101 protein-coding genes and 1 tRNA gene (2 of these 102 cut by a window edge) are annotated in these 115,343 nt (G+C 66.1%); 50 read left to right on the top strand and 52 right to left on the bottom strand.

Features of this window, described 5'->3' with window-relative positions; translation table 11 throughout:
- The 3 genes from NV382_RS14160 to plsY form a co-directional block, all read right to left on the bottom strand.
- A protein-coding gene (locus NV382_RS14160) for a polysaccharide deacetylase family protein (RefSeq protein WP_260597371.1) crosses the window boundary here: on the bottom strand, positions 1-167 show its start. Its footprint begins 3,187 nt before the window's first position; only the first 167 of its 3,354 coding nucleotides appear in the window; its start codon is at positions 165-167; its stop codon lies off the left edge, out of view.
- A 129-nt stretch (positions 168-296) separates the two neighbouring features.
- The gene (gene dprA, locus NV382_RS14155) at positions 297-1,394 is read right to left on the bottom strand and encodes a DNA-processing protein DprA (protein ID WP_260597370.1); all 1,098 of its coding nucleotides are present in this window, start codon (positions 1,392-1,394) and stop codon (positions 297-299) included.
- Positions 1,387-1,971: a glycerol-3-phosphate 1-O-acyltransferase PlsY gene (gene plsY / locus NV382_RS14150; protein ID WP_260600424.1), complete on the bottom strand. Its 585-nt coding sequence runs from the start codon at positions 1,969-1,971 to the stop codon at positions 1,387-1,389. Before plsY ends, dprA begins: the two co-directional genes overlap by 8 nt.
- A gap of 127 nt (positions 1,972-2,098) precedes the next feature.
- Here plsY and murI point away from each other — a divergent pair, with 127 nt between their 5' ends.
- The 3 genes from murI to NV382_RS14135 are packed head-to-tail and all read left to right on the top strand — an operon-like array spanning position 2,099 to position 4,614.
- On the top strand, positions 2,099-2,893 hold the full coding sequence (gene murI, locus NV382_RS14145; protein ID WP_260597369.1) for a glutamate racemase: 795 nt from the start codon (positions 2,099-2,101) through the stop codon (positions 2,891-2,893).
- Positions 2,894-2,941: 48 nt separating this feature from the next.
- Positions 2,942-4,186, top strand: a complete 1,245-nt coding sequence (gene hemA / locus NV382_RS14140) for a 5-aminolevulinate synthase (protein ID WP_260597368.1) — start codon at positions 2,942-2,944, stop codon at positions 4,184-4,186.
- Positions 4,186-4,614, top strand: a complete 429-nt coding sequence (locus NV382_RS14135) for a DUF695 domain-containing protein (protein WP_260597367.1) — start codon at positions 4,186-4,188, stop codon at positions 4,612-4,614. Before hemA ends, NV382_RS14135 begins: the two co-directional genes overlap by 1 nt.
- Before the next feature lie 19 nt (positions 4,615-4,633).
- Here the strand turns inward: NV382_RS14135 and NV382_RS14130 are convergent, their stop codons facing one another.
- From NV382_RS14130 to flgB, 14 genes are all read right to left on the bottom strand, one after another.
- On the bottom strand, positions 4,634-5,098 hold the full coding sequence (locus NV382_RS14130) for a DUF3429 domain-containing protein (protein ID WP_260597366.1): 465 nt from the start codon (positions 5,096-5,098) through the stop codon (positions 4,634-4,636).
- 36 nt (positions 5,099-5,134) lie between these two features.
- On the bottom strand, positions 5,135-6,040 hold the full coding sequence (locus tag NV382_RS14125) for a flagellar motor protein MotB (RefSeq protein WP_260597365.1): 906 nt from the start codon (positions 6,038-6,040) through the stop codon (positions 5,135-5,137).
- 1 nt (position 6,041) lies between these two features.
- Positions 6,042-6,905, bottom strand: coding sequence for a flagellar motor stator protein MotA (motA, locus tag NV382_RS14120; protein ID WP_260597364.1), 864 nt, complete (start codon positions 6,903-6,905; stop codon positions 6,042-6,044).
- Positions 6,906-7,003: 98 nt separating this feature from the next.
- Positions 7,004-7,915 (bottom strand): flagellin N-terminal helical domain-containing protein, encoded by a 912-nt coding sequence (locus NV382_RS14115; protein ID WP_260597363.1) that lies wholly within the window; start codon positions 7,913-7,915, stop codon positions 7,004-7,006.
- A gap of 6 nt (positions 7,916-7,921) precedes the next feature.
- Entirely contained in the window at positions 7,922-9,265 is a 1,344-nt protein-coding gene (flgK, locus tag NV382_RS14110; protein ID WP_260597362.1) for a flagellar hook-associated protein FlgK, read from the bottom strand.
- Positions 9,262-9,615: a rod-binding protein gene (locus tag NV382_RS14105; RefSeq protein ID WP_260597361.1), complete on the bottom strand. Its 354-nt coding sequence runs from the start codon at positions 9,613-9,615 to the stop codon at positions 9,262-9,264. The genes flgK and NV382_RS14105 overlap by 4 nt, the downstream gene beginning before the upstream one ends.
- Positions 9,612-10,694, bottom strand: coding sequence for a flagellar basal body P-ring protein FlgI (locus NV382_RS14100; protein WP_260600423.1), 1,083 nt, complete (start codon positions 10,692-10,694; stop codon positions 9,612-9,614). The genes NV382_RS14105 and NV382_RS14100 overlap by 4 nt, the downstream gene beginning before the upstream one ends.
- A 110-nt stretch (positions 10,695-10,804) precedes the next feature.
- The gene (locus NV382_RS14095) at positions 10,805-11,482 is read right to left on the bottom strand and encodes a flagellar basal body L-ring protein FlgH (RefSeq protein ID WP_260597360.1); all 678 of its coding nucleotides are present in this window, start codon (positions 11,480-11,482) and stop codon (positions 10,805-10,807) included.
- Between the two features lie 11 nt (positions 11,483-11,493).
- Positions 11,494-12,282 carry a flagellar basal-body rod protein FlgG gene (gene flgG / locus NV382_RS14090; protein ID WP_260597359.1) on the bottom strand — a complete coding sequence of 263 codons (789 nt, stop codon included), beginning with the start codon at positions 12,280-12,282 and terminating at the stop codon, positions 11,494-11,496.
- Positions 12,283-12,307: 25 nt separating this feature from the next.
- Positions 12,308-13,051 carry a flagellar basal-body rod protein FlgF gene (gene flgF / locus NV382_RS14085; protein ID WP_260597358.1) on the bottom strand — a complete coding sequence of 248 codons (744 nt, stop codon included), beginning with the start codon at positions 13,049-13,051 and terminating at the stop codon, positions 12,308-12,310.
- A gap of 26 nt (positions 13,052-13,077) precedes the next feature.
- Complete coding sequence (locus NV382_RS14080; RefSeq protein ID WP_260597357.1) at positions 13,078-14,349, bottom strand: flagellar hook protein FlgE; 1,272 nt, start codon at positions 14,347-14,349, stop codon at positions 13,078-13,080.
- Positions 14,350-14,374: 25 nt separating this feature from the next.
- Complete coding sequence (locus NV382_RS14075) at positions 14,375-15,052, bottom strand: flagellar hook assembly protein FlgD (RefSeq protein WP_260597356.1); 678 nt, start codon at positions 15,050-15,052, stop codon at positions 14,375-14,377.
- A 1-nt stretch (position 15,053) separates the two neighbouring features.
- On the bottom strand, positions 15,054-15,461 hold the full coding sequence (gene flgC, locus NV382_RS14070) for a flagellar basal body rod protein FlgC (RefSeq protein WP_260597355.1): 408 nt from the start codon (positions 15,459-15,461) through the stop codon (positions 15,054-15,056).
- A gap of 1 nt (position 15,462) precedes the next feature.
- A complete protein-coding gene (gene flgB, locus NV382_RS14065; protein ID WP_260600422.1) occupies positions 15,463-15,756 on the bottom strand; it encodes a flagellar basal body rod protein FlgB in 294 nt (97 codons plus the stop codon).
- Between the two features lie 417 nt (positions 15,757-16,173).
- On the opposite strand from flgB, the gene NV382_RS14060 reads away from it, so the two are divergent.
- From NV382_RS14060 to NV382_RS14025, 8 genes are all read left to right on the top strand, one after another.
- Positions 16,174-16,836, top strand: a complete 663-nt coding sequence (locus tag NV382_RS14060) for a motility protein A (RefSeq protein WP_260597354.1) — start codon at positions 16,174-16,176, stop codon at positions 16,834-16,836.
- Positions 16,833-17,342, top strand: coding sequence for a flagellar motor protein MotB (locus NV382_RS14055; RefSeq protein WP_260597353.1), 510 nt, complete (start codon positions 16,833-16,835; stop codon positions 17,340-17,342). Before NV382_RS14060 ends, NV382_RS14055 begins: the two co-directional genes overlap by 4 nt.
- 20 nt (positions 17,343-17,362) lie before the next feature.
- Positions 17,363-17,884, top strand: a complete 522-nt coding sequence (locus NV382_RS14050; protein ID WP_260597352.1) for a flagella basal body P-ring formation protein FlgA — start codon at positions 17,363-17,365, stop codon at positions 17,882-17,884.
- Positions 17,885-17,948: 64 nt separating this feature from the next.
- Positions 17,949-18,239 carry a flagellar biosynthesis anti-sigma factor FlgM gene (gene flgM / locus NV382_RS14045; RefSeq protein WP_260597351.1) on the top strand — a complete coding sequence of 97 codons (291 nt, stop codon included), beginning with the start codon at positions 17,949-17,951 and terminating at the stop codon, positions 18,237-18,239.
- A complete protein-coding gene (locus NV382_RS14040) occupies positions 18,226-18,552 on the top strand; it encodes a flagellar protein FlgN (protein ID WP_260597350.1) in 327 nt (108 codons plus the stop codon). The genes flgM and NV382_RS14040 overlap by 14 nt, the downstream gene beginning before the upstream one ends.
- Before the next feature lie 267 nt (positions 18,553-18,819).
- Positions 18,820-19,704 (top strand): lytic transglycosylase domain-containing protein, encoded by an 885-nt coding sequence (locus tag NV382_RS14035; protein ID WP_260597349.1) that lies wholly within the window; start codon positions 18,820-18,822, stop codon positions 19,702-19,704.
- Between the two features lie 90 nt (positions 19,705-19,794).
- A complete protein-coding gene (gene flhA / locus NV382_RS14030; RefSeq protein ID WP_260600421.1) occupies positions 19,795-21,789 on the top strand; it encodes a flagellar biosynthesis protein FlhA in 1,995 nt (664 codons plus the stop codon).
- A complete protein-coding gene (locus tag NV382_RS14025; RefSeq protein ID WP_260597348.1) occupies positions 21,786-22,535 on the top strand; it encodes a sigma-70 family RNA polymerase sigma factor in 750 nt (249 codons plus the stop codon). Before flhA ends, NV382_RS14025 begins: the two co-directional genes overlap by 4 nt.
- A 216-nt stretch (positions 22,536-22,751) precedes the next feature.
- Here NV382_RS14025 and NV382_RS14020 read toward each other — a convergent pair whose 3' ends face one another.
- Complete coding sequence (locus NV382_RS14020; RefSeq protein ID WP_260597347.1) at positions 22,752-25,286, bottom strand: TonB-dependent receptor; 2,535 nt, start codon at positions 25,284-25,286, stop codon at positions 22,752-22,754.
- 186 nt (positions 25,287-25,472) lie between these two features.
- Complete coding sequence (locus NV382_RS14015) at positions 25,473-26,546, bottom strand: flagellin N-terminal helical domain-containing protein (RefSeq protein WP_260597346.1); 1,074 nt, start codon at positions 26,544-26,546, stop codon at positions 25,473-25,475.
- A 275-nt stretch (positions 26,547-26,821) separates the two neighbouring features.
- Between NV382_RS14015 and NV382_RS14010 the strand changes: the two genes are divergently transcribed.
- The 18 genes from NV382_RS14010 to fliS all read left to right on the top strand — a co-directional run bounded on the left by NV382_RS14010 (position 26,822) and on the right by fliS (position 43,089).
- Complete coding sequence (locus NV382_RS14010) at positions 26,822-28,108, top strand: sigma-54 interaction domain-containing protein (RefSeq protein WP_260597345.1); 1,287 nt, start codon at positions 26,822-26,824, stop codon at positions 28,106-28,108.
- Positions 28,105-28,461 (top strand): flagellar hook-basal body complex protein FliE, encoded by a 357-nt coding sequence (gene fliE, locus NV382_RS14005; protein ID WP_260597344.1) that lies wholly within the window; start codon positions 28,105-28,107, stop codon positions 28,459-28,461. The genes NV382_RS14010 and fliE overlap by 4 nt, the downstream gene beginning before the upstream one ends.
- Position 28,462: 1 nt before the next feature.
- A complete protein-coding gene (gene fliF, locus NV382_RS14000) occupies positions 28,463-30,097 on the top strand; it encodes a flagellar basal-body MS-ring/collar protein FliF (RefSeq protein ID WP_260597343.1) in 1,635 nt (544 codons plus the stop codon).
- Positions 30,094-31,101, top strand: a complete 1,008-nt coding sequence (gene fliG / locus NV382_RS13995) for a flagellar motor switch protein FliG (RefSeq protein WP_260597342.1) — start codon at positions 30,094-30,096, stop codon at positions 31,099-31,101. Before fliF ends, fliG begins: the two co-directional genes overlap by 4 nt.
- On the top strand, positions 31,088-31,825 hold the full coding sequence (locus tag NV382_RS13990; protein ID WP_260597341.1) for a FliH/SctL family protein: 738 nt from the start codon (positions 31,088-31,090) through the stop codon (positions 31,823-31,825). The genes fliG and NV382_RS13990 overlap by 14 nt, the downstream gene beginning before the upstream one ends.
- Positions 31,826-31,955: 130 nt before the next feature.
- Entirely contained in the window at positions 31,956-33,284 is a 1,329-nt protein-coding gene (locus NV382_RS13985) for a FliI/YscN family ATPase (protein WP_260597340.1), read from the top strand.
- Positions 33,277-33,696 (top strand): hypothetical protein, encoded by a 420-nt coding sequence (locus NV382_RS13980; RefSeq protein ID WP_260597339.1) that lies wholly within the window; start codon positions 33,277-33,279, stop codon positions 33,694-33,696. Before NV382_RS13985 ends, NV382_RS13980 begins: the two co-directional genes overlap by 8 nt.
- Before the next feature lie 36 nt (positions 33,697-33,732).
- Positions 33,733-35,619 (top strand): flagellar hook-length control protein FliK, encoded by a 1,887-nt coding sequence (locus tag NV382_RS13975; RefSeq protein WP_260597338.1) that lies wholly within the window; start codon positions 33,733-33,735, stop codon positions 35,617-35,619.
- 14 nt (positions 35,620-35,633) lie between these two features.
- Positions 35,634-36,224, top strand: a complete 591-nt coding sequence (locus NV382_RS13970) for a flagellar basal body-associated FliL family protein (RefSeq protein WP_260597337.1) — start codon at positions 35,634-35,636, stop codon at positions 36,222-36,224.
- Between the two features lie 6 nt (positions 36,225-36,230).
- Positions 36,231-37,175 carry a flagellar motor switch protein FliM gene (locus NV382_RS13965; protein ID WP_260597336.1) on the top strand — a complete coding sequence of 315 codons (945 nt, stop codon included), beginning with the start codon at positions 36,231-36,233 and terminating at the stop codon, positions 37,173-37,175.
- Positions 37,172-37,474 carry a flagellar motor switch protein FliN gene (fliN, locus tag NV382_RS13960; protein ID WP_260597335.1) on the top strand — a complete coding sequence of 101 codons (303 nt, stop codon included), beginning with the start codon at positions 37,172-37,174 and terminating at the stop codon, positions 37,472-37,474. The genes NV382_RS13965 and fliN overlap by 4 nt, the downstream gene beginning before the upstream one ends.
- Before the next feature lie 9 nt (positions 37,475-37,483).
- Positions 37,484-37,738 (top strand): flagellar biosynthetic protein FliO, encoded by a 255-nt coding sequence (locus NV382_RS13955; protein WP_260597334.1) that lies wholly within the window; start codon positions 37,484-37,486, stop codon positions 37,736-37,738.
- Positions 37,739-37,944: 206 nt separating this feature from the next.
- Positions 37,945-38,745: a flagellar type III secretion system pore protein FliP gene (gene fliP / locus NV382_RS13950; protein WP_260597333.1), complete on the top strand. Its 801-nt coding sequence runs from the start codon at positions 37,945-37,947 to the stop codon at positions 38,743-38,745.
- 136 nt (positions 38,746-38,881) lie between these two features.
- On the top strand, positions 38,882-39,151 hold the full coding sequence (gene fliQ / locus NV382_RS13945) for a flagellar biosynthesis protein FliQ (protein WP_260597332.1): 270 nt from the start codon (positions 38,882-38,884) through the stop codon (positions 39,149-39,151).
- Positions 39,152-39,306: 155 nt separating this feature from the next.
- Positions 39,307-40,086, top strand: coding sequence for a flagellar biosynthetic protein FliR (fliR, locus tag NV382_RS13940; RefSeq protein ID WP_260600420.1), 780 nt, complete (start codon positions 39,307-39,309; stop codon positions 40,084-40,086).
- Complete coding sequence (flhB, locus tag NV382_RS13935; RefSeq protein ID WP_260597331.1) at positions 40,086-41,216, top strand: flagellar type III secretion system protein FlhB; 1,131 nt, start codon at positions 40,086-40,088, stop codon at positions 41,214-41,216. Before fliR ends, flhB begins: the two co-directional genes overlap by 1 nt.
- A gap of 44 nt (positions 41,217-41,260) precedes the next feature.
- Positions 41,261-42,694 carry a flagellar filament capping protein FliD gene (fliD, locus tag NV382_RS13930; RefSeq protein WP_260597330.1) on the top strand — a complete coding sequence of 478 codons (1,434 nt, stop codon included), beginning with the start codon at positions 41,261-41,263 and terminating at the stop codon, positions 42,692-42,694.
- Positions 42,691-43,089 carry a flagellar export chaperone FliS gene (gene fliS, locus NV382_RS13925; protein WP_260597329.1) on the top strand — a complete coding sequence of 133 codons (399 nt, stop codon included), beginning with the start codon at positions 42,691-42,693 and terminating at the stop codon, positions 43,087-43,089. The genes fliD and fliS overlap by 4 nt, the downstream gene beginning before the upstream one ends.
- A 67-nt stretch (positions 43,090-43,156) precedes the next feature.
- On the opposite strand, the gene NV382_RS13920 is transcribed toward fliS, so the two are convergent.
- From NV382_RS13920 to argH, 4 genes are read right to left on the bottom strand one after another with little or no spacing between them, the layout of a single operon-like run.
- Entirely contained in the window at positions 43,157-43,918 is a 762-nt protein-coding gene (locus NV382_RS13920; protein WP_260597328.1) for a precorrin-2 dehydrogenase/sirohydrochlorin ferrochelatase family protein, read from the bottom strand.
- Positions 43,915-45,189, bottom strand: a complete 1,275-nt coding sequence (gene lysA, locus NV382_RS13915) for a diaminopimelate decarboxylase (protein ID WP_260597327.1) — start codon at positions 45,187-45,189, stop codon at positions 43,915-43,917. Before lysA ends, NV382_RS13920 begins: the two co-directional genes overlap by 4 nt.
- 1 nt (position 45,190) lies before the next feature.
- Entirely contained in the window at positions 45,191-45,430 is a 240-nt protein-coding gene (locus NV382_RS13910; protein WP_260597326.1) for a hypothetical protein, read from the bottom strand.
- Positions 45,431-45,432: 2 nt separating this feature from the next.
- Complete coding sequence (argH, locus tag NV382_RS13905) at positions 45,433-46,797, bottom strand: argininosuccinate lyase (RefSeq protein WP_260600419.1); 1,365 nt, start codon at positions 46,795-46,797, stop codon at positions 45,433-45,435.
- Positions 46,798-46,951: 154 nt separating this feature from the next.
- Between argH and NV382_RS13900 the strand changes: the two genes are divergently transcribed.
- Positions 46,952-47,434, top strand: coding sequence for a TlpA family protein disulfide reductase (locus NV382_RS13900; protein WP_312026743.1), 483 nt, complete (start codon positions 46,952-46,954; stop codon positions 47,432-47,434).
- Positions 47,435-47,452: 18 nt separating this feature from the next.
- On the opposite strand, the gene nagE is transcribed toward NV382_RS13900, so the two are convergent.
- Genes nagE through NV382_RS13880 form a run of 4 tightly spaced genes read right to left on the bottom strand, consistent with a single transcriptional unit; the run spans position 47,453 to position 56,717 of the window.
- Positions 47,453-49,099 (bottom strand): N-acetylglucosamine-specific PTS transporter subunit IIBC, encoded by a 1,647-nt coding sequence (gene nagE, locus NV382_RS13895; RefSeq protein WP_260597324.1) that lies wholly within the window; start codon positions 49,097-49,099, stop codon positions 47,453-47,455.
- The gene (gene ptsP, locus NV382_RS13890) at positions 49,099-51,636 is read right to left on the bottom strand and encodes a phosphoenolpyruvate--protein phosphotransferase (protein WP_260597323.1); all 2,538 of its coding nucleotides are present in this window, start codon (positions 51,634-51,636) and stop codon (positions 49,099-49,101) included. The genes nagE and ptsP overlap by 1 nt, the downstream gene beginning before the upstream one ends.
- The gene (locus tag NV382_RS13885) at positions 51,633-53,873 is read right to left on the bottom strand and encodes a beta-N-acetylhexosaminidase (RefSeq protein ID WP_260597322.1); all 2,241 of its coding nucleotides are present in this window, start codon (positions 53,871-53,873) and stop codon (positions 51,633-51,635) included. The genes ptsP and NV382_RS13885 overlap by 4 nt, the downstream gene beginning before the upstream one ends.
- A gap of 57 nt (positions 53,874-53,930) precedes the next feature.
- Complete coding sequence (locus NV382_RS13880) at positions 53,931-56,717, bottom strand: TonB-dependent receptor (protein WP_260597321.1); 2,787 nt, start codon at positions 56,715-56,717, stop codon at positions 53,931-53,933.
- Between the two features lie 227 nt (positions 56,718-56,944).
- Here NV382_RS13880 and NV382_RS13875 point away from each other — a divergent pair, with 227 nt between their 5' ends.
- From NV382_RS13875 to NV382_RS13860, 4 genes are read left to right on the top strand one after another with little or no spacing between them, the layout of a single operon-like run.
- The gene (locus tag NV382_RS13875; protein ID WP_260597320.1) at positions 56,945-57,688 is read left to right on the top strand and encodes a GntR family transcriptional regulator; all 744 of its coding nucleotides are present in this window, start codon (positions 56,945-56,947) and stop codon (positions 57,686-57,688) included.
- Entirely contained in the window at positions 57,685-58,719 is a 1,035-nt protein-coding gene (locus NV382_RS13870; RefSeq protein WP_260597319.1) for an SIS domain-containing protein, read from the top strand. Before NV382_RS13875 ends, NV382_RS13870 begins: the two co-directional genes overlap by 4 nt.
- A complete protein-coding gene (gene nagA / locus NV382_RS13865) occupies positions 58,719-59,849 on the top strand; it encodes an N-acetylglucosamine-6-phosphate deacetylase (protein WP_260597318.1) in 1,131 nt (376 codons plus the stop codon). The genes NV382_RS13870 and nagA overlap by 1 nt, the downstream gene beginning before the upstream one ends.
- A 55-nt stretch (positions 59,850-59,904) precedes the next feature.
- Complete coding sequence (locus tag NV382_RS13860; protein ID WP_260597317.1) at positions 59,905-60,489, top strand: TMEM175 family protein; 585 nt, start codon at positions 59,905-59,907, stop codon at positions 60,487-60,489.
- Between the two features lie 103 nt (positions 60,490-60,592).
- Here the strand turns inward: NV382_RS13860 and NV382_RS13855 are convergent, their stop codons facing one another.
- The 4 genes from NV382_RS13855 to NV382_RS13840 all read right to left on the bottom strand — a co-directional run bounded on the left by NV382_RS13855 (position 60,593) and on the right by NV382_RS13840 (position 66,817).
- Complete coding sequence (locus NV382_RS13855) at positions 60,593-61,429, bottom strand: alpha/beta fold hydrolase (protein WP_260597316.1); 837 nt, start codon at positions 61,427-61,429, stop codon at positions 60,593-60,595.
- 557 nt (positions 61,430-61,986) lie between these two features.
- Positions 61,987-63,603 (bottom strand): NAD(P)/FAD-dependent oxidoreductase, encoded by a 1,617-nt coding sequence (locus NV382_RS13850; RefSeq protein WP_260597315.1) that lies wholly within the window; start codon positions 63,601-63,603, stop codon positions 61,987-61,989.
- A gap of 17 nt (positions 63,604-63,620) precedes the next feature.
- On the bottom strand, positions 63,621-64,802 hold the full coding sequence (locus tag NV382_RS13845; protein ID WP_260597314.1) for a PQQ-dependent sugar dehydrogenase: 1,182 nt from the start codon (positions 64,800-64,802) through the stop codon (positions 63,621-63,623).
- A 110-nt stretch (positions 64,803-64,912) separates the two neighbouring features.
- Positions 64,913-66,817 (bottom strand): hybrid sensor histidine kinase/response regulator, encoded by a 1,905-nt coding sequence (locus NV382_RS13840; RefSeq protein WP_260597313.1) that lies wholly within the window; start codon positions 66,815-66,817, stop codon positions 64,913-64,915.
- Between the two features lie 271 nt (positions 66,818-67,088).
- Here NV382_RS13840 and NV382_RS13835 point away from each other — a divergent pair, with 271 nt between their 5' ends.
- Positions 67,089-68,039, top strand: a complete 951-nt coding sequence (locus NV382_RS13835; protein ID WP_260597312.1) for a sensor histidine kinase — start codon at positions 67,089-67,091, stop codon at positions 68,037-68,039.
- Between the two features lie 190 nt (positions 68,040-68,229).
- On the opposite strand, the gene NV382_RS13830 is transcribed toward NV382_RS13835, so the two are convergent.
- From NV382_RS13830 to NV382_RS13820, 3 genes are all read right to left on the bottom strand, one after another.
- Entirely contained in the window at positions 68,230-70,815 is a 2,586-nt protein-coding gene (locus NV382_RS13830) for a M1 family metallopeptidase (protein ID WP_260597311.1), read from the bottom strand.
- Positions 70,816-70,928: 113 nt separating this feature from the next.
- Positions 70,929-72,272, bottom strand: a complete 1,344-nt coding sequence (locus tag NV382_RS13825) for a sensor histidine kinase (protein ID WP_260597310.1) — start codon at positions 72,270-72,272, stop codon at positions 70,929-70,931.
- 5 nt (positions 72,273-72,277) lie between these two features.
- Entirely contained in the window at positions 72,278-72,952 is a 675-nt protein-coding gene (locus tag NV382_RS13820) for a response regulator transcription factor (protein ID WP_260597309.1), read from the bottom strand.
- 194 nt (positions 72,953-73,146) lie between these two features.
- Here NV382_RS13820 and NV382_RS13815 point away from each other — a divergent pair, with 194 nt between their 5' ends.
- Together NV382_RS13815 and NV382_RS13810 are read left to right on the top strand one after the other, a co-directional pair.
- Positions 73,147-75,624 (top strand): TonB-dependent receptor, encoded by a 2,478-nt coding sequence (locus tag NV382_RS13815; protein WP_260597308.1) that lies wholly within the window; start codon positions 73,147-73,149, stop codon positions 75,622-75,624.
- A 233-nt stretch (positions 75,625-75,857) separates the two neighbouring features.
- Positions 75,858-77,942, top strand: coding sequence for an acyltransferase family protein (locus tag NV382_RS13810; RefSeq protein WP_260597307.1), 2,085 nt, complete (start codon positions 75,858-75,860; stop codon positions 77,940-77,942).
- Positions 77,943-78,100: 158 nt separating this feature from the next.
- On the opposite strand, the gene NV382_RS13805 is transcribed toward NV382_RS13810, so the two are convergent.
- Positions 78,101-78,174 (bottom strand) — tRNA-Gln (locus tag NV382_RS13805).
- 183 nt (positions 78,175-78,357) lie between these two features.
- Here NV382_RS13805 and NV382_RS13800 point away from each other — a divergent pair.
- The 4 genes from NV382_RS13800 to NV382_RS13785 all read left to right on the top strand — a co-directional run bounded on the left by NV382_RS13800 (position 78,358) and on the right by NV382_RS13785 (position 81,157).
- Positions 78,358-79,401 (top strand): Ppx/GppA phosphatase family protein, encoded by a 1,044-nt coding sequence (locus NV382_RS13800; protein ID WP_418066798.1) that lies wholly within the window; start codon positions 78,358-78,360, stop codon positions 79,399-79,401.
- The gene (locus NV382_RS13795) at positions 79,398-80,075 is read left to right on the top strand and encodes an RlmE family RNA methyltransferase (RefSeq protein WP_260597305.1); all 678 of its coding nucleotides are present in this window, start codon (positions 79,398-79,400) and stop codon (positions 80,073-80,075) included. The genes NV382_RS13800 and NV382_RS13795 overlap by 4 nt, the downstream gene beginning before the upstream one ends.
- 196 nt (positions 80,076-80,271) lie before the next feature.
- On the top strand, positions 80,272-80,628 hold the full coding sequence (locus tag NV382_RS13790) for an ankyrin repeat domain-containing protein (protein WP_260597304.1): 357 nt from the start codon (positions 80,272-80,274) through the stop codon (positions 80,626-80,628).
- Between the two features lie 154 nt (positions 80,629-80,782).
- Positions 80,783-81,157: a hypothetical protein gene (locus NV382_RS13785; protein ID WP_260597303.1), complete on the top strand. Its 375-nt coding sequence runs from the start codon at positions 80,783-80,785 to the stop codon at positions 81,155-81,157.
- Between the two features lie 204 nt (positions 81,158-81,361).
- Here the strand turns inward: NV382_RS13785 and rpoZ are convergent, their stop codons facing one another.
- Positions 81,362-81,706 (bottom strand): DNA-directed RNA polymerase subunit omega, encoded by a 345-nt coding sequence (gene rpoZ, locus NV382_RS13780; protein WP_260597302.1) that lies wholly within the window; start codon positions 81,704-81,706, stop codon positions 81,362-81,364.
- A gap of 119 nt (positions 81,707-81,825) precedes the next feature.
- Between rpoZ and NV382_RS13775 the strand changes: the two genes are divergently transcribed.
- Entirely contained in the window at positions 81,826-83,001 is a 1,176-nt protein-coding gene (locus NV382_RS13775; protein ID WP_260597301.1) for a phospholipase D-like domain-containing protein, read from the top strand.
- A gap of 3 nt (positions 83,002-83,004) precedes the next feature.
- On the opposite strand, the gene NV382_RS13770 is transcribed toward NV382_RS13775, so the two are convergent.
- On the bottom strand, positions 83,005-83,628 hold the full coding sequence (locus NV382_RS13770; RefSeq protein WP_418066797.1) for a class I SAM-dependent methyltransferase: 624 nt from the start codon (positions 83,626-83,628) through the stop codon (positions 83,005-83,007).
- A 150-nt stretch (positions 83,629-83,778) separates the two neighbouring features.
- Here NV382_RS13770 and NV382_RS13765 point away from each other — a divergent pair, with 150 nt between their 5' ends.
- Positions 83,779-85,119: an MFS transporter gene (locus NV382_RS13765; RefSeq protein WP_260597299.1), complete on the top strand. Its 1,341-nt coding sequence runs from the start codon at positions 83,779-83,781 to the stop codon at positions 85,117-85,119.
- Here the strand turns inward: NV382_RS13765 and rarD are convergent.
- Together rarD and NV382_RS13755 are read right to left on the bottom strand one after the other, a co-directional pair.
- Complete coding sequence (gene rarD / locus NV382_RS13760) at positions 85,094-86,008, bottom strand: EamA family transporter RarD (protein WP_260597298.1); 915 nt, start codon at positions 86,006-86,008, stop codon at positions 85,094-85,096. The two genes, NV382_RS13765 and rarD, sit on opposite strands and share 26 nt — an antisense overlap.
- A 63-nt stretch (positions 86,009-86,071) precedes the next feature.
- On the bottom strand, positions 86,072-88,366 hold the full coding sequence (locus NV382_RS13755; protein WP_260597297.1) for a CDC48 family AAA ATPase: 2,295 nt from the start codon (positions 88,364-88,366) through the stop codon (positions 86,072-86,074).
- A 340-nt stretch (positions 88,367-88,706) separates the two neighbouring features.
- Here NV382_RS13755 and NV382_RS13750 point away from each other — a divergent pair, with 340 nt between their 5' ends.
- The gene (locus NV382_RS13750; RefSeq protein ID WP_260597296.1) at positions 88,707-89,597 is read left to right on the top strand and encodes a LysR substrate-binding domain-containing protein; all 891 of its coding nucleotides are present in this window, start codon (positions 88,707-88,709) and stop codon (positions 89,595-89,597) included.
- A gap of 275 nt (positions 89,598-89,872) precedes the next feature.
- Here the strand turns inward: NV382_RS13750 and NV382_RS13745 are convergent, their stop codons facing one another.
- Complete coding sequence (locus tag NV382_RS13745) at positions 89,873-90,331, bottom strand: peptidylprolyl isomerase (RefSeq protein ID WP_260597295.1); 459 nt, start codon at positions 90,329-90,331, stop codon at positions 89,873-89,875.
- Positions 90,332-90,464: 133 nt separating this feature from the next.
- On the opposite strand from NV382_RS13745, the gene mgtE reads away from it, so the two are divergent.
- Positions 90,465-91,868 carry a magnesium transporter gene (gene mgtE / locus NV382_RS13740; protein WP_260597294.1) on the top strand — a complete coding sequence of 468 codons (1,404 nt, stop codon included), beginning with the start codon at positions 90,465-90,467 and terminating at the stop codon, positions 91,866-91,868.
- Positions 91,869-91,892: 24 nt separating this feature from the next.
- Positions 91,893-92,297, top strand: coding sequence for a DUF1489 family protein (locus NV382_RS13735; protein ID WP_260597293.1), 405 nt, complete (start codon positions 91,893-91,895; stop codon positions 92,295-92,297).
- Between the two features lie 216 nt (positions 92,298-92,513).
- Here the strand turns inward: NV382_RS13735 and NV382_RS13730 are convergent, their stop codons facing one another.
- The 5 genes from NV382_RS13730 to NV382_RS13710 all read right to left on the bottom strand — a co-directional run bounded on the left by NV382_RS13730 (position 92,514) and on the right by NV382_RS13710 (position 97,669).
- On the bottom strand, positions 92,514-93,251 hold the full coding sequence (locus NV382_RS13730) for a DUF2807 domain-containing protein (protein ID WP_260597292.1): 738 nt from the start codon (positions 93,249-93,251) through the stop codon (positions 92,514-92,516).
- A 180-nt stretch (positions 93,252-93,431) separates the two neighbouring features.
- Positions 93,432-93,965, bottom strand: coding sequence for a CarD family transcriptional regulator (locus NV382_RS13725; RefSeq protein WP_260597291.1), 534 nt, complete (start codon positions 93,963-93,965; stop codon positions 93,432-93,434).
- A 512-nt stretch (positions 93,966-94,477) separates the two neighbouring features.
- Positions 94,478-94,819 (bottom strand): ferredoxin FdxA, encoded by a 342-nt coding sequence (fdxA, locus tag NV382_RS13720; protein ID WP_260597290.1) that lies wholly within the window; start codon positions 94,817-94,819, stop codon positions 94,478-94,480.
- Between the two features lie 35 nt (positions 94,820-94,854).
- Positions 94,855-95,169 (bottom strand): RNA-binding S4 domain-containing protein, encoded by a 315-nt coding sequence (locus NV382_RS13715; protein ID WP_260597289.1) that lies wholly within the window; start codon positions 95,167-95,169, stop codon positions 94,855-94,857.
- Positions 95,162-97,669, bottom strand: coding sequence for a helicase-related protein (locus tag NV382_RS13710; RefSeq protein WP_260597288.1), 2,508 nt, complete (start codon positions 97,667-97,669; stop codon positions 95,162-95,164). The genes NV382_RS13715 and NV382_RS13710 overlap by 8 nt, the downstream gene beginning before the upstream one ends.
- Positions 97,670-97,905: 236 nt before the next feature.
- Here NV382_RS13710 and NV382_RS13705 point away from each other — a divergent pair, with 236 nt between their 5' ends.
- The gene (locus tag NV382_RS13705) at positions 97,906-99,372 is read left to right on the top strand and encodes a M23 family metallopeptidase (RefSeq protein WP_260597287.1); all 1,467 of its coding nucleotides are present in this window, start codon (positions 97,906-97,908) and stop codon (positions 99,370-99,372) included.
- A 303-nt stretch (positions 99,373-99,675) separates the two neighbouring features.
- Here the strand turns inward: NV382_RS13705 and NV382_RS13700 are convergent, their stop codons facing one another.
- The 5 genes from NV382_RS13700 to NV382_RS13680 all read right to left on the bottom strand — a co-directional run bounded on the left by NV382_RS13700 (position 99,676) and on the right by NV382_RS13680 (position 105,518).
- On the bottom strand, positions 99,676-101,328 hold the full coding sequence (locus NV382_RS13700; RefSeq protein ID WP_260597286.1) for an ATP-binding protein: 1,653 nt from the start codon (positions 101,326-101,328) through the stop codon (positions 99,676-99,678).
- A 65-nt stretch (positions 101,329-101,393) separates the two neighbouring features.
- Positions 101,394-102,152, bottom strand: coding sequence for a TIGR02186 family protein (locus tag NV382_RS13695; RefSeq protein WP_260597285.1), 759 nt, complete (start codon positions 102,150-102,152; stop codon positions 101,394-101,396).
- A complete protein-coding gene (locus NV382_RS13690; RefSeq protein WP_260597284.1) occupies positions 102,149-103,063 on the bottom strand; it encodes a sulfite exporter TauE/SafE family protein in 915 nt (304 codons plus the stop codon). Before NV382_RS13690 ends, NV382_RS13695 begins: the two co-directional genes overlap by 4 nt.
- Before the next feature lie 38 nt (positions 103,064-103,101).
- Positions 103,102-104,124, bottom strand: a complete 1,023-nt coding sequence (locus NV382_RS13685; RefSeq protein WP_260597283.1) for a hypothetical protein — start codon at positions 104,122-104,124, stop codon at positions 103,102-103,104.
- Positions 104,121-105,518 (bottom strand): glycosyl transferase family protein, encoded by a 1,398-nt coding sequence (locus NV382_RS13680; protein ID WP_260597282.1) that lies wholly within the window; start codon positions 105,516-105,518, stop codon positions 104,121-104,123. Before NV382_RS13680 ends, NV382_RS13685 begins: the two co-directional genes overlap by 4 nt.
- A 145-nt stretch (positions 105,519-105,663) precedes the next feature.
- Here NV382_RS13680 and NV382_RS13675 point away from each other — a divergent pair, with 145 nt between their 5' ends.
- Together NV382_RS13675 and pbpC are read left to right on the top strand one after the other, a co-directional pair.
- Positions 105,664-111,417: an alpha-2-macroglobulin family protein gene (locus NV382_RS13675; protein ID WP_260597281.1), complete on the top strand. Its 5,754-nt coding sequence runs from the start codon at positions 105,664-105,666 to the stop codon at positions 111,415-111,417.
- A 45-nt stretch (positions 111,418-111,462) separates the two neighbouring features.
- Complete coding sequence (pbpC, locus tag NV382_RS13670) at positions 111,463-113,664, top strand: penicillin-binding protein 1C (RefSeq protein ID WP_418066701.1); 2,202 nt, start codon at positions 111,463-111,465, stop codon at positions 113,662-113,664.
- Positions 113,665-113,855: 191 nt separating this feature from the next.
- Here the strand turns inward: pbpC and NV382_RS13665 are convergent, their stop codons facing one another.
- Positions 113,856-114,362, bottom strand: coding sequence for an RcnB family protein (locus tag NV382_RS13665; RefSeq protein WP_260597280.1), 507 nt, complete (start codon positions 114,360-114,362; stop codon positions 113,856-113,858).
- Positions 114,363-114,477: 115 nt separating this feature from the next.
- The gene (locus NV382_RS13660; protein ID WP_260597279.1) at positions 114,478-114,960 is read right to left on the bottom strand and encodes an outer membrane protein assembly factor BamE; all 483 of its coding nucleotides are present in this window, start codon (positions 114,958-114,960) and stop codon (positions 114,478-114,480) included.
- 105 nt (positions 114,961-115,065) lie between these two features.
- Between NV382_RS13660 and NV382_RS13655 the strand changes: the two genes are divergently transcribed.
- Positions 115,066-115,343, top strand: partial view of a ubiquinol-cytochrome C chaperone family protein gene (locus NV382_RS13655; protein ID WP_260597278.1) — the 5' portion only. Its footprint extends 229 nt past the window's final position; the window shows 278 of its 507 coding nt (coding positions 1-278); it begins with the start codon at positions 115,066-115,068; the stop codon falls past the right edge of the window.

The following is a 115,343-nucleotide window of genomic DNA, read 5'->3' as shown; positions in this document are numbered from 1 at the left end:
GGCGGCCGCTCGACCGCAAAGGGCAGAGGCGGCTGCGGCAGCACGTCCAGGATCGAGCCGACGAACAATATGCCTGCCAGCAGCACGAGCGCTACAAACGCGGCCTGTGCCAGACGAAATCGGCGGCGGCGGCGGCCCGAGGCATCGTAGAAGATCGGTTCGGCCACGTCGGTTTCTTCTCGTTGGTAGCGGCATTGGCGACATTTGCAGCCGCTCGCACGATCGCCGCGCTGAGCGATGCGTACGTCCGGCGGCGACGAACTACAATCCGGCCTCGCTCGGTGCCGGCTTCCCCATCATGACAGGCCGACCCGCCCGCCGGCGTGACGCTCCAGCCGCCCGGCCAGTTCCAGCTCGAGCAGCACCGTCTGCACGATCGCCGGCGCCATGCCGGACTGGCGGATCAACTCGTCCACCGCCACCGGCACGGGGCCCAGCAATGTCACGACATCCTGGCGTTCGGTGTCGCTCGCGTCCTCGGGCGGCGCGCTATCGAAGCGGCTGGCACCCGAACGCACCATTCGGGCATCGATCGGGCGCACCGTCTCCAGCACGTCCGCCGCGGACTGGATCAGCACTGCGCCATCGCGGATCAGGCCGTTACAGCCCTGCGCTCGCGGATCGAGCGGGCTGCCGGGTACCGCCATGACTTCCCGGCCCGCCTCGCCCGCCAGCCGCGCGGTGATCAGCGAGCCCGAGCGGGGGGCGGCCTCCACCACCACGGTGCCGACCGCCAGCCCGGCGATGATGCGGTTGCGGTACGGGAAGTGCCGCGCACGCGGTTCGGTGCCCGGCGGCTGTTCGGCGACCAGCAGGCCATCGCTGGCGATCCGCTCCTGCAGGGCAGCATTCTCCGGCGGATAGACCACGTCGAGCCCGCCCGCGATGACGCCGATCGTGCCGCCGCCCGCGGTCGATCCTCCGACCGCACCAGCATGCGCCGCGGTGTCGATGCCGCGCGCCAGCCCCGAGACCACGGCAATACCCTGGTCGGCCAGCTCGTAGGCGATCTGCCGGGCAAAGCGGCAGGCAGCAGCCGAGGCGTTGCGCGCGCCGACCATCGCCACCCCAGTGCGGCCGAGCAGCGCGAGATCACCGCGCACCGTCAGCGCGGGCGGCGCGTCGTCGAGCTCAGCCAGCAAGGCTGGATACGCGGCATCGCCGATGAACAGGTGTCGCCCGCCCATCCTGGCGACCTGCGTCAATTCGCGCTCGGCGATGCCGGCATCGGCCACTGTCGGCGCGCGACCACCGCCACGTTGTGCCAAGCCCGGCAGCGCCTCGATCGCCGCCGCGGCATCGCCGAAGCGTGATACGAGCTGGCGGTAGGTGACCGGGCCGATCTGCGCGGTGCGGATCAGCCGCAGCCGGGCGACCGCCGCGGCATCAGCCATGTTTGCGCCCCAGGCGTGGCTCGGTGCCGGAAAGCAGACGATCGATATTCTCGCGGTGCTTCCACAGCACCAGCAGGCAGAGCGCGATCAGCAGCAGCACGATATCGAATTGGGCATAGAAAGCGGCGCTCACCGGCGCGCTGATCGCCGCCCCCATGCCGGCGACCGAGGAGATGCGCAGGGCCGCCAGCAGCCCGAGCCACACCGCGGCATAGATCAGCCCGCACGGCCAGTGCAGCGCGAGCACGATGCCCATCAACGTCGCGACGCCCTTGCCACCACGGAACTTCAGCCAGACCGGATACAGATGGCCGAAAAACGCCGCCGCTGCAGCGACCACGGCAGTGCCGGGGAACAGCCACTCGCACAGCATCACCGCCAGCCAGCCCTTGAAGCCATCGAGCAGCAAGGTGGCGGCGGCCAGTCCCTTGCGCCCGGTGCGCAGCACGTTGGTCGCGCCGGTATTGCCGGACCCGATCTGGCGCAGATCGCCGGCGCCCGCGGCCCGCGTCAGCAACACGCCGAACGGGATCGAGCCCAGCAGATAGCCGAGCAGCAGGGCCAAGGCCGGCGCCATCCAGAGATATTCGGTCAGCAAGATACGTGCGGCCCCCTTATGTTCGCTTATAGCGGGACTCCGCCTGCCTGCCAACAATCTCCATCAACCGGCTTCACGCCGCGCCGCGGGGCGGTAAGGAGGAAGCATGAGTGACAAGCGCCCGATCCTGTTCTTCGATTCCGGTGTCGGCGGATTGTCGGTGCTCGGCCCCACCCGCGCGCTGCTGCCACAGGCCCCGTTCGTCTATGCCGCGGATTCGGCGGGCTTCCCGTACGGCACCAAGAGCGAGGCGGAGATCGCGGTGCGCGTGCCGGCATTGCTTGGGCGGCTGGCGGAGCGCTACCGTCCACGGCTGATCGTCATCGCCTGCAATACCGCGTCTACCATCGCGCTCGCCGACGTGCGCGCGGCGCTGGATGTGCCGGTGGTCGGCACCGTGCCTGCGATCAAGCCCGCCGCCGAGGTGAGCGCCACGCGCGTGATCGGCGTGCTCGGCACTGACGCCACGGTACGCCAGCCTTATGTCGACGATCTTGCCGCGCGCTTTGCCGGTGACTGCCTGGTGCTGCGGCATGGCTCGGCCGAACTGGTCGCGCTGGCCGAGGCGAAACTGCACGGCAGGGCCACCGATCCAACGCGCTATGCCGCGATCCTGCAAGGGCTGTTCGGGCAGGAGGGCGGGATGCGGATCGACACGATCGTCAATGCCTGCACGCATTTCCCGCTGGTGGTGGACGAGTTGAAGGCAGCGGCGCCCGGAATCCGCTTCGTCGATGGCAGCGCGGGGATCGCGCGGCGGATTGCGTATCTCGTCGGGGATCAGGATTGGCCGTCGGCGGCAGGCATTGGCCGTGCCGTGTTCACGCGTGCGGATGCAGCTAGCGAAGCGCTGGTGCCCGCCCTGGCCACCTTCGGCCTGGATCGTATCGAAGCGCTGTAGCGCGCGATGCCGCTGGAAATGGCCGCAAACTGGCGCTAGGGCGCTTGGATGGACGCGGACCTCAAACGCACGCGCGGAGTCGATTACTCGCGCATCTTCAGCCAGGCGATCGACCGCCTGCACGTCGAGGGCCGCTACCGCGTGTTCATCGACATCCTGCGCAACAAGGGCGCTTTCCCCAACGCGCGCTGCTTCGCCGGGCATAACGGCCCGAAGCCGATCACTGTGTGGTGCTCGAACGATTACCTCGCGATGGGGCAACATCCCGACGTGATCGCCGCGATGGAAGCGGCATTGCACGATGTCGGTGCCGGCTCGGGCGGCACCCGCAACATCGGCGGCAACACGCATTACCATGTCGATCTGGAGGCGGAACTCGCCGATCTGCACGGCAAGGAAGCGGCCTTGCTGTTCACCAGCGGCTATGTCTCGAACGAGGCGACACTGGCAACCTTGGCCAAGATCCTGCCCGGCTGCATCATCTTTTCCGACGAGATGAACCATGCCTCGATGATCGCCGGCATCCGCAATTCCGGCTGCGAAAAGCACGTCTTCCGCCACAATGACCTCGAGCATCTCGAGGAGTTGCTCGCCGCGGTCGATCCGCAGGCGCCCAAACTGATCGCGTTCGAAAGCGTCTATTCGATGGAAGGGGACGTCGCACCGATCGCAGCGATCTGCGACTTGGCCGACAAATACAGCGCGCTGACCTATCTCGACGAAGTCCATGCGGTCGGCATGTATGGCCCGCGCGGTGGCGGCATCTCCGAACGCGAACGCGTGGCCGACCGGCTGACGATCATCGAGGGAACGCTGGCCAAGGCGATCGGCGTGATGGGCGGCTACATCACCGCCGACCAGACGATCATCGACGTGATCCGCAGTTATGCGCCGGGCTTCATCTTCACCACTAGCCTGTCCCCTGTGTTGGTCGCCGGGGCACTGGCCAGCATCCGCCATCTGAAAAGCTCGAATGTCGAGCGTGACGGGCAGCAGGCGGCGGCCGCGATGCTGAAGACGATGTTCGCCGATGCCGGGCTGCCGGTGATGAACTCGACCACGCATATCGTGCCGTTGATGGTCGGCGATCCGATCAAGGCCAAGAAGATCAGCGATATCCTGCTTGCCGAGTACGGCGTGTACGTGCAGCCGATCAATTATCCGACCGTGCCGCGCGGCAGCGAGCGGCTGCGCTTCACGCCGGGCCCGGCGCATGACGAGGCGATGATGCGCGACCTGACCAGCGCGCTGGTCGAGATCTGGAGCCGGCTGGAACTGCGCAAGGCCGCTTGATGGCCAAGCGCAACGCTGCAGACTGGACGCTGGCGCAAGGCAAGGCCGGCGGCAGCACGACGATCATCCGTGCCCTCGCGCGCGTGCCGCTGGCAGAGCAGCGGAGCGCCCGCCCGGTGCTGGTGCTGGTCACCTGGGAGTTCGATGGGACCGCGACCGCCGGCATGCCGGACCGCGCGACCTACGACCGAATCACCGACTTCGAGGAAGTCATCTTCGATTCGATCGCAGCCGAAGATTGGGCGACCGAAGCTGCCGCGATCACCGGAAACGGCGCGAAGCAATGGCGCTATTACACCAACGACGGCGAGGACTTCGCGAAGCGATTCAGCGAGGCGCTGGACGGCCATCCGCGCTATCCCGTCGAATTAGAGGCTGCCCCTGATCCGGAATGGCAAGGGCTGCGCGAAGTACAGCCGGCGGCTTGATCCGCGGCGCGGCCGACGATCACAGATAGGCGATCGCCAGCGTCAGACCGCCGAGACCAAGCGAGAGCGGCAAGCGGAGGCTTAGCCACCAGGACGGCGCGATGCCGATCCGCCGCAACTGCCAATCGACGCCGAGCGAGGCGATCAGCGCCGCAGCCAGCATCACGAGCGAGGGTTGCGGCCAAGGTTCCCCGACCATCCAGGGATAGGCGCTGGCAAAGGCGATCAGCGAGGGCACGACGGCCGCGATCCAGAGCCAGCGTGGTGCCGTGCCGCTGGCGGCGGCTAGCCCCCACCATGTTCCCCCCAGAAAGCTGAGGATCAGCGCGGCATAGGCAAAGGCGCAGGCCAGAGCGACATAGCGCGCCTCCGGGTTGCCGCCAAGCAACGCGAACATCGCCAAAGCTTGCGGCAGCAGCCCGGCCAGCCCGAGGAAGCGAGGCCAGAGCGGCGGGAGCGATGGGAGTGCGGGCTGAGTTTGCATGGCCGGGTTAACCCACCACCCGCGCCGCGAGTTGCGTCAGTCGCCAAATCGTCCCGCGCGGTAGAGCAAGGTGATCGCGACGCGACGGTTGCGCGGATCGGACGGGTTGGAGATGATCATCGGCTCGCGATCCGCCACGCCCTCGATCCGCTCGAAGCGCTTTTCCGGGATGCCACCATAGAACAAACGGCGACGCGTCGCTTCCGAGCGGCTGGACGACAGGATCCAATTGTTCATCGCCAGCGGATCGTCATAGGCGAGGCTGTCGGTGTGACCACGGATCATGATCGGGTTGTCGGTGTCGCGGATCGATGCGGCGATCAAGCCGATCAGCCGGGATGCTTCCGGATCGAGCTGCGTTGTGCCAAGCGCGAACATAGAATAATCGGCATCGTCCAGCAGATCGATACGCATTCCATCACGCGTGCGGGTGAAGCGGACGTGATTAGCGAGCTTAGCCAGCTTCGGGTTAGCCGCCATCTGACTTTCCACCCGGCGCTTCATCTTCTCGAAGTTCTGTAGGTCCTCTGCGCCCAGCCTTGCTCTGTTCTTGAGTGATCCCTTCTGCCCGGTACCAACGTTACTGCCGCCGGTCGAATCGGCGGGGATGGTCATCGAACGGGTGCCGGTTTGGGCGGCTTTGTGGGGGTAATTATCCTTGTCAATGATCGAGGCGCCGCCGAACAGGCCGTTCGAGCCGGCGCTGTTCTGCTTGAGGTCGATCAGCGTGGGCGCGAAATAGTCGGCGAGCGCGCGGCGCTGCTTCTCGCTGGTGGCGCCGAGCAGCCACATGAGCAGGAAGAAAGCCATCATCGCGGTCACGAAATCGGCATAGGCGACCTTCCAGGCGCCGCCGTGATGGCCGCCCTGCGCTTCGACATAGACCTTCTTGTAGATGATCCTGAGCGGCTGGTTGCTGCCGTGCGGTGCCCGCGCCGCCATCTCAGCGGCCCCTGAGGCCGTCGAACACTTCGGCGAAATTGGGCTGGTTGCCAACCGCAATGCCCGAGCGCGCAGCCTCGATCACCAGCGGCTGCGGATGGCCATGCAGGGAGGCGATGATGATCTGTTTCACCACATGGTAGATCGCGGCATCGGCGGCGATCACCTGCTGCAGCCGATTGGCGAGCGGGGCGACGATACCGTAAGCGAGCAGCACCCCCAGGAACGTGCCGACCAGCGCCGAGCCGATCATCGCCCCCAGGATCGCCGGCGGCTTGTCGATCGCGCCCATCGTCTTGACCACGCCGAGCACCGCCGCGACGATGCCGAGCGCCGGCAGCGCATCGGCCAGGCTGACGAGCGTGGCGTGCGGATTTTCCACCTCGTGGTGGTGGGTCTTGATCATGTTGTCCATCACGTCCTCGACCGCATGCACGTCGAGCGTGCCCGACGAGACGACGACCAGGCGCAGCGTATCGGCGATCAGGTTGACCAGCGTGCGATCGGCCAGCAGGCGCGGATAATCGGCGAAGATCGCGCTCGACTGCGGATCCTCGACATGCGGCTCGAGCGCGATCGGCCCCTCGGTGCGGAGCATCTTCATCAGCTTCGACACCAGGAAGATCGTGTCGAGATAATCCTGCTTCTTGTATTTCGGCCCCTTGAAAGCCTTGGAGAGTCCGGAGCCCAGCGCCTTCAGTTCCTTGCCCGAATTGCCGATGATCAGCGCGCCGACCGCGGCGCCGCCGATGATCAGCATTTCGTGCGGAATCGCTTCCATCACCGGGCCCAGCGCGCCGCCGGTGATCGCGAACCCGCCGAAGATCATGACGAGCAGGACGACAAGGCCAATAATTGGAAGCATGCGCTGGTGAAATTCCCCTGTGGATGCGGACCCGCCGGGCCCCCACCCGTTACATGATGGCTAACGCGATTTCGTGGTGAAGCCGTTAACCGAGCGGCTCATCGCAGATAATCGAACAAAGAAAGCGCGCTCAGCTTGGAGAAGCTGGACTGGGTCGCCTGCAGCACGGTCATGGTCTTTTGAAGTTCGGTGATGGTGGCCATGATGTCGGTATCTTCAAGCCCGCTGCGATCGATCTCGCGCGCGAGCGCGACGTCGCTCAGCCGATCGCTTTCGAGATCGAGACGCGCTGCGCGCGCACCGACCGAGCCGCGTGCGCCCCCGACCTGCGCCAGCACCGATTTCAGGCTGTTGCCCGCATCCGCTGCGGCAGCGGTGGCGCCATCGTCCTTGATCAGCGCGGTGGCGAGTTTCGAGATGACCGCGAACATGTCACTGGGCCCCGAGGCCGTGGCAATGCCGCCGAACAGGCGCGCGGCACTGTCGGTCGCCTGGACGTCGATGCCGTCTCCGACCGGGATTGGCGACACTTCCCCCGCGCCGGTGAAAGCGACGCTGCCGTCGCTTGCCTGCACCACCGCATTGTCGCCCGTGGCAGCGCCGAACAAAGCCTCGCCACGCCCATCCTTGGCGTTGGCGAGCGCGACCAGATCCTGCACGATCACGGTCAATTGCTGGCCGATCACCTTGCGGTTCTCCGGGGACAGCGTGCCGTTGTTCGCCTGCGTCGCCAGCTCGGCGGCATGCTGCAACTGGCTTTCGATCGCGGCCAGCGTGGAATCGGATTGGGCGAGCAGCGACTTGGCCAGGGTGATATTGCTGCCATAGGTCGTGTCGTCGGCCGTGCTGCGCTTGATCAGCGAAAGGCTCTGGAAAGCGGCGACATCGTCCGACGCCGTGTTGACCTTTTTCGAGGTCGCGAGCTGCGTCTGCAACGTGTCGGCGCGCACCGACAATTGCTGCATCAGGCTGGTCGATCGATCGTAAAGCTGGCGGGTGCTGATCTGCATGGTGCGTTACCGGATCTCGAGGAGCGACTGGAGCGTCTCGCGCGCGACCTGGATGATCCGCGACGACGCCTGATAGGCTTGCTGGAAGCGCAGCAGATCGACCGCTTCGGTGTCCAGATTGACGCCGCTGACCGTATCGCGCGCGTTGACCGCCGTGTCGCGTATCGCGCTTTGCGCCTCGGCGACCGACTTGCGCGCGTTCAGGGCAGAAGCGTTTCCGGCAACCAGCGCGGTGACGGCTGCCTCCGCCTTGCCGGTGACGCGCACGGCATCGAAAGCGGCGATGTTGCCGTTGTTGCGCGATCCACCGCCGGTTGATGCTGCGGCAATGCCGCGCGGATCGGTGAGCGCCAAGGAGATGTCCGATGGCGATGCGCCGACCGCGAACATCTCCGATCCCGACTTGCCGTTGAGATCCTCGCCACCGCTTTGCACCGCATTGACGCCATCGACGAAGCCGGCGGCGATCGTGTTCAACTGATCGCGCGCGGCAACGAGACGCGCCGCACCTTCGGCCACGCCGGCAAGCACCCCGCCGCCCGGCGACAGGCTGGAGATCGTGTCCCCGCGCTGTACCGAGAAGGACACCGCACCCTCTGCGTTGCGCGCGTAGCTGACATGCCCCGCTTCGCTGCCCGCGACGAACACCGGGCCGGTGGCATTCCCGAGCCGCACGGTGGAACGGCCGGCGGCATCGGTGGTGACCGACACGTCGCTGATCGCGCTCATCTGTTCGAGCAGTTGATCGCGCTGGTCGAGCAATTGCGCCGCGCCGGCGGTGTTCGGCTGGGCGCGGCCCAGCGCATCGTTGATCTTGCCGAGCGACGCACCGAGCGCGTCGAGGCTGGCGGTAGCATCGGTCCCGGCGGCATCGAGTTCGATGGTGATGGCATCGAGCGCCTTGCCCGTGCCGGCAAAGGCGGTGGCAACGGCGGTGGCGGATTCAAGCAACGCCTGGCGCGGCGTGGTCGCCGATGGATCGGCGGCGATCGCCTTGGTCGCGTTGAAGAAGCTGGTCAGCCGCGTGCCGAGCTGCGTGCCGTTGAAGGTCGTCTCGATCCGGTCGAGCCAGCCGATCGCGGTTTCCGAGCGCGCGAGATCGGCCCCGGCAGCGCGCACGTCGGCACTGCGGAACTGGTCCGCGGCGCGGCTGACGCCCGACAACAGCACGCCGTTGCCCTCATCGATGCGCCGCGTGAACCCACCGGTGGCGGACGACAATTCGCTCAGCGTCGTCGCACGGCGCGCATAGCCGGCCGTGCCGGCATTGGCGATATTCTCCGACACGGTGGTCAGCGCGCTCTGATAGGCGCGGACGCCGCTGGCGCCGATGCCGAGCAGGTCGCTCACGAGGGCGTGCCTCCGGCATGTCCGGCGTCAGCCTCCGCCGCGGTTGCAGTCTGGGCTTGGGCCTTGGCCAGGAAATCGACCATCGCCTTGCCGATGCCGAGCGGCGCGGTATCGGCCATCGACTGCGCGACCTTCTGGTCCTGCATCTCGCGGAACGTGTCGAGGCCCTTGCTCTCGAACAGGTCGCTGGCGAGATGGGCTTGCCGCATCGATTTCATCATCATGCCGACGAACACCGCTTCGAACTGCTTGCCCGCTTTCTCGAGATTGGCGCGGCTGCCGAGACGGCTGGTATCGGTCGAAATGCCGGTGGTCGGCTGGACGGCCGAGATGACGGGAATGTCGCTCATAACACGATCAACTCCGCTTTCAGCGCGCCCGCTTCCTTCAGCGCCTCGAGAATGGCGACGAGATCGGCAGGCGACGCGCCGATGGCGTTGACGGCCTTGACGATATCGCTGAGCTTGGGGCCGGGCGAGATGAGGAACATCTGCCGTTTCTCTTCCTCCACCGCGACATTCGAGCGCTGCTCCAGCGCCGTCTGCCCCTGGCTGAAGGGGGCGGGCTGGCTGACGCGCTGCTGCTCGTCGATGCGCACGGTGAGCTTGCCGTGGGTGACCGCCGCCGTGCCGACTCGCACCGCGGAATTGATCACGACGGTGCCGGTACGCGCATTGACGATGACCTTGGCCGAAGGCTCGGCCGAGACGACGTCGAGATTCTCGATCGCGCTCATCAAGGTCGCGCGCACGTCGCCGCCCTGCGGCGCGCGCACCGACACCGAGACGGCGTCGATCGCCTGCGCGGTGCCGAAGCCGAAGCGCGCGTTGATCGCGCCGGCGACGTTCTGCGCGGTGGTGAAATCGGCACGTGCGAGGTTGAAGGTGAGTGCGGGCGACGTTTCAAAACCGGTCTGCACCGCGCGCTCGACCGTCGCACCTTCGGGGATGCGCCCGGTGCTGGGCACGTTGACGACGATGGTCGAGCCGTCCTTGCCCTCTGCGCCGAGCCCGCCGACGGCAAGGTTGCCTTGTGCCATGGCGTAGATCTGGCCGTCCGCGCCGAGCAGCGGCATGAGGATCAGGCTGCCGCCACGCAGCGACTTGGCCTTGCCCATCGAGGCGACGGTGATGTCGAGCCGCTGGCCGGGCTTGGCGAAGGCGGGCAGATCGGCGGTGACCAGCACGACGGCGGCGTTCTTGAGCCCCGGATTGGCAGAGGCGGGGAGTTGCAGGCCGAAGCGCGAGGCGACGGCCTTCAGCGACTGGACGGTATATTCGAGATTGTCGTCGCCGGTGCCGGGGAGGCCGACCACCACGCCGTAGCCGGTCAGCTGGTTGGAGCGGATGCCCTGGAAGCCGCCGAGATCTTTCACGCGGTCGGCGGCGGCGGGGGTGGCGATCAGGAGCGAGGTAAATGCGGCTATCATCCCTAGCACCGTTCGTCCTGAGCTTGTCGAAGGACGTGCCCGGAACACGCCCTTCGACAGGCTCAGGACGAACGGGTGGAGGGTGTCGAGCAAGCTGAAGGACATGCGCATCAGAACGGACTCACCACGGAGAAGAAGCGGCTGAGCCAGCCCTGGCGGCTGGCGCGGGCGACGTCGCCCTTGCCGGTATAGGCGATCTGCGCATCGGCGACGCGCGTGGAGGCCACGCGGTTGTTGGCGTCGATATCCGCCACGCGGATCAGCCCCTTGATCTGGACGAATTCGTCGCCGCGGTTGAGCGTCACGCGCTTCTGCCCCTGAACCAGCATCGTGCCGTTGGGAAAGACCTTCGCGACCGTGACGCTGACTTCGCCCGACAGCGTGTTGGACTGATCGGTCTGGCCGGTGCCGTTGAAGTTGCGCTTGCCGCTGACGCTCGCATCGCTCGGGTTGAACAGCGACAGCGGGCCGGAGCTTGGCGGGGTGATGCCGAAGCCGCCACCCGAATCGAGCTTCGAACTGGCCGATTTGGACGCCACCGTGCGTTCGACCAGCACGATGGTCAGCGGATCGCCGACGCGGTGCGCGCGCGATCCCTCGATCAGCGAGGCATAGCCGTCATTGACCTGGAAGATCGATCCGGTGGCAACCGCGGGCGCCGGCGGCGGGAGATCGATCGGCCGTGCAGCGGAGAAATCCTCAACCGCGCGCTTCTTGCCGAACAATCCGGCATCGGCGGGGCTGGCGACGACCGTGGCGGCGGCGAGCAGGAGCGGTAGCGTCTTCATGACATTAACCATCAGATATTCTGGTTAACATATTTGAGCATGTCGTCGGTCGCGGAGATCATTTTCGAGTTCACCTCATACGCGCGCTGCGTCTCGATCATGTCGACCAGTTCCTCGACGACGTTGACGTTCGATGCCTCGAGCATGCCCTGGCGAATGTTGCCGCGACCATCCAGGCCGGCGACGCCTAGGTTCGCCGCGCCGCTGGCGGCAGTCTCGGTGAGGTAATTGTCGCCCTGGGCGAGCAGGCCGGCGCTGTTGGGGAAATTGGCGATCTGGATCTGGCCGAACTCGCTCGGGTCGGTCTGGCCGGGTACGATCGCGCTGACCGTGCCATCGGTACCGACGGTGATCGTCGTCGTGCCTTCGGGCACGGTGATGCCGGGCATCACCTGATAGCCCTCCGACGTGACCAGCAGCCCTTCGGAGGAGCGCGAGAAATTGCCGGCGCGGGTGTAGCCGAGCGTGCCACCGGGCAGCTGGACCTGGAAATAGCCGTCGCCGTCGAGTGCCAGATCGAGCGAATTGCCGGTGGTCTGCATCGACCCTTGCGTATCGATGCGCGCCGTACCCTGGATGCGCACGCCGGTGCCGAGGTTCAGGCCAGTGGCGTATTTGGTTTCCGACGTGCTCGGCGCGCCGGGCGCCTGCACCGTCTGGTAGGCGAGCGTCTCGAATGCGGCGCGGTCGCGCTTGTAGCCCGTCGTGTTAACGTTTGCGAGGTTGTTCGAGATCACGCGCATCCGCATGTCCTGCGCGTCCAGCCCGGTGCGGGCGATGTGCATTGCGGCACTGCTCATGGTCGTTGCTCCCTAAACTCGTTGATCAGGACGGCAGGCGCATCAGGGATGCGCCGCTTTCGTCCATGGTCTTGGCCTCTTTGAGGAGGTTGGCCTGCACCTCGTACGAGCGCTGGTTCTCGATCATGTCGACCAGCGCCTGGGTCATGTTGACGTTGGATCCCTCCAGCGCGCCGCCGCTCACCTTGGCGTCCAGATCCTCCGGCAGCACGCCGCCGCCCTTGACGTGCAGCAGGTTGTCGAGCCCCTTGACGGTCTGCGTGCCGCGGGTGCTGACGAGCTTCAGCTTGTCGATCACCTGCGGGTTGGCGGCATCCCCGCCGACCGGCACGATGCTGATCGTGCCGTCGCCGGCGATCGTCAGCGATTGCGACGGCGGGATGGTGATGGGCCCCCCCGACCCCATCACCGGGAACCCGTCGCCGGTCTGCAACACGCCGCTGTCGGTGACCTGCAGGTCACCGCGGCGGGTATAGGCCTCTTGGCCGTCGGGCGCCTGCACGGTCAGCCAGGCATCGCCGGTGACCGCGACGTCGAGCGGTCGGCCGGTCTGCATCACGGTGCCGGAGCGGCGATCGGCGTCGATCACTTCCTCGGATGCCGGCGCGCGTGTGTCGAACCCGGAACCCTTCACGTCGAGCCGGTCGAACACCACACGGTCGGCGCGGAAGCCGATCGTCGAGGCGTTCGCCATGTTGTTGGCGATCGCGGCCTGCGACGCCATGTGCGCCTTCAGCCCCGAGGCCGCGGTGTAGACCAGCTTGTCCATTCAGGATGTCCCGACGATCGCGTGGATTACGAGCGGATGTTGAAGATGGTCTGCGAGATCTGGCTGGCGGTATCGAGCGCCTTGGCATTGGCCTGGAAATTGCGCTGCGCGGCTATCAGGCCGACCAGTTCCTCGGTGATGTCGACATTCGAGCGTTCGATCGTGCCCGACATCAGGTTGCCGAGGCCCTTTTCGCCCGCCGCTCCGCCGACCGGCTCGCCCGACACGCCGGTCGATGCCCAATAGGAATTGCCGAGCTGGCGCAGGCCCGAGGGATTGGAGAAGTTGGCCAGCGCCACCTTACCCAGCGCCTGCGTGTCGCCGTTCGAGAAGCTCGCCTTGACGATGCCGTCGGCGCCGACGGTGACGCCCTGCAGCAGCCCGACCGCCTTGCCGTCCTGCGTGCGCGAGGCGACGTTGAAGGGGGCCGCCAGCTGTGTCGTGGCGGTGCCGAAATCGAGCGTCAGCCGCTGCGTGGCCGTGGTACCGGCAGGCGTGAAATCGTCGAACGCGATCGGCGTCGCGGGTGCGGTGATCTTGCCCGTGGCATTGAAGGTGAGCGTCGCGCCGGCAGTGCCACCGCTAGTCAATTCCTCGTCGCCGACGAAGCTGTGCACGCTCCACGTGCTGACCGGCGGCGTGCCGGTCGGCAGCGTTTCGCGCTTGAAATATTGCGTCATGGTCAGCGGGTTGCCGGTACCGTCATAGATCGTCGTCTGCGCCGACTGGTTGTAGCTGGTGGGATCAAAACGGTCGAAGGTCGCCTTGGCCGGCACGCCCGCGCCGGCCGACAGGTTAACGGCCAGCTTGACGTTGCCGGTGGGCATCGCATTGCCCGATCGCTCGGGCAGCTTGAGCGAGATGGTCGAATCGAGCCCGGTGGCGGTCACCTCGCCCGACGCATCGACCGGATAGACCTGCAGCGAGGACCCCTGCGCATCGACGACGTTCTGCGTCTTTGGATCGACCGAAAAGCCGCCATTGCGCGTGAAGTTGACGGTCGCCGCATTCGCATCGGGCTTGACCACGAAGAAGCCGTCGCCGGACACCGCCAGATCGAGCGAACTGGTCGACTGCATGAAGCTGCCCTGGCCGAATTGCTGGCGGTTGGCGAGCAACAGCGTGCCCGAACCGACCATGTGCGTGGGGCTGAGGTTGACGCTGGAGGCGATCACATCGGCGAATTCGGTGCGGCTCTTCTTGAAGCCGTTGGTCGAGACGTTGGCGAGGTTGTGCGAGATGGTCGACATCTCGGTCTGTGCCGCCTGCAGGCCGCTCAAGCTGGTATAGAAGGACATGGGGATACTCCTGGCGAGAAAAGGTTCAGCCGACCTGGCGGACGGCGGTGACGGGAATGGTGCCGATGCCGGGCAGCGACAGCTGCGCGGGCCCGGTGGCGGGAATGGTGACGGAGGAGACCGGCGCCCAGACGAGCGTCCGGCTGGTGACCGCGACATTGTCCTTGCCGGCGATCGCGGTGACGGTGAACGGCCCCGGCCCGGCATCGGTGCCGGCGTCGGTCTTGCCGTCCCAATCGAACTCGACCGTTCCCTTGGCATGCGCGCCGAGCTGGACATTCTTCAGCACTGTGCCGTCGGCCGCGGAGATGGAGACGTTCAGCGACGTCGTATCGCCATCCAGCTCCACCGCACCGGCAATGCCGCCCGAGGCACGGCCAAAAGCGGTTGCCCCTTCGGTCAGGACGGTATGGCCGACATAAGCGAGCGCATCCGCGGTGCTGGTGCCGCCCAGCTTGTCGGCAATGCCCTTCAACGTCGTGCTCATCTCGGTGATGCCGGCGAGCGAGGAGAATTGCGCCATCTGTGCGACCATCTGCGTATTGTCGACGGGCGCGAACGGATCCTGGTTCTTGAGCTGCGCGGTCATCAGCTTGAGAAAATCGTTCTGCCCGAGCGACTGGCCGCCGGCCGCGGTGCTGACGGGCGGCGTCGTGGTGCGGTTGATGCCGAGATTGCTCAGCGTGGTATCGAATGCGCTCATCTTAGCGGCCCAGCTTGAGGGTATCGAGGATCAGCGACTTGGCGGTCTGCATCACCTCGACATTGTTTTGGTAGCCGCGCGCGGTCTCCATCATGTCGACCATCTCGCGCGTCTCATCGACCGCGGATTCCCAGACGTTGCCGTCCTTGTCGGCCATCGGGTGCGACGGATCGTAGCGCTTGGTGGCGCTCTCGCCCGCGGTCACGATGCTCTCGACGTTGACCGTGGCAAGGCCGGTGGCGCGATCGAATTCGGTGCGGAAGACAGGCTTCATCGTGCGGTAGGCGCCAGCCTCGCTGGAGGCGATGCCGCCGGCATTGGCGAGATTCGAGGCGGTCGTGTTCATGCGCACGAGCTGCGCCGACATCGCCTTGCCGGCGACCTGGAAGATGGTCAGCGGTCCCGACATCTCATTCCCCCTTCAAGGCGCGGGTGAGCGTGCCGATGCGCCCGTTCAGGAACGAGAGCGTCGTCTGATACTGCACGGCGTTCTCGGCAAAGGCGGTCTGTTCGGACGACAGCTCGACCGTATTGCCGTCGACCGACGGCGACATCGGGTTGCGATAGCGCAGGGCGCCATCCAGGTTGGTGGCGGAGAACCCCCCCGGACCCTCCGCCGCCTGGAGCGCGGCCTGGAAATCCAGATCCCGCGCCTTGAAACCGGGTGTGGCGGCGTTCGCGATGTTCGAGGCGAGCAGCCCCATGCGTTGGGAACGCACCTGCAATGCCGCGCCATGAACGCCGAAAAGTGTATTCTCTTCCACCGTGTCGGTCTCCGCACCCTGTTGTGCAACGGTGGAGTAGCAATGGGCGTGCCAGTTTGCGGATGGCGGGTGGGCGGAGGGTTTTTGTGCAGCTTGCGGCATGCGGCGCGGCAAGGGATTGCCGGGCGGGCGGCAGAACTTGCCGGATTGCCGCTGCCTGCGTCGTTGATCGTTACGCGCCTCATCGCCGGCAAGCAGATCCCCGGCGAAGGCCGGGGCCCAGTAGCGATATGAGCAGTGGTGATCCGTTGCGGCAGTTACTCTTTACGCCACTACTGGGCCCCGGCCTTCGCCGGGGAGCAAGATGTTCCAGTGATCGCCCGCCCCAACTGGCCCGCCGCTTGCAACACTACGCGCATGACACCCGCCCTCACCACGCTCGCCCCATTCCTCGACCCCACCGCCGCCGCGATCGTGTGCGGGGGAACCGCGATCGCGGTGGCGTTGCGAACGCCGTCGCGTGACCTGGCGAACGCGATCCGCGCGATCCGTGGGATAGGGTATGCGCAGTTCGATGCCGCGCCGTTGCTCGAACAGATTGCAACGCTGGCCAGGATCGCGCGGCGGCACGGCGTGATGGCGCTAGACCGTACGGTGATCGGCGATCCGGATGTCGCCGCTGCCGTGGCGGCGATCGTCGATGGCCAGGGGCCTGACGCGGTGGCGACGATCCTGCGGGAGAAGCGGCGCGACCGGATCGAGCGGCAACTGTCGGCGGTGGAAATCTGGTGCGGTGCGGCCGAGGTCGCGCCGGCGATGGGCATGGTCGGCACGCTGATCGGGCTGGTCGCGATGTTCGCGCGGATGACCGATGCGCAAGCAATCGGCGCGGCCATGGCGGTGGCGCTGCTCGCCACCTTATATGGCGCGATCCTGGCCAATCTGGTCGCCGCACCGATCGCCGCGCGGCTGAAGCGGCTGGCGCGGGTCGAAGCGGCGGAGCGGCTGCGGCTGGAAGCGCCCCTAGTGGCGCTGGCGGCGCGCGAGCAGCCGCGCGCCGCGCTGGTGCAGGCGGCATGACGCCGGACGACTTTCCCGAGGACATGCCGGCGCGCCCGGCCTGGCTGATGACGCTGGCCGATCTCGCCTTGCTGCTGGTCGGCTTCTTTGTGTTCGTGCAGGCGATCACGCTCGACCGACAGGCGCTGGCGCAAGGGATACGCGCCGGGTTCGGGGTGCGCGCCGCGATCGAGCCGGCAATGCCGGTGGCAGCGGCAGCGATGCTGAATTTCGCACCGGGATCTGCCACCCTGCCCTCGCCGTCAGCCGGCCTTGTCGCCTGGGCACGCGAGGCGACGCGCGACCCACGCGTGACGCTGACCATCACCGGTGGTGCGAATCGTTCGGCGCGCGATGTCGATCCCGGCACAACCAGCGGCACAATCCTCGCCATCGATCGCGCGCGCGCCGTCGCGGCAGCGCTCGCCCGGGCCGGGGCGATCCCGGCGGAGCGCATGACGATCGCCAGCGGCGGCAAAGGCCGCTCCGTCATCGTGACACTCGGTTTTGCCGGCGGACGGCAATGACCTGCCTTGGAGATACCATCATGTACCGCTTGCTCGTCCCGGCCTTGTTGTGCGCCGCGCCGGCCATGGCCGCACCGTTCCAGGATACGGTGGCTATCGACCGGGCGGTTGCCGCTTTCACCGGACAAGGGACCGCCATGGCGGGCGGCGCGCGCAGTGCTGTCGATGCCCGGCTGAAGCTGGCCGCTTGCCCGATGGTGTCGCTGGCATGGCGTTCCGACACGCACGATGCGGTGGTGGTGACGTGCACGGGCCCGGCATGGCGCATCTTCGTGCCCCTCCTGGTCGCGGCCAGTGCGCAAAAGCGCAGCGCGTCGGCGGCCGCGGCCGTCGCATCGCGCGCGGAACCGGTGATCAGGCGTGGCGACGCGGTGACGATCGAGGCGGGCACAGCGTCCTTCTCGATCACGCGCGAGGGCGTGGCGCTGGGCGATGCGGCACCGGGCGCGCGCTTCCTGGTCAAGGTCGAGGGCGCCAAGGCACCGGTGCAGGCCGTGGCGGTCGAGACCGGCCGGGCCACGCTGCCGGGCTGGAGCGAATAAATGTTAAAGCTTTGCGGCGCCCCGCCGTTATTCCTTCCGTGGCATGACCCGGAAAGGGGCGAACATGGTGGATCCTCTGGGCGCGAAGCCGATCAAGACGGAGCGCGGCGTAGCGCCGGTACCGCGCATCGTGCCGGCGGCAACGCGTGCGCAGGAACCCGCGCTGGACAGTGTGAGCCCATCGGCGATCGCCAGCACCGCGCGCAGCTTCGCCGCCACGCCGCCGATCGACCATGCGCGCGTCGCCCAGCTGCGCCAGGCGATTGCCGAGGGCAGCTTCACCATCCGGCCGGACAAGATCGCCGACAAGATGATCGCCGCGACCAAGGATTGGGTGCGCCATGACCCCGAATGAGGGGCGTCGCGAGGCGCTAATCGGTGTGATCGACGCGCTGCACCGCGAGATCGCCGCATTGAAAGCCAACGACATCGTCGCGCTGGACCGTGCGACGCAGGACAAGCTGGCCGGGATCGAAGCGGTCGCGGCGCTCGGCACGGCGCCGGTGGGGACGGACCTCCGCGAGTTGGCGGCTGAGGCCGACCGGCTGAACGAAACGTGCCGCATCTACGTGAACCTGATGGCGGCAAATGTTCGCCGCCGGCTGCAGGTTTTGACCGGCGATGCCGGGGCGCCGTACCGTCCTGCCGGGGTACGGGCTTACGCCTGACCGGAGCGAGGACCGTCATCCGGACTTGGTCCGCGGCTGTACGCCTGAGACATGAACCATCATGTTCTCCCGCGAAGGCGGGAGCCCAGGGTTCCAAACGCCGGTGCTCGTGGCCCTGGGCCCCCGCTTTCGCGGGGGAACTACACATGCATATTCGAGGGGCAAACCACCCAAGTCCGCGATGACGAGGTTTAGCATTGCCCATCGGCCAACTGGCACGCGCCTTGCTGATGTGACCTGCAACAAGGGTCAATCAGCCGGGGATCGATGAGCTTCAATCCGTTTGCCGTCAGCGCGAGTGCCAGGGGATCGTCCGTGCAATCGGCGATCGCCGAGGCGGCGCAGAAGACCGGCGTCGATTTCTCCTATCTGATGGGCCAGGCGCAGATCGAAAGCGGGATGCGCTGCGATGCCAAGGCCGGCACGTCGAGCGCTTCCGGGCTGTACCAGTTCATCGAGCAGAGCTGGCTGCGCGTGGTGAAGCAGCATGGCGCCGAACACGGCATGGGCTGGGCCGCCGACAGCATCGGCAGCAGCGGCGCCAAGATGACGGTGAGCGATCCCACCATGCGCCGCGCGATCCTGGGGCTGCGCAACGATCCGCAGGCCGCCTCGCTGATGGCGGCCGAACATGCATCCGACAACAAGGACGCGATCGAGGCGAGCCTGGGCCGGAATGCCACCGGCACCGATCTGTACATGGCGCACTTCCTGGGACTGGGCGGCGCGAAATCGTTTCTGGGGGCGATGCAGGCCAACCCCGATCGACCGGCGGCGGGCATGTTTCCAGCCGCCGCGCGCGCCAATCGCGCGGTGTTCTTCAATGCGAACGGCCAGGCGCGCTCGCTGGGCGAGGTCTATGGCCGCTTCGCCGCCAAGCTCGACAGGGGGGCCTGCGTAGCAACGGGGACGGCAAGCGGTCAGCTTAGCACGAGCCCGACCCTCATGGCATCCGCTGCGTTGGAGATGGACGGCGCGACGGTGATCCCCGGCACGGGCGAAGAAAAAGGTGCGCAGAGCGCCAGCGCCTGGGCGCGCGCGACGCTGGACCAGATCAATGGCCAGAAGGACGAACGGCGCGCGAGCGTGATGCGGCCGACGCCGGATACCGCGCGGCTGGCCTATATGATGCTCGCGAGCCTGGGGGCGTAACCGGTGGCTGTTGCTGTGAAACAGGGCCGCGTCCTGCCGCTGCTGCGCTCGTCCGCGCTGCCGCTCGCCACGTTGCTGCTCGTCGTGCTGATGGTCGTGCCGATCCCGACCGCGATCCTCGACGTGTTCTTCGTGATGAACATCGCGATCAGTTTGGCGGTGTTGATGGTCGCGCTCAACGCGCAGAAGCCGCTCGATTTCTCGGCCTTTCCGACGGTGTTGCTGTTTGCCACCCTGTTCCGCCTGGGCCTCAACGTCGCTTCGACGCGGGTCGTGCTGGGGCATGGGCATGAGGGCGAAGCGGCAGCGGGGCATGTGATCGAGGCGTTCGGCACGTTCGTGATCGGCGGTGACTATATCGTCGGCTTGTTCGTGTTCGCGATCCTGGTGATCATCAACATGATCGTGGTGACCAAGGGTGCGGGCCGCGTCTCGGAAGTCTCTGCGCGGTTCACGCTCGATGCGTTGCCTGGCAAGCAGATGGCGATCGATGCCGATCTCAATGCCGGGCTGATCACCCCGGACGAAGCCAAGGCGCGGCGGGTCGAAGTATCGACCGAGGCGGATTTCTACGGCTCGATGGATGGGTCTTCCAAGTTCGTGAAGGGCGATGCGGTCGCCGGCCTGCTGATCCTGTTCGCCAATATCGCCGGCGGGCTGATCCTGGGGCCGGTGAGCCACGGCATGTCGATCGGCGATGCCGCGCATACCTATGTGCTGCTGGCGATCGGCGACGCGTTGGTCGCGCAAATTCCCTCGCTGTTGCTGTCGATCGCCGCGGCGGCGATCGTTACCCGCGTTACCTCGAGCCAGGATCTCGCCGGGCAGATCGGCGGGCAGTTCGCCAGTGCACGGACCTGGACGCCGGTGGCGATCATCCTCGGGTTGCTGGGGCTGATGCCGGGCATGCCGCATTTGATCATCCTGCCCGCCGCGGCGATCACTGGTTTCGCCGCGTGGAAGCTGAACCAGCAGGCCAAGCGCCCCGCCCCGGTCGAGGTGGTCGCGGTCGAGCCGATCGACCAGTCGAAGATCGGCTGGGACGAAGTCAGCGACAACATGCAGGTCAATCTCGATATCGGTTACGGCCTGGTGCCGCTGGTAGACGAGCGGCGCGGATCGCCGTTGATGGCGCGGATCACGGGCGTGCGGCGGCAGCTGTCGAAGGAGCTGGGCTTCGTCGTGCCACAGGTGCGCGTGCGCGACGACATCAACATGGCGCCGTTCGCCTACCGCATCGTCGTCGGCGGCGTGACGCTGGGCGAGGACATCGTGTCGCCCGACGAGATGCTCGCGCTCGATACGGGCCAGGCGGTAGGCGGGTTGCTCGGCAAGACGGTGAAGGATCCGACCTTCGGGCTCGACGCGGTGTGGATCGCGGGCGGCGATGCCGATGCGGCGACCGGCGCGGGTTATCTCGTCGTCGATCCGGGCACGGTGGTGGCGACGCATCTCAACCACATGCTGGGTGCGCATGCGGCCGAGCTGGTCGGGCCGGACGAAGTGCAGAACTTGCTGGATGGGCTGAAGGAACGCGCGGGCAATCTAGTTGCGGCACTGTCGCCCGCGCCGTTGCCGCTGACCACGTTGACGCAGGTGTTGAAGGGGCTGCTTGCGGAAAACGTGCCACTCAAGGAGTTCCGCCGCATTGCGCAGGCGATCTCGGTCGCGGCGCAGAAGACGCTGGATGCGGAAGAAATCATCGAGCTGATCCGCCCCGATCTGGGTGGGCTGATCATCCAGAAGATGTGCGGCGTGCACGAGCCGTTGCGCGTGATGACACTGGAGGGGCAGCTCGAGGGATTGCTCGGGCAAGCGGTGCGCAGCGATCCTGCGCGCAGGCACACGATCGAGCCCGATCTCGGCCGACGTATCGTCGATGCGCTGCAGGCCGCCGCCAACCCGCTGATCGCCGAGGCCAAGCCGTTCGTCCTGGTCGTGCAACCGGCGATCCGCGTCGCCATCCGCAAGCTGGTACGCACGATCCTGCCCGACACGCCGGTGATGAGCTTCTTCGAAGTGCCGGAGGAAAAGGCCGTCGAAGTGGTCGCGGTAATCGGTGCGCCGCAGGCGTTGGCGGCATGAGCGCGCTCGCCCATCGCTCGGCCTTCGCGGTACGGGAGCCACTGGTCTATGGCCGCGCCGGACCGGCGCCCGACGTGAATGCCCTTGCCGCCACGCATCTGCCGCTGGTGCGGCGTATCGCCTGGCACGTGCATGGCAGCATGAGCAATGCGGTCGAGGTCGAGGATCTGATCCAGATCGGTCTCGTCGCGCTGATCGAGGCGGTCGATTCGTTCGAGGATCGCGGCCAGGTGACGTTCGAGCAATATCTCGCCACGCGCGTCCGCGGATCGATGATCGATGCGCTGCGCCGAAGCGCGACTATGACGCGCGGAGCGATGCAGCGACGCCGCGCTTACGCGGCTGCGGTAAAGGCGCTGACGAGCGAGACCGGTCGTGCGCCAGACGACCAGCAGGTGGCCGACAGGCTCGGTGTAACGCTGGAGAAATTGCGACTGGACTATGCAGCCGCAGCGCCGGTGCGGTTCGAACCGATCGACGAGGCCTATACCGACGACAAACCTTGGTTCGCCAGCGACACGCCGGATGCGTTCGCGCGACTGGCGGAAAGCGATCTGCGCGGGTGCCTGATCGAGGCGATCGCCGCGTTGCCGGAGCGGGAGGCGCAGGTGGTGCAATTATATTATGTCGAGGAATTGAACCTGGAGGAGATCGGGCTGGTGCTCGGCGTCGGCGCTGCGCGCGTGTGCCAGATCAAGGCGAGTGCACATGTGCGGTTGAAGAAGGCGCTGGCGCAGATGGTGTAGCGCAGGATGCCTTTGCTTGTACCCAGCCTCATCGCGATGGGCCCTCGCCCCCCAATACTACCGCGTCACCCCGGACTTGTTCCGGGGTCCACCATGCCGCGAGCTAGGCGCTCGAATTAATTGCGTTTCGGCAAGCCGCTTAGTGGACCCCGGAACAAGTCCGGGGTGACGGTGGTGGATCTGCTCCCCGCGAGCACCGCCTGCACAACCGTAGTGTCAGAAGAACAATTTTCGCACGCTCAGCCGGACCGTGCGGCCGAGCGGATCGAGATAGTCCGGCGCATAGGCGATCGGCGTGCCCCCATCGCCGTCGGTGACGCGCTGCCGCGTATTGGCGATGTTGTCGACCGACAGCGACACGCGCATGCCGCGCAGCCAGGGTGCCTTCTTCACCCATTCCAGCCGCTGGCCGAGATCGGCGAACAGCCGCAGGTTGACCGTCGCCAGTCCGCCGAACTTCAGCGATTCGGGCGCAGCGAGCGTGCCGCCATTCACCTCGGTCGAGCTCATCCAATTGCCCGACAGCCGCGCGCCGAGGCCGTTATCGCTATAGCCCGCCTGCACCTCGATCTCGTGGCGCGATTGACCGCCCCCGCCGCCGAGCGTGTCGCCCTTGAGCAGGTCAAGCTTGGGTCCGCCATCGGCGACCGTCACCCGATCGGTGAGATGCCAGGTGTGATACAGTGCGAAGTTGAGCCGGCCACCGCCGCCGCCTCGCCCGCCACCACCAAAGCCGCCCCCGCCGCCACGACCGCCACCGAAGCCGCCGCGCCGGCCTTCGCCAGGTGGACGGTCACCGCCCGCCGGCCGCGCACCGTCCCCCCCGCCGGCGGGCCTTTCGCCGGTTGCGCCATCGCCGCCGCGGCGACCACCGGGACGCTCAAGGCCGGCGAACGGATTGGGGCCGGTGCCGGCGCGGAACGCTTCCAGTTCCTTTTGCACCTTCGATTTGAGCGGCTGCGAGAAATTGACGCCCCAGCGTAGCTGCGAGCGGCTGCTTTCGGCGAAGTTGATCGGGCGGGCATCGATCTGGAGCAGCTGCCCGGCGGGGAACTCTGCTGTCGGAGTACCGCGCAGGAAACGCTGAGGGAAGGCCGCCTCGATCGCCGCCGTAGGACCGGGAAAGGAGGCGATCGGATCGTCGATGCGCGTCGATGTGTAATTGGCCGTGAAGGTGATGTCCTTCTCACTCCACGGCTTCAGCGTACCGCTGAAGCTCTTCACGTGGCGCGTGTTGGCATCGATCAGCGGATTGCCACCGCTGATCCGCGTGACGAGCGCGTTCTGGCCGGTGACGAAATCGAACACGCGGACATTTGGCGTCTCGATCACCGGATTGCCGATCTGCTGCGCCGTCGGCGCCTGTTCCTCGTCGGTGAAGGACGCGAGCAGACGTAGCGCGGGGATTGGCGTCCAGTTGAGGCCGTAGCCGAGAGTCGTCAGCGTACCGAAGTCCGACAGTTGGTCGAGGCCGAGATTGAAATTGGCCGACAGCGTGCCGATCGCACCCAGCACGTCCTTCGAACGGCTGGTCAGTGGCACATCCACGTTGAGCTGCCCGTTGACGATGTCGCGCGAGACCTGACCGCGTTGTACTGCGCCGAAGCGGTCCGCGCGGCTGCCGAAGTCGCTGGTCGATGCGCCGACGCGCACGCTGGTGGCGACCGCGCCGGCCGGCAGATCGAACACGCTGCCGGCGAACAGCAGGTCGATATTGCCGGTGCTCGACGTCGAGCGCCCGCGGTTGGCGAAGATGCCGGGCGTCGCGGTGCCGCCTTCCTGCTCGTTGACGCTTTTCGACTCGACACGGTCGTAATTGCCAGTGAGCGACCAGCGCCAGCGCCCGGCATCGCCGTTGAAGGTCGTGCCGAGATGGCTGGTCCAGGCCGAGTTGCGCTGTTCGAGCGCGGTCAGGTCGACCGCGCCCAACGTGACGGTCGGCAAGCCGTTGAGCCCCAGGCCATTGCTGTGCTCGACACTGCCATTCACCGTCGCAGCGACGTTGCCGAACACGTTGCGCGCATACACCGCATTGGCGGAAAAGGTCTCGGCTTCGCCCAGCAAGGTGCGAAACGCGCGCTGGTCGCTCGTACTGGCGCCACTGCCGGTGCCGGTGCCGAAGGGGATATTGCGCTCATTTTCGGTCAGCGCCGAGCTGCGCTGATACTCGCCGTGCAGCGTCAGCCGCGTGGCGGCCTGGATGTTGAGCAGGTCGAGCTTGCCCTCGGGGGTATCGCGGCCGCCTTCGGTCGCCAGCCGGGCTGCCGCCTCCACTGCGATCGAGCGGAAGCGGCGACGCAGCACGAAATTGACCACTTTCTGATCGGCGCGATAGCCGAATTTCAGCGCGACTTCCTCGGGCAAGATGTCGACGCGCAGGATTGCCTCGGTCGGGATGTCGCGAATCTCGCCGAAGCCCGATATGCGCCGCCCGTTGAGCAGCACGACCGGCTGGCCACCGCGTCCGCTGGTCGTCTGGGGGGCGAGCTCGCTCAACAGGTCGCCGATCGAGCTGACGCCGTAGGAACGGATGTCGGCGGGGCTCAGCGTCTGCTCCGGCGGAATGTCGCCAGCCACCGATCCCGGCGGACGCTGGCCCTGCACGACGATGTCCTCGCCCTCGCCTTCCTCGCCTGCCGGCGCATCGGATGCCTGGGGCGCGGGCGGCGCGGGAGCGATCGGCGCCTGCTGGGCTGCGGCCATTGCCGGCGTGCCGAGCAGCGCGATGAGGACGAGAGAGGAACGGCGCATGCTGGTCTCCGAAAACGATCGATCATGCGCTACGGCGTAAATGTCGCAGAATTGTGCCGTGTCTGCCCGGCCCATGCAAAAACCCCGGCGGCCTGTCGGCCACCGGGGTCCTGATCGCCCTTCCCGGAGGAAGAGCCCGGTCGGCCACCGGCACCCATGGGGGGGCGGTGCCGGCGGCGCCGATCCTTAACGCAGCAGCGAGAGCACGCCCTGCTGGCTCTGGTTCGCCTGGCTGAGCATCGCGGTGGATGCCTGGGCCAGGATCTGCGCCTTGGCGAGGCTGGTCGTTTCCGCAGAAAAGTCAGCGTCTTCGATGCGACTGCGCGCATCGGTGAGGTTCGTCACGTTTGAGGTCAGCGTGTTGACGGTGGACTGCAGGCGGCTTTGTGCGGCACCCAAGCCGGCACGGACCGTGTTGACGTTCTGCAGCATGGTATCCACCTCGTCGAGCGTGTTGTTGGCGGCTGCCGACGTGCCAACCGAGAACTTGCTAGCCAGGCCAACATTCTTCGAGAAATCGGTTCCCGTGGTGCTCGCGGTGAACTGCTTATCGCCAGCCTTCAGCGTCTTTTCGGCACCGATATCCTCTTCCTTGATGACGGCGCCACCGAGCGTCGCACCCGCAGCATAGTCGGCGCTAGTGACGGTGACCTTGGTGCCGATCTTTGCCGCGTCGGTCGTCGCGTCGAGCGCAGTGCCCAAGCTACCCTTCGCCGTCGTAGCGAAGTTGGTGGCTAGATTGGCGATGTTGATGTCGACAGTCTGGTTGGCGTTAGAGCCGACTTGGATCGTCGTCTTGGTGCCACCGCCGGCTACGCCAAACGCCTTGGTCGTGTCTGCCGCAGCGGTGTCGAACATCCGAACGCCGTTATATTCGCTCTCCAGCGTCTTGCCGATCTGCGCCGTCAACTGCGTCACTTCAGCCTGCAGGTTCGAACGGTCTTCAGCGCCATAGGTCCCGGAAGCCGACTGCACGCCGAGTTCGCGGATACGCTGCAGCATGTTGGTAACTTCGGTAAGCGAGCCTTCTGCCGTCTGGGCCAGGCTGATGCCATCATTGGCATTTCGCACAGCCTGGTTCATGCCGCGGATCTGCGACGTCATGGACGAGACGATGGCGAGGCCGGCCGCGTCGTCCTTCGACGAGTTGATGCGCTTGCCGGTCGACAGGCGCTCCATCGAGGTCTGCAGCGCCTGATTGGCCGAGGTCGACGCGTTGGCAGCGCGCATCGACGCGATGTTGGTTCCGATAACAGTCATGTCAAATCTCCGTAAGTGACCTGACGATCGCGCCGCCCCCTAGCGGATGGCCGAGCCGTCAGCAGGGATAACGACCGCAACGCGGATACCTTAAGCACATTTGTTCACGAGGCCGACGTTTCGGGCCCACTGGCCAGCAGCGCTCGTAATCTCAACAGAACTGCATGATGCGCGGGCGGCAGCAGGGCGGAAATATCTTGCCGGACGGCAGCGTACTTAACCGCTTATTTACCAACCGCGCGGCATTCACGCTCCATTCTCGGGGGGAAAGTTACATGCGCTCAATCGTGCCGTCTGCTGCCGTCGTGCGGCAGAAGTTCGCGCTGGTATCCAGCCTGCGCGCGCAGGGTTTCGCCATTCGCTCGTTTGAGGACGGCAAGCCGCGGGCAGGTGACCTGTTCCTGATCGCGGACGGCGAGACACCCCCCGCCCCGGCACGCACCGTAATCATCGGGGATGATGGCAGCTATGTCGCGCCGTCGCGCGATGGCAGCCCGGCCCGGATCGCCTTTACCCCCGACCAGGCGGCACTCGGCAATGGCTTCGTCCGCGCACTGATCGCAGGTGCCGACACGCCGACCGCCGCCGACCCCGAAAGCCTGGCGCTGTATGCGTTGGCCGAGCGCGTTGCCGCGGCCGACATCACCGTGCTGATCAACGGCCCGACCGGAACCGGCAAGGAAGTGCTCGCGCGGCACATCCACTTGTCCTCGGATCGCCGCGACGGCCCGTTCATCGCGATCAACTGCGCGGCACTGCCCGAGACGATGCTCGAGGCGCTGCTGTTCGGACACCAAAAGGGCGCGTTTACCGGCGCATCGGCGGGTGGCGAGGGCTTCTTCCGCGCGGCCAATGGCGGCACGCTGCTGCTCGACGAGATTGCCGAGTTGCCGTTGCAATTGCAGGCCAAGCTGCTGCGCGCGTTGCAGGAGCGCGAAGTGGTGCCGATCGGCGCCTCGACGCCGGAGAAGATCGACGTTCGTGTCGTCGCCTGCGCCAACCGCGACCTGCAGGCCGAAGTGGCCGAGGGCCGCTTCCGCGCCGATCTCTATTACCGCCTGTCGGTCTTTCCGCTCAGCACCAAGCCGCTGAACGAGCGCCGCCAGGACATTCCCGCGCTCGCCGCGACGATGATCCTGCGCCACGCCGGCAATCGTGCGGTGGTACCGTGGCCGAATGCGGCGGCGGTGGCGGCGCTGGTCGATCACGATTGGCCGGGCAATGTGCGCGAACTGGAAAACGTGATCCAGCGCGCCTTGCTGTTCTGCGGTGGCGACACGATCGGGATCGAGCATATCCTGTTCGACCGCCCCAGCGCATCGACTCACCTGCCGGCGGCGAATGATCAGCCGGCGGCAAGCCCGGCGACCCTCGGCAACATCGTGCAGATGCATGAATTCCAGGCGATCCGCGAGACACTGGCGGCGTGCGGCGGAAGCCGGATCGAGACCGCCCGGCGGCTCGGCATTTCCGAACGGACGTTGCGCTACCGGCTCGCCAAGGCGCGCGAGCAGGGTGACGAATTGAGCCGTACCGGCCAGAACCAGGCGGCTTGGGCATGAGCATCAATGGTGTCGGCGGTGCCGGCGGGATCGATCGGGTGATGGCGCTGCGCGCGCAGATCCTGGAACGCAACCAGGCGCTGAGCCGGGCGAACGCCGCGGCCGGTATGCCGGCCACGACCGAGACGAAGCCGGCAAGCTTCGCCGCGACGATGGACGATGCGCTGCGATCGGTGAACCAGGGCCAGCAACAGGCCGGCGACCTTTCTGCGCAGTACGAGCGCGGCGAGACGATCGACATCGCCAAGGTGATGCTCGCCCGCCAGCAGGCCAGCGTCGGCTTCGAAGCGACGCTGCAGGTCCGCAACAAACTCCTGTCCGCCTACAAGGACATCATGAGCATGCCGGTATAATATGAGTAACGCACTCATTCCGTCGGGCATGCCCGAACGCTTCGCCAATCCGCTGCAGCAGGTCACCGGCCTGCTCGCGCAACCCGCGGTGCGCCGCAGCCTGCCGATGATCCTGCTGGTCGGGCTGATCGCCGCGGCGGCGCTCGCCTGGATGACGTTCAGCGCCGCGCCGCAAAAGGTGCTGTTCGCCAGCCTTGCCGATGCCGACAAGGCATCGGTCACGCAGGCGCTGGAACAGGGCAATATCCCGTCCAAGATCGACGACGCAGGGGCGCTGACCGTCGACGAAGACGATTATGCGCGCGCGAAGATGCTGCTGGCGGGCCAAGGCTTGCCCAAGGCGACGCCGGGCGGCTATGCGATCCTCGACCAATTGCCGATGGGCGTCAGCCGCGCGGTGGAAGGCGAGCGGTTGCGCCAGGCGCGCGAGACCGAGATTGCGCGATCGATCCAGGAGATCGACGCGGTGGCCGAGGCGCGCGTGCATCTCGCCACGCCCGAAGCATCGGTGTTCATCCGTGACAATGCCGCACCATCGGCATCGGTGATCCTGAAGCTGCAGCCCGGGCGCAGCCTGAGCGATGCGCAGGTCAGCTCGATCGTCAATCTGGTCGCCTCATCCGTGCCCGGCCTGAAATCCGACGCGGTGACGATCGTCGATCAGATGGGCGGGTTGCTGACCAAGGCAGCGGGCGAAAGTGCCAGTGGCGCGGCGGGCGACGAGCGCATCGCGTTCCAGCGCCGGGTGGAGGACAAATATCGCGCGCAGGTGGTGCAATTGCTCACGCCGCTGGTCGGCTCGGGCAATTTCTCGACCGAGGTGCAGGCCGATGTCGATCTCGATGAGACCCAGGCAACACGCGAATCCTACGACAAGCAGGGGGCATTGCGGGCCGAGCAGGGCAATTGGACCGGCAATCAGGCGGATGCGGCGACGCCCGGCGGTATCCCCGGCGCGCTGAGCAACACGCCCCCGCCCGCCTCGACCGTCACTGCACCCACGCCCGCGGTGCCCGGCGCTACGGCCGCCGCCGGCACAGCAACGGCGCCCAACGTCAAGCAGAGCGACCAGTTCGCCCGCGCCTATGACCTGGGCAAGGAAGTGTCGGTCACGCGCGCGGCGCCCGGCGGCGTCAAGCGGCTGTCGGTCGCGGTGCTGCTGCGCGATATCGAAACGGCCAAGCCGCGCAGCCAGGTAGAGATCCAGCAGATCACGCAATTGGTGCAGACCGCAGTCGGCTTCAATCAGGGGCGCGGCGACCAGGTAACGGTGATCAGCCGCAAGTTCGCCGGCGCGGCGCAGCTGGATGGCGGACAGCCTTGGTATGACAATGCGTGGTTGCCGATCATCGCACGCAACGTGACGGCCATCGTCATCGCGCTGCTGGTGCTGCTACTGGGCGTGCGCCCGCTGGCCAAGGCGCTGATGAAGAAGCGCGAGGATGCCGGCGCACGACCGGCGCTGGGGCGTGACATGGGCGCTGCTGCCGGCAGCGATCCGACGCCGCCCGCGGTCAGCATCGACCAGATCGACAGCGCACAGAATTACGATGACCGGATCGGCATGGTCCGGGGCTTCACGCGGGACAATCCGGCCCGGGCTGCGCTTGCCGTACGCGACATGATCAAGTCATGACCACGTTGCCCAAGATATATACCGGCGTGGAACGCGCCGCGGTGTTGATGATGCTGGTCAGCGAGGAAGAGGCCGCCGCCATCCTGCAAAAGCTAGACCCGGAAGAGGTCCGCCTGCTGGGCAAGGCGATGTTCGCCGTCGCCGATGTCAGCGAGCAGGAAGTCGAGCATGTGCTGGACGATTTCGTCGACCGGGCGCGCGAACGCACCGGCATCAGTTTCGACCCGCGCCCGCAGATCGAGGCGGTGATGCACCGTGCGCTGGGCCAGGACAAAGCCGCGAGCGTGTTGTCGCGGATCGTGCCGAGCGAGGATGCCTGCCAGATCGACCTGCTCGATTGGCTCGACGCGCCCGAGATTGCGAGCATGATCGAGAAGGAACATCCGCAGATCGCCGCGGTGCTGATCGCCAACCTCGATCCCGCGGTGGCGGCGCAGGTGCTGGAATTGCTACCCGATGGCGTGCAGCCCGATATCCTGCACCGCATCGCCAAGTTGGGGCCGGTCACCCCCGAGGCGATGGAGACGCTGAGCGTCATGCTGGCCGATCGCAGCGGCCGATCGCAGGCGTCGGCCGGCGTCACGATGGGCGGCACGCGCGACGCGGCAAAGATCCTGTCGAGCGGCCGCAAGGCGACCGAGCAGCGCGTGATGCCCAAATTGTTCAAGATCGACCGCGAGGTCGCCAGAGCGATCGAAGAGGCGATGTTCGTGTTCGACAATCTGCTCGACCTGGACGACAAGAATCTGGGAGCGCTGATCCGCAATATCGACAGCGACACGCTCACGCGAGCGCTGAAGGGCGTCGACGAGAGCGTACGCGAGCGCTTCCTTGGCTGCATGTCGAGCCGTGCCGCAGACGGCATTCGCGACGAGATGGAAGAGCGCGGGCCGATGCGGCTTTCCGAAGTGTTGGAAGCGCAAAAGGCGATCATCCAGATTGCGCGCAACCTGGCCAAGGATGGCACGATCCAGATGGGCGGGGGCGACGATGACTATGTCTGATCCGGCGTCCGGTTTCATGGCCGGTTTCGCCGCGCGCCATGATGCGGCGGCGCAAGTGTTGCACCAGGCGTTCGATCGGCCGAGTGTAGGTTTTGCCGCCCATGACCTGCGCGACCGGGCAGCGCGAAGCGGACCGGTGGGGTTCGCGCCGCAAGCGGCCGGCCCCAAGCATTTCTCCCCGGCTAATGCCGCCAGCAATCCGACGGAAGGCTGGGACCCGTTCGACGCGACGGTGCCGTGCGCTGATCCGACGGCCACGGCGCATGCCGCGGGCTATGCCGAGGGTATCGCCGCGGCGTTGGCGGAGGCCGGGGCGACCGGCGAGCGCGATCGTGCGCTACTCGCCAAATTGGGTGAGGCATTGCGCGCGACCGAGCGCTTCGACCGCGAGAAGATGGCACGGCAATTGCGCCAGACGGTGTTGTTCCTGGTAACCAAGCTGGTCGGCGAGATCGGCATCTCCGCCGACATCTTGGCACGGCGGATCGAGTCGGCCGCCGAGATGCTGTCGGACGGCGCGGAATCGGCATTGCTGCGCGTCCATCCCGACGACGTGGCGCTGCTCGACGGGCGATTGCCCGACAGCGTGTTTTCGGTGGGCGATGCGGGGATCGCGCGGGGCAGCTTCGTGCTGGAAGCGGCATCGACGATCGTCGAGGATGGGCCGGCGCTGTGGCTGGAACAATTGGCGCAGGTGATCGACCGAGTGGCAGTGCCCGCGTGAGCGCCAAAACGTTCCCCGGCGAAGGCCGGGGCTCAGTAGCGCAGGTCGAAGTTACGTGGCGCAGCGCACGATCATGCACGTCCCGCGACTGGACCCCGGCCTTCGCCGGGGAACGAGGCGGGGCGAGATCATGCTGAACCGCTTTACCGAAGACTATCTCGGCTCGCTCGCAGCATCGGATTTCGCGCCGAAGCCCCGGGTCTCCGGCCGCCTGGCGTCGTTCGACGGCCTGTTGATGGAAGCGATCGGGCTGCAGGTGCCGGTCGGCACGGTGTGCCAGGTCGGCAGTCCGGATGCGGGCGTCGAGGCGGAGGTGATCGGCTTTCGCAATGGTCGCACGCTGCTGATGAACCTCGGCGGCCCCGCGGCGCTGCTGCCGCAGGCGCCGGTGCGGCCGTTGGGGCCGCCGGGCGAGGCGGAGGTGGGCTCGGCGATGCTCGGCCGCGTGGTCGACGGCGCCGGCAAGCCGATCGACGGGCTGGGGCCGATCCGTGGCGCCGGGCACTGGCCGATCGCGGGGAAACTGCAATCGCCGCTCGATCGCGGCCGCGTGCTGCAGCCGATGGATGTCGGCGTGCGCGCGATCAATGGGCTGCTTACGATCGGACAGGGGCAGCGCATCGGGATCATGGCAGGATCGGGCGTCGGCAAATCGGTGCTGCTCGGCATGATCGTGTGCGCGGCGGAAGCCGATGTGATCGTCATCGGGCTGATCGGCGAGCGCAGCCGCGAAGTGGCCGATTTCCTCGAGACCAAGGTCGCCGGGGCGGCACGTGCGCGCTCGGTGGTCGTCGCGGTGCCGGCCAACCATTCGCCCGTGCTGCGCATCCGCGGCGCGCTGCGTACGCATGCCATTGCCGAGGCGTTTCGCGCCGAGGGCAAGAAGGTGTTGCTGATCATGGACTCGCTGACTCGCGTCGCGCATGCCGGACGCGAGATCGGGCTGGCCTTGGGCGAACCGGCATCCGCGCGCGGCTATCCGCCAAGCGCGATCGCGATGCTGCCCAATCTGATCGAGCGCGCCGGCACCGACGTGGCGAGCGGCGGATCGATCACCGCGATCTACACCGTGCTGGCGGATGGCGACGACGGCAACGATCCGGTGGTGGATTCGGCGCGCTCGATCCTCGACGGGCATATCGTGCTCAGCCGGCAACTGGCCGAGCGCGGCGTGTATCCGGCGATCGATCTCGGGCCCTCGGTCAGTCGCGTGATGACCGACATTGCCGGGCGACCGCACATCCTGGCCGCACGCATACTGCGCCGGCATCTCGCGACCTATGAGGAGAATCGCGATCTGATGCTGATGGGCGCCTATCGCTCGGGTGCCGACCCGGCCATCGATGCGTCGATCGCCTGCCATCCGGCGGTAATGGATTATATCCGCCAGGATCCGGACGAGATCGTTTCGCTCGACGGTGCGGTCGCCGAATTGATCGGCGTGTTCGGCGATGCCTGATGCCAAGAAGCTCGACCGCATCCTGAAGGTGCGGACGCTGCAACTGGGGCTTGTGCGGGCCGAGGAAGCGCGTGCCAACGAGCGGTTCGTCGGCGAAGTGACCTTGCGCAATCGTATCGCCGCCTTGGCCGCCGATATCGCACCCGCGCCGAGCATCGGCCCGGGCTTCTCGCTGGTGGCGGCAGCGCATTTCCGCGACCGGCTGCAGCAGTCCGCCGAGGCGGCCAACGGTCGCCTGCGGGCAGCCGAGCAGCTCGCGCAGCAGGCGGCAGAGAAGACGCGGGAGGCCAAGCGCGACCAGAGTGCGATCGAGAAGCTGCTCGACCGCGCGATGGCCGAGCAGGCGGTGAAAGAGATCCGCGCGCTTGAGGCTGCCCCACCATCGCGCAAGATCCGGCACGATCCTTGCTGAACTCCGCGCAGGCGCTGTCGCCTGTCTGGATCCGGTATGATTGCGCTGTCCTCATCCGCTACACAGCTATCCGCGACGACGATCGTCGCGCCGACCGGGCCTGTTCCGATGGACGGCTTTGCCGTGGTATTGGCGGGTCTAACGGAGGTGGATGGCGCTGCGGTAGCAACGATGGGGATCGTCCCGACTCCTCACGAGGCGTTGGGGCAGCCGAGCAAAGCCGAGCGACTTCCATCCGCCGATGATGCACGGGAGGCGCCGGCGCTCAACCCGACGCTGCTGGTGGCGGGAGCGTATCCGGTCGCCAACGTGGTGCCGGACATGTCGCCGCTGCCCGGGCTGCCGGCCAAGCGGCAGGCGATTGCCGATAGCGGCAAGAACGTGCCTGCCGAGATATCGGGCCGGGATAAACCGGAGGAGTTGATCTGGCCTTTGGCGGCGGCCGCGCCGTTAATGCCGATGCTGCCAGTACGCGCGCTGCCGACACCGCAGCCCGCAAAGCCGATCGAAGTGACGTTGGTTGGGTCGGCAACGCCGCCGGTTTCGGGGGTGGCGCCTGTCGTCGAGTCGTCAGTCCCGCCACCGACGCCACAGCAAGTTCCGCCAACCTTGGCGCGTCTCATCGTAACAACGCCGCTTCTGACGACGGCAGCAGAAGCGGCGGCGGCGACCACGACGCAACTGAAAGCAACTTCGCCTTCCCAACCTTCTGGGACGGTCGCAACGGCGGCCATGCCTGTAAGGTACGTAGCATCCCCACTATCCATGCTGGCGCCCACACCGGTCGCCGCCTCGGACCGGTCTATAGCAATACCAGTGACCGCCCGATCGAGCGCGGCGGCGCAGCCATTGGCGTCGCTCGCTGCGACTATGACGAGCATGCCAGCCGATGTCATCAAGGCTGCGGCCACGCGCCAGACGACCGCTGACGTCCAGACCGACGCATCCGCCCCAGGCCACCTACCACCACCTGCGCTCAGCCCTCCCTCGGCGGCGATGGTGGCGAGCGCGCCGATCACCGCCGATAACAAGGTGGCGGCACTTCGCCTCGGCCCGATGCCACAGCCACCCTTCATCCAGCCGGCAGCTCAGGCCTTCGCCGCGAAGATCACCGCGGTCGGACGAACAAACGACAATCTCATCGACGCGAGCATGCCGCAGGTCGGCGTTGCGGCGCCGCTCGACGCCCAGCGCGCACCGACGATCGCTGTTGCGGCCAACGTGGACGACCTGCGGCAGGAAAGCGGGCAACCGGGCATGATCGCTCAGATCGCCACCCCTTTTCCTGCGCCCGCCGAACGAGAAGCCGACGTAGCGGTTCCCCCCCGCTTAGCCGCAGCCGTACCCAGCCAAGCGCCGCAGCCGTCCCTCATCCAACCCGCAGGGCAGGCCTTCGCTGCCGCAATAAACGCGGTGGCACGAACGCGACATGACGACGATCGTTCAGACGGCAGCACCCCGCAGATCGGCGTGCCGGCGCCACTCGATGGCGTACGATTGTCGGCAATCCCGGTCACCGCCGAGGCCAGGCATGGCGCGCTCGACCTGCGGCAGGAAAGTGGTCTGCAGGGCATGATCGAACGAATCGAGATCCTGCGCGACGATGCCGATGCGCGCAATACGCGCATCCGGCTGGTGCCCGATGCGCTGGGCGCGGTCGATGTGTCACTGCGCCGCGATGGCGAGCGGGTGCACGTCCACTTCGCTGCCGAGAACCCGGCCAGCGCGCGCTTGCTGCACGAGGCGCAGCCGCGGCTGGCGGAGCTGGCCGACGCGCGCGGGATCAAGCTCGGCGACGCGACGGTGGGCGCCGACCGCGACACACGCCACGCGCGCCAGCAGCTGCAACCAACGGCGATCGCCCCGGCCGCGCCCACGATCGACGACGCCGTCGACATGATCACCGACATCCGAATCGCCTGAACGAAGGACTGAACATGAGCGAGATTATCGAAGAGACAGCCGCACCCAAGAAGCGCGGGCTCGTGAAAATACTGGCCTTTACCGGTGGCGCGCTGGTGCTGGTCGCCGGCGGGGTCGGCGGTGGCCTCTATGCCACCGGCTATTTCCCGCGTGGCGCCGCGCATGGCGTTGCAGAAGCGCCGGGCCCGAAGCTCGTGCCCAAGGCCGAGCAGAAGCGCTTCACCGCCGGCGGAGAAGGTGCGCACGACGCCGGCGCCGCGCCGCCTGCCGGCGAAGGCGGCGACCGTTATGCGTCGAATTACTATGCCTTGGACAAGGAGTTCACCTCCAACCTGCAGGACAGCGTGCACTTCATCCAGATCGGGCTGGCGGTGTCCACGCCCTATGACGACACGGTGATCGACAACATCAAGACCAACGAGATTGCGGTGCGCTCGTCGATCCTGATGGCGCTCGGCGACACGACCGAGGAACAGGTGTTCAGCACCGCGGGCAAGAAACTTTTGCAGGCGCGATTAGCCAAGGCGATCAACGCGACGCTCAAGGAAAAGGAAGGATTTGGCGGCGTCGGTAACGTCTACTTTACCAATTTCGTTGTTCAGTGACCGTCGATGGTTAACGACGCAGCAACCAAGGTATCGACCGATCGGCGGGAACGCCCCCGGCTGCAGGCGGAGCACGTCTCGCTGGGGGTGCAGAACATCAATCCGTTCGGGGATCTGCACACGCTGCAGCATCTCTCCGCTCGCCTTGCGCGCAGCATGCGTAGCGTGTTCGAACCGTTGCTGCGCAAGGAATGCCGCACCTTTGCCGAGCCGTTGGTGGTGCAGCGCTTCGCCGATTATCGTGCCGAGCGCGGCAACGGCCTGACTGCCTGGCTACCGCTCAAGATGGCGCCGACCACGGGCCAGGCACTTGCCGTGTTCGACGGCCGCTTCGTCATGGAGCTCCTCGATCTGTATTTCGGCGGCACCGGCGCGACGCCGGCCGAGCTGCCGACAGAATTCACGCCGGCGGCGGAGGCGATCGTCGCGCGGCTAGGCCTGCTGCTCGCCGGCCCGCTGGGCGTGGCCTGGGAGCCGCTCGGCAGAATCGATTTCACCCCGGGCCATGTCGAGGCCAATCCCGCGCTGATCCAGGGGCTGGACGGCGACGATGCGGTCGTCGTCACTCGTTTCGGCATCGCGGCGGGCACGGCGAAGCCCGTGTTCGTCGACATCGCCTATCCCGTCGCCGCGCTGAAGCCACACACGCCGTCGCTGATCGGCAAGGTCCACGCCAAGACCGCCGCGCCTGATCCGGCATGGCGTAACGGGCTGACGCGCAACGTGATGGGCGTGCGCTTCCCGGTCCGCTCCGTGCTGGCCGAGCCAATGGTGTCGCTCAGCATGCTGATGGACCTGAAACCCGGCGACATCATACCGATCAGCTTCGGCGCGGAAGTGCCGGTGATGGTCGGCGGCGATTGCCTGGGTCTCGGCACGGTCGGCACGTCCAACGGCAAGGCGGCGATCCGCCTCAATTCGATCACCCGTGAACTCGAGGAATATTCATGACCGACATGTCGGGCGCCTTTCCGGTCGATGCCCAGATCGCACCGGGCCTCGCTGCCAATTTCCGGCTGCTGCAGGACGTCGACGTCAAGCTGACGGTGGAGATCGGCTCGACCCAGTTGAGCTTGCGCGAATTGCTGGCGCTCGGCGAAAGCTCGGTGATCGAGCTCGACCGTCAGGCGAACGAACTGCTCGACGTGTTCGTCAACGGCACGCTGATCGGCCGCGGCGAGGTCGTGACGGTCGGCGAGCGCTTCGGCGTGCGCATGACCGAGTTGATCAGCCCCGAGAAGCGCGGCTGATCCGACATGATGTGGTCGTACATTCTGAAGCTCGTCGTTCTGCTGCCGCTCGTCTGCGGGCTGATGATCGGCTGCCTGTATCTGTGGCGCAAGCTGGAGGCGCGGATGCCGGGGCAACCCGCCAACCGCATGCTGAAGGTGCAGGAAACGATGATGATTTCGCCCGGCCTGCGCATGGCCGTGCTGGAATTCGAGGGCCGCAAGCTGCTCGTCGCGGTCGGCCGCGGCGGGGTGACGCTGATCGACAAGGTCGAGAGCCGGTGAAGGCGACCGTTACGCGTAAGGGCTCGGGCCCGGCGTTGATTCGCTCGCGTGGGGCACTGTCTTCCGCGGAAACCTCTTCGTCACCCCGGACCCGTTCCGGGGTCCACCGGGCACCCTCGCAGGCCGTTGAGAAAGCGGAACAGCGGACCCCGGAACAAGCCCGGGGTGACGTAGGGGGTGTAAGCTACCGTTGGCTCGGCAAAGCTGTGCTCGTCGCGCTCGGCATCGTCTTCGCGTTGATTGTGGCGCATCCAGCGTTTGCGCAGGCGGCACCTGTCGTTGCGCCGCCAGCCGCGCCCAGCGCTGCAGGCGTCGGCGACGGCATCGATCGTGCGCTCGGGCAGCTGAGCGGCACCGGCCAGGGCAGTGTCGGCCAGCCGATGGCGCTCAGCCTGCAGGTCCTGATCATCATGGGCCTGCTCAGCATCCTGCCGGGCATATTGCTGATGATGACCAGCTTCACGCGCATCATCATCGTGCTGGCGATCCTGCGCCAGGCGCTGGGGCTGCAGCAGACGCCGCCCAACCAGGTGCTGATCGGCCTGTCGCTGTTCCTGTCCTTCTTCATCATGGCGCCGGTGATCAACCAGATCAACACGACCGCGATCCAGCCTTATTCCAATGGCCAGATGCAGGCGACCGACATGATCAAGACCGCCGGCACGCCGCTTCACGCCTTCATGGTCAAGCAGACGCGGGTGAAGGACATCACGATGTTCGCCCACATCGCCAAGGCGGGCAAGTTCAACAGCGCCAAGGACATTCCTTTCTCGGTGCTGCTGCCGTCGTTCGTGACCAGCGAGCTCAAGACCGCGTTTCAGATCGGGTTCCTGATCTTCCTGCCGTTCATCGTCATCGATCTGGTCGTCGCGACCGTGTTGATGTCGCTCGGCATGATGATGCTGTCGCCGACGATCATCTCGCTGCCATTCAAGCTGCTGCTGTTCGTGCTGGTCGACGGCTGGGCGCTGACCATGGGCAGCCTTGCCAATTCGTTCGCGAGTTAGCGGGCATGACTTTTCCTTCCTTGCCTTGCCGCCCACAGCCGTTCGCCCTGAGCTTGTCGAAGCCTATGCGCGCACCCTTCGACAAGCTCAGGGCGAACGGATGTTCGGTATGTGGCTTTGACGGAGCGGCTGCCTGATGGACGCGCAATATTTCCTGACCGTCGCCAACGAGACGATGTGGGTGCTGGCGCTCGCCGCTGCGCCGATTTTGATCCCGGCGCTGTTTGCCGGCCTGATCCTGGGCATGGTGCAGGCGGCGACCTCGATCAACGAGCAGACCTTGTCGTTCGTGCCCAAGCTGATCGTGGTGGCGGTGTCGATCCTGATCTTCGGGAGCTTGATCCTGGGGCTGCTGAGCGATTTCACGATCAGCATCTTCGAGCGGATCCCGGATTTGGTGCGATAGATTTTGAGCGATGCCGTTCGCCTCTTCGTCATCCTGAACTTGTTTCAGGATCCAGGCGCGGTCCGTTGCCAAATGGACACCATCCCTAGATCGGCTGACCGCGCCTGGATCCCGGATCAAGTCCGGGATGACGTTGCGATTGGGGCATGCCCCCGATGAGCCAACTCGGCTTCGGCCTGTCGATCGAGCCGCAACTCTGGGCGCTGATCTTCGTGATGGTGCGCATCGGCGCGGCGTTCATCGCCGCGCCCGTGTTCGGCGCCGTCTCGGTTCCCGTGATGGTGCGTGTCACGCTGTCGGGCGCGATCGGCGTGCTGGTGCTTGCCACGCACAGCATCACGCCGCCCGCCAACGTGTTTGCCTTCGCCACCTTTCTCGCCATTGCTTCCGAGGCCTTGGTCGGGCTGGCCATGGGCTTCATCCTGCAGATCGCGTTTGCCGCACCGATGCTGGCAAGCGAAGTGATCGGGGTGTCGATGGGGATCGGCTTCGCCAATGCGATCGATCCGCAGAACGGCCGCTCGTCGCCGGCGCTCGGCCAATTCTTCTCGATCATGCTGACCCTGCTGTTCCTGTCGGTGAACGGCCATCTCGTGCTCGTCGAGATGGTGGTGAAAAGCTATGACGTGCTGCCGGTCGGGGCGTCGTGGATGACTGCGGCGCAGATGAAGGGCATCGCCCTGTTCGGCGGGTACACCTTCCTGGCCGGGCTGCTGCTCGCGCTGCCGGTCGGCTTCCTGCTGCTGTGCCTCAACCTGGTCGTCGGCATGCTGTCGCGCTCGGCGCCCGCGCTCAACCTGTTCGCCGTCGGGCTCCCTGCCTCGCTCGCGGTTGGTGTGATCGCGCTTGCCATCGCCTTTCCCGCAATGGGTGATTACCTGCTCGTCATCGTCCGCGAAGGGCTTGCTGCCGCGCAGAACCTGGTGCTCGGCTGATGTCCGAGGAGATGGGGGGCGACAAGACAGAGGCACCAACCGACAAGCGCAAACGCGAGGCGACCCAGAACGGCGAGGTCCTCCAATCCAGGGAGTTCGCCACCGCCCTCGTGATCCTCGCCGGGTGCGGCTGGCTGGCATTTTTCGGGCCATCGTTGATGGGCGCGTGCAAGGCGGTGATGACATCGAGCTTCGAGTTCGGCCGCGGCGATGTCGAGGATTTCGAGCCGTTCCGGCCGCTGATGGCATCGGGCTGGAAGCTGGCTACGCCGATGATGGCGCTGTTCATCATCACCCTGCTCGCCGCGATCCTGAGCAAGGCCGGACTGGGTTCGCTCGGCTTCAACGGCAAGTTGCTGACGCCGAAGTTCAACCGCATCAACCCGGCCTCTGGGCTTAAACGCATCTTCGGTGCACAGGGCTGGATCGAGCTCGGCAAATCCTTGCTGAAGGTCCTGCTGCTCGGATCGATCGGCACGTACATGCTGATCTCCGTCTCGCACATGACGATCGGGTTGGTATCGTCCGACGTCGAAGGCGCGACCGGGGCGCTGGGCGGCACGCTGATGGGCGTCCTGTTCGCGATGGCGGGCGGGTTGCTGATCATCGCCGGGATCGACGTGCCGGTGCAGCTGATCCGCCTGCTCGCTAAGCTGCGCATGACCAAGCAGGCGGTGAAGGACGAGCATAAGGAAAGCGAAGGCTCGCCCGAGGCCAAGCACGCAATCCGCCAGGCGCAGCACCGCGCGGCCAAGCGCGACATGCGCAAGGCGGTGGCCGAGGCGCACGTCATCCTCACCAACCCGACGCATTTCGCGGTCGCCTTGCGCTACGATCGCGGCCGGGATCAGGTGCCGGTGGTGGTCGCCAAGGGCCGCGGCGTACTGGCGCTGGCGATTCGCGAGATCGCCGCGGAGAACCAGGTACAGGTGCTGGAATATCCCGCCATCGCCCGCGCGGTCTATTATACCAGCAAGGAGGGGCAGGAGGTCCGCGACGATCTGTATCTCGCGATCGCCACGATCCTGGCCTTCGTCTTCGGGATCAACGTCGCCGCCGGCGGCACGGCGCCCGCCGTGGCGGTGCCGCCAAGCGCCCGGTTCGACGAGAATGGCGTGAAACAATCCTAAACAATTGCGGGCTTCGGCCGATCTAACGAGCACAGGGGGCGACTATGGCAACGACATCGATCACGACTGCGCTGGGGGCGGGCTCCGGGGTCGATACCGCCGCGCTCGTCAAGTCGCTGGTCGAAGCGCAGTTCGCCGGCAAGACAGCGCGGCTGACCAAGCAGACCGAGGCGGTGACCAACCAGATTTCCGGCGTCTCGACGATCAAGAGCGCGATCACGGGTTTTGCCGGCGCTCTCTCCAGCCTGGTCAAAGGCGGATCACTGGCCACCAGCCCGACCAGTTCGAACACCGCCATCGTGACGGCGACGGCGCTGTCGGGCGCCAAGCTCGCCGGCCTGTCCTCGACGATCGAGGTGCGGCAGCTCGCCCGCTCGCAGGTCGCGACCAGCCCGGCGCGGGCGGACACGATCGCCTCGGTCGGACTCGGCAGCTTCACGCTGACCTTTGGGCAGGCGACGGTCGGCGACGGCGCGATGACCGGCTTCACCCCCGGCAAGGCCGACGCGATCACCATCCCGATCACGCAGGGCAATTCCGGCCTGAGTGGCATCGCGCGTGCGATTAATGCGGCGAATGCCGGCGTGACGGCGACCGTGCTGACCGATGCCGAGGGTTCACGGCTCAGCATCAAGGGCCCGACCGGCGAGGCCAAGGCGTTCACGCTGATCGCGACCGAGGATCCCGCCGCGCCCGGTTTGTCCGCGCTCAACATCGGTCCCGGTGCGACCGGCACGTCGATCGGCAGCAGCGCACAGGATGCGATCGTCGCGGTCGATGGCACCCCGCTGAAGCGCGCTGGCAACAGCATCACGGATTTGCTGCCCGGCGTGAAGCTGGACCTCGTCAGCGCCTCGGTCGGCACCCGGGTGTCACTCGGCACCAGCGCACCGACCACTGCCTTGTCGCAGGCCGTCAATGATTTCGTCGAGACCTACAACCAGCTGACCAGCGTGCTGAAGCAGCAGACCGATCCGGTGACCGGCGCGCTCCGATCGGATGGCGCCGCGACCACGCTGCAACGATCGCTCCGCAACCTGACGGTGACGCCGCTCGTCACCGGTGGCGCGCAGGGTGCCCCGTCGACGCTTGCCGAGATCGGCGTGAAGACCAATCGCGACGGTACGCTGTCGGTCGATGCCGCGGCGCTCAGCACCGCGATCGCCAGATACCCGCAGGCAGTCGAAGCGATGTTCGCCGACGGCACCGCTGCCTCGGGCACCGGCATCTCGTCGGCGCTGACGACGATCTCCAATGCCGCGATCAACACCACCACCGGGCTTGGCGCGAGCACGACGCGCTATACCAAGATGCAGTCCGACATCACCGACAACCAGGCCAAGCTGACCGATGCCGGCGATGTGATGACCAAACGGCTGACCGCGCAGTTCGCCGCCAGCGAATCGCGCGTCGCAGCATATAAATCCACGCTGGCGATGCTCGAGCAGCAGGTGGATGCGTGGAACAACCAGTCGTGAGCTATGCCAGCGCCCTGGGACGCGATCCGGCGGAGACGTATCGGCGGATCGACATTGCCGGGCGCACGGCCCAAGCGGACGGCCCTGCCTTGGTGCAATTGCTGTATGACGAAGTGGTACGCGCGCTGCGGGTCGCCGCCTGGGCGGCGGAAAACCGGCAACTCCAGATGAAGAGCGACAAGATCACGCGTGCCACCGCGATCCTGTTCGGACTGGAGGCGGGGCTGGATTTCGAGGCCGGCGGCGAGGTCTCGATCACGCTCTCGCGCGTGTATGGCGGGGCGCGTCGGACGATCGTCGAGGCCAGCATCGGCCACGATCCCGCGCCGTTCCGCGCGGTTGCCGACGATCTGGAAGAGATCGCGCAGGCCTGGCGGACGATCCGCGCGGCGTGATCTAAGCCTGACCGGCGATTGGCATTAACTAACGAATGCGGATGGGTTAGCCTAAGGTCATCGTGCTCTATCGGGCGAGAAAGATCGACAGCCCGCTACCCGGATCGGCCGGCGGTGCGTCGCACACGATGCGCAACGCGTCGGCCCGCGCACGGTCGAGGATCGCGGCGGGCACGTCGGCACGGTGGTACAGACGGTCGGCCTGGCCGAGCAGGCGTGCCTGGCGTAGCGTCAGGTCATCCGGATCCTGCGAGACGAGCGTGATCTTCACCAAGGCGCTGGTCCTAGCGTCCGACCGTCCGAGCCACCGCTTAACCGATGCCGCGTCGCTGAACGGATCGAGCGCCCCACCCTGCCCCATCGCCGCCCCCAACGCGCGGCGGCGGTCGCTTCCTTCCGGGTAACGCTCCCGAATTGCCGCACGTGCCGCGAACAGGTCGCGCGCCAGCGTGCCGAGTTCTGCCGGCAGCAACGTCTCGAGCCGCTGGCGCAGCGCCGCGGCCAGCCCGGCCGACACCCCACCCGTGCCGATCGCGATCAGCACCGGATCGCGGTCAACGATCGCGGGGAGCGTGAAATCGCACGCCGCCGGGCGATCGACCGCGTTGATCAGCACGCCGCGTGCACGCAACCGTGTAATCGCCGCCTGCGCCAACGCCTCATCCTCGATCGCGACGATCGCCAGCGCGGCCTGCCCCTCCTCGCCGACGATCACCGCGCCGGCGCGTTCCAGCAGCCGGCGCTTGGCATCGGCCGGCTCCCCTTCGCCCAGCAGCATCACGTTGCGCCCCGCCAGCCTCACGAACAGCGGCAGGCTGTACAGCGTCACGCCTTCAGCCAGTCCGGCACGCGCTCGGCGGCGAGGATCGTCTCCGGCTGGATGCGATCCGCGACCACCGCATAGCGGTCGCCATCGACCAAGACTTCGGGCACCAAGGCGCGGCTGTTATAGGTGCTGGCCATCGTCGCGCCGTACGCCCCGGCCGAGCGGAATACCGCCAGGTCGCCTGACGACACGAGATCGATGTCGCGCCCCATTGCGAATGTGTCGCCGCTCTCGCACACCGGTCCCGCGATATTGGCGGTCATGCGGTTCCCGCTCGGGTGCACCGCGACGAAATCGTGCCAGGCATCGTAGAGTGCGGGGCGCGCGAGATCGTTCATCGCCGCATCGACGATCACGTACGGATTGACCGCGCCGGGCTTCACCCAGATCACCTCGGTCAGCAGCACGCCGGCATTGGCGGTCAGCACGCGGCCGGGTTCGAACATCAGTTCGACATCCCAATCTTGCGTCACGCGCGCGACCATGTCGCCATATTCCGCCGCACTCGGCGGCACGTCGCCCGCTTTGTAATGGACGCCGAGTCCGCCGCCCAGATCGATACGGCTGATGAAATGCCCGAAGCGGCGCAACTCGGCGACCAGCTCGCCGACCCGCTCATAAGCGCCTTCGAGCGGCGCGAGATCGAACAGCTGACTGCCGATATGGATCGCCACGCCACGCATGCTGAGCCCATCGAGCTCGGCCAGGCGACCGTACATCTCGACCGCCTGGTCGATCGGCACGCCGAACTTGTTCTCGCGGCGCCCGGTGGAGATCTTGGCGTGCGTACCCGCATCGACATCGGGATTGATGCGCAGCGTCGCCGGCGCGCGCTGCCCGCGGGCGTGCGCGATCGCGGCGAGCACTTCGCCTTCCTCTTCCAGCTCCAGGTTGAACTGGCCGATTCCGGCATCGAGCGCAGCGGTCAGCTCGCGCCGCGTCTTGCCGACGCCCGAGAACACGATGTCGGCCGGCGCGATGCCGGCGGCCAGCGCACGCTGCATCTCGCCACCCGAAACCACATCGGCGCCATAGCCTTCCTGCGCCAGCACGCGCAGCACGGCGAGGTTGGGATTGGCCTTGATCGCAAAGGCCAGGTGCACGCGCCCGGCATCCTTCAACCCGTCGCGGAACGTGCGCGCCTGCTGGCGGAACATGGCAGTCGAATAGACATAGACCGGCGTGCCGACCGTCTCGGCGATCGTTGCCAAACTGACGCCTTCGCAATGGAGCGCGCCATCGACGGCGGCGAACGTATCGTTGGAACCCTGCATATCAGGAAGGCGGCAGATCGAATTCATCGCTGCGGCGCTGTTCGGATCGTTTGAGCAATTCGTCGCTGCGCTCGGGCCGCGCCTGGTTGCTGGGGGTAAGCAATTGCTGCGGCGTGGGCGTCGCGCGCGCGCCATACGGCGCGACCGGGAGCTTCTCGCCCGCTGCTGGCTTCAGGTCGGCAGCGGCACCGCAACCGCCGAGCGCGAGCAGCGCCACGGGGACAAGCAAGGCAGGCTTCATCATCATTCTCCTTCGCGCGCCGCGGCGATCGCCTCACGCACACGGGCAGGCGCGGTGCCGCCGAAACTGGTCCGGCTGGCGACCGAGGCGTCCACGCTCAGCACGCCATACACGCGATCGTCGATCCGCGCATCGATCGCGGTCAATTCGGCCAGCGGTAGCGCATCGAGTGCGACGCCGAGCTCCTCCGCGCGCCTGACCGCGCTGCCGGTGATATGATGCGCCTCGCGGAACGGGATGCCACCCTCGCGCACCAGCCAGTCGGCCAGATCGGTGGCGGTCGAAAAGCCCGCTTCGGCCGCGGCGCGCATCCGGCCTTCGCGGAACGTTGAACTTTCGACCATGCCGGTCATCGCCGCGATCGACAGGCCGAGCAGGTCGTGCGCCTCGAACACCGGCGGCTTGTCGTCCTGCATATCCTTGGAATAAGCGAGCGGCAGGCCCTTCATCGTAATCATCAGCGCGGTCAGGCAGCCGATGATGCGCCCGCTATGGCCGCGGACCAGCTCGGCGGCATCGGGATTTCGCTTCTGCGGCATGATCGAGCTACCAGTCGACCATTGATCGCTGAGCGACACGAACCCGAACGGCTGCGATGCCCAGAGGATGAATTCCTCGGCCAAGCGGCTGAGATGCAGCGCCGTCTGCGCCGCCGCGGTCAGGTAATCGATGGCGAAGTCCCGGTCGCTGACCCCGTCCAGCGAATTACGCGTCGGGCCATCGAAGCCCAGCGCCGCCGCGGTCGCCGCGCGATCAATCGGGAAACCCGTGCCCGCCAGCGCGGCCGAGCCCAGCGGGCACAGGTTGGCGCGCGCACGCGCATCCGCGAAACGCGAGCGGTCACGCGCAATCATCTCGTTATAGGCCATCAGGTGATGGCCGAGCGTGACGGGCTGTGCGCTTTGCAGATGCGTGAAGCCCGGCATCACGCTTGCGGCATGCTCGTCGGCACGATCGAGCAACGCGGCCTGAAAGGCGGCTAGCGCCACATCCACCTGGTCAATCGCATCGCGCACCCACAGGCGGAAATCGGTCGCCACCTGATCGTTGCGAGACCGTGCGGTGTGCAGCCGGCCGGCGACCGGCCCAATCAGCGCCGCCAGCTTCGACTCGCTCTGCATGTGAATGTCTTCGAGGCTGAGATCCTCGGCAACGCCGTTTGCTTCATAATCGGCCGCGACCTGGTCGAGCCCGGCCAGGATCGTCGCGGCATCCTCAGGCGCGATGATGCCCTGTGCGCCCAGCATCGTCGCATGCGCCTTGGAGCCGGCGATATCCTGTCGCCACAAGCGCTTGTCGAACGGGATCGAGGCATTTATCTCGCGCATCACTGCCGCAGGTCCGGCCGCGAAGCGCCCGCCCCACATCGCATTGGATGCGTTCATGTCTTTCCGCTCGACGATTGCCACGCTCCCATTGCTTGGCGCCATGATGTTGGGCTTGGCCGCGTGCGATAGGCAAGACTCGGCATCTGAGCAAGCGGGGGAGCAAGCCAACACCATCGCTGCGCCAAAGACTGCCGTGACAACCAACGGCACGGCGGCAGCCGAGGGCGAGAAGGTCGTTGTCGACACGATCGGCACGCTGGATCGCAGCCACAAGGGCGAGGCGGCATCGTCGTTGCCCTTCAAGGCACCGGATGGCAGCACGACCAGCATCGCCGCATTTGCCGGCAAGCCGGTGCTCGTCAATCTATGGGCGACCTGGTGCGCACCATGCGTGGCGGAGATGCCGACGCTCGACCGGATCGCCACCCGCATCCAGGTGCTCGCGATCAGCCAGGATCTGGACGGCGCCGCCAAGGTCGCACCGTTCTTCGCCAAGGCGGGGCTCAAGAACATCAAGCCGTACCTCGATCCAGGCGTCGGGCTAAGCGTCGCCTATCAGGCGAGCCTGCCGACCAGCATCCTGTACGATCCCGCCGGCAAGGAAGTGTGGCGGATGACTGGCGGCATGGATTGGACGACTCCGACCGCTACCGATTTGATTGCCGAGGCGCGTTGAGCCGGCGGCTGTCTGGTCTTAGCCGTCGAGCAGATGCAAGACGCCCGGCGCGACCTCGCTCCATCCGCGGTACGCTGCCGCGTCTAGTTTGGCGCGATCAACTCGGGCGCTATCGGCGAGGCGCACGCGCCATCGTCCGGCGACCTTTTGCATGTCGATCACGTTCGCTGTGCCACCAACCGCCGCTAGCCAGGACGGGTCGGCCAAGACGGGCGACGGTGCGGTGCGCACGACATTGCGCATCTCGCCTGCGACCTGGTCGGCGATCGGCCCGAGCACGACCTGTAACCCCTGCCCGCCCGGGCGGAACAGGCCGCGCGCGCCGAGCGCCTTGAGCGCCGCTTCGTCAATACGCGTGACATCGACCAGTTCGAGCCTGAGCCGCGTCGTGCAAGCATCGATCGTCCGCAGATTGGCGGCCCCGCCCAGCGCCGCGACGAAGCTGGCCGCGCGGTCGTTCGGTGCGTCCGCCGGCAATGTCACCGGTGCCGCAACCGCGTCCCTGCCCGGCGTCTTCAGATCGAACCGCACGATGCAGAAGCGGAATGCGGCGTAATAGAGCACGAAATACAGCGCGCCCACCGGCAGCAGCATCAGCGGCCGGGTCGCCAGCCCGTAGTTGAGCACGTAATCGAACAGGCCGGCGGAGAAACCGAACCCAAGCTTCACGCCGAGCGCGTTCATGATCACCATGGCCAGCCCGGTCAGCACCGCGTGCACCGCGTAGAGCAGGGGCGCCAGGAACATGAAGGTGAACTCGATCGGTTCGGTCACGCCCGTCAGGAGCGATGTGAGGGCAAGACTGAGCAGCATGCCGCCAACGGCCTTGCGCCGGTCGGGCAGCGCCGTGTGGTACATGGCGAGGCACGCCGCGGGCAGGCCGAACATCATGACCGGGAAAAAGCCGCTCATGAACGCGCCGGCGTTGGGATCGCCGGCAAAGAAGCGCTTCAAATCCCCTGTCGCACCATGGAAATCGCCCAGGATGAACCAAGCGATATTGTTGAGGATGTGGTGCAGCCCGGTGACGATGAGCAGCCGATTGAGCGTACCGTAGACGAATAGTCCGAACGGTCCGGCACCGACCACCCAACGGCTGAGCGTGTCGATTGCGGTCTCCAGCGCCGGAAAGCCGAGCCCGAAGATCGCGGCGCCGATCAGCCCGGCAAAGCCCGCGGCGATCGGCACGAAGCGGCGGCCGCCGAAAAAGGCAAGATAATCGGGCAGCTTGATCCCGGAATAGCGATTGTAGAGCCAGCCCGAGACGAGCCCCGATAGGATGCCGGCAGGCACGCTCAGCTTGCCGAGCTCCTTGACCTTCCAGGCGGCGGTGGCCAGGCCCTGCGCCGCTTGGTCGGCAAAAGTCGCACTGACGTCCGCCGGCACCGCCAGCAGCGCCTTGCCGCCCTCGATCGTCACGAGATAGGCGATCGCCCCGGCGAGACCCGCGGCCCCGTTATTCTCGCGCGCCAGCCCTATCGCGACGCCAATGGCGAAGATCAGCCCCAGATTGGTGAAGATCGCATCACCCGCCGCGGCGATGAACGCGATGTCGAGCAGATCGGGCTGGCCCAGGCGCAACAGCAAGCCGGCGACAGGTAGGACCGCGATCGGCAGCATCAGCGCGCGGCCGAGCGGCTGCAGGGCGTCGAACCTCAGGCGCATCATTCGGTCTCCAGCAGAGCACGGACGTCGCGCGTGGTCGAGGCGGTAAGCGCGAGTGCTGCGATCGCCTTGCACCCGGCCATGTCGAGCCGGCGAACCGCCGCCTTGAGCGCCGGGATGGCGGCGGGTGTCGCGGATAATTCGGTGACGCCGAGACCGATCAGGATGGGCGCGGCGACAGGATCGGAGGCGATGCCGCCGCACACACCGAACCAGCGGCCATGCGCACGCGCACCCTCTGCCGCGCGCGCGATGAGGTGCAGCACAGCAGGGTGAAGTGCATCGACCATGCTGGCTACCGCCGGATTGCCGCGATCGGCGGCGAGCGCATATTGCGTCAGATCGTTGCTGCCGATCGACAGGAAATCGGCATCCCGCGCCAGACTCCCAGCGAGCATGGCCGCGGCCGGCGTCTCGATCATCACACCGAGTGGCACCGGCGCGGTGATGCCGAGCGCCGCGCGCGCTTCGTCCAGGATGGCGCGCGCGGTGGCAAGCTCGCCGGCATCGACGACCATCGGCAGCATGATACGACATTGCGCCGCGGGCACGCCGCGCAGGATCGCCCGGAATTGAGCGGCGAGCAGATCGGGACGGGCGAGCGAGAAGCGGATGCCGCGGGCGCCCAGCGCCGGATTGTCCTCATGCGCGAAGGGCAGATAGGCGACCGGCTTGTCCCCACCGATATCGAGCGTGCGCACGATCAACGGCCTTCCCTCCAGCTCGGCCGCGATCGCTGCATAGACCGCGCATTGCTCGTCTTCGTCCGGCGCGATCGCGCGGTCGAGGAACAGGAATTCGGTGCGCAGCAGCCCGCAGCCTTCGGTGCCGAGGGTCACGGCGTACGCCGCTTCCTCCACGCTCGCGAGATTGGCGAAGATCTCGATCCGCGTTCCGTCGGCCATCAGGCAATCGTCTTGCGCGGATCGTGCTTCGGCGGCGACGCGCAACTGGTTGCGCGATTGACGCGCGGCGGCGGCATCGAGCGCGGCGGCATCCGGCGACGGATTCAGCGTTGCGCGATCCGCGTCCAGAATGACACGGCTGCCGTCGTGCAGATCGAGGATGGCGGGGCCGGCTGCGACCACCATCGGAATGCCGGCTGTAGCGGCCAGGATCGCCGCGTGCGCGGTCGGGCCGCCGAACGCGGTACAGATGCCGCCTACCCCTGCGACGGTCAGGACGGCGAAGTGCGACGGCAACAGTTCGTCAATGACTACGATGGCACCGCGGGGCGGCACCGGCAAGCTCGCGTCGGTGCCGGTGAGCAGCGCGATGACCTGCCGCTCAATGTCCTTCAGGTCGGCGATCCGCTCTATCAGCAACGCATCGCCGGTCGCACGGATCGCATCGGCATGGCCAGCGATCGCGCTACGCCACGCGAAGGCGGCGCTCTTGCCTTGCGCGATGCTCCTTTGCGCTGCCGCGATAAGCTCGGGATCGTCGATCAAGGCATTGTGCGCCCCTGCGATCTCCGCACCTGCGCCTTGATGCCCGTCGGCGGCTGCCAGCAACGAGCGACGTGCGCCAGCCAAGGCCGCGATCTCGGCCGCTTCGCCATTCCCATGCTCGGGCACAGCAACGTCGGTTGGGTGCCACTGGAATATCGCGCCAACGGCCAGCCCCGGCGCCGCGCGTACCCCCTGGATCAAGCCGTCGCCGCGATCGGCAGCGGGCGACGATACCGGCGCGTGCACCGCCTCGTGCGTACCATCCTCGATCAGCGTTGCCACCGCCGTGACGGCAGCGCGCGCATCGGGACCGCGCGCGGCGATTTCGATCTCGTCATCGTGGGCGATGCCGGCGCCGAGCAACGCGACGATGCTACGTGCGTTTGCCGGCGCGCCGCGGGCGGTGATAGTAACGTCGGAGGCTAACGGCTTGAGCGCGGCGACGATGCGCGCGGCTGGCCGGGCATGCACGCCGTTGGCGAGCGGCACGCGCATGGTCAGCTGAGCAGTATCGCTCAGCTCCTCGACGGAAGCCAGGACCCAGTCGTGATGAACCAAGTGGTCGGGCGCAGCGGCTGTTACCGGCTGCCCCGCGACTGGATCCCGGCCTACGCCGGGGAAACAGGCTGTCGACTGCACGATGCTGATCTCTGCGATCGCCTGCCCCGCGGCAACGCGCCGATCGAGATCGAGCACCCGCAGGGCAAAGCCCTCGTTCATGACGGTGATCGGCGTCACCATGCTCTTGGCGTGGAGCGCCACGGCGTCGAGATCGACTTCCAGCAACGGCTGGCCGAGCTTTACCTGCTCACCATCGGCCACCTTGGCGGTGAAGCCGACACCCGCCAGCGCAACGGTTTCGAGGCCGACATGGATCAGCAGCTCGGCACCGTTGCCCAGTTGCAAGGTAACCGAATGCCGCGTCGCCGCGACTGCAATGACCCGCGCATCACACGGCGCGCGGATCACGCCGTCGAGCGGATCGATCGCGAACCCATCGCCCATCATGCGTTCGGCGAATACGGGATCCGGCACTTGGTCCAGCGGCATCGCCCAGCCTGCCATCGGCGCGTGGAGAACGATCACTGCGTCACCAATTGCACGCCGCTGATCGCCCATAGCGGATTCACGCCCTTGGCCGTGTAGGTGATGCACAGATCATGCGCGCCAGACAGCGCGGCAAGCGGTGCGGTGAGCGTGGTGATCCCTGCGCGCTGCGCTGCAGGAGCAAGCGGCAACACGGCGACCCGCGGCCCCGCGCAGCCATCGCGCACCTCGACCTCACCGGCCGGTGTTGCCGGTGGTCGAAACCGTATCTTGTCCACGTCGCGGCCGATCTGGAAGTTGAACGGCACTTGGCCGACGGCGATTGCGATGGCCCGCACCCCGTCCATCGGCGCCGCCTGATAGATCCAGCAGGGATTGGCGACATCCAGCAGGAATGCGGCGCGCGGCTCCTTGGCAGGCGCATCATCGGCGAGGCGCAGCGCGATGCCCTGTGTGCAGAGCTCGAGTTCCGTGTCGTCACGATGCCGCAGCGCCGGAGCGGTAAGCCGTAGGTCGATCGCGCCCGGCATCACCGCGTCGTCGAGGATGCTGGCCGCACGCAGCCGCGTGCCGGTCGGCAGTGTCAGTGCCCCGGCATAGAGCGGGGACGCTCGGCCCGGTGCCGTGCCGTCGGTCGTGTAGCGCAACGGCAGAGCAGATTGCGTCGAAAGCGTGACTCTGGCTTGGCCATGCTCCGGAAAGAGCATCGCGACGGTGCGGAACAACGCATCGCTCGGCGTGATGCCGAGTGCGGCAAGGCGCGCCATCTGCGGTGCGAGACGGCGCACGAAATCGCTCCAGTCACGCGTCGCAGCAGGCGACCAGCCGATCTCGGCAATCGCTGCGGCGCGAGGGAAGGCATATGCGCCGACCATCTCCTCGCGGCGCAGATGCTCGGTCCAGACATTGCCCTGCACTCCCAGGATATGGCGCTGCTGCGCCGCCGGAAGCGAAGACGGCGCGGGGTCGAAGCGGTAGACGTCGGCGAGCGTGATCAACTCGCCACGCCCGGTGCCCTCCGCTGCGGTGACGCCCTGGCGGTGATTGAGATAGAGCGTCGGCGCTGGCGAGAGGATCGCGTCGTGCCCGGCCTTGGCGGCCGCCACCGCGCCATCGATCCCGCGCCACGACATCACCGTTGCGCCCGGCGTAATCCCGCCGTCGAGTATCTCGTCCCAGCCGATCAGCTTGCGGCCGTGGCTGGCCAGATAGCGGCCGATGCGCTGGATGAACCAGCTCTGCAGTTGATCTTCGGTTGCGATGCCGAGGCTTTTCATCTGCGCCTGGATGGCCGGCGACGCCTTCCACTGATCCTTGACCGCCTCGTCGCCGCCGATGTGCAAGTATTGCGATGGGAACAGGCCGATCACCTCATCGAGCACGTCCTCAAGGAAGCGGAACGTCGAGTCGTCGGTATTGTAGAGCCACGGGAACACGCCCCAGTCGCTCTCCGTGCCGGTCGGAATCGGCACGCCCATGCCGAGCCTGGGATACGCGCGGATCGCGCTCAGCGCGTGGCCGGGCATCTCGATCTCGGGTACGATGGTGATGTTGCGTGCCGCCGCATAGGCCACGATCTCGTGGATCTGGCGTTGCGTGTAGAACCCGCCGGTGCGGGGTAGCGGCGGGGCGCCGGGCGCGGTCGCGGGCCGGCGCCACCCGGCAACGGAGGTCAGGCGGGGGTATTTGCGGATTTCGATCCGCCAGCCCTGATCGTCGACCAGATGCCAGTGCAACGTGTTGAGCTTGTTGGCGGCCATAGCGTCGATCAGCCGGCGCACATAGTTTGGCGACTGAAAATGGCGCGCGCTATCCAGCATCAGCCCGCGCCATCTGAACCGCGGCGCATCTTCAATGGTAACCGCCGGAACGAACATCCCGTTCGCGCCCGCTTTAGCCAACTGCCACAAGGATACGGCGCCGTAGAACAAGCCGGCATCGTCGCTGGCAGTGATCGTCGCGCCAGTGGCGGACGTCACGAGCCGGTAACCCTCCGCCGGCAGGCCGGGCAGGCGTTCGAAGCGTATCTTGCCGGCCGCTTTCGGGGTGAGCGATGGCCCGCCGGTCTTCGCCAGCAGGTCGTTCAGGCGCGCCGCGGCGTTTCGCGTGCCGCGATCGCCGGGCGGCAGCGCGACGCCGGTCGCCGCGGTGAGCGTGACGCCGCCCACCCCGGCGGTCATCGCTTGCGGCGCCGGGAGCAGCGCCTGGGCCGCCGCCGTAGATATGTAGAGCAGGCCTGCGACAACCATGCTGAGAAACCGGATCACGCGCGGCACAAGCAAGCCCCTTGGGCAAGAGGAGGAACGGGCCGGATGCACGTCCGGCCCGTGGTATCAGAAGCGCAAGCGCGCGCCGACATAGTATTGCCGGCCATTGTCGTAGATCGCGCGGAAGCGGTCTTCGCTGCCGGAATATTGCTCGATCTTGGCATTGGTCAGGTTCACCGCATCGGCAGTGAGCGATATGTTGTCCGTTACCTTGAGGCTCGCCGATGCATCGAGCGACTCTGTTGCCTTCTGGTTAAGCGGCGCCGCGCGATCGATGTTGACGAAGAATTTCGAGCGGTAATTGTACGACAGCCGCAGGGATGCGAAATCATTCTCGTAATAGCCGGTCACGTTCAGCGCATGCTTGGAATTGCCTGGGATCGGATCACCCGAATCCGACTTGGCGTCCGAATAGGTGTAGTTGACGATCGCTCCGAACCCCCAGGCGATTGGCCGCGAGACCTGGAATTCGGCGCCCTTGTTGGTGCCGCCCGAACCGTTCGAGCGGCGGTTGATGTCGAACAGGCAATCGAACAGCGGATTGGCGACCGTGGACGTCGGCGAGACGATACAGCGCGACGCATTCGGGTTGGTCGCATTCTGCACCGGATAGCGTTCCTGCACCGTGCGGTTGACGATGTAGGAGGAGATATCCTTGTAGTAGAGCGCGGCGGCGACGATCGTGTCGCGATCGGGATACCATTCGATCGACGCGTCGTAATTGTTCGAACGGTACGGCTCGACCGAGGGGTCGCCGCCGTCACCGCTCAGCGCGCCGGGATTGAGCGACACGCGCGGTACGATGTCGGTATAATCCGGTCGCGCAACACTGCGGCTGGCGCCGAAGCGGACGACGACATTGGGCGTCACATCGACGCTGATGTTCGCCGAGGGCAGGTAATCCGTATAGCTGCGCTTCACCTGGACCGGCACGTAGACGCCAAAGGCATTGGTGGTGATGGCACCTGGCGTGTTGGCGGGCACGCCAAGCAGATTGCCGCGCGAACCCTGATCGGTGCGGATCACGCGCAAGCCGAAATTGGCGTTCCAGCCATCCTCCTTGCCGCCCAGCTTCGCCATCGCATACCCGCCATAGGTCTTCTCGTTGATCGAATAGTTTTCCGGTGGGTTGAGGATGCGCTCGCGGGCCGTCGCGGGAAGCCCGTTGAGGATATTCTGCAGCTTGGTGCGATCGACCTGGAAGAAGTTGGTCAGCGTGTCGGGCAGCGCGACGCCATCGAGGAAGTCGCCGGGCGTGCCGCCACCGGCGAAATCGGTCGAGGTACACGGGCGCCCGCCGCAACCGGTGCCAACCAGATTGAGGTAGAAGGCGCCGTAGGTGGTGGCGAGAAATCGCGTGACGCGATCGTGATCGGTGAACTTGCCGCCGAACTTTATCGCATGCAGCGCCCCCCAGTCCACCTCATGCTCGTAATCGACATAGGCGTACTTCTCCTCGTCCTTGTTGGTGATCTTGTGAAGCGAGGCGAAGTCGAGGATCAGGTCGGCGGGCTGGGTCGGATCGATGCCGGTGAAGCTTACCTGTGGCACCTTGCCCGATATGTCGAAGGTGAACGCGCCGGGTGCCGCGCCTTCGTAAAATGGCTGCGACTCGGTGTTGCCATTGGCCTTGGTGTAGCCAATCTTGAGATGCAGCGTGGACACGTCGCTCGGGTGCCAGATCAAATCGGCATCGCCCGACAGAGTCTTGGCAAACGCGGTGCGATCGATCGCATCGTATACGGCGGCGCGGCCAGCGGGATCGAACCCCACCCCGTTGGCATTGGTCGGCGACGAGACCGTGCCAGACACGACCGTGCCATTGCGTACCACAGCATTGCTCAACGTGCCCGGAACGGTGGTATCGACGCCGTTCACGGTGCGGGATACGCCGCCCAGTGCTCGCGACCCCCAGGCCAGATAGTTCTGGTTGAAATTGTTCGCGCCGAACCTTGAATACAGACCGGTCAGGTTGATCTCGAGATCGTCGGACGGGCGGAATTGCAGCGCGATGTTGCCGCCATAGCGCTCGCGTTCTTGCTGGAACAACGCCGAACCGATCAGCGATGGGATCTGTGCGGTCTGGCCCGCGACGGTCACCGGCTGGTAGCCGAGCACTTCGAGGCCGTCACGACGGATATCGCGCTTCTGGTAGACGCCGCCGACCAGGATGCCGAACGTCCCGGCGTCGTTCTTCCAGCTGACCAGGCCCGATGCCTGCGGATCGAACGAATCGCGCTTTTCGGTATAGACGCCCTGTACCGAGGCGGAGATGGTAAAGGCGTTGAGATCGAGCGGGTTGCGCGTGTGGACGTTGATCGTGCCGCCGATGCCACCTTCCTCCACATCCGCCTGGCCCGATTTGTAGACGTCGAGCTGCCCGACGATCTCGGCGGGAAGGGTAAGGAAGTTGAAACTGCGCGTGGCGGCGAGCTGCTCCTCGATGAACCAGTCGGCGGTGGCGATGGCATGGCCGTTGACCAGCGTCTTGGTAAGGTTCGGAGCGGTGCCGCGCAGCGATACCCGCTCTCCTTCGCCGAACGTGCGGTTGATGACGACACCTGGCACGCGCTGCAGCGCTTCGGCGACGTTCTTGTCGGGAAACTTGCCGATGTCTTCGGCCGAGATGATGTCGGCGATCACGCTGGAATTGCGCTTGGCCTCGACCGACTGGCGCAGCGAACCGCGAATACCGGTAACGATGACATCGTCGTCGCTGCCCGTGTCGCTTGGCGCGGACTGGACCGCTCCGGCCGGCGCGCTGTTGGTCGGCGCGTCAATGCCCTGCGCCTGTGCTGTGGCGGCAAGCGCGAACGAACTTACGGATGCAGACAGAAGTCGTAATACGGTCATTGCCGTTCTCCCCATTGTCCCTGATCGATCCGGCAAATTCGTTATGACCAATGCCAGACCAATCATCAGAACATGTTTCATACCAATGACAGCGTCAAGCATCTATTTTGCGCCCGCTGGGGCTGCAGTGTCATTTTTTAATGGAAATAGGTCTCTCATTGGTATTATGGATTGCGGGCGAACATGAACGACACGGTTGAAGATCGTGATCGAGGGGGATGCGCGGCATGACGAGTCTCACCGACAAGATCGGTGTTTTGGGCGACAGTAATCGCGCACCGCTATACCAGCAGATGCAGGATGCCTTGCGCCGCGGGATCGAGGCAGGCGCGCTGCGGCCGCAAGAGGCGCTGCCGCCGGAACGCGATATCGCGGTCGAATTCGGCATTTCTCGCATTACCGTCCGCAAAGCGATCGACGGACTGGTGGCAGATGGTTTGCTGACCCGCCGGCAGGGCGCGGGCACGTTCGTCGGCGGCCGGGTCGAGAAGCAATTCTCCAAGCTGACATCGTTCTCGGAGGACATGGCGGCTCGCGGCCGCACTGCACGCAGCGAATGGATCACACAGACCGAGGGCACGGTGAATTCGGACGAGTCGCTGACGCTGGGCCTCAGTCCCGGCTCGCGCGTCTTCCGATTTCACCGCATCCGTTATGCCGACGAGCAGCCGATGGCGCTGGAATATTCGACGGTGCCGGGGTTCGGCCTGCCCGGCCTCGAGGCAGTCGGCGTCTCGCTATATGCGGCACTGGAGGCGGCGGGGCATCGCCCGGTGCGCGCGTTGCAGCGGCTGCGCGCCGTGCTGTTCACCGCCACGCAGGCGAAACTGCTCGGCATCGAAGCCGGCGCGCCGGGGCTGTTCATCGAACGCCGCGGGTTCCTGGAGGATGGCCGCGCGATCGAGGCGACGCACAGCTGGTATCGCGGCGACGCGTATGACTTCGTCGCCGAATTGAACGCGCTGGCATGAGCATCGTGTCCGAAGCGACCCTGATGTTTGCCGAGGCGGCAGAAGCGGGCGCGGTCGTCGCGCGGCAGCGGGTCGCGAACCGTGCCGCTCTGACATTGCTTGGCGGGCGATTGCGCGAACACCCGCCACGTGCGGTCTCGACCATCGCGCGGGGCAGCTCCGACCATGCCGCGACCTTTGCCAAATATCTGATCGAAACGATGATCGGCCTGCCGGTCACCTCGACCGCGCCGTCGGTCAGTTCGGTCTACCATGCCGCGGCGCAGGCCAAGGACACGTTGCTGATCGCCATCTCGCAATCCGGTCGCAGTCCGGACCTGTTGAGCGCAGTCGAGGCCGGGCGCGCAGGCGGCGCGTATCTCGCGGCAATGGTCAACCAGGCGGACTCACCGCTGGCAGAGATTGCCGACGTGACTCTGCCACTACACGCCGGAGCGGAACGCAGCGTCGCCGCGACGAAGAGCTATATCGCCTCGCTGGCCTTGATCCTCGATCTGGTTGCCACCTGGTGCGACGATGCCGGCCTGTCCGCCGCACTAGACGATGCGCCGGCGCTGCTCGCCCAATCCTGGACCATGGACTGGACGCCGCTCGTCGACGGGCTGATCGACGCACACGGTCTGTACGTCATCGGACGCGGGTTGGGGCTCGGCATTGCCCAGGAGGCGGCGCTGAAATTCAAGGAAACCTGCGGGCTTCATGCCGAGGCATTCAGTGCAGCGGAGGTGCGGCACGGGCCAATGGCGCTGATCGGGCCGGATTTCCCGCTGCTGGTGTTTCGTCAGGACGACGAAACCGCCGTGGGCGTCGATGCGCTCGTGACCGAAGCACTCGGTCAAGGCGCCACCGTCTATTGTGCGGGCGCGGATCTGACGGGCGCGGTGACGCTGCCGACGATCGCGGCGCCTTCGGCAATCGAGCCGATGCTGCAGATCCAGTCGTTCTACCGTGCGGTCAACTCGCTATCAGTCGCGCGTGGCTTCGATCCCGATTCGCCGCCGCACCTGCACAAAGTGACTGAAACCATATAATGTTTATTGCGCTCTTCAATTGCTCCACCCTCATCGACGACGCGCTGGTCGATGACTTGGCCGTGATCCTTGATGGTGAGAGGATCGTTGCCGTCGTCGGGGAGCAGGACATCCCAGTTGCTGCCGATCGCTGCGATCTTGACGGGGCGGTCCTTGCCCCCGGTTTCATCGACACGCAGGTCAATGGCGGCGGCGGCGTGCTGTTCAACGATGCGCCGAGCGTGGAGACCATCGCCACGATCGGGGCCGCACACCGCCGCTTTGGGACAACGGGTTTCCTGCCGACGCTGATCAGCGACGATCTCGCGGTCGTGCGCGCGGGCATTGCGGCGGTGGACGCGGCGATCCTGGCCGGGGTGCCGGGGGTGCTCGGCATCCATATCGAAGGGCCGTTCCTCAACAGGGATCGCAAGGGAATCCACGACCCGAACAAGATCATCGCGCTGGACGAAACCGGCGTCGCGGCGATCACCGGCCTGAAACACGGCCGCACGCTCGTCACGCTCGCGCCCGAACAGACCAATCCGGCGATGATCGCCCGGCTGGCAGCGGCGGGCATCATCATCGCGGCGGGCCATACCAACGGCAGCTATGACGAAATAACTGCAGCGATGACTGCCGGAATGACGGGCTTTACGCATCTTTTTAACGCTATGTCGCAACTTACCTCGCGCGAGCCGGGGGTGGTGGGGGCGGCGCTCGATGCCAAGGCGTGGAGCGGGCTGATCGTCGATGGCCGGCATGTGCATCCCGCGACGCTCAGAATCGCTGCCATGGCGAACCCTGACCGCCTGATGCTCGTCACCGATGCGATGCCGAGCGTCGGGCAGGTGGACAAGAGCTTCGTCCTGCAGGGACACAAGGTGCAGGTGATCGACGGCGTTTGCATCAACGACGATGGCACGCTGGCCGGATCCGATCTCGACATGGCCGGTGCTGTGCGCAATGCGCAAGCGATGATGGGCGTCACGCAGGCGCGGGCATTGAACATGGCGAGCCGGAACCCGGCGTCGTTTCTCCGCCTGGAGCATCGCCTCGGCAAAATCGCCGTCGGCTACGCCGCCGACCTCGTGGCGCTGGCGGATAATGGCGAAGTGCGCTCTACCTGGATCGGCGGGCGGGCGTCGTAGCAGCGGGGTTGGACCGCCACGCCAGCGCGCCTGAGCGCGGGATAGGAGTTTCCCCATGAACAAGGGCCGGCTGGAAGCCTTCACCGATGGCGTGATCGCCATCATCATCACGATCATGGTGCTGGAGTTGAAAGTGCCGCGGGGCGGCGACTTGTCGGCGCTGTCGGCCGAACTGCCAGTGCTGCTCGCTTATGTGCTGAGCTTCGTCAATGTCGGGCTCTACTGGAACAACCACCATCACCTGCTGCACGCCACCGACCGGATCGATGGCCGAGTGCTGTGGGCCAATCTGTTCCTGCTGTTCTGGCTCAGCCTGGTGCCATTCGTGATCCGCTGGCACGACGAGAGCCATTTCGCGGTCGGCGCGACCGCGGCGTACGGGATCGTGCTGGGCATGGCGGCGGTGGGGTTTCAGCTGACCCAACGGGCGATCATCGCCTGCAATGGCCCCGCCTCCACCGTGGCCAGAGCGGTCGGCCGCGACTGGAAAGGGTGGGGCAGCATCCTGCTATACGCCGTCGCCGTGCCAATCGCCTTTGTCAGCCGCGCGGCGGCGATCGCGATCTACATCGCCGTGATCGCGCTATGGCTGGTGCCCGACCGGCGCATGGCGCGCGCCATCTTGGGTAGCGTACGCTAGAGTCGCGGCGCCGTGATCTGACACGGCAGGAATTCAGATCACGGGCGCCGCGCTCCGGGCTCTGGGCCCCTGCTTCCGCAGGGGCACCGTCACCGCGTGGGTATCAGCTGCGGATGAAAGCGAGCAGGTCGGCGTTGAGCTCGGCCGCGTTGACGGTCAGCATGCCGTGCGAATAGCCCGGATAGATCTTGAGCTTGGCATTCGGCAGCAGCTTGGCCTGCAACTCCGAAGCGTTCTTGTACGGCACGATCTGATCGTCGTCGCCCTGCAGCACCAAGGTCGGCACGGTGATCGCCTTGAGATCCTCGGTCTGGTCGGTTTCGGAGAATGCCTTGATGCCGGCGTAATGCGCGAGCGCGCTGCCCATCATGCCTTGGCGCCACCAATTGTCGATCACCGGCTCCAGCACCGTCGCACCGCCGCGGTTGAAGCCGTAGAACGGGCCGGCGGCGACATCGCGGAAGAATTGCGCGCGGTTCGCAGCAAGGGCTGAACGGAAGCCGTCGAACACGTCGATTGGCAAGCCGCCCGGATATTGCTCGGTCTTGAGCATGATCGGCGGCACCGAGCTGACCAGCACCGCCTTGGCGACGCGACCCTGCGGTTGGCCATGCTGGGCGACATAGCGCGCGACTTCGCCGCCGCCGGTCGAGTGACCGATATGCACCGCGTTCTTCAGGTCGAGATGTTCGGCGACCGCCGAGGCATCGGCGGCATAATGATCCATATCGTGGCCGGTGCCGACCTGCGCCGAGCGTCCGTGACCGCGGCGATCGTGCGCCACGACGCGGTAGCCCTCGCCCAGGAAGAACAGCATCTGCGCGTCCCAATCGTCCGAAGACAAGGGCCAGCCATGATGGAAGACGATCGGCTGCGCGTCCTTGGACCCCCAGTCCTTGTAGAAGATTTCGGTGCCGTCCTGTGTCGTGACAAAGCTCATCGTGACAACCTTTTGTATGCGCCCCCCGGGCGACTGTGGCGAAGAGGAGAGGGGAGAGTATCCTGATCGCTGCGCCAAGAAAACTGCGATCAGGCGGGGTGCTCCGTTGGCGCGTCGAAGGGTGCGCGACGGTGATGGCTCCGGGTGATTTACGTCCGTCTTGTATCGAGTGGAGTCGGGGCACCTGCCCCTGAAAAAGTGTCTCGACTTCGCTCGACACGAACGGGTGGATGTAGGTTATCAGTTTGGCACCGACCCAACACACAATGTCATCGCGGCCCCGTTCCGAAGTCCGCCGTGGCGCCTGCTTAGACCTCGCAGAACGGGCGTGTCGAAAGCGGCTTGGCGGACCCCCGGAACAGTTCGGCAGTTACAGCGATCCGACCCGTAATCGTCATTCCCGTGCAGGCGGGAATCCATAGTGGATTACCTAGCGGCGAAATCATCAACGTCCAGATTATGGATCCCCGCCTGCGCGGGGGATGACGGACGTTAAGTGCTCGACAGGTATAAGTAGCGAACAGGTCCGGGGTGACGGGTTGGGTGGAAGGCTCGCTTCAAGCCGCCGCGATGCTCAGCGCCAGCGCCTCGGCCACCCGGATCCCGTCGACCGCGGCGGAGAGGATGCCGCCGGCATAGCCCGCCCCCTCCCCCGCCGGGAATAACCCGGCGGTGTTGAGGCTCTGCAGATCGTCGCCGCGCGTGAAGCGCACCGGCGAGGAGGTGCGCGTCTCGACCCCGGTCATCACCACGTCGGGATGGTCATAGCCCTCGATCTGCCGCCCGAACACGGGCAGTGCCTCGCGCATCGCGGCGACGGCGAAGTCGGGCAGGCATGCCGCCAGATCGGTCGGCCGGACGCCGGGTTGGTAGGAGGGGACCACCGTGCCGAGCGTCGTCGAGGGCCGGCCAGCGAGGAAATCGCCGAGCCGCTGGGCGGGCGCGGCATAGGTCGATCCGCCCGCGACATAAGCGCGCTCCTCCCAATGGCGCTGCAGCGCGAGGCCGGCGAGCGGATCGCCTGGATAATCGCGTGCCGGGTCGATCGCGACGACCAGCCCCGAATTCGCATTGCGCTCGTTGCGCGAATATTGGCTCATGCCGTTGGTGGCGACCCGGCCTGCTTCCGAGGTCGCCGCAACCACCGTGCCGCCGGGGCACATGCAGAAGCTGTAGACGGTGCGCCCGTTCGAACAATGATGCGAGATATGATATTCGGCGGCACCCAGGATCGGGTTGCCGGCATCGGCGCCGAATCGCGAGCGATCGATCCAACCCTGCGGATGTTCGATCCGCACGCCGATGGAAAAGGGTTTCGCTTCGACATGGAAGCCCGCTTCGTGCAGCATCGCGAACGTGTCGCGCGCGCTATGGCCAACCGCCAGTACGACGCGCTCGGCCTCCAGATAACCGCCATCATGGAGGTGCAGGCCGCGTATCCGGCGTTCGCCCGTGGTGTCGGTCGCCACATCCACTCCGTCGACGCGCGTGGAGAAGCGGTATTCGCCGCCCAGCGCCTCGATCGTCTCGCGCATCGTCTCGACCATCTTCACCAGCCGGAACGTGCCGATATGCGGATGCGCCTCGGTCAGGATCTCGGGCGGGGCGCCCGCCTTGACGAACTCGGTCAGCACCTTGCGGTCGAGATGCCGATCGTCCTTGATGCGGCTGTAGAGCTTGCCGTCTGAGAAGGTGCCGGCGCCGCCCTCGCCGAACTGCACGTTGGATTCCGGATCGAGCACGCCGCGACGCCACAGCCCCCAGGTATCCTTGGTCCGTTCGCGCACCACCTTGCCGCGATCGAGGATGATCGGGCGGAAGCCCATCTGCGCCAGTATCAATCCGGCAAACAAGCCGCAGGGGCCGGCGCCGATCACCACCGGCCGCATCGTGCCGACGGGCGCCTTCATGACAGGTCGATAGCTCGTGTTCGGGGTGAGCTGCACCTGCCGATCCTTGCGGAAGCGGGCGAGCACCGCCGCTTCGTTCCGCACGTTCACATCGATCGAATAGACCAGTTCGATGTTCGCCTTGTCGCGTGCATCATGCGCACGGCGGGCGACGACATGCCGCACGAGATCCCGCGGCCCGATCCGCAACCTCTTGCAGATTGCGGCCGGCAGCGCTTCGTCGGCATGGTGGAGTGGCAGCTTCAATTCGGTAAGGCGGATCATTGCCGCCCTTTAGCGCGTCAGCGCGGGGAAAGCTCTATTAGTGCGCCATTGTCGCCGTCCCGCAGCACCCAAAGCGAACCATTCGGTCCTTCCTCGATCTCCCGAGTGCGGCTGCCGAGGCTGATCCGCGCGACCTCGCCGGCCTGGCCGCCATTCACGCGGACGCGGACAATGCCCTGCTGCGTAAGCCCCGCCAGGAGGAAATCGCCGGTCCACCCGGCAAAGGCCGATCCCCGATATTGGATCATGCCGCCCGGCGCGATCACCGGCGTCCAGCTTACCAATGGCGCCCTGAAGGACAGATCGGTGGCGTGGCGCGGGATCGGCGTTCCGTCATAATTGTCGCCTTCGGAGACGCGCGGCCAGCCGTAATTGCGCCCCGTCTCGATCAGGTTGAACTCGTCTCCGCCAGCCGGCCCCATTTCGGATTCGAACAGCCGCCCATCGGAGGCGAACACCAGCCCGTAGGGATTACGGTGGCCGAGCGACCAGATCTCCGCCTTGGCATTGGCGGTGGAGGCGAACGGATTACCCGCGGCCGCGGTACCGTCCAGGTTGATGCGCACGATCTTGCCGAGCGTGCCGGAGAGATCCTGTGCCGGCGTGCCCTGCTGCCGCTCGCCGCTGCTGACGAACAGAGTCCGGCCATCCGGCGCAAAGGCCAGCCGGCCGCCAAGCTGCCCACCGGTGGTGGCAGGCGTGGCACGCCAGATGACGGTGACATCGTTCAGCTGCGGCGCCGCCGCGAGGCTGAGCGTCGCACGGGCGACCGCAAGTTGCTGGCCACCGGTTGCGGGCTCGGCATAGGTGATCCAGATCCGCGAATTGGCGGCGTAGTCCGGATCGAGCACGACATCCTGCAGCCCCAATTGGCCCTGGAACGTCACGCGCGGGACGTTGGCCACAGCCGTCTTTCCGCCCGATTGCGTGACGAGCTGCAACTGGCCCGATTTCTCGGTGACGAGCATGCGGCCATCGGGCAGGAACACCATCGCCCAGGGATTGTCGAAGGTCGCGACGACACGCTGGTTGACGGCTGTCACGGCGGGCGTCGGGGTCGGGCTGGACGTGGGTGTCGGGCTGGGCGTCGGCGACGGTGTCGGACTTGCCGCAGGCGGGCCCTGTTCGATGCTGCCATCGCCGCCGCCACAGCCGGCCAGCGCCAGAACACACGCAATCGCGATCAAGGAACCCCGCATAACCAACTCCCTTTGCGCACCCGCGCATCGGCTCAACGCGCATGGCCCGCGTAGGATGCTCCGAACCAGGGTAAGCGCGACGTTAAGCCCTTTTCACGCGACGTAGCCGTTCAGCGCGCGCCGAGCAGCTGGTTGATGCTCGCGGCGAGCGTTTCGAGCTTGTAGGGCTTTCGGAGGATCGGAAACTCGCGCTGATCCACCGGAATGAACTGCTTGCTGCTATACCCGCTGGCCAGGAGCACGGGCAGATCGGGATGATCGTGCTGGATCCTCTGGGCAAGATCGAGGCCGCTGATCCCGGGCATGACGATGTCCGAGAAGACGATGTCGAACGCGCCCTCGCGCAAATGCCCGAGCGCCTCCTCGCCGTTGGCCGCTTCGACGACGATGCATCCGAAATCCTCGAGCAGTTCGCGGGCAAAATAGCGGACGTGATCACTGTCCTCCACCAGCAGGACATGCAGCCCCGCCGGGATCGCAATGTCCGACCGGCCATCGGTATCGTGCCGCAGGGACTTGGTCGTCCGCGGCAACAGGATGTGGACCGTCGTGCCCCGCCCGACTTCCGATTCGATGCTGACCGCCCCGCCGGACTGGATCCCGAAGCCATGGATCTGCGACAGCCCGAGACCAGTGCCCTTGCCGGTCGGCTTGGTGGTGAAGAACGGTTCGAAGACGCGCTCCAGCTTGTCGCGCGGAATGCCCTCACCGGTATCGCTGATCGACAGCGCGACCATGTCGCCATCGGCTTGGGTGAGGTTCTTCGTCGCTATGGTGATCTGTCCGCCGTTCGGCATCGCATCGCGGGCGTTCAACACCGCGTTCAGCAGGGCGGTCTCCAGCCCAGTGGGGTCGATCTCGACTCGCCATAACGCCGGCGAGAGATCCAGCTGCAGGTCGTATTGGCCGCCCAGCGTGCGCTGGAGCATCTCGCCCATCGCATCCATTCGCACGCTGAGATCCATCACCTCCGGCTCGAGCGGCTGGCGGCGCGCGAAGGCCAGCAGCTGCGAGGTGAGGCTGGTCGCGCGCTCCGCCGTTTCGAGCATGACGTGCAGGTAGCGATTGCGCTTCTCGACCGACATGTCCGGTTGCCGCAGCAGGAAATCGGCAGAGCCGCTCATCACCGTCATGAGATTGTTGAAATCGTGCGCGATGCCGCCAGCGAGTTCGCCCAGCGCCTGCAGCTTCTGGGACTGCAGCAAAGCAGCTTGTGCCTCGCGCAACTCCTCTTCGGCCTGGCGCTTCGTGCTGATGTCGCGCGTGATCTTGGCAAAGCCGACATGCTCGCCGGCCTCGTTGTAGATCGGATCGATGATGACATGGGCCCAGAACAAGGAGCCGTCCTTGCGGACGCGCTGCGCTTCCGCTTCGAACTTGCCCTCGCGCAAGGCGGTCTCCAGCGCAGCCTTTGGTGCGCCGCGCGCGAGATCGTCCGCCGTGTAGAAACGCGAGAAATGCTGCCCGAGCATTTCCACTTCCTCATAGCCCTTGATCGCGCGCGCACCGGAATTCCAGCTGGTGATCAGGCCATCCCGGTCGAGCATGTAGATGGCATAGTCGCGCACGCCCTGGACCAGCAGGCGGAACTGCAACTCGCTGTCGAAGCTCGCCTGTTCCAGGCGCCGCTTCTCGGTGATGTCGCGCGTGATCTTGGCGAAGCCGATCAGCGATCCGTCGTCCGATCGGATCGGATCGAGCACGGCATGCGCCCAGAAGCGGGTGCCGTCCTTGCGCACGCGCCATCCTTCCGCCTCGAACCGGCCGTCGCGCGCGGCCGTTTCGAGTGCCTTGAGCGGTAGTTCGGCGTCGCGGTCTTCCGGCGTGAAGAAGCGCGAGAAGTGCTCGCCGACGATTTCTCCTGCCGCGTAGAGCTTGAAACGCTCGGCGCCGGGGTTCCAGGTGACGACCCGACCAGCTGGGTCGAGCATGTAGATCGCGTAGTCCGTCACCGATTGGACGAGCAGTTCGAAACGCCGGCCGGCGAGATGATCATCGAAAGCAGACGCAGCCATGCACAATCCTAAGCCTATCCACCTGGCCGCGTGCCTTGCGGTCGAACAGTGAGCAAAGCAAGCTGATTGCGGCATCACGCCACCCCCGCCGCGCGCGCCGGCGGCAAGAAAAGTGCGCCCTCCGCGCTTCTGGTTGAGCAACTGGCCCGGATGCTGCAAAGAGGAGCGGATCCTCCGTGTCGCGGCGGATTTGCCATCGATTTCGGGGACCTCTGCTAACGTGACATCCGAACTTCCCGCTCCACATTCCTGGAACCCGGAGAATCTCCGCTTGGCGGTCGAGGCGGCCGGGGTGTCGCTCTGGGCGTGGAACGTCGACGACGACCATTTCACCATGGACGAGCGCGGTTTCGAGCTCTGGGGCATTCCGTGGCGGGAGACCGTCACGTTCGAGGAGCTATCGGAGCATATCCACCCGATGGACCGGGACCGGGTTCGCGCCGGCTTTGCCGCGACGCGCGCGGTGCTGGGGCCGTACGAAACCGATTTCCGGGTCATGATCGACGACGAGGTCAGGTGGGTATCGGCCCGTGGCCAGGGCCAGGACGTCGGCATCGTCGGGCGCACCATGTTCGGCATCTTCCTCGACGTGACCGGGCGCAAGCAGGCCGAGGAAGGGCATGAATTGCTCGCCGGGGAAATGAGCCACCGGGTGAAGAACCTGCTGGCGATCGCGGCAGGACTGGCCGAGATCACCTCGCGATCGACCGAGACCACGGCCGACATGGCGCGCGAAATGTCGCAGCGCCTGACCGCGCTCGGTCGCGCGCATGACCTGGTTCGACCGTTGCCGGGTGGACAGGGACAGGCGGCGCTGCTGGGGGATCTGCTTTCCGTCCTCCTCGCACCCTATGACGATCTCGGCGCGTTCAGCGGACGCATCCGCGTCGCGGTCGAGCGCATGGGCGTGGGCGAAGCCGCCGCGACGAGCCTGGCGCTGGTCGTCCACGAACTGGCGACGAACTCGCTGAAATACGGTGCGCTATCGGTCGAGACCGGCACGCTCGATGTCTCCAGCACATCCGACGGCACCATGATCAGCCTGATCTGGATGGAGCGCGGTGGTCCGGCCGTTTCGGCACCGCCGGAACGAGCCGGGTTCGGCAGCAAGCTGGTCGATCGCAGTGTCGCGCGGCAGCTGGGCGGATCGATCGACTATGATTGGGATGACGGTGGGCTGACGGCGACCTTGCGCCTGGATCGCGCCAAGTTGACGGTGTGACAATAGGCGCACGCTGGAAGGATTAACTTGGCGAACACTATGTCCCCGGGCGGTGGCCGGGGGCCAATCGTAGAGTTTGGGTGGCGGCAGTGCTTTTGTTATGACGACCGGTCCGCCTGGACCCCGGCCTTCGCCGGGGAACAGCTAGTCTGGCCGGCCGCCCCGAGTAGCGGGTTGAAGCCGGCGGGCTTCACTTCCCCAGCCACGTCGCCACAGCCGGCTGCAGGCGCTTCATCGTCGCCCGGCGCACTTCGATCGTGTTGATCGTGCGCGTCGCGCCTTCGCGTGCCTGGACCGCTAGGTTGGCATCGGCAAAAGCCCGGATCTTCCCCGGCATCGCCGGATCGCTCGAGGCCGTCGCCAAACCCACGATGTAGCGCGGGCGCGAGCTCTGTTCGTTGAACGTGTCGACCATCGCGACATTGGCGGCCGCAAAGTCGAAGGCGAGATCCGGATGCCGGTTGGCGACAGAACGCAGCAGGCTGGCGCGCTGCGGCGCGCTGAACTCGTTGGTCTTCACCAGATCGATCGCACGCTGGCCGAGCTGCGGATCGCGGGAGTTGCCGAGCAACGTCACATAGCCGTTCCTGACTACCGGGTTCTGCTCGGCACGCGTCATGGCGAGCAGCGTCTCCCACTCGGCCGGCGTGGCATTGGCCGCGTACACCCGCAGGATCGCGAGCCGGATGCCGGGCGGGATCGCGGTCGGATCGGTCTTGAGCTTGGCGACGTAATCGCGCGCGGCCTTTAACACTGTGGGGTCACCCGCGGCACCCAGCCGCCCAATCAGCGACTCGCGCAGCGTCGAGGCCAGCGGATTTTCCCCGGCCACCGGCACCAGGCCGATCTTGTCGAGCACCGGCCGCAGCATCGCGCGGCTGCGTGCGTCGATCCCGGCCTCCAGCGACGTACCGTCATACAGCGCGGCGAGCGTGCCGATCTGGCCCGAGACCATGTTCCACACCAGCGGATCGGCATTGGCCGGTACGGCGCCCTGCACCGCCAGATAACGCGACAGATCCTGATCGCCGCTGAGCGACAGCGCAAGATCGTCGCCGAGCGTGCCGAGCTGGTCGGCCAGCGGGAGCTTCGCAAAGTCGCGGACGATCGCGTCATGGCCGGGCGCGTCATATTGCACGCGGTAATAGCCGGCCTTGCCGCGATTGACGAGCAAGGTGCCGCAGCCCTTCGCGCTCAGCGTGGCGCCCGCCGCACCACGGACGATCCCCTCACCCTCGCCACCGCCGAGCACCGCCATCGTCGCCGGCACGCGCCAGGTGGTGGCAACCTTGGACGCGGCATCGAGCCCGAACCGGCCCTGGCTCAGCACCGCATTGGTGGTGCCGCCGGAGCACGACACACTCTTCACCGAGATCAGCGGGACGCCGCCCTGCAACGTGAAATCATGCGCGATGTCCGCCACGGGCTTGCCCGCCGCGGCGCCGATCTCGGTCCACAATTGGTCAGTGACCGTGTTCGAATATTTGTACTTCGCCATGTAGTTGCGCACGCCGGTGCGGAAGGCATCGGGACCGACATAGGCCTCGACCATGCCGATCACTGCCTGGCCCTTCTGGTACGTGATGCCGTCGAACGCCTGGCCGATCTCGTCGACCGTCTCGAGCTTGCGGATCACCGGGTGGGTGCTGGCCACCGCATCCTGCGCCATGCCGCCCTCGCGCTCGCTGCCGACCAACGCCGCGCGCGCATTCCACTGCGGGACCAAGGCGCCGGTCGCCTTGCCTTCCATCCACGACGCGAAGCCTTCATTGAGCCACAGGTCGTCCCACCACGCCATGGTTACGAGATCGCCGAACCATTGGTGCGCCATCTCGTGCGCGATCACGGTGTAGATGCGCTGCTTCTGGGTCTCGCTGGCACGCGCCTCATCGAACAGCAATTCGTTCTCGAAATAGAAGATCGCGCCCCAATTCTCCATCGCGCCAAAGAACTGGCTGGAACCCGGGCCACCGATCATGTCCATCTTGGGCAACGGATAGGGCGTTCCGAAATAATCGTTGTAATAGGCCAGCAACCGCTTGGCCGCGCCCAGCGCATAGGCGCTCTGCGTGCCGACGCCGCGCCGGGTGATGACGCCGATCTCGGTCTTGCCGGCGCTCAGCGTGGTACGCTCGACATCGCCGACCCCAAGGAACAGCAGGTAGCTGGACATGGTCGGCGTCTGGCCGAACGTGTACAGCCGGCTACCGTCGGCGCGCTTGGTGATCTTGGCGGCGGGCATGTTCGAGAAAGCGGTCTGCCCGGCCGGCGCCACCGCGCTCAGCGTGAACTTCGCCTTGAAGCCGGGTTCGTCGAACATCGGCGCGAAACGGCGCGCATCGGGTGCTTCGAACTGCGTGACCAGCATCCGCGCCTGCTTGCCGTCGGGGTTGGCATAGTCGATCGCGAACAGCCCCGCAGCCGAGGTGTTGATCTTGCCTTTCCACGCGAAGGTCAGTGCATGGCGGCCGACGGTGGCCGTGCCCGGCAGTGTGACGGTGACGAGCTGCTTGGCCGCATCGAGCGTGTACGGCACCTTCTTGCCATCGAACGTCGCCGCCGTGATATCGAGCTCGGCAGCGTTCAAGGTGATCGTCCGCGTCGCCTGGCGCACATCGACCATGGCCGTCTCGGTGCCGGTGAACGACATCGCGGCGGCATCGGGCGTCACGGCAATATCGTACGACACCGGCGCCACGCCCTTTGGCAGTTGCCCCGCAGCCAAAGCCGGCGAGGAGATGGACGCAGCAAGCACGGCGAGCGAAGCGATTTTCAAAGATGGATTCCTAAGCAATCAGAAAGGGCTAACCCGCTACTATTCCACGTCCAGCGAAACGCAACCGAGCAGATCGGGTTGGCTTCCGACAGGGGGCCGAACGTTGCACGCGATCAATCCAGCATCACGCGTGGAAAACGGAGCAGGACCTTCAGGCCGGGATCGGCATCGGTGAGCGTCAACTCGCCCGCGTGCAGGCGTACGATCGAGGCGACGAGCGGCAGGCCAAGCCCGTGGCCGCCACGCAGATCATCGACGTTCAGTCGGCGGAAGCGCCGCATGGCGACTGCCCGGTCACCCTCCGCAATGCCGCTGCCGCGGTCGGCGACGGCGACCGTCACTTCCTGCTCTGTAGCGCGAAGCGACAGCGATATGGCGGTACCTGGCGGCGTATGGATGAGGCAGTTTTCGAGCAGATTGGCGAGCATCTGATTCAACAGCTGCCGATCGCCGGCAATGACCATTCCGCTGCCGACAGCGACATCGAACACGCGCCCCTGCTCCGCAATGCTCGGCTCATAAGCCGCGGCGATATCCAGGCTCAGCAGCGAGAGATCGACCTGTTCGAACCGCGCACGCCGATCGTCACCCTCGATCTCGGCGATGCGCAGAAAGGCCGAAAACAAGCCGAGCATATCCTCTGTCTGGCGCAGCGCGCTGTCGATACCGGGCGCTAGCGGATTGCCCTCGGCCTCCCGAGCAAGCGCCGCGAGACTGCCGCGCAGTCGCGCCAGCGGGGTCCGCAGATCATGCGCCGCATCGTGCGCGACGTGGCGGATGCCGGCCATCAATTGCTGGATGCGGTCGAGCATGCGATTCAGCAGGCGCGCCTGTTCGTCGAACTCGCTGCCCGAAAAATCGACGCGCACCCGGCGGTCCATGTCGCCGTGCATGATCCCGTCCACCGCAGCGCGCAGATCCTTGATGCGCGCGCCGATCGTCCTGGTCAGCAGCACCACGCCAAGAACGACCATCAGCACGATCGTGCCGAGCCCGAGCAGCAGCACGCGCACGAACATCGAATCGAAATTGTCGATCGGTTCGCTCTCGGCGATCATCGCCAGCCGGTGATCTTTGCCGACCGGCAGCACGAGGGCGCGACCGCGCACCAGCCCCGGAATGCGATCGTCGCGATCGATCGCGGAGAAGCCGAGGGGTGGAAGCGCGATCGTCAACGTGCCGCCGACATGGCGGCCGGCGCGGTCGACCAGCATGAAGCCCAGATCGCGCGATTCGCGGCGCCGTTCGAGCATGTCGATCTGCCGCAGGATCGCAGGCAGATCGACCTGGCTCCGGTCGGGTACGAGCAATGCCGCCTCGCTGGCGAGCCGCCGATCGACTTCGCCGTCCAGCGTTCGGTGCGTGGCGGCGTAGATCGAAATCCCGACGATCAGCACGGTCGCGATCAGCACCGCCAGAAAGGCCGCGCCCAGACCGCGTAGCGTGCGGGGCACCATCGACGTCAGCCGCGGATCATATAGCCGACGCCGCGCACCGTCTCGATCGGGTCGGGCAGCCCCTCGATGTGCAGGGCGTCGCGTAGACGTTTGACATAGCTGTCGACGATCTTCGCCTTGGGATCGAAATCATAGCCCCATACAGTTTCGATCAGCATCGCACGCGTCATTACCCCGCCGGCATTGCGCACCAATTCGGTCAGCAGCTTGAACTCCTGCTTCTGTACCTCGATCGATCGGCCCGCACGCCAGGCGCGGTGCATATGCACGTTGACCTCGATATCGCCGGCGCGGAGGATGCCGCTCTGCAGCGTGTCGGTCGGGCGGCGCATGATCGCGCGGAAGCGCGCATCGAGTTCGGCGGCGTCGACCGGCTTGACCAGGTAATCGTCGGCGCCCGCGTCCAGCCCCTCGATCTTCTGGTCGCGCATGCCGTAGGCGGTCAGCATGATGATCGGCATCTCGACCTTTGCGTCGCGTAGCCAGCGGATCACCGACACGCCATCCATGCTACCGATCAGCAGGCGATCGACGACGATGCCGTCGAAACGATCGCGCGCGACGAGCGCGAATGCATCGCGACCATTGTCGATGATGACGGATTCGTGGCCGAGCGTCGCCAGATCGCGTGCCAGCAAGGTTGCCAGCGGCTGATCGTCTTCGATGATGAGCAAGCGCATGGCGCGGCTATAAGCACGCATATCGGCCACTGATAGAGCGACATCGAACTGTCGCAAATCCGACTTTTGATTGCCACGAAGCGTGTCCCGCAGGGTGACCGGTTCGCAACTGCGGCGTCACATGGCCTGCCTAGAGGCGCTCTCGCACACAAACGAGCGGCATTCCTGAGGCCGTCTCCATAGGGAACCATGAAATGCGTGATACTAAGGGCCTGCGCCTGCGGCTGCTGCTGGGCGCCTCGATCCTCGCCTCTTCCGTAACGCCTGCCTGGGCCGAGACGCCGGCACCCGCGGCTCCTGCCGAGGCGCCCGCCGCTGCCGAGACACCAGCCGATGACGGGCAGGGCCTTGCAGACATCGTCGTCACCGCGACCAAGCGCGAGACCAACCTGCAGCAAACGCCGATCGCGATCTCGGTGCTGAGCGCGGACACGATCAAGGATCGCCACGTCCAGAGCCTGCTCGATCTCGCCGATGGCGGCGTTCCCTCGCTGCGTGTCGCCACGTTCGAGGCGCGCCAGTCGGCGCTCACCATCGGCATCCGCGGCATCGTGCCGTTCGATCAGAACCAGACGGCACGCGATTCGGGCGTCGGCGTCTATATCGACGGCGTGTATCTCGGCCGCTCGCAGGGCCTGAACGCCGCTCTGTTCGATGTCGAGCGTATCGAAGTGCTGAAGGGGCCGCAGGGCACCCTGTTCGGCCGCAACACCGAAGGCGGGGCGCTGAGCATCGTCACCAAGGCGCCGACCGGCGTGTTCGGCGGCCGCATGTCGGCCGGCTTCGGCAATTACGGCAGCTATAATGGCGAAGCGCATATCGACCTGCCCGAATATCAGAACATCTCGGTCAAGCTCGACGGGATCCTGCAGCATCAGGATCCGACGACCAAGGATCCGCTCGCCGGGCAGATTGGATGGAACGCCTATAACCGCGTCGGCGGCCGCGCGTCGGCGCGCTGGAGCCCGTTCGAGGGCTTCACCGCCGATTTCAGCTTCGACAAGGCCAAGGACGAGAACACGCCCTTCTTCAGCCAGCTGATCAACTACAATCCACTGAACCGCCCGGTCGGCGTGCTTGACCGTACGACCAACCGGCTCGTCCTGCCGGGCAGCGCTGCCGGCGCGCCCACGTGCATCTCGAACACGATCTCGGCCACGACCTGCATCGCGCCACTGCCGTCGCTGGTCGGCGTGCATCCGGATCGCCAGAAGACCGCCGATGTCGGCGTGCCGCAGCAGTACAGTGTCGACAAGACGCAGGGTTTCGGCGCGAATCTGTCCTACAAAGTGGCGCCCGACCTGACGCTGCGGTCGATCACGTCGTGGCGCAAGGTGACGACGAACCAGTGGGACAATTCGGGCGGACCGGAGCGCACCGCTTTTTCGCCGAACGGCAAGTTCAGCCGCTACAGCCTGTCCGACCTGAGCCAGAACCAGTTCAGCCAGGAATTGCAGGCGGTCGGGAGCTTCCCGCAGGTCGATTACGTCGCCGGCCTGTATTATTTCAACGAGCACGCGCGTGAATCCGCCGCCACCCCAACGTCGAACCAGTGGAATGCCGACGGCTCTGCCTATACCATCCTGCCCTCGCAAGTGTTCGGCCCGATCACCTCGACCAATCAGGGCTGGGACTATAATTCCCGCTTCCTGCAGCGCGCCAGCCAGGCCCGCACGCGCAGCTATGCCGCGTTCGGCCAGGCGACCTATACGCCCGATTTCGCCGGCGATGTGCTGCACCTGACCGTTGGCGGGCGCTACACCAAGGACAAGCGTGACGGCTCGCTGTACATCGTGTCGGGCGTCGCGACGCCGTACACGCTGGACTATGACAAGGGCCGCTTCGACCCGATGGCCACGCTGGCGTTCGATGCAGCGCCAGGGGTCAACCTCTACGCCAAATATTCGAGCGGCTTCCGTGGTGGCGGCGCGAACGACCGCTCCTCCAATTTTGGTGCGTTCGACCCCGAGACGGTCAAGGCGTATGAGATCGGCGCGAAGACCGACTTCCTCGATCACAAGGTACGCCTGAACCTCGCCGGCTACATCATGGACCGTTCGAACACGCAGATCGACTTCGACTTCGTCGATATCAACCAGTTCCTGCCCAACACCACGACGGCCAATCCGAACTTCAACCTGCACACCGAGAATACCGCAAATGCGCCGGGCACCTCGAAGATCCGCGGGCTCGAGGCGGACCTGACGGTACGGCCGATCCAGCCGCTGACGCTCGGCGCATCCTATGCCTATACCTATACCAAGGTGCCGCCGACGGCGAATCCGAACCCGGGCCCGACCTTCGGTGTCGTGACGCAGGTCTATACGGTCTATACGCCGAAGAACGCGGCGTCGGGCTTCGTCGACTATGTCGCACCGATCGGCGACCTCGACCTGCGCTTCCACCTCGATGCGAACTATGCGAGCTCGCAGTACAGCTTCCAGGCGGAAAGCGTGAAGACCGACTCGAGCTTCATCGTCAATGGCCGCGTCGCGCTCGCCAACATCCCGGTAGGCGATCACAACGACGTCACGTTGTCGGTCTGGTCGCGCAACCTGTTCAACGAACAGCACATCTACCGCCGCTCGGCCGCCAATGCCGCGGTGCTGGGCGATTATGCCAACTTCAACCCGCCGCGCACGATCGGCGCGGAACTGGGCGTGAAGTTCTAGTCAGCGTTTTTGCCGAACCGATGGCAGGCGCGCGGCACGATCGCCGCGCGCCTGCCGAATAATTATCATCAAGGCTTGGACGACGCGGCTCCGTCCTGTGTTGCATGGCACTTCCATCCCGCTTGTCCTACCCGCGCCGATTGTTGCCCAGTGGAGCCGCAATCCTGACTTCGAGCGCTGACGATGTCGTAAGCTCGGACGCCCCTGATCGTCTCACGGGCTCATCGGGCGAGATGACTGCTCGAAAGCAGAGCACCACCACTTATATACCCGCCATCGATGGCCTACGCGCGATTGCGATAAGCGCCGTTTTCCTATTTCATCTTCAGAGCAGCTGGCTGCCGGGTGGTCTCGCCGGCGTCGATATCTTTTTCGTCATTTCGGGCTTCGTCGTCACGCGATCAATGATGTCGCGTTCCCACGCCGGGTTCGCTGCGACGATGACGGATTTCTCTGCGCGGCGCTTCCAACGGATCATGCCGCCACTTGTCGTGATGCTGCTGGCGACATCGCTCGCCTACTGCCTTTTCGTGCCGGACGCATGGCTCAGCGGGACAATCAAGAAAACCGGCGGGGCCGCCTTCTTGGGGTTGAGCAACATCGTGCTGGGGAACAACTCGGACACCTATTTCTCCCCCGGCACCGCGCTCAATCCCTTCACCCATACCTGGTCGCTGGGCGTCGAGGAGCAATTCTACCTGCTCTTCCCGTTCTTGTTCGCCGGGTGGCGATGGACCGTCACGGCTGCCTCGCCCCGACACACGGGCACGTGGGCCATCTTTGCAATCGCCATCATCTCACTGCTCGTGTGCACGGCGCTGGCATTCCACGACAAGCTTCTCGCTTTCTATTCCATCGCCTCCAGGTTCTGGGAACTCGGCACCGGCATGTTGCTCTGCCTCTCCATGCCGAGCTGGCAGGGTAGGCTTGCTGCCGCCGGCGGCCTGACTGCGCGGACGATCGCCCTGCTCGGCGCAGGGCTTGTAGGCTTGGCACTCGCCACCCCGTCCGGACCGACATTCCCTTTCCCCATGGCCATCGTCGCCGTGGCCGGAACTGCGATGTTGGTCGCGATGGTCAGCACCCGATCCGATGGCCTTGTCGTCGCTGCGCTGCGCACGAGATTGAGTCTTGCGATCGGCCGAGGTTCCTACTCGATCTACCTCTGGCATTGGCCGGTCATCGTGCTCTTGCGCTGGACGGTCGGCATCGACGAACCGGCACAGAAGCTGAGCGCCCTGTGCCTTTCTCTGTTGCTTGGCGGTGCTTCCTATTGGGTAGTCGAACGGCCGGCCCGGCGGAGCCGCAGGTTGGCAACGATGTCAGCAGCGCGCGTGGTTCTCGCGGGGTTGGCGATGATCGGCCTGTCATTGGGATGTGCCGCTGCGATGTTCGCCCTGAAGGGACACATCTCGCTCAGCCGTACCGCCAATCAGCGCACGTGGTTCGCCTCCAAGGGCAACAAGCATGTCGGCCCCCCGCCGATCCACGAGGTCATGCTCAAGCGCGACAAGATCTTGACAGGCGAGGTACAACGATGGGTGGCGTTGCAGCCATCGGGTCATCAAGTCTTCGTGGTCGGGGACTCGCATAGCCTGACATATTACCCTGCGCTGCGCCGGTTCGCCGAGGATACCGGTGCCAGCGTCAGCGCCTACTTCGTTCGAAACTGCTCCTTCATGCCCTTGTCCATCCCGATGACCGATCTATCGGCATTCGACCGGCGCTTCTACGCCGCGGCGTTGCAGGACATCCAGCGCACGGGCGGACGGGGCGACGTCATCTTCCTGCCCAACCTGCGCATGCCGCGGTTCGTCGATCAGATGGGCCCGATATCCGGAAGCGCGCCACTCTCACCGGCGCTAGATGCTTCCGCGATCGCCAGCCGACAGCGCGCCACCACCGAAGCAATCCGCACCTTGGCGCCGCTTTCTCGTCAGGGGTTCGCGATCCTGTTCGAGAGCCCCACGCCGGTGTTTCGATCGGTGCCACTACGGTGCTCGGATTGGTTCAACCGTACCAACCCGATCTGCGGAGGAGGTTTCACGATCGGGCGATCGGAACTGGACAGGCTTCGCAATCCGGCTCTGGCTCAAATGAGGCTGATTGCCCAGGCGTTGCCCGGCATACGGGTCTGGAATGCCTTCGACCTATTGTGCCCAGGACGTCGGTGTTCGGCCGTTCGTGGCCCGTTGCCACTGTTCATGGATGGCGATCATCTGAGCGGCTACGGTCAGGAATTCCTGTACCCGAGCCTACGTCACCAACTGATCAGAGCGATGGACGGCGGGGGAATACAACAACGCCAGGCTCATTGATCGGTGGCTAGCTATAGGATGGCTGGGCAGTGGTTTGTCAGCGAGGCCGGACATTGCAAATCGCCGACGGCTAACGCGAGCATGACTGGCCCGGCCAGGGCGCAGCGCAAAACCATGGCCTCAAAGTACCTGTGATGTCTGCGCGGACCTAGGATCGCTGGATGCCCCGTGAGGATTCGAACCTCAATAGGCGGTATCAGAAACCGCAGTCTTACCATTAGACGACGGGGCATCAGCGGGGCTGCGAAATAGGCGGGGCGCTTGCAGGTGTCAACCGATCCTCTGCCGCTCGCTTGCCGCTTGCCCCCCGCTGCGCTACCTATGGCGTCAAGCACCGAACGACGGGCGTAGGGCCCGGCGCGACGGCAGAACAGAATAGCGAGTGAAACACGGCATGGGGGATGAGTCGCCCAAGATGCCGTACCGGCAGGCACCCCCTGCCCGTTCGGCGCCGATCCCCGGCAAAGCTCAGGGGACAGGCCCAGGCGGTCGGCCGCGCTGGAACGATGCGCGCCATTATGCCGCGCTGGACCTCGGCACCAACAATTGCCGCCTGCTCATCGCCCGCCCGCAAGGCGAGGGTTTTGCCGTGGTCGACGCATTCTCGCGCATCGTACGGTTGGGCGAGGGGCTGGCGGCCACTGGCCGGCTGAGCGACGCGGCGATCGAGCGTACCTTGTCCGCGCTGAAGGTCTGCGCCGACAAGCTGAAGCGCCGCAACGTGTTGCTGTCGCGCTCGGTGGCGACCGAGGCGTGCCGCCGGGCGACCAATGGCGAGGCGTTCATCGCCCGCGCCTATGAGGAGACGGGCATCCACCTCGACATCATCTCGGCCGAGGAAGAGGCGCGGCTGGCGGTGCTCGGCTGCCATGTGCTGATCGAACCCGGCGACGATCCGGCATTGATCTTCGATATCGGCGGCGGATCGACCGAATTGGTGCTGGTCGATACGCGGCCGACCATCCCGACGGTGCTCGACTGGCACAGCGCACCATGGGGCGTGGTGTCGCTGACCGAGCATGTCGGGCACCAGGGCGGCCGCACTGAGCGACTGGACGCTTATGCGCAGATGCGGGCGATCGTGGCCGAGAGCTTCGCCGGGTTTGCCGCACGCCTGCCGCAGGGGATCGAGCGGCCACGGCTGCTTGGCACCAGCGGCACGGTGACGACGCTGGCCAGCGTGCATCTCGGCCTGTCGCATTATGACCGGGCGCAAGTCGACGGGCTAATCGTACCGGCGGCATCGATGCGGCGGATCAGCCAGGATCTGTCCGCCATGGACCTGACCGAGCGCGCTACCCTACCCTGCATCGGCACGGAACGCGCCGATCTGGTCGTGGCGGGCTGTGCCATTCTCGAGACGATCATGGATCTGTGGCCGGCCGAACGGCTCGGCGTGGCCGATCGCGGCATCCGCGAAGGCATCTTGCGACGCCTGATGGGCAAGGAACGGTTATGAGCAAAGATGGCGGCGGCCTGCGCGTCAGGGTGAAGACCGCGCGCAAGCGCACGGCGCAATCGACGCGATGGCTGGAGCGGCAGTTGAACGATCCCTATGTGCGGCGCGCGAAAGCGGACGGGTATCGCAGCCGTGCGGCCTACAAATTGATCGAACTCGACGAGCGCTTCGCGTTCCTGAAGGGCAAGAAGCGCGTCGTCGATCTGGGCCTGGCGCCGGGCGGCTGGAGCCAGGTGGTGCGTCGGCAGGTGCCCAAGGCGGCGGTCGCAGGGATCGACCTGCTGCCGGTCGACCCGATTGACGGCGTGACGATCCTGGAGATGGATTTCCTCGACGACGCTGCGCCCGACAAGTTGATGGCCGATCTTGGCGGTGCGCCGGATCTGGTGCTGTCGGACATGGCGGCGAACACGGTGGGGCATCCGCAGACCGATGCGTTGCGCACGCTGGCGCTAGTGGAGACTGCATTGGCCTTCGCGATCGACGTGCTCGAGCCGGGCGGTGCGTTCGTCGCCAAGGTGTTTGCCGGCGGCGCGGATTCGGAACTGGTGGCCGAGATGAAGCGCAACTTCATTACCGTGAAACATGCCAAGCCGCCGGCGAGCCGGAAAGGGTCGGTGGAGTGGTTCGTGGTGGCGCAGGGGTTCAAGGGGCGGGCTCGGCCAGCGGATTAGTGCTTGCCAGTCCGCGTCGAGGGCCAAGCCCCGGCCGAAGGAGCGCAGCGCCCGACCGACGGGCTTGTGAGCTACGTAAGTCTGCTTGCGCCCAATCGTTGCCGTTCCCAGCTTTCCTGTGGCTAAATATTTGCGGACGTTCATTTGTCTGCCATTAAGCTGCCAAGAATAAGCGAATTTACTGGCGCGCTTAGCGATGAAAGATTTCACACCAGAGCAGATTGCGGCCCTCGAATACCGCTATGACTTCGCTCGGTATAACGATGACGGGACCAGAACACCGGTTCATCCGTTAGCGTACAGAGACGCGGACGGCGATACCGCCCTTCATATCGCAGCTATCGCAAAAGATATTGAAGCTGTTTCATGGCTTCTGGACGCGGGGATAGATCCAAATTCGGTCGGGGACATGGGCCAGACGGCTGTCCATTGGGCAGCATCAAACAAAGACAGAGGGATGGCGGAGCTGCTAATCGCGTTCGGAGCCGAAACGGATATTGTTGATGCGTTTGGCCGACGTGCTGACATGGCTGCTTTGAGAACTAGCAGCTGAAAGGTGCCGTCGGCTTTCCACCAACTTTCCGGCCTTCGCCATCAGTAAAAGGACGCAGGAGCGACAGACCGTATCGCCCACTTCCCGCCATTGCATGGTTTGTCGAAAACGGCGATGACATGCGCGTTAGCGGGCCGGGGCGTAGGACAAAGGCATGGACCTACTGAAGCGCTTGAAGGTAAACCAAGCAAAGGTGGGCATACTGATGCTCATCGTTGGGGCAGGGTTCCTTGGTTTGGACGCAATCGGTATCTGCGATCTTTCTGACAGTCGCATGGCGCTGGCCCTTGTTCCGCTCGCGCTGCTCTACGTCGCTGAAAAAAGACCAAATATCCGGTATTTTCGCGGGATGACATCTCCAACTCTCTTGGCGGTTGGGTTTGTATGGGCAATACATGCGCGACCCTCATCGGACGCACTTGCTTACGTCTTCGCAGGCCTACTGGCAGCGTCGTTCGCATTCCTTTTGGCCCGAATAATCTTTTATGAAGCACGCTCTTTATCCCAGTACGAAGGTATAGCTAATTAGCGCCGTACAGACGGCCGCTTTCCACCAACAATGGACGCCTGGCCATAAACTGCCGGGATATGCCGCAAGAAAATGCCCGCCGATTACTCGGCGGGCATCTCGGATTGGCAGCGCCGCGGCAGAGCCGCGTCGTCGGTCGGAGCTGCGCCCCGCCGGCCGGGAGTTCGGCCGAGACGCGGATTAGCCTCCCGCTAATCCATTACCTCACCCCTCGTAATCGGCACCCAGGTTCTGGTTCCGCGGGGGGGCGGCGGCGGTGAGGCGCAGCGCTTCGGCCGAGTCGGCAAGGTTGCCGACGGCATCCGCCTCGTCCTCGTCCTCGACCTGCACGCGTTGCAGGCCGGAAATCACCGATTCCTGCAAATGTGCGGGCTTGACCATCTGTTCGGCGATCTCGCGCAGCGCCACGACCGGGTTCTTGTCGCGATCGCGGTCGATCGTCAGGTCGGCGCCGCCGGAAATCTGGCGTGCGCGCTGTGCGGCGAGCAGGACCAGATCGAAGCGGTTAGGAATCTTGTCGACGCAATCTTCGACGGTGACGCGCGCCATGAACGGCTTCCTTCGTGAAACGATACGGTAAGTGAAGCCTCGGGAAGTAGAGCGTGACTGCCAACAAGTCAAGAAAACCGGCTTGCGCCCCGGCGTCGCCGCCGTCATCAAGCGCGACGATGGCCGAACCGCCCCCGCAGCCGAGCTTCATCGTCGATAGCGATCGCCTGACGATGCTGGATACCGGGCCGCGTCGCCTGGAGGCGCTGATCACGCTGATCGCTGGTGCGCGGCACTCGCTGCGTATCCTGTATTATATCTATGTCGACGACGATGCCGGCGTGAAGGTGCGCCAGGCGATGATCGATGCCGTGGCGCGCGGCGTGCAGGTGGCGGTCATCGTCGATGGCATGGGCAGCGGCCCCGCCGCCAACGAGCGGTTCTTCGACCCGTTGATCGACGCTGGCGGATCGGTGTGCCGCTTCGAGCCACGGCTGGGGCGCCGCTATCTGCTCCGCAACCACCAGAAGCTGGCGCTTGCCGATGGCGAGCAGCCGCACGCCCAGACGATCATCGGCGGGTTCAACATTCAGGATTCCTATTTCGGTACGCCGGCCGACCAGGCGTGGCGCGACCTGGGACTGCTGGTCGAGGGACCGTCGGCACAGGCATTGACCGGCTATTTTGACACGCTGGCGGATTGGATCCGCACGCCCAAGGCGCCGATCCGCGCGCTACGCCGGCTGCTTGCGCGGTGGAGCCAGCATGAGGGGCGGACGCGCTGGTTGATGGGCGGGCCGACGCGGCACCTGAGCCCCTGGGCCAAGGCGGTGCGGGCAGATCTGCGGCGTGCCAAGTCCTTCGACCTGATCGCTGGCTATTTCGCGCCCAACCCGGCCATGCTGCGACGCCTCGACAAATTGGGCCAGCGCGGGCGCGTGCGGATCGTGCTGCCATCGAAGAACGACCATGAGGCGGCGATCTGGGCGTCGCGCTTCACCTATGCCGGATTGTTGCGCAAGCGCGTGGCGATCTACGAATATCTGCTGACCAAGCTGCACACCAAGCTCTTCGTGATCGACGACGTGGTCTATGTCGGTTCGGCCAATTTCGACATTCGCAGCATGTTCTTGAACCTGGAGATCATGCTGCGCATCGACGACCATGCCTTTGCGGCGCACGCCCGCGCCTATGTCGATGGCGAGATCGCCGAATCGGAGTTGATCACCCCCGAGGTGTACAAGGCGCGGACCTCGCCGTGGCGGCGGGTGAAACAGGCGGGGGCCTATTTCGTCATCACCGTGCTCGATTATAACCTGACCAAAGGGCTCAATTTCGGGCGCGAGCGACGGTAGCGCTCAGTCTTTCCAGGCCCAATAAAGCTGGGCGGGCGGCACGTTCCACCATTCCATGCCGTGATCGATGCGCGGCAGATACGGTTCGATGAAGTCGCGGCACTTGGGCGAGAATTGATAGACCAGGAAGGCCCCGCCGATCCGCAACACGTCCGCGGTCGCCTGGCCAATCGCATCGCCGACCCCTGCCGGCAGCGTCGAGAAAGGCAGGCCGGAGAGCACGAAATCGGCATGATCGAAGCCATGATCCGCGACGATCTGACGCACATCGGCCGCAGATCCCAGGACCGCGGAGAAGCGCGGATCGACGATCTCGTGGCGCAGGTAGCGGATGAAATCGGGATTGGTGTCGATCGCGATATAGGTGCCATCGGCGGGCAGCCGATCGAGAATCGCACGCGAGAAGGTGCCGACTCCGGGGCCGTATTCGACGAACAGCTTGGTATTAGCCCAGTCCACCGGTGCCAGCATCTTGCGGATCAGCTGCGGCGAGGAGGGCATGACCGAACCGACCATCACCGGGTGCTTCAGGAACTCACGAATGAACATGCCCCAAGGAGAGGGAACACCGGCCGCTTGGCGGAGCAGGCGACGCTGACGCCGGTCGGTGGCGGTGGAAACTGGCACAGGCATTCCTTGTTCTTTGGTCAGCGCAACATTGTCGTCGCTGTCCCGTCGCAAACTTGCAACGAACATTCAAGGATCGGGTTGCGTTCGATTGCCCCAGGCTGGGCCCGGAGGGTTGGTCCCGCTACCCAATTCGCTTAAGCGACGCAGATGTACGACGATCTGACCGAGGGAGCGGACGGCGCCACCAAGCCGCGGGTCGAGCGCGACTTCCTGCTGTTGTTCGTCGTCATGCTGACCATCGCGGCAGGCAATACCGCGCTGCAATCGGTGCTGCCGGCGCTGGGCCGATCGCTGCGCGTGCCCGACAGCGCCGTGGCGGCCGCCTTCTCCATCTCGGCCCTGCTGTGGGTGGTCTCCGCGCCGTTTTGGGCCAATCGATCGGACCGGCACGGGCGGCGCGCGATGATCCTGCTCGGCCTCGGCGGCTTCACGACATCGCTGCTGCTGTGCGGGCTGGCGCTGACCGCGGGGATCAACGGCTGGATCGGCGGGACGGCGGCGTTCCTCGCCTTCATCGTCGGGCGGCTGCTGTACGGCAGCTTCGGCTCCGCCGCGCCGCCGGCGGTGCAGGCACTGGTCGCGGGGAGTACGAGCCGCGCGGAGCGGACGCGTGCGCTGACCTTGCTGGGGTCAGCGTTCGGGCTCGGTACGATCCTGGGTCCGGCGATCGCGCCGTATCTGACGTTGGGGCATGTCGGCGGAGTCGAAATCGGCCTCGCGGGCCCGGCTTTTTTCGGCGCGGTGTTCGGCGCGTGCATCTTCATCGCCGTGCATCGCATGCTGCCCAACGACCTTGTTGCTGCGCCCGGGACGCACGGGGCGGCAATCGCCTACCCTTCGGTCGGCGGGCAATCCTCGGGCGCGAGCGTGACCGCGGCGACGCATATCGTCAGCGAAACCGTGGGCTATACCGATCCGCGCATCCGCGCCTGGATGATCATGGGGCTGATCATGGGCCATGCGCAGGCGATGACCGGCCAGGCGATCGGCTTCCTCGTGATCGATCGGCTGCATGTCGCACCGATCGAGGCACTGCAGCCGACCGGCCTGGTGCTGATGATGGGGGCGGGATCGGCATTGCTGGTGCAATGGGGCCTGATCCCGATCCTGAAGCTCGATCCCAAGCGGATGGTGCTGTTCGGGCTGGTGCTCGCCGGGATCGGCACCGCGCTGACCGGCATCGCGACCTCGCTCTACGGCATTGCGCTGGCCTATGCGCTGGCGTCGGCGGGGTTCGGTTTCACCCGGCCGGGCTTTACCGCGGGATCGTCGCTCGCGGTGGGCCCGGCGGCACAAGGCTCGGTCGCGGGGAAGGTGACGAGCGTCAACGGCGCGTCGTTCGTGCTCGGCCCCTCGATCGGCGTGGGATTGTACGAGGCGCAGCATTCGCTGCCCTATCTGGTCGCCAGCGGGGCGTTGCTGCTGACGATCTTCTATGCCTGGCGGGCGTTGCGGGCGCCGATCATCCTGCCCGATCCGACGATCTGATCGGTTCACGCTCAGCGTCGAGGGCAGCCGCGGAACGACTGCCGACGACCATACCGGTCACGTAGATCCCGAGCGCTACCCAGATCAGCGCAAAAGCGGCCCATTGCGCCGTCGACAGCTTTTCACCGAAGACCAGGACGGCAAGCAGCAGCTGCAAGGTCAGCGTGAGATATTGGATCAGCCCGATATCGCTGTAGCGCACCCGCTTCGCCGCCGCTGCGAACAGGATCAGTGGCATCGCGGTGACGATCCCGGCGGCGGGCAGCAGCGGCCAGGCGGGACCGTGATCGAGCGCGGTGCCGGCGATCAGCAACCAGCCGAGTGCCGGCAGCGTCAGGATCGCGGTCTCGATCAACAGGCCGTCGAGCGGATCGACCGGTGTCATCTTGCGGATCAGGCCATAGGTGCCGAACGAGAAAGCGAGCGTCAGCGGGATGATCGGCACGCCACCCTGTTCCCAGGCGAGGAACACGACACCGGCCGCGGCCAGCGCTACCGCCAGCGCCTCGATCCGGCCGAGCCGTTCGCGCAGCACGAGGACGCCGAGCAGTACGTTGACCAGCGGATTGATAAAATAGCCGAGACTCGCCTGAGCGACGTTCCCGCCGTTGACGGCAACGATGTAGCACAGCCAGTTGATCGCGATCAGCGTCGCCGAGGCAGTGAGCGCGGCCATCAGGCGCGGCGTGGTGACGATGCGGCGCAGTGCCGCACCATGTTTCAGCGCAACCGCCAGCACGACGAGCAACAGCAACGACCACAGGATACGATGCGCCAGGATGTCGGGCGCCGGCAGCGGCTTGAGCAGCTTGAGGAATATCGGCAGCAGGCCCCAGATCGCATAGGCAGCGACGCCGTAGGCGATCCCGGGGTTGAGCTTGCTGGTCATGCAGCCGGCCGTTGCGGGCTTGCGCGCCGGAGGTCAATCATCCTTTCGCATCGCAGCAAGACGTCAGTCGCTACCCTTTGGACCCCGTGGGCTCAGCTGTCCCGGCGAGATGAAACCAATCGGCTGCATCGCCGCCGCGTCCTGCTTCAGCTTGGCCGCGATCTGCTGATAGTCGCGTTCCATGTCGACCGTGACCGAGGCACGCGAGTCGATCAGCGCTTCATCGAAATGCGCCTGCGTCACTTGCGTCACGGACAGCGATTGGCGCAGCGCAATCAGGCCGGCACGCCGCACCAGATCCTCGAGATCGGCGCCGGTGAAGCGTTCCGTGCGCCCGGCAAGGACGTCGAGATCGACATCGCTTGCGAGCGGCATCTTGCCGGTCTGGATCGCTAGGATGCGCTTGCGACCGCCGGCATCGGGCAGACCGACATAGATCAGCTCGTCGAAGCGGCCGGGACGCAGCAAGGCGGGATCGATCAGATTGGGCCGGTTGGTCGCCCCGATCACCACCACCGACTGCAATTCCTCCAGTCCATCCATCTCGGCCAGGATGGTGTTGACGACGCGCTCGGTAACCTGCGGCTCGCCCATGCCGCTGCCGCGCGTCGGCACGAGAGAATCGAGCTCGTCGATGAACAGGATGCACGGCGCGACCTGGCGGGCGCGGCTGAACAGGCGGCTGATCTGCTGCTCGCTCTCGCCGTACCATTTGCTCAGCAGGTCGCTCGACTTGGTGGCGATGAAATTGGCCTGCGCCTCGCGCGCCACGGCCTTGGCGAGCAAGGTCTTGCCGGTACCGGGAGGGCCATAGAGCAGGAAGCCCTTGGCCGGGCGGATGCCGAGCCGTCGGAACGCGTCGGGATCCTTGAGCGGCAGTTCGACGCCTTCCTTGAGCCGCGCCTGCGCCTTGTCGAGCCCGCCGACATCGTCCCACCGCACACGCGGCGCCTCGACCATCACTTCGCGCATCGCCGACGGCTGCACGCGCTTCAGCGCATCCATGAAGTCCTCGCGCGTGACGGCAAGCTCATCGAGCACCTCGGGCGGGATCGTGCCTTCGGCAAGGTTGAGCCGCGGCATGATCTTGCGGACCGCTTCGATCGCCGCCTCGCGGGCAAGTGCGGCGAGATCGGCACCGACAAAGCCGTAGGTGGTGCTGGCGAGCTCATCGAGATCGACCTTGTCGCCGAGCGGCATGCCGCGCGTGTGGATGCCCAGGATCTCGCGCCGGCCGCGTTCGTCGGGCACGCCGACGACGATCTCGCGGTCGAAGCGGCCCGGGCGACGCAGCGCCTCGTCAATCGCTTCGGGGCGGTTGGTGGCGGCGATCACCACCACGTTGGCACGCGCCTCCAGGCCGTCCATCAGCGTCAGGAGCTGCGCGACGAGGCGCTTCTCCGCTTCGCCCGATACCTGGCCGCGCTTGGGCGCGATCGAATCGATCTCGTCGATGAACACGATCGACGGCGAGGCATTCTGCGCCTCCTCGAAGATCTGACGTAGGCGTTGTTCGGATTCGCCGTACGCCGAACCCATGATCTCGGGCCCGTTGATCAGGAAGAATTCGGCCGCCGATTCGTTGGCCACGGCGCGCGCAAGCCGCGTTTTGCCGGTACCGGGCGGGCCATAGAGCAGCACGCCCTTGGGCGGATCGACGCCCAGGCGCTGGAACAGTTCGGGATAGCGCAGCGGCAGTTCGACCATTTCGCGCAATTGGTCGATCGTGCCGGCCATGCCGCCGATATCGTCATAGGTGACGTCGGCGCGGCGCGCTTCCTTCGGCTCCTCATATTCGGGGCGAAGTTCAATTTCTGTATTTTCGTCCACATGGACCACGCCCTTGGGGGTGGTGGCGATTACCGCGAGGCGGATCTCCTGCAATGCATAGGCCGGCGCGCGGAGGAATTGTTGGACGCCGGGCGGCATGTTGTCGACGCGCTGCTGCCCGGCGGTGGCGACGATGTCGCCCTGTGTCACGGGACGCCCGAAGAAGGTGCGTTTGAGCGCGGTGGACGAGCCCTGCAGGCGCAGATTCTGCTGCGCGGGCGCGAACACGATGCGCGTGGCAGGCTTGGACTCGACCTTGCGCACCTCGACGAAATCGCCCGAGCCGACCCCGGCATTGGCGCGCTGCAGGCCATCGACGCGGACGATCTCCAGCCCTTCGTCTTCGGGATAAGGCGCGACGGCGCGAGCCGGGGTGGTGGATTTACCGACGATCTCGATCACGTCGCCTTCGACGAGCTGCAATGCCGCCATCAGCGAACGCGGCACATGCGCCAGGCCGCGACCGCTATCCTCCGGCCGGGCATTGGCCACCTGTAGCTTGCGGACGGGAGTTTCGCTGTCGGCCATCATCATCTTCCAAAACTCAGGGATCACGGTGTGAGCGCGCGAGATAGGAAGGCAGTTCCCGCAATGCGAGCCGGGCGGACAAGTCGGTGTTCCGTCCACCAGGCACGTTGGGCAAAAAAAGGGCCGACCCCGAAAGGGCCGGCCTTGAAAGTTTTAGGAGAGGATGCCTGAAAGGCCCGCTTTATGTGCCGCGCGAACGTTTGTTGTGCAAGTGCGAAAGGAACCATGACGATTGCAGCCATCGCAATCAATGCTAGCCTTTGCGGGAGGCACGATGGTAGGTTTGTTACCGTCAAGTATATGGTGCGATGCACAATGATCCTCCCGACCGACCTTGCCGATGCGTAGGCTGCCGCCCCTGACGGCGATCGAGGCGTTCGTGCAGGTCGCGCGGCTGGGATCGATCAAGGCGGCATCGCAGGAGCTGGCGCTGTCGCCGCCGGCGCTCAGCCGCCGCGTGCAGGCGCTCGAGCGCTTCATCGGCAAGCCGCTATTCGAGCGCCGCCACCAGGCGCTGGTGCTGAACGGGGATGGCGAACGGCTGTTGACGCAGATCGCGCCGGCGATCGACAGCCTGTCGGACGCGGTCGAGATGATGACGTCAGGCACCGAAGTGCTGCGCTTGCGGCTCGGCATCCTGCCGCTGTTCGCCTCGCAGCGGTTGTTCCCGAAGCTCGGCGACCTGCGCCTCAAGCATCCCGAACTGCACCTCGACATCGATACTGCGGGGCACGGCGTGTCGCGGCTGGGGGATGGGCTGGACGCGGTGATCGCGCTGGCGCGCGAGATCGATCCGGCACTGTATGCCAAGCGGCTGGACCGCAACCTGGTCTATGTGATTGGCGCGCGCACGCTGGTGGAAGGCCCCAATCCCATCACCCGGCCGGCGCAGCTCGCCGGACTGACGGCCTTGGTCCACCGCGACATGACCGATACGTTCACCGAATGGCGGCGCGCCGCGGGGCTGCGCGACATCGAGCCGCTAGCGATCGATCATTTCGATTCGGGTGCGCTGATGCTGGAGGCGGCGGCGCAAGGGCTGGGCATCGCCTTCATGCACGAAAGCCATTTCGCCGATGCAAATGACAGCCGGCTGGTGCGGTTGTTCGATATCGAGGTGGAGAGCCCGTACAGCTATTGGTTCGTCTGCCGCCCCCGTGCGCTGACGCAGAAGCCGGTCAAGCTGTTCCACGACTGGCTGATCGAGGCGGTCGCCGATCCAGGGATCTGACGGCGGCCCTCAAGCCGGCGCTTGTTCCCCGGCGAAGGCCGGGGTCCAGTCGTGGGACGGATGGGAACAGGCGCTGCGCTCGATCATTGCCGCCTTCGCTCCTGGGCCCCGGCCTTCGCCGGGGAACTTGCTGGGCGTGTTGCTTGCGCGGGCAGGCGAACGGATGCCGGGTCGCGACACCTTCCTCAAAACGAGCGAACCCCCGTCACCGGGGCGACGAGGGTTCGAAATCGGCGGCAAAAGCCGCTTGTCGTTTGCCGTTAGGAAAACGCGCCTTACGCAGCGCTCGCCTTGACGATCTTGCCCGGCGTGCGGGGCGGCTCGCCCTTGGGGAGGGCGTCGACGGCATCCATGCCGTCGATCACTTCGCCCCATACGGTGTACTGACCGTCGAGGAAGCGCGCGTCGTCGAGGCAGATGAAGAACTGGCTGTTCGCCGAGTTCGGATCCTGCGCGCGCGCCATCGAGGCGACACCGCGCACGTGCGGCTCCTTGGAGAATTCGGCCGGCAGGTTCGGATGGTTGTTCGAGCCGTGCATGCCGGTGCCGGTGGGATCGCCGCCCTGCGCCATGAAGCCGGGGATCACGCGGTGGAACACCACGCCATCATAGAAGCCGGCATTGGCCAGCTCGGTGATGCGCGCGACGTGCTGCGGCGCGAGATCGGGGCGCAGCTTGATCGTCACGTCGCCGGTGTCGAGCGTCAGGGTCAGCGTTTCGGGTGTATCGGCCATTGTGGGCTCCTGGAATATGAGAGGCAGGGAAGTAGCGACGGCGCGACGCACTTGCAATGTCCGCGCAGGGATGACGGGGGGCAAGCGGTGGGTTAGGGCGTAGCCGTGCACACGATCGGCCGGAGGTCCAGACATGAGTGAGACCGACCTGATCCCCGACGTCGACAAAGAGCGCGGCCAGCTGGACGAGGACGATCGGCTGAAGCCCGACTTCGTCCGTCGCGTGCTCGACAAGGTCGAGGCGGGAGACGACGAGGGTGCCCGCGGCCTGGTCGAGCCGCTGCACCCGGCCGACATCGCCGATCTGTTCGAACTGACCCCTAACGACCGGCGCCGCGACCTGGCACGCGCGATCAGCGACCTGCTCGACGGCGACGTGTTTGCCGAGATGAACGATTATGTCCGCGAGGACCTGATCGACGCGCTCGAGCCCCACCAGGTCGCCGACATCGCCTCCGAACTCGATACCGACGATGCCGTCGCGATCATCGAGGACATGGAGGAGGACGACCAGCGCGCCGTGCTGCGCGCGCTGGACCCCGACGATCGCGCCGCGATCGAGGAGGCCTTGTCCTACCCGGAGGAATCGGCCGGGCGCCTGATGCAGCGCGAGCTAATCGCGGTGCCCGAGCATTGGAGCGTGGGCGACGCGATCGACTATCTGCGCGGCCATGAGGAACTGACGACCGATTTCTGGGAAATCTTCGTCGTCGATCCGGCACACAAGCCGATCGGCACGTGCCAGCTGTCCTGGATGCTGCGCACGCCGCGCGGCATTTCCATGTCCGACGTGATGCAGCGCGAACAGACGCTGATCCCGGTCGACATGGACCAGGAGGAAGTCGCGCTCCGTTTCCAGAAATACGCGCTGATCTCGGCCGCGGTGGTCGATCCCAATGGCCGGCTGGTCGGGATGATCACGGTCGATGACATCGTGCACATCATCTCCGAGGAAGCGGGCGAGGATACGCTGCGCCTGGCCGGTGCCGGCGATGGCGACATCAACGAGCCGCTGCACCTGACCATCCGCACGCGAATCACCTGGCTGGTGGTCAATCTGGGCACGGCGATGATCGCCGCCTCCGTCGTCGGCCTGTTCCAGGGCGAGATTGCGCGATTCGCGTTGCTGGCCGTGCTGATGCCGATCGTGTCGGGCATGGGCGGCAATGCCGGCACGCAGACGCTGGCGGTCGTGGTGCGGGCGCTCGCCACCAACCAGCTGACCAGTTCGAACACCGCCCGCATGATCCTGCGCGAATTTCGCATCGCCGTGGCCAACGGGCTGATGCTCGCATTGCTGATCGGCGGCGGAACATGGATCGTGTTCGGCAACGGCGACCTGGCGATTGTCATCGCGCTGGCGATGGTGATCAACAATATGATCGCAGGACTGGCCGGCGTCCTGGTGCCGGTGCTGCTGGAGCGCAATGGTATCGACCCCGCCGTCTCCTCGGCGGTGTTCGTCACGACCAGCACCGACGTGATGGGTTTCCTGTCTTTTCTGGGGCTTGCCAGCCTGTGGGGGCTTGGCGGCTAACCCCGCCCTCCCCAAATCAGCCGCATGCCGCTTCATCTGACCAAAGTCGCTTTCGGTGCCGAGAGTGTCGAGCATCTTGCCGAACGCCTGCGATTGCGCGGCGAGGAAGGGCCGGTGTTCCTCACCACGCGCTACCTGCCCAAGCGGCACGAAGAGGTCACCGGCCAGGGATCGATGTTCTGGATCCTGAAGCACCAATTGGTCGCGCGCTCACCGATCCTGCATTTTGGCGAGGCCGAAGGCGGACGGGTCGCGATCCATATCGATCCGCTGCTGGTGCTGGTCCAGGGCCAGCCGAAACGCGCGCATCAGGGCTGGCGCTATCTGGAGGGGGCGGATGCGCCGGCCGATCTGGGCCATGATGCGGTGCTGGACGATGCCATGCCCGCGGGGCTAATCGGGCGGCTGGCGGCGCTGGCGCTGATCTAGCGCGCGCGGCGGGTTGGGCGCATGTGACTTCGCTTCTGTCCGTTCGTGCTGAGTAGAGGCCGAGCAGGACGTAGGTCGTGTCGAGGGCTCGTATCGAAGCACATCTGGAGCGCGCGGGCCTGTCCTTCGATACGCCCTCTCGATATGCCCTGCGGGCTACTCGATGGCTACTCAGGACGAACGGGGGCGGTGAAGCGACAATGAGATCATCAAAGTCTAGCGGCTCGCCTGCGGCGGCGCGGGCGGCGTGACGTTGCCGCAATTCACCGGGCCGTTCGCATTCCCCCTGATCGTGCAGGTCGGCGTGCCGTAGATGGTGACCGATCCGACCCCGGCTGACGCGATAACCGCCGTATAGCGTGCCTGGGCGATCATCTCGCCATTGCCGTCGGTGCGAACGCTGAGATCGCCCGCCACGAGTCCGCCGGCCGCCATACGGGAGGGGCCATTCGTGGACAGGCGGACCTTGGCCGCGCGGCCGGCCACCGTCATGGTGCCGGAGCCGGTCACCGTGCCGACGAACTGGTCGGCATCGACGCCGTCGGCGCGCATCGTGCCGCTGCCGGTCATCGACAGTTCGACGCTCTGCGCGCGCATCTTGCCGTTGATCGTCACGTCGCCGCCGCCGAACATCGTCGCGGCGCGGAGCATCGGCGTGGCGAGGCGGATGAGCGGTGTGCCGCCGCCCGAGCCGGCAGGGCGTTCGCTCCAGCCGCCGGAACCCGAGCGCAGGATCAATGTCGTGCCCTCCACGCGCATGTCGATCTGGTCGGTGGCGGCGGGGTCGCCTTCCGCCTTGCCGCCGGGCGATACGCCGGTGGTCACGATGACGCGGAACGGGCCATCGACTCGCAGACGCTCGAAGCTGGAGACGGCATAGACGCGCTCGGCAGCGTGGGCGGCCGCGGGAAGGGCGCCGATCAGGCACAGCGAGACGAGGAGCGGGCGGATCATGCGCCTGCATCCCCCTTCCATGGGCGCCGTGCAACCCCCGCCCGCTTTGGCTGCGGCAGGGAAGTCGCTGGCCCCGCTTTTGCAGGAGGACAGCATCACGGGCGATCGAACGACAAAGGGCGGCCGTTGCCGACCGCCCCTCATCATCATCGCCGGCCTAATCCGGCCGGCTGCAACCGGTCAGACGGCTGCCTTGTCCTTGTTATGGATCGCCGCTGCCTTGCGCAGGATGTCGAGGATCTTCTCCTGTGCCGCAGGCTCTTCGACCTGCTCCATCGCGGCGAGCTCGCGCGCCAGGCGGCTGGCGGCGCCTTCGAAGATCTGCCGCTCGGAATAGCTCTGCTCGGGCTGGTCGTCGGCGCGGAACAGATCGCGGACCACTTCGGCGATCGACACCAGGTCGCCCGAATTGATCTTGGCTTCATATTCCTGCGCACGACGCGACCACATGGTGCGCTTGACGCGCGGCTTGCCGGTCAACGTGTCGAGCGCTTCGCGCAACGTCTTGTCGCTCGACAGCTTGCGCATGCCGACGCTTTCCGCCTTGTTGGTGGGAACACGGAGCGTCATGCGCTCCTTTTCGAAACGCAGGACGTAGAGTTCGAGCTGCATGCCGGCGATCTCCGACTTTTGCAGCTCGATCACACGACCGACGCCGTGCTTGGGGTAAACGACATAATCGCCGACGTCGAAAGACAGCGCCTTGGCAGCCATTCGTTGAGCCTTTCCGTGAACTGATCCCCTGCGGAAGCGCTGCGAGGCTTGAACAAGCCCGCGTGGCGCGCGATAGGGGGATTGGGTTGGTACGTCTCCAGATCGAGAGAACGCGCAGACGCGCCTTCGGTCGTGATCGTTATAGCAGAGTCGTAATAAAATTACCAGACAATCGTCATACCACGTGCGGCGCGCGGGCCGGAAATGGGACGATTGTGGGCAACTCTTTGCTGCAGTTGCCTGACACTGGCCCCCGAGACGCTTCCCCGGCGGACGCCGGGGTCCAGTTGCGGAACAGCCGTTATCGGGCGTTGCGCGCCATTCCATCGGTCATCACTACTGGGCCCGGCCTTCGCCGGGGAAGTGCGTTCCGATTAGTGTGGGGTGGAAACTAGCACCGACGGCAAAGCCGTCGGCCGGATCGGGGTGTTACCCCGTCCGCCGGCCGTGCCGGGCGCTGCGGCGTAGCCGCATCGGCGCCGTGCGGCTATGCCGCCACGCGCCTGCGCTCGTCAGTCCCCCGCGCCTGGCTCCGGCGAGAAATACTTGTCGAACTTGCCCTCTTCGCCCTTGTGCGTATCGGCGTCCGCCGGCGTCTGGCCGGCGTTGCGCGTGACGTTGGGCCATTGCGCGGAGAAGGTGTTGTTGAGCTCCATCCACTGTTCGAGACCGGATTCGGTGTCGGGCAGGATCGCTTCGGCCGGGCATTCGGGCTCGCACACGCCGCAATCGATGCACTCGCTGGGATTGATCACCAGCATGTTCTCGCCCTCGTAGAAGCAATCCACCGGGCAGACCTCGACGCAGTCCATATACTTGCACTTGATGCAGGCGTCGGTGACGACATAGGTCATTGTAAGAGTTCCTGAAGGCGACGAACGCTTGCCTGCTATGCGCGCATGCCCGTTGCGTCAATCGGATGCGGGCTCTGCGACACATTCTCACCAAGCTCGGTATAGCAGCTTCGCGCTTCTGGAGCGGGGCCGCGGCGCGGCGGCAGCGCCTCGATGCGGATCACGCGGACGCGATCGTTGCACAGGAAAGTCAGCACATTGCCCGGCCGGACCGGGGCATGCGCGCGGTCGATCGCGCGGCCATCGATGCGCAGGCGGGTATGCGTGGCGATGGTCTGCGCGGCGCTACGGGTCTTCGCCAACCGGGCGAACCACAGGAACCGATCGAGCCGCATCGCGCCTTCAACCATGGCGTAGATCGAGCTCGGCCAGCGCGGCAAAGGCATTGTCGCGCGGCGGCGGTACCGCGCGGACGGGGGCACGACCGCGCCAGACCCAGCGCGGGGTGGCGTCTTCGGCGCGGGCGATCTTGAAGCCGAGGCCCGCCATCAGCCGCTCCAGCGTGGCGGCATGCACGCCGATCGAGATCGCCAGTGCGGGATCGGGCGCGAACGGCTTGCGCCCGGCACGGGCATCGTGCGCGGCGCGGGCAATGCGCTCGACCAGATCGACGCGCACCGCTTGCAGCGCGATGGCGCGATAGCCTTGCGCGAGATGCGCGCCGGGCGCGGTGCGCGGCAGCACCGTCGCCCCGTCGGCCGGCGCCGCGGCGATCGGCGTACCATGCCGGGCAGCGATCAGGGCACGGCGCCAGCGTGCGGCAGCGGGCTTCATCAGCCGGGGATCGAACAGATCGAGCGCACCGATCGTCACGCCGATGCTCCGCAGCCGTTTGCGGGCGGGCTGATCGAGCCCATCGACCGCGATCTGGTGATCGACGCGCGGCAACAAGCCGCCATGATCGACCAGGGCAGCGGCAATCGCGCGCAGTGCAGGGCCGGCGGCAGCATCGCGCGTCGCGGCATCGAGCGCGACCAGCGCCGGTACGTGTTTCGCCATCTGCCGATCGAGCCAGGTTACGAGGCGTGCCTTGACCCGGTCGCGCAAGCCGACGTCGAGGCAATCGAGTGCGCGGTCGAGCTGGATCTTGGGCCGTGCCAGCGATGTGCCGCGACCGAGTGCTGCGACGACTAGGCCGTCCCAGGCCAGCGCGGGATGACCGCCCTGGTCGGCGATCAACGCCAGCGCCGTATCCTCGGCCTCGGCCAGTGCCGCCCCCCGCCGGCCCCGCTCCTCGCCAAGCCGGCGGTCGGCGGCGGCGAGCAGCAGGCCGCGATCGGTGGCGCGGGCATCGGGCGCGACGGTGAAGGTGAAGCCGTGGAGGTGGCCGATCGCATGATCCTCGACCATCACTTCGCCATCCGCGCCGATCGTCACGGGCAGGTCGCGCGTGTTGGCGCCGATCTGACGCAGCAACATGGTCGTGCGCTTGTCGACGAAGCGCTGCGTGAGGCTCAAGTGCAGCGCGTCGGACAGCCGCTCCTCCACCGCGCCGGCGCGCGCCGCCCACAAGGCCGGATCGGCCAGCCAGTCGGCACGGTTGGCAATATAGGCCCAGCTGCGCGCCGCGGCGATGCGCCCGGCCAGCACTTCGACATCGCCGGCGACATTGTCGAGCCGCGCAATCTCCTCGGCGAACCAGGTATGCGGCACATGGCCCTGCCCTTCGCTGAGATAGCCGAACAATTTGGCGACGAAGCGCGCATGGGGATCGAGCCCGACCTTGCGAAAATCGGGCACGCCGCATGCCGCCCACAGCCGTGCGACCATCGCCGGCGCGCGGGCGCGATCGCGGACCCAGCCTTCCTCGACCAGCCGCTTGAGCACCAACAGGTCGAGCGCCTTGGGCGCGGCGCGCAGCTCGCGCGCCTCGGGGCGCACTTCCAAACTGGCGATCAGATCGTCGACGCTGGCGAAATCGGGCTCGCCATCACGCCAGAACAGATGATCGAGCTTGGGGAAGCGATGCTCCTCGATCGCCAGCACTTCCTCCGGCGTAAACGCGCCGGGCCCTTCCGCGACCAGCGCGCCGAACGTGCCGTCGCGCTGGTGCCGCCCGGCGCGCCCTGCGATCTGCGCCATCTCAGCCACCGTCAGGCGGCGCGTACGCTGCCCGTCGAACTTGTTGAGCGACGCGAAGGCGACATGCGCCACGTCCATGTTGAGCCCCATGCCGATGGCATCGGTGGCGACGAGATAATCGACCTCGCCGGCCTGGAACATCGCCACCTGCGCATTGCGCGTGCGCGGCGAGAGCGCGCCCATCACCACCGCCGCGCCACCGCGCAACCGGCGCAGCATCTCGGCCACGGCGTACACTTCCTCGGCGCTGAACGCGACGATCGCGGAACGCTTGGGCAGCCGGCTGATCTTCTTGGCGCCGGCATAGGACAAGGTCGAGAAACGCGGGCGATTGAGGATGTCGATCCCTGGAACCAACGCTTTCAGCATCGGCCGCAGCGCCTCGGAGCCCAGGATCATCGTCTCCTCGCGGCCGCGCGCGCGTAGAATGCGGTCGGTGAAGACATGGCCGCGCTCACGGTCCCCGCCCAATTGCGCCTCGTCGATCCCGACGAACGCCAGATCCTTGGCCAGCGGCATGCTCTCCGCCGTGCACAGGAACCAGCGCGCATCCTTGGGCACGATCTTTTCTTCGCCGGTGATCAACGCGACCTGGTTCTTGCCCTTGATCTTGACCACCCGGTCGTAGACCTCGCGCGCCAGCAGGCGCAGCGGGAAGCCGATCATGCCGCTGGAGTGGCCGCACAACCGCTCAACCGCAAGATGCGTCTTACCGGTATTGGTCGGGCCCAGCACCGCAGTGACCGGGCGTTCTTCGTGTGCGGGCATGTCGCGTGCCAACATCGTGGCAAGCACGATGGAGCGCAACTACCTTGTGCCAAATAGATGCGCGCAAACCTCTCAGATCGTTGACAGTTCCGCCAAATTCTTTCGCCTCGTCGCGCCAGCCGAACAGCTCGTGCCATTCGCCTGCGCAGCGGCGGCAGTTAATTTGACTTTAGCATGTCCCCCGCACAGTGGCTGGGCATGCCGGAGCCCTTCGGCGACTTTCGAGGACAGTCCGCTTGTTTCTGTACGGCGACCAAGGGAACGATCAGGCAGGCGGAACGGCGACGATCTCGTTCGGTCGTGCGCCGGTCGTGCTTCCGACGCCGACGGGTGCCGAGCGGCTGCGTGCCCGCATCGACCGGATCGACTGGGCCCCCGATCTCGGATCGCGCATCGGATCGTCCGAATGGTGGCGGGGGGCGGCGACCTGCACCGCGCTGATCGCCGCGACCTGCCTGTTGTCGCCCGGCTTCCATCGCCCGATCACCGGCTCGGTCGCGCCGGCATATTCGGGCAGCGAATGGGACGAAGCGCGCGCACAATCGATCGCGCCGCTTGCCTGGGGTGCCGGCACGGGCCGCCACATGGGCGCCAACGATCTCGCCCGGCCGCTCGCGCAGACGCCGGAACGCCCGATGATCGAGCTGTCGGTGATGTTCGGGCAGGGCGACAGCTTCGTGCGCGCCTTGCAGCGCGCGGGTGTCTCGGCCACCGATTCGTCGCGTGCCGCAGGGCTGATCGCCGGTGCGATCGATCTGAACGCGATCAGGCCGGGCACTCGGATCGACATGACGCTGGGACGGCGCGCCAACCGCAACGTCGCAAGGCCACTCGATCAACTCGCGTTCCGGGCGCGCTTCGATCTCAACCTGTCGCTGGCGCGGAGCGGCGATGCGCTGGCCATGGCGCGCCATCCGATCGCGATCGACACGACGCCGCTGCGTATCCAGGGCATGGCCGGTTCCAGCCTGTACCGCTCGGCGCGCGCCGCGGGCGTACCGGCCAAGGCGGTCGAGGCCTATATCAAGGCAGTGGCGAGCCGCGTTTCGGTGGGTGCGGTGGGCGCCGGCGACACGTTCGACATCATCATCGAACAGGCGCGCGCCGCGACCGGCGAAGTGCAGTTGGGCACGCTGATGTTCGCCGGGCTGGACCAGGGCCGCCGGAACACGCAGCTCGTCAGATGGGACGATGGGCAGTGGTTCGATGCCAAGGGGCAGACCGAACGCCAGGGCTTCATGGGCATGCCGGTCAGCGGGCGGATCACCTCCGGCTTCGGGCTGCGCATGCACCCGCTGCTGCATTACATGCGCATGCACAAGGGCATCGATTTCGGTGCGCCCTGGGGCTCGCCAATCTATGCCGCCGTGGATGGCGTGGTGAAAGTGGCAGGGCGCAGCGCCGGTTACGGCAATCTCGTCAAGCTCGACCATGGCAACGGTATCTCCAGCGGCTACGGCCATATGAGCCGCATCCTGGTGCGCCCGGGCCAGCACGTGTCGCGCGGGCAGCAGATCGGCGCAGTCGGATCGACCGGCATGTCCACCGGACCGCATCTGCACTGGGAAGTGTGGAAGAACGGCGTGGCGGTGAATCCGCGGTCCTTCTCCTTTGCCAGCGTCGCGGTGCTGTCGGGCGAGAAATTGCGTGCGTTCAAGGCGCGTGTGGCGGCGTTGATGGCGGTCAGGCCTGGCGGCCGCTGAGCGCAGTCGGTCGCGCGCTGAAATTGGGGCTTTTAGTAGCCTCCCCACACCTCCGTTCGTCCTGAGTAGCCCCTTCGACTGCCTGCAAGGGCAGGCGCTCAGGACAGGCATCGAGTAGCGCGAAGCGCGTATCGAGAGGGCGTATCGAAGGACACGCGATACCGCGCTCCAAATGTGCTTCGATACCAGCCCTCGATACGGCCTGCGGCCTACTCGGTCTCTACTCAGCACGAACGGGTGTAGGTAAAGCCATCAAGTTCCAGTGGTTACCCCTGTGCTCGGTCCGGGGGTGACGAGCAGGTCCTACCGCCCCTGTGACCGCCAGCGCTTGATCGTGCGTTCGATAATCTCGCTTTCGCCGCCGGTCTGACGCCACAGGTCCGAGAAGAGCGGATCGTCCGAAGCGGGCCGCTTATTGTCCTCCAGGCCGTCGAACGACACGCGGATCGGGATCGCGACGCCTTCGCCGCAGATGATGCACTCGCGGTTGCGCAAGGCGGGGATCGAATCGAGGAAGCCGCGCGCGCCTTCCGGCATTGCCGCGCGGACGAAGGCCTGATCGCGATCGTTGTTGAGGCGCATCGAGATGATCGTGCCGCATTGCGACAGCACGCCCTCCGCCAGATCCGACGGGCGCTGCGTGATCAGGCCGAGCGATACGCCGTATTTGCGGCCTTCCTTGGCGATGCGGCTGAGGATGCGGCCGACCGAGGAGGCATCGGCGTTGCGTTCGTTGGGAATGTAGCGATGCGCTTCTTCGCACACCAGCAGCACCGGGCGCTGCGGTTCGCCGCGCGACCAGATCGCGAAATCGAACACCATGCGGCTGAGCATCGCCACCACGACGGAGGTGATCTCGCTTGGCACGCCCGACACGTCGACGATCGAGATCGGCTTGCCATCGCCCGGCAGGCGGAAGACGCGGGCGAGGAAATCCGCCATCGTATCGGCGACCAGCATGCCGGAAAACATGAAGCCGTAGCGCGGATCGGCCTTGATCTCGTCGATCTTGGTCTTGAGCCGCATATAGGGCGCGGTATCGCCGGCGCGGTCCATCTTGCCCATTTCCAGGCTGATGAGATTGGTCAGGTCGCTGAGCAGATAGGGGATCGGCGCATCGACCGTCAGCTTGCCGATCTCCTGCCCCAATCGCCCCTTGGCGCGGGCCATGAGCAGGCATTTGGCGAGGATGTCGGCATCGATCTGACTGTCCGACCCATCGCTGGTGACGAACACCTCGCAATGCTCCTCGAAGTTCATCAGCCAATACGGCATCTGCAGATTGCCGACGTCGTACAGCGCGCCATTGGTCTTGAACGCGGCGCTATATTCGCCGTGCGGATCGATCATCACGATATGGCCCTGCGGCGCCAGTTCGCAGATCTTGTGCAGGATCAAGGCGGCGCTGGTCGACTTGCCAGTGCCGGTCGAGCCCAGCAGCGCGAAATGCTTGCCGAGCATCGCATCGACATACAGCGAGGCGCGGATATCGCGCGTGGGATAGACCGTGCCGACCTCGATCGTGGCGCGATCCTCGGGCGCGTAGATCTGCTTCAGGTCGGCAGTCGAGACCGGGTACACGGCACAGCCCGGCACCGGATAGCGCGTCACGCCGCGGCGGAAGCGATAGAGCTTGCCGGTCAGCTTCTCCTCGTCGCCCTCGCCGAGGAAATCGACCAAGGCGGCGATGCGGTCCTCGGCCCCTTCGATGAGCCGCAGCGAGCGGATGTTGGCGATCAACCAGGAGGCGCCGACGCGCATCTTGATCTGGCTGCCGACCGATCCCGCACTGGCGATGACCGGATCGGCGCTGCCGATGGTCGCCTCGAGCGCACGCGGATCGAGCACGACCTGGCTGCTGGAACCGGCGATCTCCAGCACGACGCCGATCGGTGCGATGGTCATCATCGCGGGCGTGGCGCGGTTGAATGCTTCGCTGCCCTGCATCTCGGTCATCAACAATTCCCTGTTCAATCAGGAAACCCTTGGCGCAGAGTCGTAAAGATTGGGTTTGCCAGACTTTACAGTCGGCGCGCGACCCAGCCCGCGGTCCAGCCGAACAGCACCGACAGCGCGACCGCGACCAGGCCGTAGATTATGGCGTGATTGTCCGCGGCGCGGGCCACGAAGCGTTCGAAGCCCGATTTTCGGATGTCGATGTCACGCGTCGCGGCGGCGAGCACGCGACCGTCGCGGATCAGGAAAGTTTCGGCCGTAAACCGTCCCACCGGTACGCGCGCGGGGATCGAGACGCGGGCGCGGTATAGTACGCCGTCGGTGATCTCGACGGCGCGCGGCGCCTCGTAATACAGGCCAGCGCGACGCCGGAGATCGACCAGACCGCGCACGAAGCGATCCTGCTCCGGCGGTGGCGCACTGCTCGCAGGCGACAATTGAAGCGAATCGAGCCCGAGTTCGTAGATCGCCTGGGTGCGTTCATCGACCAATTGCGTGATCGGCTTGGACGAGGCGATGGCGTAGAAACTGGGCGCGGAGCGGTAGCTCAGGCGCGCGGCATTGACCCAGATGCCGGCGACCTGTTCCTTCTCGCGCATCAGGATCGACTGGACCGGGCCCTTGACCACGATGACCACGTCGGTCGGCTTGTCGTCGTCCGGCAGGCGTCCGCCGGGATAGAGGATCGCGCCGAACAACAGCAATTCGGCGCCGGTGAAGCTGTAGGCGATCTCGATATCGCGCTGCGACACGTCGGGCACCAGCACCGGCTTGGCCTGCGCCATGAGCAATGGGGCGAGCGTGAGCGCGAGCAATCGCCTCAAGACAATTCGACCGAATAGATCTCGTCGGGCCGCCAGCCGAGGCCGATGCCGATGCGGACCGCGACCAGCAGCACGATCACCGCCAGCGCCAGGCGGAGATATTCGGGCCGCACCTTGTTGGCGAAGCGCGCGCCCAATTGCGCGCCCACGACCGATCCCAGCAGCAACAAGGCGGCGAGGACGATGTCGACCGCCTTGGTCGTCGTGGCGTGGACCATCGTCGCCGCGGCAGTGACGAACAGCGTCTGGAACAGCGAAGTGCCGACTACGACCTGCGTGCCCATCCCGAGCAGGTAGAGCATGGCGGGCACCATGATGAACCCCCCGCCGATGCCGAGCAGGATCGTCAGGATGCCGGTGAAGAAGCCGAGCAACAGCGGTGCGAGCGGCGAGATGTACAGGCCCGAGGCGTAGAACCGGGTGCGCAACGGGAGCGCCGCGACCAGCGGATGATGCCGCCGCTTCTTCGCACGTGGCGGCCGGCCGCCACGGCTGACGCGGATCGCCTGCACCGATTCGTTGGCCATCATGCCGCCGATCGAGCCGAGCATCAGCACATAGACGATGGCGATGACGATATCGATCTGCCCGCTCGCCTGCAGCAGGCGGAAGATCCAGGCACCGGCGAGCGAGCCGAGCACGCCGCCCGCGACCAGCACGCCGCCCATCACGAAATCCACGCCGCCCCGCCTGACATGCGCGAACACGCCCGAAATGCTGGCGCCGGTCACCTGGCTTGCCGAGGAAGCGGCAGCGACGGTCGGCGGGATGCCATAGACGATCAGCAGCGGGGTGGTCAGGAACCCGCCGCCGACGCCGAACATGCCCGACAACATGCCGACCCCGCCCCCGAGCAGGACGATGACCAGCGCATTGACCGAGAGATTGGCGATGGGAAGGTAGAGATCCACGCGCCACCGGTTACCCCGTTCGGCGATCGTGCGGAAGCTTAGAAGTCCGCGCCCAGCGTAAGGACCAGGCCGGAGCCGGGCATGGCATTGCCGGCCACGCGCTGTCGCCAGTCGAGCGAGACGCGCACCGGCTGGCCCCCGAGCGGGACGCGCGCGCTGAGCGAGGGACCGATATCGACGCGCGCGGCGCCCTTTTGCGCGGCGCCCCATAGCCCGCCGCCGAGATCGATGCGTATGTCGCCGAGCGTCGCGACCGGCCGGGCGATGCGCGCCGCGCCGTCCGCAAATCCTTCGCCGCCGTCGCGACCGATGATGCCGCCCTGCGCATATGTCTCCAGCCGGAAGCCGCCCACCACCGGCAACGGCCCCGCGCCGCCGACGATGCCCAAGGTCGGGCCGCCACGTCCGCCGCCGACGGCGACGCGCTGTTCGGCGATGACGCGCACCGGCAGCCGGGTCGGCTGCCATTCCACGCCGAACGCCACTTCGCGCATGCCTTTGCCGAGCGGCGAACTGGCACGCGCAGCGAAGGCTAGGCGGCGGTTGGCGGTCAGCGCATAGCCGAGCCGCACGCCCGCCTGCGAGCCGCCAAGCTGCGGCCCGGAGAGACCGGCGGCAGTGCCGTTGCCAGGCCGCACGAACAGCCAGGCGCTGCCGAAGAAACGCGACGGTGCGTATCCAGCCTGCGCTGTTACGGCGGGCACTGGGACGGGAAGCCCCGCGATGATGCCGGTATCGGGCGGGTTGCTCGAGATCGGAGCGGTTTGGCGCAAGGGCTGTATCGCAGGCTGATGCTCTTGCTCCAAGAACGGGGCAAGAAATGCCGGCGTGCCATGCGTGGCGGGGGCCATCGGCTGGCGGTGCCACACCGCCGCTGTCGCAACGCCGGGCAGGGCCACTGGCGCGGCGCGCTCTCTTGAAGCATGGGCGTCGGCGTGAGGCACCATCGCGCTGCCGACCGCCGCCAGCGGCGGAACGCCGGGCCACAGCATCACCCCGCGCGCGGCAACCCAGCCGCCAGCGACAAGCACCAGGAAACGCAGCGGACGTCCTGGGATCATGCGAGTTCGACATCGTCCGGGAAGACATGCGCCGTCTTGTCCCAATGCAGTGCGGCACCGCGCAACATCCCGGCATAGCGAAGCAATGCGCGCTGCGTCGCCACCATCGAGATGAAGTTGCCGACCACGAGCCGGGGCACCGACCAGGCAGCCTGCCGCATGCCATAAGCGCGGCCCGTGAAGACGGCGCGTACGCCCATTCGCCACAGCAACAGCAGTGCGTTGATCGTCAGCAGCCACGCCATGGCCGGCGTCAGCGATCGCGGCTGCACCTCGCCGATCCAGTGCAGCACCGCCGAGCAAATCCACGACAACGACGCCAGATAGGCGGCGACCAGCACCAGCACGGCCAGCGGCGCGCGGCGATCCCGCATGCGCATCCAATGCTCGCGCCAATGACGCGCCCCGCCCCAGCCGACCCTATCCCAACCGGCCAGCGCGATACCGATCATCCAGCGCGTCTTCTGCCGCACCGCTGCATGCATCTCGCCGGGGAAATAGGCGCGCACTGCCACCGGCGGGCCACCGGGCGCCTCGGCGACACGGGCGAACACCCCGCGCCCGCCGAGCGTGGCGATCTGCAGCCCGAGTTCGTAATCCTCGGTCAGGCTGGCGGCATCGAACGGCGACCCGCCGCGCAACGCGGCGATCTGCGCCAGGCAATCGCGCGCGATGGCGCAACCGACTCCGGCGAGCGGCATGGCCGCGCCGAGCGCCTGACGGACCACGAGCTGCTTGCCGTGGCTCTCCGCGAACTCGTCCGCATAATGGCCCGATACGAACAGGGATTGCGGGTGGATCAGCGGATGCACGGGCAATTGCACCACCCAGTGCGTGTCGATCAACGCGTCGTAGATGCGCAATTCGCCCGCATGGACCAGATCTTCGGCATCGTGCAGCACGATCGCCTTTGCGCGTACGCCCTCTGCGTGTTCATCGCGCAACAGCGCGCGCCACACCGCATTCAGGCAATCCGCCTTGGTCGTGGGGCCGGGATCGTCGCCGATCACCAGCACGACGCGCGAGTCATGTTCGGCAATTGCGGCGATCGCATCGATCGTCGCCGGATCATTGGGGTAGGCGCCGACGTACAAACGATAATTGGGATGATCGAAGCTCGCGAGCGCGTTGCGCAGCATCGCGCCGATCACGGCGGCTTCGTCCCACGCGGCGATGAACACCGCGATACGCCCGGGCGCATCCAGCACGGGGAAATCCTCCAGTACCGGTATCGCCGCGGTGCCCGCCCACCGGCATCTCAGACGATGCCCGATATAGACCATGTCGATCGCGAAATCGTCCAGCCCGCCGATCAGGAACCCGATCGCGGCAAACAGCAGGGTTTCCCTTGCCACCGTGTCGACCACGGCGATGACGTCCCCCCAACCGCCCACCGCCAGCCCCCTTGCGATTCGCTGGACGTGGTTGTCGATCAGGCGGGCGGATCACGCAAGATGTGTGCTTCTACAAACGTCTACAAACGAGACTGGACTTGGGGCCGGCAAAGCCTCTAGCCTCTGCCGGTTGGGGGAAGATGACATGAAGCTTGCATTGCGTGTGGCGTTGCTTGCGCTGGCCATCGCGCCGGTCGCAGCTTTCGGCGACAATTCCCCCCAGGTGATCATGGCCACGCCCGGCATCGGCGGCGGCGCCATCGAACGCTTCACCGCGCGCTTCAGCCAGCCGATGGTGGCGCTGGGCGATCCGCGCGCGACCGGGCCCTTCGACGTGACCTGCGCGGTAGACGGCGAGGGCCGCTGGGTCGATCCGCAGACGTTCGTGCATGAATTCAAGGCGCCGCTGCCCGGCGGCACCGTGTGCGAGTTCAAGATCAAGCAGGGCCTGAAAAGCGCGTCGGGTTATGCCGTGACCGGACAGCAGAGCTTCAAGGTGGATTCGGGCGGGCCGGTGGCGCGCGCGGTACTCCCGGCGCAGAACGATGACGAGATCGAGGAAGACCAGGTGTTCCTCGTCGCCGCCAACCTGCCCGCGACGCGCGCCTCGATCGCCGCCAATGCCTATTGCGCCATCGATGGTGTCGGCGAGAAGATTGCCGTCGACGTGCTGCCGGCCGACCTGCCGGGCAAATTGCTCGGCGAACTCGGCACGAACGACTGGAACGTGCGCAGCTTCCTGGAAAGCGGCGGGTTGCCCGCGACGATCCCCGCCGCCGCCGCAGACCGCGCCAAGGCGCTGGCCAGCGTCACCGCGCTGAAATGCCGCCGCCCGCTGCCCGCCGGGCGCGAGATGGCGCTGGTCTGGGGCGCGAACATCGCCGGCGCCGGCGGCAAGACCGCGGGCGCGGACCAGCGCTTCGACTATACCGTACGCAAACCGTTTACCGCGCGCTTCGAATGCTCGCGCGTCAACGCGCAGGCCGGCTGCTCGCCGGTCGAGAAGGCCTATGTCCGCTTCACCGCGCCGATCGCGATGAGCGCGGCGCAGGCGATCAGCATCACCACCGCCGATGGCAAGACGATCGCGCCGCTGTTCAGCGACGACGAGAAGAAGAAGGCGACAATCAGCGACATCAGCTTCGCTGCGCCATTGCCAGATGCGACCACTGCCAAGCTGACGATCCCCGCCGGGATCAAGGACGAGAGCGGTCGGCCGCTCGCCAATGGCGAGCGCTTCCCGCTCGACGTGCGGTTCGACGAGGCGCCGCCTTTGGTGAAGTTCGCGGCCAATTTCGGCATCGTCGAGGCCAAGGAAGGCGGCGTGCTGCCGGTCACCGTACGCAATGTCGAGGAAGCGTTGCAGGGCAACAAGCTTGCGATCTACGGTCAGCGCCTGCGGGTCGATGGATCGGACGGAGACGTCGCGAAGTGGCTGCGCACGGTGGAGGAGGCGGGCGAATATGCCAGCCACGAGATCAAGCGTGGCGAGGACAGCATCACGATCAACGATACCGGCGCCAAGCCGATCCTGGGCGCAGGCGCTGCAGGCTCAGGGGGTGGCGGCAACGGCTTCAAGCTCGGCCTGCCGGGCAAGGGCAAGCAGTTCGAAGTGGTCGGGGTGCCGCTGACCAAGCCCGGATTCTATGTCGTCGAGCTGGCCAGCCCGGTGTTGGGACGGGCGCTGCTCGGGCGCAAGGCGCCGCGTTATGTCGCCTCGGCGGCGCTGGTCACCAACTTGAGTGTCCATTTCAAATGGGGCCGCGAGCGCAGCCTTGCCTGGGTAACGTCGCTGGATACCGGCAAGCCGGTCGCCAATGCCACGGTGCAGGTGACCGACAGCTGTTCTGGCCGGTTGCTCGCCAAGGGGCTGACCGATTCGTCCGGCGGGCTGTACGTGCCGCCCGGGCTGCCCGAGGTGCAGACCTATGGCAGCTGCGACGAAGGCTCGTCCGCGCCGCTGATGGTCTCCGCGCGCGCCGGGGATGATTTCAGCTTCACGCTGACCAGCTGGAGCGAGGGTATTCGGCCGTACGATTTCGACCTGCCCTATGGGTATGACGATCGCAGCGAAATCCTACACACCGTGTTCGATCGCGCGTTGGTCCGCCAGGGCGAGACGATCCACATGAAGCATATCGTGCGCAAGCCGATGGGCGAGGGCTTCGCCCGCTCGCCGGCGTTCGGCGGCACGCTGCGCCTGTCGCACCGCGGATCGGACACGCAGTTCGACATGCCGCTCAGCGTCGACGCCAACGGCATCGGCGAATCGACCTGGACCGCCCCGCCGGGTGCGCCGATGGGCGATTACGACGTGCAGGTGATCGTCGGCGAACGCACGATCTACACCTCCCAATCGTTCAAGGTGGACGAGTATAGATTGCCGACGATGCGCGCGAGCGTCACCGGCCCCAAGGAAGCGGCGGTGCGACCGAAGTCGCTGCCGCTCGATCTATTCGTCGGCTATCTCTCGGGCGGCGGCGCCTCCAACCTCGCGGTCGATCTGCGCGTCGGCTATTTCGGGCGGACCAGCACGCCCGATGGCTATGAGGCCTATACGTTCGGCGGCGATACCGTGGCTGAGGGCGTCAAGCCGCTGAACGGCGATGGCGAGGAAGATACGGTGCCCTTGCCGCCGACGCAGACCTTGCCCGCTACGCTCGGCGGCGACGGCACGACGCGCACGACGATCGACGTGCCGCAGGGCATCGACAGCAACGCCGACATGCTGATCGAGATGGATTACCAGGACGCCAATGGCGAAGTGCTGACCGCGTCACGGCGGGTCCCGATCTTCACTTCTTCCGTGCAATTGGGCGTGAAGACCGATGGCTGGCTGATGAAGCAAGACGATCTGCGGCTGCGCTTCGTGGCGCTGGATACGGACGGCAAGCCCAAGGCCAACCAGAAGATCTCGGTCGCGCTGTACAGCCGCCAGGTGCTGACCGCGCGGCGGCGGCTGATCGGCGGCTTCTACGCCTACGACAATCAGATGCGCACGACCAAGCTGTCGGGCAGTTGCACGGCGACGACCGACGCGCAGGGGCTGGCGCAATGCGCGGTCGATCCCGGCGTGTCGGGCGAAGTGTACGCCGTCGCCACCACCGAGGACGCGAACGGCAACGTCGCGCGGGCGACACGCAGCGTCTGGCTGGCGGGCGACGACGATTGGTGGTTCGGCGGCGACAATGGCGATCGCATGGACATCGTGCCTGAAAAGACCAGCTACAAGGCGGGCGAAACCGCGCGCTTCCAGGTGCGCATGCCGTTCCGCGATGCGACGGCCTTGGTCACGGTCGAGCGCGAAGGTGTGCTGTCCAGTTTCGTTACCGAATTGTCGGGCACCGACCCCGTGGTCGAAGTGAAGATGCCGGGCAGCTATGCGCCCGACGTGTTCGTCTCGGTAATGGCGGTGCGCGGGCGCGTGCAAAGCGGGTTCTGGAGCTGGATGACCAGCCTGGGCCAGAAGCTCGGGCTGACCAGCGGGCCGCCGGTGAGCGAACCGACTGCGCTCGTCGATCTCTCCAAGCCTGCGTACCGACTGGGCATCGCCAAGGTGAAGGTCGGCTGGGAAGCGCACCAGCTGCAGGTTGCGGTCAAGGCCGACAAGCAGCGCTACGCCGCGCGCGATACTGCGCAGGTCGATATCCAGGTGAAGGGCCCGGACGGCAAGCCGGCGGCCAGCGCCGACGTCGCGTTCGCCGCGGTCGACGAGGCACTGTTGCAGCTTGCGCCGAACGAATCGTGGGACGTGCTGACGGCGATGATGGGCGAACGCTCGCTCTCCGTCCTGACCTCGACCGCGCAGATGCAGGTCGTTGGCAAGCGGCATTACGGGCGCAAGGCGGTCGAGGCGGGCGGCGGCGGCGGTGGCGATCTCTCCGGGCTCAACCGCGAGAATTTCCAGCCGGTATTGCTGTGGAAGGGCCGCGTCGCGCTCGATGCGCAAGGCCGCGCCCGCGTGCCGGTCGTTCTGTCCGACGCCTTGTCGTCGTTCAAGCTGGTGGCGATCGCCACCGATGGCGCACAACTGTTCGGCACCGGCATGGCCAGCGTGCGCACCGCGCAGGATCTGTCGATCTTTGCCGGCATGCCGACCCTGGTGCGCTCGGGCGATTATTATGCCGCGGGTTTCACGCTGAGGAACGGCTCGGACAAGCCGATGAAGGTCACCGCCAGCGTCGATCTGTTCCCGCGCATCGCGCAGGGCAAACCGCTGACCGTGACGATCCCGGCCGGCGGCGCGGCGCCGGTGGCGTGGAACCTGACCGCGCCGGGCAATGTCGCTGCCTTGCGGTGGCAGGTGAAGGCTGTTGCCGACAATGGCCGCGCCTCCGACCAGATCACGGTAAGCCAGGACGTGATCCCGGCGATCCCGGTCGAGATGTGGGCGGCGACGCTGACGCAAGTCGGGCCGAACAGCACGATCCCGATCGCGCGTCCGGCCGGCGCCCTGCCCGGTTGGGGGACGGTCGATATCCGGCTCGACGATACGCTCGCGCCGCCGCTCGCCGGGGTCCGTGCCTATATGGCGGCCTATCCTTACACCTGCTTCGAACAGCGGCTGTCGACCGCCGTGGCACTCGGCGATGGCGGCGCGTGGACGCGGCTGGCGGGGGAAATGCCGACCTATCAGGCGCCGGACGGGCTGCTGCGCTACTGGCCATCGGATAGCCTGACCGGATCGGAAGCGCTCACCGCGTACGTCCTGTCGCTGACTGCCGATGCCGGGCTGCCGATCCCCGAGGGGCCACGTGGGCGCATGATCGAGGCGATGAAGGCGGTGATCGACGGGCGGTTGCGGCGCGAGGAATATGGCGATGTCCGGCTGCAGCGGGTCGCGGCCCTGGCGGCACTGGCGCGGCAGGGCGCGGCGACACCCGCCATGCTCGGGCAGATCGGCATCGCGCCAAACGAGATGCCGACCGCGACGCTCGCCGACTATATCGTCGCGCTGGATCGCATCGCCGGCCTGGCCAACGCGCAGGCGTTGAAGACCAATGCCGAGAACACGCTGCGCACGCGCCTAGTCTATGAAGGCACGCGGCTCGATCTGTCGGACCAGAACAATGCGAGCTGGTGGCTGATGTCGTCGGGCGACGAGGCGGCGATCAAGTCGGTGATCGCCACCTTGGGCCGGCCTGGGTGGCAGGACGATGCGCCGAAGATGATGGTCGGCGTCAGTCTGCGCCAGCAGCGCGGGCATTGGGACACGACGACCGCCAATGCCTGGGGCACGATCGCCGCGCGCAAGTTCGCCGGGCTCTATCCGGCGAGCGCGATCCAGGGGCCGACGACCTTGTCGCTGGGCGCGCGGACGATCGTGAAGTCCTGGCCGCTGGCGGCGGACCAGCGCCAGGCGCGCTTCCCGTTGCCCGCGAGCCCGACACCGCTCAGGCTGTCGCAGGCGAGCGGGCTCGGGCCGTGGGCGATGATCGCGGTCTCCGCCGCGGTGCCGCTACAGCAGCCGCTGTTCGCCGGCTATCGCATGACCAAGAAGGTCGATGTCGTGCAGGCGCGCAATCCCGGCACGCTGACGCGCGGCGACGTGCTCAAGGTGACGATCACGGTCGAGGCCTCGGCCGAGCGCAACTGGGTGGTGGTGAACGATCCGATCCCCGCGGGGGCGACGATCGTGGGCGATCTCGGCGGGCAATCGTCGATGCTCGGGCAGGTGACCGGCACTGATGGCGTGCAGCCGAGCTATGTCGAGCGGCATCGCGAGGCGTGGCGCGGCTATTTCGCCTGGGTGCCGCGCGGGTCGTTTACCGTGGCATATACGATGCGGTTGAACGGCGCGGGACGGTTCAGCCTGCCGCCGACGCGGGTCGAGGCGATGTACTCGCCGGCGATCCGCGCGCAGGTGCCGAATGCGCCGGTGACGGTGGCGCAGCGGTGACGTGTGGGTGAGGGGGGACTGCGGGGTGGTCGTCGCCTGAAAGCGATGATCACCTCCTTGTTCTCCCGCGAAAGCCGGAGCCAAGGGTTTCAGGAGACAACGCTTGTGACCCTGGGCCCCCGCTTTCGCGGGGGAACACGTAAGGGGACCATCGCTCTCGCCGCGTTCGTGGTGGCGATCCTTGCCTTCGCCGGCATCGATTACGCCACTCTCCCCCCACCGCTCCCGAGCTACGCGCAGACGCGCGCTGCGTGGCACCCTTCCGAATCCTGGCTCTACGATCGCCACGGCCATCTGATCGATTCCGCGCGCGTCGATTTTGCCGCGCGCCGGCTTGCCTGGACGCCGCTCGACGCCGTCTCCCCTGTCACGCGCGAGACGATCGTCGCGGCCGAGGATCGGCGCTTTTACGGTCACGGCGGAGTCGACACGCTCGCCATGCTCGGCGCGTTGCGTGATCGGGTTCGCGGCAAGCGCCATCGCGGGGCCAGCACGCTCTCGATGCAGTTGGCCGGCTTCCTCGCCCCCGATCTTGCCGCGCCGGGGGCGCGGGGCTGGTGGGACAAAATCCGCCAGATGCGCGCCGGCTGGGCGGTGGAGCGTGGCTGGGACAAGGACCAGATCCTTGAGGCCTATCTCAACCTCGCCGGCTTTCGCGGCGAGGCGCAGGGGATCGGTGCGGCGGCGCTCGGGCTGTTCGGCAAGACGCCGGACACGCTCTCGCGCGACGATGCGGTATTGCTGGCGGCATTGCTGCCCGAGCCGCAGGCAAGCCCCGCCACCGTCGCGCGTCGTGCCTGCGCCTTGTCGCGCGGCACGGATTGCGCGCGCTTCCCCGGCGAAGCGGCATCGATGCTCGGGCCGGCACGGAGTCTCGCGCTCGACCCAGGGCTTGCGCCGCATCTCGGTCAGCGGCTGCTTACCAAAGCGGGGCTGCGGATTACCACCACGCTCGACGCACGCGTGCAGCAGGCGGCGATCGTCGCATTGAAGCGGCAGTTGCAGGGGCTGGGCGGCAGCCGTGCGCGCGATGGCGCGGTGGTGGTGGTCGATAACGCCAGCGGCGACGTGCTCGCTTATGTCGGCGGAATCGGCGGCAACTCGACGGCGGCGGCGGTGGATGGCGCGAACTCCCATCGTCAGGCCGGATCGACGCTGAAGCCCTTCCTGTACGCGCAGGCGATCGAGCGCGGCTATCTTACGCCCGCCTCGATCCTCGACGATTCGCCGGTGCAGCTCGACACGGCCTCCGGCCTGTATGTGCCGCAGAATTACGACCACGCGTTCAAGGGCCCGGTCTCGGCACGGAGCGCGCTGGCGGGCTCACTCAACGTGCCCGCGGTGCGCACATTGTTGCTGGTCGGGGTCGATCCGTTCCGCGATCGGCTGTGGGACAGCGGCTATCGCGGGCTGACCGAGGATGGGCAATATTACGGCTTCAGCCTGGCCCTCGGATCGGCCGAAGTGACGTTGCTCGAACAGGCGGATGCGTATCGCGCGCTCGCCAATGGCGGCCGGTGGACGCCGCTGCGGCTCACCGCCAATGCGCCCCGCCCAGCGGCGCGGCGCATCACCAGCGCACAGGCCGCGTGGCTGGTGTCGGATATGATCGCCGATCCCAACGCGCGTGCCGCCAGCTTCGGGATGGACAGCGCGTTGCGCCTGCCCTTCTGGGCGGCGGTCAAGACCGGCACGTCCAAGGCGATGCGCGACAATTGGTGCATCGGCTATTCGGATCGCTACACCGTCGCGGTGTGGGTCGGTAATCTCGAGGGCGATCCGATGCGCGCCGTCTCCGGGACCAGCGGCGCGGCGCCGGTGTGGCGCGACCTGATGTTGGCGTTGCATGCCGGGCAAGCGGGACAGGCGCCCAAGCGGCCAAGCGGGATCGAGCAGCGACTGGTCAGCTTCGGCGGGGGCATCGAACGAGCGCGACCGGAATATTTCCTCGCCGGCACCGGTCAGAGTCAGATCGCGGCGGCTCCCGCGGCATCGCGCCGGCCGCGGATCGTGAATCCCGTGTCCGGCAGCGTTTATGCGCTTGATCCGGACATTCCGATCGACCGCCAGCGACTGGCGGTCGGGGTTTCGGGAGAGGTGACAGCGCACCGGCTGATGCTCGACCGCAAGGAATTGGGCGCCGCCGACAGCCACCCGCTGGTGCTGGCCGGGCCGGGCAAGCATCAGTTGCGGCTGATCGATCTTGCCGGGCAGGTGATCGACCAGGTCGTGTTCACGATTCGCTAGCGCCTCGTGGCGCCTGCAAGGGCGGAATCTCTGCGCAACTACTCGTCACCGCGGACTTGTTCCGGGGTCCACCGTGCCGCGCGACCGTAAGCCGTTGATTTTGCGGAGCAGTGGACCCCCGGAACAAGTCCGGGGTGACGGAGCGAGGCATAGCGGGGCCCGGGCCGCCTACGCCACCCGGGCCTCCCGCGTTACCAGTAGAAGTTGCGGATCACGTCGACCACGATCCCGCGCCGCGTATCGACCAGCAGCACGTCGTTGTAATGTCTCACCCAGCGCTGGTTGAAGCCAGGGTTGCGCAGGCGGTACCGGCCCGGATCGGTGATGTAGTAGCGCGAGCCGTAATAGCTCGGCGCTATGCGGATGCCGCTGCGGAATTGCGTGTAGCGGAACGGTGCGTTCCAATTGCCGCGGGCGTAAAGCGCGCGGTTGCCGTTGCGGTAGCCGCGCCAATCGTCCCGACCCCAGTTACGATCGCGATCGCGCCGATCCTCGCGCAATTCCTGCCGCGCGTCGCGCACGTCCTCACGCTGGTTGCGGATCTCGCGGCGATCGCCGCTGCGATATGCGCGGTTCAGCTCGCGCTGCTCCTGCCGCAAGTCCTGCTGATCGCGGCGGACTTCGCGCTGCGACTGCGCACTGGCGGCAGCGGGAAGTGCAACTGCCGCCATCAAGGCGGTGATGATCATCTTACGCATCGATTCTCTCCGATCTTCATGTGACGGCGGCGGGTCAGCCGCCGTCATGCGCCTGTGTGGCAGAGCGCCGCTGAATGCTTCGGGAACGATGCTGTCAGCAAATTGTAAGGCGGGATCAGGGCTCCGCCCGATCGCCGCCCTGGCCACTCTGCCCGCCGATCGCACCGACCGTGCCGATATTGCCGAACAGATCCTCGAAGAAGCCACGCGTGCGCCCGAGCGTCGGCGTGGTCTTGCGGGAGGGACTGATCGACGCGACCTGCTCGACGCCGCCCTTGCCGATCGCGGTGACGGTGCCGGCGGCGTTGAAGCTGATCCGCAGCGTGGTCTGCGCCTTCACCTTGGGATTGTTGTACGCAAAGTTGCGCGTGTCGCGGGCGATATAATACCAGTCGCCCTGGTTGAACTGGCTGGTGAAGCTCGGCTTGCCGAGCACCTGCAGCACGGAGGCGCGGTTATCGACGCCCGGCTGGACCGAATTCACCAGATCGGCATCGATGATATAGCCCTGGTGCGATTTGAGCGGGGTGCAGGCGCCGGCGACGCAGGCGAGCGCCAAGGCCACGCTGGTAACCGTGCGGTTGATAATCACGCTCATCACATTCTCCCAAGGGGCCGACCAGGCAAGGTACGCATTGCGCCGATCGACGATCGCCTCAATATGCCGGAGAAGGCGGCCAAACAAGGGCCGCATGGAGCGTACATGGGTTGGTTGGCGAGACTGTTGGGCCAGAAGAGCGAAGAAGCGCTGCCGCTATACACCGCGGTGGTGGCGCGCGCGCGCGCGCCGCATTGGTATCTGGAGGGTGCGGTGCCCGATACGGTCGATGGGCGATTCGACATGATCGCAGCGATCCTGGGGCTCGTCGTGCTGCGGCTGGAGCAGGAAGAAGCGGGGGCAGCGACCAATGCGGTGCTGACCGAACGCTTCGTCGATGACATGGACGGGCAATTGCGCGAGCTTGGCGTCGGCGACGTCGT

The organism is Sphingomonas endolithica, from assembly GCF_025231525.1.
Taxonomy (GTDB): Bacteria; Pseudomonadota; Alphaproteobacteria; order Sphingomonadales; family Sphingomonadaceae; genus Sphingomonas; species Sphingomonas endolithica.
Note: the sequence above shows the minus strand (reverse complement) of the source record. Positions and strands in the feature narration are given on the sequence as shown.

Bases quoted from the DNA above. Each gene is read 5' to 3' on its own strand.
- pbpC (WP_418066701.1), top strand. From the start codon at position 111,463: ATGATCACCTCCTTGTTCTCCCGCGAAAGCCGGAGCCAAGGGTTTCAG.
- NV382_RS13790 (WP_260597304.1), top strand. From the start codon at position 80,272: ATGAAAGATTTCACACCAGAGCAGATTGCGGCCCTCGAATACCGCTAT.
- lysA (WP_260597327.1), bottom strand. From the start codon at position 45,189: ATGCAGGGTTCCAACGATACGTTCGCCGCCGTCGATGGCGCGCTCCAT.
- NV382_RS13800 (WP_418066798.1), top strand. From the start codon at position 78,358: ATGCCGTACCGGCAGGCACCCCCTGCCCGTTCGGCGCCGATCCCCGGC.
- NV382_RS14125 (WP_260597365.1), bottom strand. From the start codon at position 6,040: ATGGCGGCGCGGGCACCGCACGGCAGCAACCAGCCGCTCAGGATCATC.
- NV382_RS13710 (WP_260597288.1), bottom strand. From the start codon at position 97,669: ATGCCCGCACACGAAGAACGCCCGGTCACTGCGGTGCTGGGCCCGACC.
- fliN (WP_260597335.1), top strand. From the start codon at position 37,172: ATGACCGACATGTCGGGCGCCTTTCCGGTCGATGCCCAGATCGCACCG.
- NV382_RS13715 (WP_260597289.1), bottom strand. From the start codon at position 95,169: ATGGTTGAAGGCGCGATGCGGCTCGATCGGTTCCTGTGGTTCGCCCGG.
- NV382_RS14105 (WP_260597361.1), bottom strand. From the start codon at position 9,615: ATGAGCGACATTCCCGTCATCTCGGCCGTCCAGCCGACCACCGGCATT.
- NV382_RS13980 (WP_260597339.1), top strand. From the start codon at position 33,277: ATGCCTGATGCCAAGAAGCTCGACCGCATCCTGAAGGTGCGGACGCTG.
- NV382_RS13685 (WP_260597283.1), bottom strand. From the start codon at position 104,124: ATGATCCCAGGACGTCCGCTGCGTTTCCTGGTGCTTGTCGCTGGCGGC.
- NV382_RS14115 (WP_260597363.1), bottom strand. From the start codon at position 7,915: ATGCAGATCAGCACCCGCCAGCTTTACGATCGATCGACCAGCCTGATG.
- rpoZ (WP_260597302.1), bottom strand. From the start codon at position 81,706: ATGGCGCGCGTCACCGTCGAAGATTGCGTCGACAAGATTCCTAACCGC.
- fliQ (WP_260597332.1), top strand. From the start codon at position 38,882: ATGGACGCGCAATATTTCCTGACCGTCGCCAACGAGACGATGTGGGTG.
- flgM (WP_260597351.1), top strand. From the start codon at position 17,949: ATGGTGGATCCTCTGGGCGCGAAGCCGATCAAGACGGAGCGCGGCGTA.
- fliD (WP_260597330.1), top strand. From the start codon at position 41,261: ATGGCAACGACATCGATCACGACTGCGCTGGGGGCGGGCTCCGGGGTC.
- NV382_RS14055 (WP_260597353.1), top strand. From the start codon at position 16,833: ATGACGCCGGACGACTTTCCCGAGGACATGCCGGCGCGCCCGGCCTGG.
- flgG (WP_260597359.1), bottom strand. From the start codon at position 12,282: ATGAGCAGTGCCGCAATGCACATCGCCCGCACCGGGCTGGACGCGCAG.
- NV382_RS13955 (WP_260597334.1), top strand. From the start codon at position 37,484: ATGTGGTCGTACATTCTGAAGCTCGTCGTTCTGCTGCCGCTCGTCTGC.
- fliE (WP_260597344.1), top strand. From the start codon at position 28,105: ATGAGCATCAATGGTGTCGGCGGTGCCGGCGGGATCGATCGGGTGATG.
- argH (WP_260600419.1), bottom strand. From the start codon at position 46,797: ATGTGGGGCGGGCGCTTCGCGGCCGGACCTGCGGCAGTGATGCGCGAG.
- NV382_RS13860 (WP_260597317.1), top strand. From the start codon at position 59,905: ATGAACAAGGGCCGGCTGGAAGCCTTCACCGATGGCGTGATCGCCATC.
- NV382_RS13850 (WP_260597315.1), bottom strand. From the start codon at position 63,603: ATGATCCGCCTTACCGAATTGAAGCTGCCACTCCACCATGCCGACGAA.
- NV382_RS13730 (WP_260597292.1), bottom strand. From the start codon at position 93,251: ATGATCCGCCCGCTCCTCGTCTCGCTGTGCCTGATCGGCGCCCTTCCC.
- NV382_RS13725 (WP_260597291.1), bottom strand. From the start codon at position 93,965: ATGGCTGCCAAGGCGCTGTCTTTCGACGTCGGCGATTATGTCGTTTAC.
- NV382_RS13985 (WP_260597340.1), top strand. From the start codon at position 31,956: ATGCTGAACCGCTTTACCGAAGACTATCTCGGCTCGCTCGCAGCATCG.
- NV382_RS14040 (WP_260597350.1), top strand. From the start codon at position 18,226: ATGACCCCGAATGAGGGGCGTCGCGAGGCGCTAATCGGTGTGATCGAC.
- NV382_RS13750 (WP_260597296.1), top strand. From the start codon at position 88,707: ATGCGTAGGCTGCCGCCCCTGACGGCGATCGAGGCGTTCGTGCAGGTC.
- NV382_RS13775 (WP_260597301.1), top strand. From the start codon at position 81,826: ATGGCCGAACCGCCCCCGCAGCCGAGCTTCATCGTCGATAGCGATCGC.
- fliG (WP_260597342.1), top strand. From the start codon at position 30,094: ATGACCACGTTGCCCAAGATATATACCGGCGTGGAACGCGCCGCGGTG.
- NV382_RS14010 (WP_260597345.1), top strand. From the start codon at position 26,822: ATGCGCTCAATCGTGCCGTCTGCTGCCGTCGTGCGGCAGAAGTTCGCG.
- NV382_RS14015 (WP_260597346.1), bottom strand. From the start codon at position 26,546: ATGACTGTTATCGGAACCAACATCGCGTCGATGCGCGCTGCCAACGCG.
- NV382_RS14050 (WP_260597352.1), top strand. From the start codon at position 17,363: ATGTACCGCTTGCTCGTCCCGGCCTTGTTGTGCGCCGCGCCGGCCATG.
- NV382_RS13675 (WP_260597281.1), top strand. From the start codon at position 105,664: ATGAAGCTTGCATTGCGTGTGGCGTTGCTTGCGCTGGCCATCGCGCCG.
- dprA (WP_260597370.1), bottom strand. From the start codon at position 1,394: ATGGCTGATGCCGCGGCGGTCGCCCGGCTGCGGCTGATCCGCACCGCG.
- flhB (WP_260597331.1), top strand. From the start codon at position 40,086: ATGTCCGAGGAGATGGGGGGCGACAAGACAGAGGCACCAACCGACAAG.
- NV382_RS13735 (WP_260597293.1), top strand. From the start codon at position 91,893: ATGCCGCTTCATCTGACCAAAGTCGCTTTCGGTGCCGAGAGTGTCGAG.
- NV382_RS13815 (WP_260597308.1), top strand. From the start codon at position 73,147: ATGCGTGATACTAAGGGCCTGCGCCTGCGGCTGCTGCTGGGCGCCTCG.
- NV382_RS14060 (WP_260597354.1), top strand. From the start codon at position 16,174: ATGACACCCGCCCTCACCACGCTCGCCCCATTCCTCGACCCCACCGCC.
- NV382_RS14100 (WP_260600423.1), bottom strand. From the start codon at position 10,694: ATGATAGCCGCATTTACCTCGCTCCTGATCGCCACCCCCGCCGCCGCC.
- hemA (WP_260597368.1), top strand. From the start codon at position 2,942: ATGGACGCGGACCTCAAACGCACGCGCGGAGTCGATTACTCGCGCATC.
- NV382_RS13910 (WP_260597326.1), bottom strand. From the start codon at position 45,430: ATGAAGCCTGCCTTGCTTGTCCCCGTGGCGCTGCTCGCGCTCGGCGGT.
- NV382_RS14095 (WP_260597360.1), bottom strand. From the start codon at position 11,482: ATGAAGACGCTACCGCTCCTGCTCGCCGCCGCCACGGTCGTCGCCAGC.
- flgF (WP_260597358.1), bottom strand. From the start codon at position 13,051: ATGGACAAGCTGGTCTACACCGCGGCCTCGGGGCTGAAGGCGCACATG.
- flhA (WP_260600421.1), top strand. From the start codon at position 19,795: ATGGTCGTGCCGATCCCGACCGCGATCCTCGACGTGTTCTTCGTGATG.
- NV382_RS13765 (WP_260597299.1), top strand. From the start codon at position 83,779: ATGTACGACGATCTGACCGAGGGAGCGGACGGCGCCACCAAGCCGCGG.
- flgB (WP_260600422.1), bottom strand. From the start codon at position 15,756: ATGGGGCTGCTCGCCTCGAACATCGCGAACGCCGCCACACCCGGTTTC.
- NV382_RS13825 (WP_260597310.1), bottom strand. From the start codon at position 72,272: ATGGTGCCCCGCACGCTACGCGGTCTGGGCGCGGCCTTTCTGGCGGTG.
- NV382_RS13660 (WP_260597279.1), bottom strand. From the start codon at position 114,960: ATGAGCGTGATTATCAACCGCACGGTTACCAGCGTGGCCTTGGCGCTC.
- NV382_RS13970 (WP_260597337.1), top strand. From the start codon at position 35,634: ATGAGCGAGATTATCGAAGAGACAGCCGCACCCAAGAAGCGCGGGCTC.
- NV382_RS14075 (WP_260597356.1), bottom strand. From the start codon at position 15,052: ATGAGCGCATTCGATACCACGCTGAGCAATCTCGGCATCAACCGCACC.
- NV382_RS13700 (WP_260597286.1), bottom strand. From the start codon at position 101,328: ATGACCGAGATGCAGGGCAGCGAAGCATTCAACCGCGCCACGCCCGCG.
- NV382_RS13810 (WP_260597307.1), top strand. From the start codon at position 75,858: ATGACTGCTCGAAAGCAGAGCACCACCACTTATATACCCGCCATCGAT.
- flgC (WP_260597355.1), bottom strand. From the start codon at position 15,461: ATGTCGGGACCGCTGACCATCTTCCAGGTCGCCGGCAAGGCGATGTCG.
- NV382_RS14025 (WP_260597348.1), top strand. From the start codon at position 21,786: ATGAGCGCGCTCGCCCATCGCTCGGCCTTCGCGGTACGGGAGCCACTG.
- NV382_RS13990 (WP_260597341.1), top strand. From the start codon at position 31,088: ATGACTATGTCTGATCCGGCGTCCGGTTTCATGGCCGGTTTCGCCGCG.
- rarD (WP_260597298.1), bottom strand. From the start codon at position 86,008: ATGACCAGCAAGCTCAACCCCGGGATCGCCTACGGCGTCGCTGCCTAT.
- NV382_RS13820 (WP_260597309.1), bottom strand. From the start codon at position 72,952: ATGCGCTTGCTCATCATCGAAGACGATCAGCCGCTGGCAACCTTGCTG.
- NV382_RS13875 (WP_260597320.1), top strand. From the start codon at position 56,945: ATGACGAGTCTCACCGACAAGATCGGTGTTTTGGGCGACAGTAATCGC.
- NV382_RS13975 (WP_260597338.1), top strand. From the start codon at position 33,733: ATGATTGCGCTGTCCTCATCCGCTACACAGCTATCCGCGACGACGATC.
- mgtE (WP_260597294.1), top strand. From the start codon at position 90,465: ATGAGTGAGACCGACCTGATCCCCGACGTCGACAAAGAGCGCGGCCAG.
- fdxA (WP_260597290.1), bottom strand. From the start codon at position 94,819: ATGACCTATGTCGTCACCGACGCCTGCATCAAGTGCAAGTATATGGAC.
- NV382_RS13965 (WP_260597336.1), top strand. From the start codon at position 36,231: ATGGTTAACGACGCAGCAACCAAGGTATCGACCGATCGGCGGGAACGC.
- NV382_RS13880 (WP_260597321.1), bottom strand. From the start codon at position 56,717: ATGACCGTATTACGACTTCTGTCTGCATCCGTAAGTTCGTTCGCGCTT.
- NV382_RS14080 (WP_260597357.1), bottom strand. From the start codon at position 14,349: ATGTCCTTCTATACCAGCTTGAGCGGCCTGCAGGCGGCACAGACCGAG.
- murI (WP_260597369.1), top strand. From the start codon at position 2,099: ATGAGTGACAAGCGCCCGATCCTGTTCTTCGATTCCGGTGTCGGCGGA.
- nagA (WP_260597318.1), top strand. From the start codon at position 58,719: ATGTTTATTGCGCTCTTCAATTGCTCCACCCTCATCGACGACGCGCTG.
- NV382_RS13855 (WP_260597316.1), bottom strand. From the start codon at position 61,429: ATGAGCTTTGTCACGACACAGGACGGCACCGAAATCTTCTACAAGGAC.
- NV382_RS13785 (WP_260597303.1), top strand. From the start codon at position 80,783: ATGGACCTACTGAAGCGCTTGAAGGTAAACCAAGCAAAGGTGGGCATA.
- NV382_RS14020 (WP_260597347.1), bottom strand. From the start codon at position 25,286: ATGCGCCGTTCCTCTCTCGTCCTCATCGCGCTGCTCGGCACGCCGGCA.
- NV382_RS14035 (WP_260597349.1), top strand. From the start codon at position 18,820: ATGAGCTTCAATCCGTTTGCCGTCAGCGCGAGTGCCAGGGGATCGTCC.
- fliF (WP_260597343.1), top strand. From the start codon at position 28,463: ATGAGTAACGCACTCATTCCGTCGGGCATGCCCGAACGCTTCGCCAAT.
- NV382_RS13795 (WP_260597305.1), top strand. From the start codon at position 79,398: ATGAGCAAAGATGGCGGCGGCCTGCGCGTCAGGGTGAAGACCGCGCGC.
- motA (WP_260597364.1), bottom strand. From the start codon at position 6,905: ATGCTTCCAATTATTGGCCTTGTCGTCCTGCTCGTCATGATCTTCGGC.
- NV382_RS14135 (WP_260597367.1), top strand. From the start codon at position 4,186: ATGGCCAAGCGCAACGCTGCAGACTGGACGCTGGCGCAAGGCAAGGCC.
- NV382_RS13665 (WP_260597280.1), bottom strand. From the start codon at position 114,362: ATGCGTAAGATGATCATCACCGCCTTGATGGCGGCAGTTGCACTTCCC.
- NV382_RS13755 (WP_260597297.1), bottom strand. From the start codon at position 88,366: ATGGCCGACAGCGAAACTCCCGTCCGCAAGCTACAGGTGGCCAATGCC.
- nagE (WP_260597324.1), bottom strand. From the start codon at position 49,099: ATGCGCCTGAGGTTCGACGCCCTGCAGCCGCTCGGCCGCGCGCTGATG.
- NV382_RS13845 (WP_260597314.1), bottom strand. From the start codon at position 64,802: ATGCGGGGTTCCTTGATCGCGATTGCGTGTGTTCTGGCGCTGGCCGGC.
- fliR (WP_260600420.1), top strand. From the start codon at position 39,307: ATGAGCCAACTCGGCTTCGGCCTGTCGATCGAGCCGCAACTCTGGGCG.
- NV382_RS13840 (WP_260597313.1), bottom strand. From the start codon at position 66,817: ATGGCTGCGTCTGCTTTCGATGATCATCTCGCCGGCCGGCGTTTCGAA.
- NV382_RS13870 (WP_260597319.1), top strand. From the start codon at position 57,685: ATGAGCATCGTGTCCGAAGCGACCCTGATGTTTGCCGAGGCGGCAGAA.
- plsY (WP_260600424.1), bottom strand. From the start codon at position 1,971: ATGGCGCCGGCCTTGGCCCTGCTGCTCGGCTATCTGCTGGGCTCGATC.
- NV382_RS14130 (WP_260597366.1), bottom strand. From the start codon at position 5,098: ATGCAAACTCAGCCCGCACTCCCATCGCTCCCGCCGCTCTGGCCTCGC.
- NV382_RS13745 (WP_260597295.1), bottom strand. From the start codon at position 90,331: ATGGCCGATACACCCGAAACGCTGACCCTGACGCTCGACACCGGCGAC.